Here is a 115,343-nt window from a genome sequence, read left to right as displayed (position 1 = left end):
ACTTCGTTATTCCCGCAGACCGATATCGTCCGGCATGGCACGCCAAACCCCTCGGATCACACAAACGCAGCCGCCCGGCTATTGTTGGAGGAACGCGGCGAGGCGCGGGAGCGGTGTTGCCGGCAGGGTCGCCGAATAGGGCCGCAGCTCGACAAACCGCGAGGCGCCCCGCCCTAACGCCGCGACCTCCGGGGCCGAACATCCCTGCGCCAGAACCCTGCGCATATCGGAAAGCGCCGGGCCCGAGGTCATGAACAGCTGGACCGCCGCGGCATGATCCTCCGGCGACGTGCAATTGCTCGTCTGATTGCCGAAGAAATCCACTTCGCAGCCCGGCTGGTTGAACAGGGTGTTGGCCATGAGAAGAACGGCGCGCTGTGCTTCCGAACGACTTTGGACCTCGCCGCGCAACACACGCTCGGTCGCGTCGGTGGCGCCGCGCAGCACATAGGACGACATGGCCGCATCGCCGATCTGGATGGTCATCGGACAGCTGTCGCGCAACTGCTTGAGAAGGGTGGCAATATAGGCGAGGTTCTCAAGCCCCTGAAACTCGACATCATCCCAGGTTTCGCGCGTGAAGCCATAGATCACATCCGGACGGAGATAGCCCGCGGGATTATAGGCGGCCTGTTTCGCCGCCACGGCCGCGTTGAGTGCGTCTCGCGCTGGCGATGGCGTCTGGCGCGGAAATGTGGTCGCAAGCAGGTCGTTTGCGGCGGCCAAACCCGCCTCCGAAAGTGGCAGCGCATCGAGGTAAGCCAGGAGCCCGGGCAGTGACGCTGCGACCAGTGTCTCGACCGTGGCCTCCATAATATCGACATGCGCATCATAGGCCGCTCTGGTCGCCGCGGCCGATTGTGGCCGCGCAAAGCGCATCAGGGTGGTCTCGATATCACGGATTTGTTCAATTTCGCCAAAGTGCCGATAGTCGGCACCGGACAGGCCCTCAAGCCGCGCGGCGAACTCGGGGAGGTAGCTGTTCCAAAGCAGGAGCCCGCGCGCTTCGGCAAAGCTGCGAAACCCGCTGGCCACCGCCTGCGCGGCTTCGGGGGCCTGATGCTCTTCGAACTGCAGGGCGCTTCGCTCTGCATCCTGCTCGGCCTGAAGCAGTCCGTCCAGCGTGGCGGGATGAGCATCGAGGGCCGCAAGCTCGCTCTCCGCGATCCGCAGCGCCAGGGCTTTGCGGGCTTCGGTCATGTCATGCAAATGGGCATCGACGGAGGATTGGCGCAGATAGCGCAGCCGGCCTTCGGCATTCGCCGTGGCGACGACGAGCTGGTCAATCGCCGCGAGCGATCCGAATTCTGCGGGCATTGCGCGGACCTCGTCAAGCTGAAGGCCCCGGCCCCGCTCCGCATCCGCGCCCATGACCCGGATCAGATCGTAGTGATACCACCCGTCGCTCGACCCGCCCTCACGGGTTGTCGAAAGCGGCGCCACGGTCCAGTCGGGGATGCTTGTCAGGAGGGTCTGGTGCGCGATCTGCGCGCTGGCGCCGAGCGCCACGCGGCACTCGGACGTCATCCGACGGAACCGGCCAACGTCGGGCGCATCCCAATGCGCCAGCGGTTTTCCGAAGAGCGCGACGATGCTGTCATCGTCGAGGATCAGCGGGTTGAAGGGTATCCGGCCGATCCGGTCCTCGGACCCTGTCGCCAGCCATTCCGCCAGTGAAACGCACCCGTCGAGGTCGATCCGGCTTTGGAACAAGAGCCCCTCCGCGTTCAGAGTCAGGGGCGGCGGCACCTGTTTGAGCGCACGAAACCCGGTGCAATCCGCCGACCCCTGAATCGTGCCCTGTATCTCTGCCATCCCGCCGCTGGTTTCGCCACGCAGCCCGATGGCCTCGGGGGCCCCCAGGATCGAGCTTGGCTTGACGATCCATTCTTGCGGATCAAGCACAAACGCCCCGTCGCCGACGCGCCCCGACATGCTCACGAGCGCCGGCTCGACCCCACCGAACAGGCCCGGGCCGGTTTCAAGCGTCACCTCCGCCCCGGTCTGGGTCACGTTCAGGAACCGGTCACCGCGCCCGCAGGACAGGACGCCGATCCAGCTTTGACCGGTCTCGTCGGGCTCAGCCACGGGAGCCGGGCCAGAGCCGCCGGGGCCGGCCAGAACGGCATCGGGGCTGATGACGGCAAGGCGGAGCAAATCCTCAAGCTTTGTGAAATCGTCTGCATGGGCCATGAGAAAGGCATAGATCCACTGGCTGCTCGCGGCCGGATCGGGATCCTGATCGAGCGGGGTCGGGATCAGCTTGCCGCGCCCCTGGGCCGCCGCCATCACCTCGGCATGGCGCGGATTGTCGGACCGGCTGAACAAGCGCCGGCATTCCGCCAGCTTCCTGACCTCCACCCAATGCTCCGCCCGCCACCGATAGATATCCGTGCCCAACACCGCCTGCATCCGGGCGTGATCGCCCAAAGCCGGATTGATATTCGGCCCACTCCGCGGGCCGTCCGACGGTGTGCCCGCCTCTGCCAGCCAACCAAAATACGCCTCGCAATCCGCGTCCGTCAGAATGCCGCGGGCGTTGGTGACGCCGGCCACCTTTGCCAGCAATCCCGGCTGCGCCGCGGCAGGCGGCAGGTCGACCCGCATCGCCACCACGGTTTCACATTCCTTCATCCCCTGCATCGTGCCGACCAGCAGGCCCGCCTCCAGATCGGCGCTGCCGGACAGGTTGAACTGAGGCTGACGGCTCGGCGCACGGCGCGACAGCCAGCTTGAAAACGCCAGCGATACAGCGTCGGGGCCAATCGCTCCGTCCATCATCTGCGGCGCGAACTGGCCAGACATCCGGACCTTGCCGTCATCCATGACCGTCAGCCGAAATGGAACGCGGGCCCGCTCGCAGCCGCCAAGCCCGAGCCACACCTCGACCGGATCGCCCTCGGCCAAAGCCGGCGTGGCGAAGAACGCCATCAGGAAAATGAGAACCGTCTTCATCTTGATCACCTCTTCGCCGGCCCGGTGGCAACGGGGCAGCCCTGCCGATACGCCCCCGGCTTTATCCACAGGAGAGCGCCCCGATTGCCGCGCGGATTGCCCCGCCGACACTATAATTTCAGTTCAAATTCCGGCGGCTCGTTCTCAGCCGCTCTCTGGCGGTCTGCGGCAATGGCTGCGAGGCTTGCCGGATTGGAAACAGCCTGCCGGAATTCGAGGATTCGACCGTCGTCGCCATAGGCAAGGGTCACTGCCATGAATTCGTAGTCCGGACAGTCTCCGCGCCCTTCGAAAAGCCACGGCATAGACAAGGGGCTCGCAAATGCCGGAATCGCCGGATCGCCTTTCTCGTCCACCCAGGTTGCCCGATTGTCAAAGGATTTCAGAATATCAGTCTCCCGCGCCTCGCGGTCCATGTCCAGCATGGTGCCGCTGGTCGCGACGCTCGCGGCGAACGAGCGTTTGCAGGCGCTCGCGTTTGCGTCAACGGTTTGGCCGGGCTGAATCGGTGGCTCCAACCAGAGTGCAATCGTGGCGGGCAGGTCGCCGTCCGGCAGGGTCTCGGACAGGATTTGCGGATATGTCTGCAACATATTGTCCCGCAACTGCGGCCAGGACGGCCCCGAACCCGGTGCGAAAATCATGGTCCGCGACATCGCGGTGACCTGATGAGCGAGGGCGGGCGGTTCATGGTAGATTGCCACCATTTCGCGGCGCGAGGGCGCCTCAAGCAGAACGCCGTTATGGAAGGAATCCCAATCCATGATGGGGCGTACATTGGCGTCCACGGCCGCGCTCTGGCGGGCGTCAGTCGTGGCGAAATACCTGCGTTCGGCGCCGATCTGGTCCGAGATCGAAGCAAGAGCGGTTTCGAAATCGTCGCCCAGCCGCATGCCGAGAATGGCGAGGCTCCCCACCAGATCGCCTGCGATGCCCGGATCAGGGCTTTCGGTCGAGGCGACAGGTGCCTCGGCTTTCGCCTCATAGACGTGGCGTAGGCGAACCGCTTGTTCATTAAACACGATCTCGCCGGTTCCGCTATCGAACAGCAGGATTTCGACGGGCTCATACCTTACGGTCATCTGCCTGTTCAGGTCGGTGCCGATGCCGGAGTCGACATTCGAGACACGGACCGCGATCAGCGCGTCGAACTCGGGGAAACCGGGATTGCCTTGCTGGAAGGTCCGGGCCGCGTCCTGATCTTCGGGGATGAAGATCTGCATATCGTCGCCTGCCGCGATCAACTGGACCTGCAAGGCTCCATCGGCCTCCGGTGCGTCCGCGCTGAGCGCGGGCGAAAGGCTGCCAACCCGCCAACCCTGTTTCTCGAAATCATAAGGGTCGAGAACGATCCGGGCCTTCATCCAAAGCGGATCGCCGGTCGCGTTGCGCGTTGCTGCGGCGCTGGTCAGTTGCTGCGCCGCTTCCATCCTGGCAAAGGAATCCGAACCCGCGAACCGGCTGTTGGCCAGTTGCTGCACGAAAACCTGAGCCGGATCCACGCCGGCCAGCCGCGCACCCGTCCAGATCAGGTCGGATTTCCAGGCCAGTTCGATCCGCAGCGCGTCGGATACCTCCGCACGCGAAAAGCTGACGCTCGCGATTTCCGGTGCGTTTTGCCAGGCCACTTTGGGCGAGCTGCGCCTTACCACCAATCGGTCAGGATGCCCGGCGAGAAGCAGGACCTCCCGGCCATCGGGCGCGCTGGCCACGTTTTCGGCCGTGACTTTGAATTCGACGTTCGAGAATGGCCAACCGTCATCCTGCTTGGCGTAGTCTGGCAACATGTCGGTCACCGAATATGCGCTCAGAGGCTGCGGCAACACGATCACGGCGGTCTGAAAGCGCGCTGTCGTTCCCCCGACCAGCGGCAGGGATACCTCGACCATGTTTTCGACCGGAACGTTCAGCGCTTGCGACAATTGCACCAGATCGCGGCCCGACCCCGTCTTGACGAAATCGGCAAGGTTGCGGTCGCCCGTCGTCAGCGCTTCGCTGTAGGCGCCGCGGAATGCAAAGGTCAGCCCGGTGAAGGTGTCGAACAACGAACCACTGTCGATCGCGCCCGCCGGCTCTGCCACGGCGCGGGCAGCGATGATGTCGATCTCATCAGTATTCTCCAGCCACCAGGCACGGTCGAAGTCGGCCAGCCTGCGTGCCTCGGGTGTATCGTTGACGTCGCGCATCTGGTCGGAGGAGAAAATGTGCAGCACCCGCGTCAGATCGGGGCCGGGGCGCACTTCAAGCGGACCCGTCGGGGTCACCTGGAAGACGAATTTGGGGCGGCCATTGCGGTCATTCGCAATCCTGCCGGTCACAGTCGCCGGAATGGCAAGCGCAAAGCGCGACCCTCGGAGTTCATCGACAACCTGTTCCGCCGTTGACGGATCGACCGGGTATCCCTCGGGGTGGAAATCGGTCTGGATCGGGAGTTGGGTTTTGTGGCCGCGAAGCGAGCCCACGTTGTTCGGTTCACCCGCGAAGCAATATTTGATGTCGTCCTGATCGAAGGGAAACATCTGGCGCTCAAAGTCGTAAGCGTCCGTTCCAATTCCGCAGATGAGGGTCAGCGGCAGAGGCGTGTCGATCGCGTCGGCAATCATGGCCGCTCGCGCGGTGTCACGCATCGCGGCCTCTATGCGCTGCCGCTCGAACTCGTTGATGTCGCTGCGTGACAAATCCGCGTTGAACCTGACATCGGTCGCGTTTTTCACCCGCTCGCGGTCCATCTGGATCTGGAGGACTTGCGGGATCGGCACGCCGGCTGTCTCGAAGATCTGGTGCACCTGCTCCGGGGTAAGGGGCTGCTGGTCCAGGAAGACCGGTTCCAGCTCGGTTCCCAGCACCTGCGACGAGATGGTTCGAGCCAGAAGATCGCGCTGCCGCTGCTGCTCTTCCGACTCCGGTCGAATGCCGGACCCCGATCCGGTATAGGTAATCAGGAGCGTCTCGCCCTGATCCACAGCGCGATTGCCGGCGACCTCTGTGGCCTCGGCTGCCGTCGCACCGCCTTCGACCCCGGTCGACGCGACGGGAGGCGTCCCCCCGATGACCGCCGCGATCTGAGCCAGATTCTGCGCGCGCACTCCCATCGACGAGGCGAGGCATGGTGCATCGCCCCCACAATCGTCGCGTTGCGCAAGCCATGCACGCTGCTCGTTCAGCAGCCGTTCCCGGCCATCGCGGCCGGCACCTTCATAGGCGGAGGTGAAGTTGCGCGCGATTGCCTGGTCCAGCTCGGCAAGGTCGGACGACCCGCATATCGCCCGTTCACTCGGGGTGGTCGCCTTGCCGCAATCGAAGCTCGGCTGGCCCGATAGAGGCTGGGCGGGTTGGCTTGCCGTTGGTTCGGGTTGGCTCGCCGATCCCGCAGCGGCGTAGCGCAGGTCGGCAAGCAGGTCCGGACCCGGCACGCCGGTGACGGGCAGGCCGTAGTCGCGCTCGAATGCCAGAATTGCGTTGCGCGTGCGCTGCCCCATCATCCCGTCGATGGGGCCGGGATCATAGCCCATGTCGGTCAGCAGGGCCTGCACTTCCCGCACCGTTTGCCGGGCTACGGCGGGCGCATTTCCCGAACGATTCGGGTTCGGTTGACCCGTGTCGTTCTCAAGCTGCCCCTGGATCGCCCGGTTGATATCATTGATGACCCGCATCCCCTGCCTCAGATCGCCAAGGCTTTGTGCAACACCAGACGCAGGATACAAAGCGACCGCCACCGATACGACGGCAAGAAATTCTTTAAACATGCTACCCCCCCGGATATGAATACTCGTCTTTTGAATACCTTGCAGGCTAGCATAGGATCTTCGCCGGTCAAACCTGACCATTTTCGCACCCGGCCTGCGTGGGCCGCCCGGAGTGAACCGGCACCCGGTTTCGGATCCAGCCGGATTCGGAGGTGATCTGAGCCAGCCCTCGCTGGAAAGGCTGGTGCCGGGCTGGCATGACACGACGAGCCGGGTCAGGCCCCATCCCGCCCCGCCGCTGCGGCTATGGCGATGCGCCCAAGGGCCAGATCACGATCTTGTCGGGGTCAATGTGATGCCGTGGCGGCAGATCGTCCGGGGTCGGGCCGACGGAAATCCTTGTCTCATACCCATTCGCGACCACGATGAGTCCGAAAATTTCGTCCCATTTGGCGGCCGCACCAGGCGGCAAACGCACGACCAGGCGGTCGGTCGGATCGCCGAACCCGGTTGTGGCGATGTTGCGGTAGAGATGCTCCACAACTGGCGTCAGGAACACACCGGAATCGACGATGATCGTATCCGGTTCCCCATCGGCCGCGGCGCTCAGGGCGAAAACCAGCGCATCCAGCGCGCAGACAAGCACAGTATCTGCGCCCGGTCCGGGGTCGACCGCGGCGTGTCCGGTGAAAACATGCACCATGTCGTCTCCGGCTCCGGTCGCAATCTCGCTGCCCGTGAGAATGCCATTGACCGGATCGTCATCGACCGACCGCAGAACCACGGTGTCGTCGCCATCGCCATAGGTCAGGAAAAGCGCCGAGAGGCTGTGTTCCGGCGCTTCTTCGACAGGAGCCGACACCGTCTGGAGCATCCGGGCGTGATCGCAGGTTTGCATCGGCGCAGCCCCCGGCGGCGGTCCGCCCGAAAGCCGGTGCGCCGCCGCCCAGCTCGCCGGGTCCACCGGCAGGGCAGGGGCGGGCAGGATCGGCACGCTGCGCGCGGCCATGTCGTCGAGATACAGCCGCACAGGAAGCGCCCCGATCCGCACGGCGGCGCGCAGACGGCTCTCGTCCTGCAGGTTCGAAAGGAGAAGCGTGATCCGCAGCGGACCATAGGTAATGACGTTGTCGAGTCCCAGGTTCTGCACGTCGATCTCGAGCGCATAATCACCGGCGGGCAGGATCAGCCGGTCGAACTCCGGCTGAAACTCCATCAGGATGAGCTGGCGGGTGAACCCTGCCGGTATGTCGCGCAGCACATCGGGGCCGATGACCAGCGTATCGGCATCCTGATCTCCATTTCCGAGCCCGACTGTCCCGCCCACATCCTCCATCGAGCACAGTACGACCAGATCAGCGCCCGGCCCGGCCATGATGTAGCTGTCGGCAGACATATCGTACAACCAGATCTGGTCGTCGCCGCCACCGGCGACGAGAAAGTGCTGATCGCCGTCGCCGCGCAGAAGGATGGCATCGTCACTGTCGCGCCATGTCGAATAACGGCTCCCGTAAGAGGCCGTGGTGATATTGTCCTCTGCCGGGTCCAGCCCGGTGTAACCCGCCAGCGTTTCGCAGGTGCCCTCGGCGCTGGCGCGCGCGGGGTCGTCGGGGCGAATTGCAACGCCTGTCTCGGTCTCGCCTGGTTCCGGCACGCCGCCGGCCTCCAGCCCCGCCAGTTGCGCCGCGCTCAGGCCGAACATCTCCTCGGCTCCACCTGCCAGCAGGGTTTGTGTCAGCGCCTGATCGGCGCCGACATCCTCCGTCGTGGCCGTCTCGACGATGAAGCCCTCCAGCGGGCTGGGGGCATCTGGGCTGGAATAGAGGAACCGGAACTCGATCGGCCCCGCCCGCACCACCGCGGTGAAGCCATCGTCGATGATCTGCGGCGTCACCGGCTCGGGCGAGCGCAGGATGATCCGGTCGGTTCGCGCGTCGAATCCCGGAATGAGGATCTGCGCCCCGTCGATTTTATGGACGCTTTCCAGCCATTGCACCTGGTTATGGCCCATCGCCGACGCCGCGGCGAAGGCGGCGGCGTGGATGACGATCGTATCCGGCATCGAGTCGAATACCGGCATACCTTCGGCCGGGGCCACCATGTTCAACGCTTTGGAAAGCGAACAGATATGGATCGTATCGCCACCGCCATCGGCGGAGATGGCCGCCCCAAGCCCGGGATTGAAGACGAAGATCGTGTCATCGCCATCGCGCGCGGAAACGCCATTCTGGCTTTCGTCCGCGATCAGAATGTTGTCGGCCTCGTTGGTGTAGAACAGCTGCGCAGTGGTGCCGACTTCGTCTCCAAGAAGGCCGGAATTGATGTCGGCCTGACTCAGTTCGAAATCCATGCGGGAGGCGGGGGGCGTCAGTGTCAGCCCGGCCAGCAGGGCGGCACAACTCTCGCCCCCGGCGGGATTTGCCCCGGCAGAACCGGCACCGACCGTGTCCGCCGCAGCAGTGGTCATGCGCTGAAGTGTTCCGGTCCGCCCCTGCCATTCCTGGGCTACGAGCGAGAACACCTCGTCGGTTACCATGCCAAGCGGGGGCAGGCCCTGATCCGCCTCGAACGCCCCGATTGCCGCGGCGAGATCACGGTCGGCAATGCCGTCGACCACACCGGACTCGTAGCCTAGATCGGCGAGCCAGGCCTGCAGGTTCCCGATCTGCTCAGGCGTGTACTGAACCGCCTGTATGCGGAGCAGGTGAGCTTCGGTCGATCCGCGATCGGGAGTGCTCTGAGCCAACCCGGGTGAACCAGAGAGGGCAAAAGCAATACCAAACGCGGAAACGAAAAAAACGGAATGGAAAATCCGAGTGGGCGTCGAAAACACCTGCGCCTCCCGTGTCAGCATTCGAATGCGTCTGTCGGAACCTTAGGATGTCTGGGCTGTTTGGATCAAGGCGCATGGATCAGTGCCGCTCTGGCTAACACCGCTCACTTGCCGGGCGCGGCGCCACCGACACTTTGCCGGCAATCGGGCGCGGTCGGAGCCGGGAGGCTCGCCCGTGGAACTTCCCTGGCGTCCAGCCGGGGCGGCGCTGGCTCTGCGACGCCCCGGCCGATGCTTACAAGGCGACGGCGACGGATTTTACCTCGGTATACATATCCATCGCCGGCTTGCCCATTTCACGGCCCCAGCCCGACTGCTTGTAGCCGCCCCAGGGCATGTTCGCGTCGCTCTGGTTGTGGGTGTTGACCCAGATGATCCCGGCGCGGATTCGCGCGGCCAGCTTGTGGGCCCGGCTGATATCGGAGGTCCAGATACTGGCGGCAAGGCCGTAGTTGGTGTTGTTCGCCTCGCGCGCGAGCTCGTCGATATTTTCCGTCGTCATCTTCATCGCGCTGATGACAGGCCCGAAGATTTCCTCCTGGTAGACCGACATCTGAGGCGTGACATCCCGCAGCAAGGTCGGGCGCACGAAGTATCCGGCCATTCCGGCGTCGCCGCCCGCCACCAGACTGGCGCCCTCGTCGATCCCGGATTGCAGAAGGCCGGTGACGCGGTTGTATTGCTTCTCCGAAATGATCGGGCCGAGATTGGTCGACTCGTCGAGGCCATGACCCAGCTTGAGGCCCTCGGAATACTTCGCGACGCCCTCGATCACACGATCGTAGACATCCTCGTGAATGTAGAGACGCGAGCCGGCGGTGCAGGCCTGGCCACTGTTCAGGAACACGGATTCGGCAACCTGCGGAATGGCGGCGTCAATATCCGCATCGGGAAAGACGAAGACCGGGCTCTTGCCACCGAGTTCAAGGCTCACGCGCTTGAGGTTGCCGGCGGAGGCACGGACGATGGCCTTGCCGGTCGCCGTCGAGCCGGTGAACCCGATCTTGTCGACGCCGTCATGTTCGACCAGCGCCGCGCCGACCTTGCCGTCGCCAGTGAGGATGTTGACGACACCATCCGGAATCCCCGCTTCACGGCAGATCTCGGCGAAGCGGATCGCCGAAAGCGGTGTATCCTCGGCCGGCTTGACGATGACGGTGCAGCCCGCCGCAAGTGCCGGGGCCAGTTTCCACGACAGCATCAGGAAGGGCACGTTCCACGGCAGGATCTGGGCGACCACGCCCACGGGTTCGCGGACCGTGTAGACATGCCATTCGCCATCCATGTTGACCGGCATGGTCGTGCCGTCGACTTTGTTGGCCCAGCCGGCAAAATAGCGGAAATGATCCGCCGCGAGGCTGATGTAGAAATTCTTGACGACAAAATAGGGCGAGCCCTCGTCGAGCACGTCGAGTTCGGCCAGCTCCTGGGCATATTTGTCGGTCAGCTCGGCAAGGCGCCAGATGATCTTCATCCGCTCGTTCGGCTTCATCTTCCGCCAGGGGCCATCGTCAAAAGCCTTGCGGGCCGCCGAAACGGCCAGATCGACATCTTTCCCGGTGGCGTCCGCAACGTTCGAGATCACCTTGCCGGTCGCGGGGTCGATCACGTCGCGGCGCCCGCCCTCGGCGGCGTCGACGCTGTCACCGCCGATAAAGAGCTTGTGCTTCGCTTGCAGGAAAGCGCGGGTCTCGGCGCTGACGGCTTCGAGCGGGTTTTCGTTCGAGAACGGCTTGTTCATAGTACATCTCCGCAGGGTGAGGTTTTGCGCCGAACCGCCGGGGCGGCAGGCGCGTCATCGGTCATGCCGGAGGTCTGTCGATCAAACGGTGCAGCGGCATCTGGCCAGGTCTGGATGCTTGTCGTGTCCGGCATCTTCTCCTCCGCTAGATCGCTTGCGCATCACGTGGATGATCCGCCCTCCTCCGGGCGTCCCGGCCCCTTGAGCCGGGAGGCCTGGCAAAAGGGTTTCATCTGCGAATGCTTTAGTCAATATCTAATTATGAGTTCTGCCCGCCATGCAGGCCGTCTGCCAGATGAACCCGCGTTCCGGGCATCATGACACGCCGTCGGCACCGAGCCGGGAACGGGGCAAGGGTATTGATACGCAAAGCTATCGGCCCGGGAATGACACCGGGCCGATACTTTGCGTGTCAGTGTCCCAAGCGGTCAAACGGGAGTATCGACCCTCGGGACCTGACGCGCGCACCCCGGCTTCAGATGATCCGGCGGGGCGATACCTGATAGGCTTCGAGGACGCCATTGCCGTCCGTCAGGGAAGCATAAATGTCGGCCAGCCCCGACAAGCCTGCGAAAGCGTCGAGCGCGCCTTCGGAGTCGAAGCCCAATTCGATGAGCGCGTTCGGGGCCAGAGGTTCATGCCAGAGATGTTCTCGCCAGCCGACCTCATCGAGATGGTTGACCGACACGACCTGCACCCCGTCGAGCGCGGCGAGTTGGCCCACCAGTGCCTTCGTGTTGTCCTGGCCACGGTCGCTGCCGTCGCCGAACCGGGCGGCGATGATGACCTTGACCGGAAGCCCTTCGGGGCCGGACCGATCTTCCGTCACCGGGAAGATCGTAATCCCCCTGATGAAGTTCAGCTCGTCCTTCGGAAGCAGCTTTGCCGCATCGGCGGCGAAGGCCACGTCCTGGGCCGCCTGATCCTTGAACCACAACTCGACGATACCGTCGAAGCTGAACGGGTTCTCGGCGTTCAGGGCCGTCAGCAGCCGTGCCTTGATCGGGTTCTGGATGTAGCCGTGCACCATCGGCATGTCCTTGACGATGTCGCCGTGAACGGTGAACCAGTGGTTCGAGAACTCGTCAAAGGTCAGGTCGTCCCGCCGCGCCAGAAGCGTAATTCTCTTCAGCATTTCCCACTCCGGATGTGTCTGCGTCTGGCCGGGCTTTCACCCGGCCAACGAAGGCCAGAACGGCCTAGAGCATGAAGCGGCCGCCGTCGATGAGGACGGTCTGGCCGGTCATGTAATCGGAATCCGAACTGGCGAGGAACAGCGCTGTCCCGGTCAGGTCTTCGGGTTTCGCGGCGCCCAGAGGGATCAGCGACGAAAAGGCGGTCACAGCCTCGCCGGGCACTTTGGTGGAACCGATCTTGTGCAGATCCGCGTCAAGCTGCTCCCAAAGCGGGGTTTCCACCACCGCCGGCGCGAAGGAGTTCACCGTGATTTTTTGCGGCGCAAGCGCCCGCGCTGCAGCCTGCGTCATCGAGAGCACCGCGGCTTTCGACGCGCTGTAGGGCGCCATGTTGCCATAGCCCTGACGGCCCGCGACGGATCCGGTGTTGATGACCTTGCCACCCGTGCCCTGGGCTATCATCTGGCGCGCGGCTTCCTGGGTGCCCATCAGGACGCTCCAGGCATTGACCCGCATGACCAGTTCCCAGTTTTCCTCGGTCACGTCCATGAAGTTCAGCGGCGGGTTGATGCCGGCATTGTTGAACATCACGTTGAGCGAGCCGAATTCTTCCACCGTTTTTTCGATGGCGGCGCGGACCTGATCGCGCTTGGTGACATCGGCCTGAACGCCGATCGCCCGACCAGCGCCGCCGACCTCTTTCTCGGCCTCGCGCGCAACGTCGGCGACGCTTCCGTCCAGGTCCACGAAGGTGACATTCCCGCCCTCGAGCATCACCGCCTTCGCGATCGCCTGCCCGATGCCGCGCGCAGATCCGGTAACAAGGCAGTTACGCCCTTTAAGCCTATCCATCTTTTCCTCCACTATCTGTTGAATTCATTGGGTGCGCCGCGACGGATAGGGCGGCGGCCAACATCAGAATTTGTATTTGTCGTCGATGGCGGCCCACTCGCCGAACCCGACCAGTCGCTTGTATTCCTCGAAGCTCACCGCGTTCACATCGGGCTTCAGGTTGTCCTGCTGGATCGCCGTCAGGGTCTCCTTCATGACACGGGCCGAGCGCATCAGCAGGTTGATCCCGTGGATCACCATCGAGAAGCCCATCTCACCCAGCTCGGCATTCGACAGGATCGGCGTCACGCCCCCTTCGAGCATGTTGGCAAGATGCGGCACGCCGAAGGAGCCACCGATCTTTTCGAGCTCCTCCACGCTGCGCGGCGACTCGATGAAGAGGCCATCGGCGCCGGCTTCGAGATAGCGTTCGGCACGGCGGAACGCCTCGTCGAGGCCATCCACGTCGCGCGCATCGGTCCGCGCGATGATGAAGAACTCCTTGTCCTCGCGCGCGTCGACGGCTGCACGGAGCTTGGCTTCCATCATCTCCGTGGGGACGAGCACCTTGCCTGCCATGTGGCCGCAGCGCTTCGGCGCGACCTGGTCTTCGAAGAAGATCGCGGAGGCCCCCATCCGTTCATAGGTGCGCATGGTCCGGGTGAGGTTCTTGACATCACCGTAGCCGTCATCGGCATCGACCAGCACCGGCAGCGGGCAGGCCATCATCATCTCGTTGATGCTCTGGGCCATTTCGCCCAGGCCGACCAGGCCGACATCCGGCAAGCCGTGGCGCGCCCCGATGACGGGGAAGCCGCCGATGAAATAGGCCGGGAACCCGGCATCCGCGATCAGACGGGCGCTGAAGGCATCATGCGCGCCGGGCAAGACCAGCGGCTTGTTCTGTGCCATGAGTTCCCGCCAAGTCGGCTTGTTGTTTTGGCCTGTCATCTTCGTACTCCAGATTTGGGACGCCGCCTCCCGGCGAGCTTCATTGACAAGAAGAGGGCGATTGGCGGTCAAAGGCGCCGAACCCATACCCCTTGGCGTGGAATGCTTGCCACTAAAGTGCTTTTGCCTATTCCTAAGCCGTTAGTCAATGGAAAATCACACCGCATCGCGGTGCGCTTTCCTTGCGGACCTTTCCGGATTGGCCGCCATGCGCCTTTCCGCCCTTGCCTGCCAGCGCTCCGAGGCAGCGGGAAAGGTGCCGAACGCCGTCGCTGCCTCTGGCGCGCAGGCTGTCGGCCCGATGGCTGCCGGCCCCGCAATCAGAGCGACACAGCCGGTCCGCGACGGGATGCATGGCACCGGCGCCCGATTCGGGCTGGCGCTCATGTATTGCGATTTGACAAATGTTAACCGGTTACCTTGGCGTCGTGATCTTCTCGGATGGCTTCGGGATCAGGGACGGCGTCGGCTGACGCCGCGCGCTGGCGCCACCAGGTCAGGGTGGCGGTCGATCGGCGCACACCTGGAGACATGGCCGGCAGGCGGCGCGACAAAACGTCCCGACAACTGTCACGGTCACGGGACCGCCACCACAGACCCGGACGATGAGCCGCGCTCGATCCAGTCTGTTCGCATTTTGCGTTGTTTTCCAGATGGATTTTCGGCGACGTCCGGCACCCCCGCGCGCAGCCGTCGTTGACCGGACCTGGCGTCGACCATCTCCGAGGGATGCCGCAAAAGTGGGGAAGTCGAGCCGCCCGCCACCCGTGGCGACAACCGCCGGATACCAGCGAAGCGCCGCCCGCCAACAGACGGACCACGTTCCGCCCAAGCGCCGCGAGGCCGCGGCACCGAGCGCGTCATTGCAATGACCGGGTTTGCATCTATGGCTGGTCAGAATTCCCTTTTGACAAATTTATTCGGTATAGATTAACATATCAGATGCTGGGTGCGGTCTCGCCAGACAGGTGCGGGTCGTCACGATCCGATCAGGAAGCCTGATCGCACCCGGGCGGAGGAGGAAAGCATCGGCATGAGGATAGCTGGCAGCGGTTCGGAGTCGAAATCGGTTCGTTTCCGGGGACCGTTCTCTGCGCTGGCAAATCATATGCCATCCCCGAAGCCCATGCAGTTCGACCGCAGCGGAATGCGCGGGACGCCAATGACATATCGAGGGACTCGGAAATGAATGGGATTGAAGGCGCGGTTGCCGTGGTGACCGGCGCGGCACAAGGCAATGGAAAGGCCATTGCCGCGGGCTTGGCGAAGCACGGCGCGCATGTCGCCCTTTGCGACATCCAACTGGATCGCGTCGAGGAAGCCGCCGCCGAACTGCGCGCCGACGGGTACAAGGTGGAAGCCTTTGAAGTGAACGTGACGGACGCGGATTCGGTAAGCCGCCTGGCGGCCAACGTGGCCAGCAAGCTCGGGCGCACCGAAATCCTTGTCAACAACGCCGGCATCATTCGCCGCACGCCTGTCGCGTCGGAAACCTTCGATGCGGACTGGTCGGCGGTGATGGCCGTCAACGGCACCGGTCCGATGCTGCTGGTCCGTGCCTTCCTTGACGATCTGCGCGCGACCAAGGGCCGGATCATCAATGTCGGCTCGATCATGTCGGTGACCGCAGGCCCCGGCCTCGTCGCCTACGCCGCGTCGAAGGGCGCGGTGCTGCAAATGACCAAGGCGCTCGCCCATGACCTCTCCGAATATGGCATCCGGGTGAACGCGATCGCGCCGGGCGTGATCGAAACGCCGATGACGGAAGTGACGCGCAACGACCCCGATGCGATTGGCCGGTTCATGGCGCATACCCCGCTGAAACGCCCGGGCAAGCCGGACGAGCTGATCGGGCCGGTCCTGTTCCTTGGGTCGCACCTGTCGAGCTACGTGACCGGCATTCTTCTGCCGGTCGATGGCGGCTATCTGGCCGCGTAGGGGAGGACGGCGCCATGAAAACCTACGATTGCGATGTTCTTGTCGTCGGCACCGGGGCTGCCGGTCTTGCGACTGCCGTTTCCGCCGCCCATCGCGGCCTCAAGGTCCTCGTCACGGAAAAGGAGCCGGTCTACGGCGGAACGACCGCGCGTTCGGGCGGCTGGATGTGGCTTCCCGTCAACGGCCCCGCCAAGCGGGCGGGGTTCAAGGACTCGATCGAGGATGCGCGGCTCTATCTGCAGCAGGAAGCCGGCGAACATTTCGACGCGGAACGTGTGGACGCCTTTCTTGAGGCGGCGCCGAAGGCGGTGGAGTTCTATGAAACCAGCACCGCCCTGCAATTCGATGTCGGGGCGACGTTTTCCGACTACCACCCCGACAAGCCCGGCGGCACGGATGGCGGCCGCTCGCTCGTGGCGCGGCCCTATGATGCCCGGGAGCTTGGCGAGGATGTCAAGCGACTGCGCCCGCCGCTGCGCGAGATCACCTTTCTGGGCATGATGATCGGTTCCGGCAAGGAGCTTCAGCATTTCTTCAACGTGACCCGGTCGCCGATCTCGGCCTTCTATGTCGGGGGGCTTTTGCTGAAATTCGCCCGTGACATGATCTTTCAGGGGCGTCCGATGCGCCTGGTCAACGGCAACGCGCTGATCGGTCGCCTGGCCAAGTCGTGCCAGGACAAGAAGGTGCCGATCTGGACCAACTCCCCCGTGACAAAATTGATCACGGGCGAGGGCGGTCGGGTCAGCGGGGCCGTCATTGATACCCCCGGCGGGCGATGCGAAGTCAGGGTCGCGAAGGGTGTCGTTCTTGCGGCGGGCGGGTTCCCGCAGGATATCCTGCGCCGCAAGGAACTGATGCCGCACACCCAGACGGGATATGAACACGTGACCCCTGCCCCGCCGGGAAATACCGGCGACGGCCTGCGCCTGGGCGAGTCGGTCGGCAGCGCGATCGAGACGAGCTATCCTCATGCAGCGGCCTGGGTGCCGATCTCGCGGCCCGTCGGGTCGGACGGGACGCTGGGCACGTTCCCGCATTTTGTCGACCGCTACAAACCGGGCTTCATCGCGGTCACGCGGTCGGGCCGGCGCTTCACGAACGAGGCGAATTCCTACCACGACTTCTGCCAGGCCATGATGCGCCAATGCGCGGAGGAAGGCACCGAGAATGCGGCGTGGCTGATCGCCGACCATCGCAGCTTCCGCAAGTACGGGCTGGGCTTTGCCAAGCCCTCTCCGGTTCCTTACAAGAGCCTCATCAAGTCCGGCTACCTGATCAGCGGCCAGACACTGCGCGAGCTTGCGGAAAAGATTGGCATGGACGGCGCGCAATTTGAAGCGACGGTCGCGACCTATAACGAACATGCCCGGAAGGGCGAGGACCCGGAATTCGGCAAGGGCAGCACCGCCTACAACCGCAACCTTGGCGATGCAAAGCACCAGCCCAACCCCTGCCTGGCGCCGCTGGATACCGGCCCCTTCTTCGCGGTGCGGCTCCATATCGGCGATCTGGGCACCTTTGCGGGGCTCAAGTCGAACGGCAATGGCGAGGTGCTCAACGATGCGGGCAAGCCGGTCGGCGGGCTTTATGCCGCCGGCAACGATGCGGCCAGCATCATGGGCGGCAGCTATCCGGGGCCGGGGATCACCTTGGGGCCGGGGATTACCTTCGGCTACATCATCGCGCGGCACATGTCCGGCGCCAATTCGTAAACAGACAATACCCATGAACAGAAAATTGGGGGGCGCGCGGCGCCCCCCATCTCGTTTCATTTCAGCCAATCGTACGGGCCTGCACGCCTAGGCGATCAGGGCGAGCGGGCTCTCGATCAGGCGCTTGAACGCCGCCAGAAGTTCGGCACCGACAGCCCCGTCCACGACCCGGTGATCGACGGAAAGCGTGACGGTCATGACCGTGGCGGCCTCGATCCCGGAGTCCCGGACGACCGCGCGCCTGGTCCCGGCGCCGACCGCGAGGATGGTGCCGTGGGGCGGATTGATGACCGCGTCGAAGGACGTGACCCCGAACATCCCGAGGTTGGAGACCGACGTTGTCCCGCCCTGATATTCCTCGGGCGACAGCTTGCGGCTGCGCGCCCGGGCCGCGAGATCCTTCATCGCGTTGGAGATTGCCGAAATGCTCTTCTGTTCCGCGTCCCGGATGATCGGGGTGATCAGGCCGCCGTCGATGGCCACCGCAACCGCGACATCGACCGCGTGATGACGCAGCATCGACCCGTCCGCCCAGGTGACATTCGCATCGGGCACGTCATGCAGCGCGCGGGCCAGTGCCTTGATGACCAGATCATTGACCGAGATCTTGTAGGCGGGCGCCTCGTCCGCGCCGGCGGGGGCGGCCGCGTTCAGCTGCGACCGGAGCGCCAGGAGCGCGTCAAGCTCGACATCGGCGCGCAGGTAGAAATGCGGGACGGTCTGCTTCGATTCGGTCAGGCGGCGCGCGATGGTCTTGCGCATGTTGTCGAGTTCGACGACCTCGTAGGTTCCCTCCCGATACGGGCCAGCATCGGTGGTCGCCTGTGCCTGCGCCGGCGCGGTCGCCGCTGCGGCAGCCGAGGCCCCGGAGGTGGCAGCCCCACCGGACAGCGCCGCCTCGACATCGAGCCGGACGATCCGCCCGCGCGGGCCGCTGCCGGGCACATCCGCCAGGTCGATGCCCTTCTCGGCGGCGATCCGGCGTGCCAGCGGCGAGGCGAACAGACGGTTGCCATCCGCTGCCGGGGCGGGTTGCGGGGCGTTGGCCGGTTCGGGCCGTGCCGCATCTTCGGGCGCGGGCTCCGCCGCCGGGGCGGCGGCGTTCGTCGGGGTGGCACTGGCCACCGTATCGACATCCTCGCCATCGAGGGCGATGGTCGCGATAACCGTGCCGACAGCGACCCCTTCCGTCCCCGCCGGAACGTCGATCCGCGCCAGGGTGCCGCCCTCCGGCACTTCGAATTCCATGGTCGCCTTGTCGGTCTCGATCTCGGCGACGACATCCCCCGCCTCGAATTTGTCCCCCACGGCAATCAGCCACGTGGCGAGTGTCCCTTCCTCCATCGTGGGGGAAAGTGCGGGCATTGTCAGTGTGATAGGCATATCTTTACCGTCTATTTGAGGGGGTCGACAGGGCTCCAGAGGCGGCGGTCGGTCGTCGCCTCATAGCCCTTGCCGTCGGGGAAGCTCACCAATTCCATCTGCAGCCCCCAGGGCGCCAGGAAATAGACCCAGGTCTGGCCTGCGCTCGGTCCGCTGTCGCGCACGATGGGTTCTCCGAGGATCCGGACGTCGTGGTCACGCAGCCACTGCAAGGCCCCGTCGAAGTCATCGGTGTAGAAGGCCAGGTGATGGCCGCCGATATCGCTGTTGCGGGGCGGTTCGCTGCGCTGATCCGGCGCCTCGTATTCGAACACCTCGAAATTCGGGCCGTGGCCGCAACGGAAGAACCGCAGCTTCTTCATCACCGTGCGCGGATGAACCGCGAGCTGGCGCTCCATCCAGTCGTCATCGAACTTGAACGGACCCAGATCGTAGAATTGTTCGCACCCCAGCACGTCGACCAGGAACCTGGTGGCCGCTTCCAGATCCGGCACGGTGATGCCGAGATGCTCGACCCCGCGCAGGCCCGGCATCCCGGCCTTTGCTTTCTCGACCAGGCGCTCAGCCATTGACGAGTTCTCCGCGACCCGTATCGAGCATGACCTGGCGCAGCGCGACTTCGATCTCCGGCTTCATGGCGAAGGCGGCGCGTTCAAGGATCTTCGATACGCTCGGAGAGCTTTCGCCGCCATGCACCCGTTGCACCGGGTGGTCGAGATAGTCGAAAAACCGCTTCTGGATTTCGTCCGTCAGCATCGCGCCATAGGACACGGTCAGCGGCCCCTGCTCCACCACGACCACGGTGTTGGTCTTGCGGATGCTGTCGCCAACGGTTTCCCAGTCAATCCCCGCCCGGTCGAGCGATCTCAGGTCGATGATCTCGGCATCCAGCCCCAGTGCCTCGACGGCCTGCCGCGTCTGTTCGACCATGGCCGAATAGGCCAGGATCGTCATCTGGTTGCCGGGCCGCACCACCTTGGCCTTGCCCAACGGAATGAAGTAATCGTAGTCCGAGACCGGCCCGAGCATCTTCTCGTTGTACAGGCCCACATGTTCGATCATCAGGACCGGGTCTTCACAGCGCAGCGCCGAGTTCATCAGCCCGACATAGTCGAACGGGGTCGAGGCCGCGACGATGCGCCAGCCCGGCCACTGGCTGAACAGGCCCGCCGGGTCCATCGAATGCTGGGAGCCGTAGCCGGTCCCGAGCGCGATCTTGGTGCGGAACACGATGGGCATGGCGGTTTCGCCGCCGAACATGTGGCGCGCCTTGGCGATCTGGTTGAACAGCTGGTCCGCCGCGACGAGCGCGAAATCGGGATACATGAGTTCGACCACCGGCCGGAACCGCCCCATCATGGCAACACCACCGGCCAGACCGCTGAACCCGGCCTCGGCGATCGGCGTCGGGATGACCCGGTCGGGATAGGTCTCGGCCAGCCCTTTCGTGGCGCCGTTGGTGCCGCCTTTCAGACGGTGAATATCTTCGCCCATGCAGAAGATGCGCTCATCTTCGGCCATGCGGCGGTTCATGACCTCGGCGACGGCATCGACGAACCGGACTTCGCCGAGCTCGCCCGAGAAGGTCTCCTGTTCCTCGTAGCGGACATCGTCCAGCTCGGACAGGTCTCCGCGCAGCCCGGCATCCCGGTTTGCCGGATCGGGCCAGAGGGATTCGATGATCGTGCGTTTGTTGCCTTCGACCCGGGTCAGCTCATTGGCGATATTGCCCATCGCCCGCCGCGCCCGCTGCGCGATTTTCGCGTCGCCGTCTTCGTCCAGCCACTTCCGCGCCTTGAGACCCTCCAGCATGACCGTCAGCGGATCGCGCTGCTTCCAGGTGCTTTCGTCGTCCTTGCTGCGGTATCCGAACGCGCTGCCCGCGATGCCGCCACCATGGTGGAAGTAGCGATAGACCATCGCCTCGATGATCGTCGGCCCCTTGCCCGCGCGCATGATCTTGAGCGCCTTCTCGGTCGCGGCGCGAACGGCGACGGCATCCATGCCGTCGACCCGGAATGCCGGGATGCCGAAGGCGAGGCCACGGGCCGAGACCCGCGTCTCGCGGGTCTGTTCATCGACGGTGGTCGCCACGGCGAAGCCGTTATTCTCGATGAAGAAGCAGATGGGCAGATCCCACAGCGCGGCAAGGTTCATCGTCTCGGGCACGGATCCGATATGGACGCCCCCTTCGCCGACATAGGAGAACACCACGTCATCCGTTCCGGCGCGCTTGTTCGACCAGGCCGCGCCCGCAGCCATAGGCACGCCGCCGCCCACGATGGCGTTGGTGCCAAGCGCGCCCGCATCGTCCCAGCGCAGGTGCATGGAGCCGCCCCGGCCCTTGCAGTAGCCCTGGGCGAGACCCATGATTTCGGCCAGCGATTTCTGCAGCACCTGCATCGTGTCGTCGCCGAGATCGGTGGTCAGCGGGTCGGAAATGTCGGGATCGACAAAGTTCAGCGCCTTGGCCAGAAACTGGTGGTGGCCACGATGTGACCCGGTCACCTGGTCGCTGGCGCGCAGCGGCAGGATCGAGCCGATGGCGCCGCCTTCCTGCCCGATCGAGCTGTGCGCCGGGCCGTGGATCAGGCCCTGCTGCTCCATTTCCAGAACGGATTCCTCGAATGCGCGGATCAGATGCAGGCGATCATGCATCTTGATGGCTTCGTCCTTGCCCAGAAGGTCCCAATCCTTCTCGGTCGCGCTGACTTCTACCCAGTCGGCCAACGGTTTCAGTGTCTTGGTTTTCGGCATGCTATCCCCGCTAGATTTCCAGGCGAAAAACGTGATGGTCAGGCCGAGAGCCCGCCCATGTTCAGGTATTTGATCTCGACATACTCATCGATTCCGTAGCGCGAGCCTTCCCGGCCCACGCCGGATTCCTTGACGCCGCCGAAGGGTGCGACCTCTGTCGAGATGATGCCCTCGTTGATCCCGACCATCCCGTATTCGAGCGCCTCGGCCACGCGCCAGACGCGCCCGATGTCGCGGCTGTAGAAGTAGGCGGCGAGGCCGAACTCGGTATCGTTGGCCATCGCAATCGCCTCGTCCTCGGTTTCAAACCTGAAGACTGGCGCAAGCGGGCCGAAGGTTTCCTCGCGCGCAACGGCCATGTCCGGTGTCAGGCCGGTCAGCACCGTCGGCTGGAAGAACGTACCGCCAAGCGCGTGCCGTTCACCGCCAACGGCGACCTTGGCCCCCTTGGACAGTGCGTCGGCAATGTGTTCCTCGACCTTCTCGACCGCCGCGCTGTCGATCAGCGGCCCCTGCTGCGCGCCGTCCGCAAACCCGTCGGCGACCACCAGTTCGCCGACCCTTTCGGCAAGGCGCGCGACGAAGGCGTCATGAATGCCCGACTGCGCCAGGATGCGGTTGGTGCAGACACAGGTCTGCCCGGTGTTGCGGTATTTCGAGGCGATGGCGCCCTCGACGGCGGCCTCGATATCGGCGTCGTCGAACACGATGAAGGGCGCGTTGCCGCCCAGTTCCATGGACACCTTCTTTACCGTGTCGGCGCTTTGGCGCATCAGCACCTTGCCGATCTCGGTGGAGCCGGTAAACGTCACCTTCCGGACATCCGGGTTGGCCGTCAGCTCGCCACCGATGGCACGGGCCGAGCCGGTCACGACGTTGAGCACCCCCGCCGGAACGCCTGCCTCCTGCGCGAGCGCCGCGATGGCCAGGGCCGAGAACGGCGTGGCAGAGGCCGGTTTGACCACGGCCGTGCAGCCGGCTGCGAGGGCCGGTCCGACCTTGCGCGTGATCATCGCGATCGGGAAGTTCCAGGGCGTGATCGCCGCGACCACGCCGACGGGCTGTTTGATCGTGACAAGCCGCCGGTCTGCCCAGGGGCTTGGAATGACGTCGCCATAGACCCGTTTCGCCTCTTCGGCGAACCATTCGATGAAACTGGCGCCATAGACGACCTCGCCGCGCGCCTCGGCCAGCGGCTTGCCCTGCTCCGCCGTCATGATCCGGGCCAGTGCGTCCTGATGCTCAAGCATCAGCTCGAACCAGCGGCGCAGGATCGCGGCGCGGTCCTTGGCCGTCCGCGCCCGCCAGGCCGGCAGGGCGGCTTTGGCTGCAGCAACCGCTTTGCGGGTTTCTTCGGCGCCGAAATCCGGAACCGTCCCGATCACGTCGCCATTCGACGGATTGGTGACGTTGATGACCGACGATCCCGACAGCCATTCATCGCCGATCAGGCACTGCTCGCGAAGAAGAGCGGATTCGAGTTTCATTCGCCTGATCCCTTCCCGGCAGCATCGGAGATGCCGGCACGGCGCGTGGCCAGCTCGATATATTTGAAGAAGTCGGCGTCGCCGTCGCCCGAGGCGATCAGTTCGCTCCAGCCTTCGCGCACCATCGCCGCAAGCGGCATCGGGGTCGCGGAATTGCGCCCCGCTTCGAGAATGAGATTGAAGTCCTTGGCCATCTGCACAACCTCGAAGGCCGGGGAATAGTCCCGCGCCTTGAGGGCGTCGACCTTGTAGCCGATCAGCGGCGATGCGACGGCACTCGCGCCGATGACATCCAGCATGGTCGACCGGTCGAGCCCGTTCTTCAGGCCCAGAGCCATGGCCTCGCCCATCATCGCCGCCGAGAAGCCGACCATCATGTTCACGGCAAGCTTAAGGACGCGCGCTTCCTCTTGCGCCCCGACATGGAACTGGCGGGCGCTCATCGCGTCGAACAGATCGCTGACCTCGTCGAAGGCGTCCTTCGGGCCCGAGGCGATGACGGTCAACGTCCCGGCCGCGGCCAGGGCGACGGAGCCGGAAACGGGGGCGCGCAGATACTTCACGCCCTTCGCGTCAGTGGCCTTGGCGATCTCGGACGAGATCGCGGGCGACACCGTGCTCATGTCGATGAGGATCGCCCCCTGCCGCATCTGCGCCACCGCCCCGCGCTCGCCCAGCAGGATCTGGGCCAGAGCCGCGTCATCGGAGAGCATCGTGAACAGCACGTCCGACTGCGCGGCCAGCACCGATATGTTGGGGGCGATCTCCGCCCCCGCATCGGCCAGCGGTTTGCACTTGTCGGCGCTTCGATTGAATACCGTTAATGCGGCCTGCGTCCCACAGATGTTCCGCGCCATCGGCGCACCCATCTTGCCGAGCCCGATCCAGCCAATCCGTCGTGACATTGTTTCACTTCTCGTTTGCCCCGACCTGCGCGACGCAGGCCGGGGCGGTCGCAGTTCAGTCGTCCCAGGTGTTGCCGAAGCGCGGTTGCGTCGTCTTATCGGCCTGCGGGAAAACGCGGTGGTTGTTGTAATGCGACTCGCTGTGGCGGATGCCCGGCAGCAGATCGTGTCCGGACCAGTACTGGCGGCCGCAGACCAGCAGCTCTTCGGCCGGGAATTTCGAGATCACCTCGACGCCGTCCTTCGTCACGACCATCTCTTCCTCGATGCGCGCGGCGTGGTGGCTGCCCTTGGCCGGCCAGAAGGTTTCCAGCGCGAACACCATGCCCTCCTGGATCACCTCGGGGTGATCAATCGAGACGAGGCGGCTGATCACCGGGCGTTCCCAGATGCCAAGGCCGATGCCGTGACCGTATTGCAGGCCGAAGGCGGCTTCTTCGTTCGGGAAGCCGAACTCCTCTGCCTTGGGCCAGACCTGCGCAACCTCGCCGGTGGTAACGCCCGGCTTGATCATCGCAATCGCCTGGTCGAGGTAGTCGCGGCAGCGCTTGTACGCATCCTGCATTTCGCGGCTGGCACTGCCGACCGCGAAGGTCCGGTAATAGCAGGTCCGATACCCCATGTAGGAGTGAAGAATGTCGAAATAGGCCGGATCGCCCGGGCGCAGCGCGCGATCCGAGAACACGTGCGGGTGCGGAGAGCAGCGCTCGCCCGAGATCGCATTCACGCCCTCGACGTATTCGGAGCCGTTGTTGTAGAGGAAATTCGAGGCAAGCCCGACAAGCTCGTTCTCGCGGACACCGGGGCGGATCGCGCGGTAGATTTCCTCGTAGACGGAATCCACCATCGAGGAGGCATGGGTCAGCAGGCTGATCTCGTCACGGGTCTTGATGACCCGCGCGTCCTGCAGCAGCCACTGGCAATCGACGACCTTGACGCCGCGTTCCTGCAGCGCGAACAGGATCGGCGGTTCGACGAGGTCGATGCCGAGCGGCTCGTTCTTGAGGCCGTGCTTTTCGAGTTCCCGCACGATCTTGTCGGCGGTTTCCTCGGCACGGCGCATGTTCGGCGTCATGGCTCCGCGCAGCAGCGGAATACCGGCGCGGGACCGTTCATCGCCCCCCATCCAGTCGCAATGCAGCGCGTGGTGCTTGGCTGCCGACCCGAAATCCCACAGGATCGGCTCAGCGCCGCGCGGCAGCAGCGTCCAGCGCGAGACCTTGTCCTGCGCCCAGGTGCCGATATGCGTTCCGGTGATGTAGCGGACATTGGTCATGTCGAAGCACAGGATGGCGCCCATTTCGGAAGCTTCGAGCTTCTCCTTGATCTTCGCCAGGCGCTCCTTGCGCAACCGATCGAAGTTGATACGGTTCTCCCAATCGACCGCCATCGTTCCATAAGTCTCGAGTGACATGCTTGCTCTCCGTTGTCTAAGTGGTCTGCGTTCGGCGTTGACAACTGCGGTTGCCGTGGATCTGTTGCATTCGAGGCCGGCGGCATGGATCGCCACGCGCCGGGATTATGACATTCGGTTCGCTGCTCCGCGATCGAGCAGGGCGCGTGCAGGCCTGACGAAAACGGCCCCGAACGCGCTTCTTCCGCAGGCTCCGTTCAGATGAAGCCGAAAGCGATTGCCGACGTCATTGGCCCGTCGACCCGGCCCTTGTCTTTATGTCCCCTGACCGCCGGGAGTGAGGGCGGTCAGGGGCAAAGCGTCGCCTTAAGGCAGGACCAGCCTATTGGGCGAACAGCTCACTCAACTGCTCCGCCGTCAGCGATGACGCCAGGTCGGCGTCCGGCGGCAGGGACGGATCGCAGAGCGGGTCAACGCCTTCTTCGCTGTTGGCGAAGGGGAACGCGACCATCGCGCGAGGCTCCGGGTTTTCCATGCCGGCCCGGTCGGCCATAGCTGCGCGCAGGGCGAAACGGACATCCGCGGTGGTGCCGGACAGGGCCAGCTGAGGCCAGGCGTTACCGGCATCCTTGGCGTCCATCCACTTGCAGCTATACTCGTTGTTGGTCGCGATGAAGGCCATCGCCGGGACCGGCATCCCGGCCGCTTCGAACGCCTTCACGGCAGCAAGGCTGGTCACGCCGTAGTCGGATCCGATCGCGTCGATCTGGTCATACTGGGCGATCAGGCCGGCAACGGCGCGCTGCGCATCCGCCGGGTTCCAGTTCGTCACGATGAAGTTGTCGTCCAGCAGCTGAACACCCGGGAAGGCGCTCAGGCCATCCTTGTAACCATCCAGGAAGGTCATGGACGACGCCGAACCCGGCAGGCCGCCGAGGAACACGGTGGTGCCTTCGCCCTCGAGGGTATTGCCCACCCACTCGCCGAAGATCTGGCCCGCAGCATAGGCGTCTTCATAAGGGTTGGCGACGTAGTCAACGCCGATCGTACCGCCGAGATCCGAGAAGTACGGCACCATCGTCACGCCGGCCTGGGTGGCGGCGCGATAGGCGGGAATGGCGGCATCGCCGAAATCGGTGAAGGTGATGATCACCTCGTAGCCCTGGGCGACGAAACCGTTGATCTGGGCATTGTAGGCCTGGGCGTCGCCACCGGCGTCCGCATAGACGACATCGGTGATATTCTCGCACTTGGAGGCTTCGTCCTGAAGCTCGGCGAATGCCGTCTTGCGCCAGGAGTTGCCGCCGTAGCCGTCGATCAGCGCAACACGGACCGGATCGGTGCCGCAGAACTGGGTGATGTCGCCGTGATCGTTGACGAACGTGAAGTCCTGCGCGCTGGCGGTCGTGGCGATTGCCGACGCAAGCACGATGGAACCGGCACTGATCGCCGCGCCAACTTTCATGTTAATGCAGTTCATGTTTTTCCTCCAACGGCCTTCTGTGATATCCCCGCCTCGGCCAATGGCATGGGATTTTCTCCCTGAAATCCGGCAGCCGGATTCCGTCTCCGCAAATGCATTCGGCCTCAACCGGCCGCCCGGATCATGTCCGCTGCCTTTTCAGCGATCATGATGGTCGGTGCGTTGGTGTTTCCGCTGGTGAGGTTGGGCATCACCGACGCATCGACCACGCGCAGCCCGGCAATGCCGTGAACCCGCAGCTCATCGTCGACCACCGCCATCGTGTCCGACCCCATCTTGCAGGTGCCGACCGGGTGGTAGACGCTGTTGCAGTCGTTCTTGATGTACTCGTCCAGCTCGGCGTCGCTCTGCTTGTCGATGCCGGGCGCGTATTCCGCGCCACGGATCTCGTCGAACGCGGACTGTGACAGAATCTCGCGATGGAGGCGCAGACCGTCGCGCAGGACTCGCAGGTCGTCCGGCACCGAGAGGTAGTTCGGATCCAGCTCGGGAAGCTGGAACGGATCGGACGATTTCGCCATGACCGTCCCGCGGCTTTGGGGCCGCGAGATGTTGAAATACGGCATGCAGCCTTCGACATTGATGATCTGGCGGCCGTGGTCGGTATACATGATGTTGTTGAAGTGCGTCTGAAGGTCCGGCACCTCGATATCCTCGCGGGTCTTGAGGAAGGACATGACCTCGACGCCGTGGCCGGCGACCGGCCCCTTGCCCGTGGTGTAGTATTGCAGCAGCGCCAGCGCCGCGGCGTAGGGCTTGGTCTGGTTGAGCAGCGAAACCGGCTTTGTGAGCGACTGCTTGACCGAGGTCGCCACGTGGTCCTGAAGGTTCCGGCCAACGCCCGGCAGTTCGTGCACCACGTGGACGCCGATGCGCGACAGATGCTCGGGATCGCCGATACCGGAAATCTGAAGCAGGTGCGGCGAATTGAAGGTGCCGCCGCAAAGGATCACTTCCTTGTCGGCATAGACGGTCTTCTTCTGACGGTTCTGGATGAATTCGACGCCAACGGCGCGGCCGCCCTTGATCAGGATGCGGGAAGCCATCGCATTCGTGTGGAACGTCAGGTTGTTGCGCTTCTTGATCGGCTTGATGTAGCAGCGCGAAACGCTCGAACGGACACCGTCGCGAACGGTGCCATCGCACGGACCCACGCCGTACTGTTCGCCGCCGTTGAGATCCTCGTTATAGGGAATGCCCATCTGAAGGCATGCGTCGCGGTAGGCCACGCAGGGCTCGGCGACGATTTCGTTGCGGGTGGTCGCCAACGGGCCGTCATAGCCGTGAACGTCCTCGTCACCGCCGCCGCCCCAGTTCTCGGCCCGGCGGAAATACGGCAGGATGCTGTCGTAGTCCCAGCCCTTGTTCCCCATCTGGGCCCAGTTGTCGTAGTCGGTGCGGTGGCCGCGGGTATAGATCATGCCGTTGACCGTGGTGCAGCCGCCGATGCTCTTCGCGCGCGGGACGAACATGACACGGTTGTTCACGTGCTTCTGCGGAACGGTGTAGTACCCCCAGTCGAGCTGCAGGGTCTGCATCAGCCGGAAATACCCCATCGGCATGTGAATCCAGGGGCTGGTATCCCAGCCGCCCGCCTCGATCACCTCGATCTTGACGTTCGGATCCCGACTCAGGCGGTTGATGAGAACTGCGCCGCCAGACCCCGCCCCAATGATGACATAATCTGCCATGTTATCCTCCCAAAGCATGTCCCAACAGAACGGTTTTACCCGACAGCGCGCGCCCGAGAGCGGCGAGTCGTCTCCCCTCTTGCTGAAGGTTTCCCATAGACGAATTGATTAGTCAATACAGAACATCTCCCTGGCAGCGCGCCCCCAGCGCCCCAAAACTCGGCCGGATATCGGATTGCGCCGGCCGACCGCCCCGATTCGACCTGAATTCCGGTCTTTCCCAATTCGGCAGGGTGCATTTTTTTTTGGCACTGCCTTGGTGTACGGGCAATTTGCATGGTCGATCCCGAAGCCTATAAGGTATCTTCGTTCAATGTCGAGTTTCCGGCGTCACGGCGGGTCATCCGGCCATCAATTGACCGGTGTTTATGCCTATGTGTTTGCCTATGTATAAGAAACTTTGTTGCCAAAGACTCCGCCCGGCCAGTATGATCAAACAAAGAAAAAGTCGCAGGCCGCCATTGGCTCTCGTCAGATGCGGATCGAAATACAGGAGAAACCGGCTCGATGTCACAGCGTGCGCGAGGCATTCAATCTGTCCAGGTAAGCGGGCGCATTCTCCGGGCTCTTACGAAGGCCAACAAGCCCATGATGCTCAAGGAACTCGCGATCGCGGCGGACCTCGTCCCGGCGCAGTGCCACGCATACCTGACAAGTCTGAAGAATGTCGGCCTGGTCCACCAGGATCATATGACCGGCCATTACAGGACCGGACCATTCGCCTTGCGGCTCGGGATCGGCTGGATCAAGAGCTCTCCCCTCGCCTCTGCCGCCCTGGCGGAACTCAAGGCCCTGACCGACGAGCTGGGTGTCATTTCCCTGATCGCCGTCTGGGGCAACCTCGGGCCCACCATCGTCAGCGTCAATGCATCGGTTTCTCTGCCATCCCTGAACATCCGGCAAGGCACGGTCTATTCCGTAACCGGCACGGCCACGGGGCATGTGTTCGCCGCGTGCGGATCGTTCCCGACGATGGAAGAGCAGATTGCCAAAGGTCTCGATCGCTCAAGCCGGAGCCGTGGCATCGGCAGTTTCGTGACCCGTGAGGATCTCGACGAGGTGCTCAAGATCACGCGCGCGCGCGGTTATGCAACGGCCGTCGATCGCCCCATTCCCGGCATCAGCGCTGCCGCGGCCCCCATATTCGATGCCCATGGCAAGCTCGTGTTCGTTGCTGCCCTTATCGGGCGCAGCGACGAAACCTCGGTTGCCGAGGACTCGATCGCCGTGACGCGCCTGCTTTCGGTGACCCGGAAGCTTTCAGCCGGGCAGCACAAAGCGACGGAGCCGGCCGAGGGCGCCGACATCAACACGGTGGAACATTCATGAATCAGGCGGCTGTAAAACCGAACGCGAAGGCAAAGGCATCGAGCCGAGGCGTGCAGTCCATCGAGATGGGTGCCCGCCTGCTGACGGCGCTCGCCGATGAATCCGAGCCGATGATGCTCAAGGATCTCGCGCAGGTGGCCGGCTTTGCGCCGGCGCAGGCCCATGCCTATCTGGTGAGCTACAAGAACATCGAACTGGTCGAACAGGATGCCGAGACCGGGCGGTATCGCCTTGGTCCTATGGCTCTGGAACTCGGGCTCGCCAACATGCAGACGATCGACCCGTTTGCGATGGCCAGCGAAACGATCTCGGAACTTTCATCCCGGACCGGGCTACATGTGGCGATCGTCGTATGGGGATCGTTCGGACCGACCGTGACGCTGGTCAAGGAGAGCGGCAGCCAGTTGAACATGAACACCCGGCCCGGCACCGTCTATTCGCTGACCGGCACCGCAAGTGGCCGCGTGTTCAGCGCCTTCCTGCCATCGGCGACGGTCAAGCGGGCGATGAGCCTCGAAAAACGCGAGAAGGCAGGTACCGGACGTGTCGGCACACATCGCTTTCTCTCTCGTGCCGAAATCGAGCAGATCCGCGAATCCGGCTACGCGACGGTCGAAAACCCCCCGATACCTGGCATTTCAGCCTTCTCCGCGCCGGTTTTCGACCATTCGGATCAGATGGTCATGGCGATCACGATCATCGGCCAGGACTTCTATCTTCTCGACCGGGCGGAGAGCGAATTCGTTCCCGCGCTTCTCGGCGCAACCCAAAAATTATCGGCGGAGCTGGGTTACATACCCGCGTATTAGAGTTGGGCAATAGCGGCGCCTGTTGCCGCAGCGGCGATCATCAGCCAGAGAGGTCGAGGTCCCGCTGAGCTGAGGCGGGTCGCCTCAGACGATCCGGCGCGTGGTCACAAGGAACGGGGTAATCTCGCTCAGGAATTCACGGGCATGGGCCATGGTGTCGAGCACGATCTGGCTCCGATACGCTTCGGCGCGTTTCTCTCCGCTCGCGAACCAGATCTCGACGATGCCGTCGACAGGAAGCTCTTCCTGGCTGACGCTTTGCGGGTCGCGGTCCTTGTAGCGGTCGATGACCAGGTTCTGGCTGTAGCCCAGTACGTTTGGCCATTGGCGAACGATCTTCGCATGGACCTCCAGCCATTCATGGCGGAACGCCTCGTCGCTCAGGCCGGGCCTTCGCCGGATCAGAGACATTTGCTTGACGGCGCCCTCCCCGATATCACCGGGCGCAATGACCTCGTGCTTTTCGCACACGACAAGGTTCAGCTCCGACAGGAACCCGGGCAGGTCCGCAAGCGCGGCCTTGTTCTCGCTGGCCGCGACCGACGCGGACATGCTTTCGAGATCATCGAATTTCAGTTCGGACATACCGTCCAGCTCCCAGGGCCCGCGAATGGCATGGTCGCCCCGCGCGATGACCGCGTGCTGGAAATACTCCCGCAAGCCAGGCATTGCCGATGCCAGCGGGCCATGGACCTCCTGCCAGTGCCGGTTGAAGTCTTCGAGTGACATCTCGTGGCTGCGCTTGAGCAGGCCGAAGCGGCTGATCATCCTGGTTCTCCCCGGTCGAGGCATCGGTGTGGGCCGGCGATTGTTCGAAAACGAAATCGCCGCCGGACAGGTGGCCCGGCGGCGCAAGTGCAGGCCGGCAAAGCGACCTTCGCGACCGGATCTCAGCGGAACTGCTGCTTGACCCAGCCCTGATCCCAGTTCGACACCTGGTGCGTGCTGCCACTCAGCTCGGTGAACAGCCACGAGCCATCAGCCTGCTTGGCGAATTTGTTCGTGTAGTTCAGCGTCAGGATCACGGCGTCTTCGCCGATCGTGCACAGGCACAGCAGGTAGGAATAGGTTGTCGCCGTTTTCCCGTCGTCGGACAGATCCGTGCGCGTGTTGAGAACATTGTGGATCGCCCACGAGATATGCTTCGAAAGCTCGGTGAAGTGCGCCTTGATCTCGGCGCGCCCGTGGTTGGTGCCACCTTCGCCGTCGACGATCCAGCTCCCGTCCTCGGTAAACAGGCTGGCAATGCCGTCGGGATTGTAATTGTCGTCGCAATAGGCGGCGTAATCGTAGGTGAGGCGTTCGATGGCCTGGATGTCTTCCAGACGCTGGATGCGTTCTTCGAGAGTCATTTTGTCCTCCTCTGGGGTAGATGAATGGTCGGGAAACAGCCCAGGCTGTTTCCCGTGTCGATCAGGCGGCCGGATAGTCGATGTAGCCAACCTTGCCGGGGATATAGAGCGTGTCGCGGTTCAGTTCCGCGAGCGGCGTGCCGTTCTGCATGCGCTTGATCAGGTCCGGGTTGGCGACGAACGGGCGGCCAAAGGCAACCAGGTCGGCGCGGCCTTCGCTGATCTCGGCCGTCGCGGATTCGCTGGTATACTGGCCGGCGGCGATCACGACACCGGAGTAATGTTTGCGGGTCAGGCCGATGATATCCGCGTGTTCGAACGGCTCGGCGGTGTCGTTGTCACCCGTCACTTCGGGACGGATCACGTGGACGTAACCGATGCCGGTTGCCTCGGCGGTCTTCAACTGGGCTTCGAACATGCCAACCGGGTCTTCCTCGTGGATGTCGTCGAAGGTGCCGTAGGGCGAGAAGCGGACGCCGATATTGCCCTTATCGTAGACAGTCGCAACGGACTCGATCACCTCGCGCAGGAACCGCATCCGGTTTTCGACCGTACCGCCGTAGCCGTCGGTGCGCAGGTTGGTGTTGGACGCGCAGAACTGGTCGATCAGGTAGCCGTTCGCGGCGTGGATCTCGACGCCGTCAAAGCCCGCGGCCTTGGCGTTGGCCGAAGCCTTGGCGAAACTCTCGACCACGTAGTCGATGTCGTCCTGGGTCATTTCGCGCGGCGTCTCGAAATCGACCATGCCATGCTCATCGGTGATCATCTGCATGTTTTGTGGCGCAACCGCCGACGGCGCGAACGGAACGTCCTTTTCGGGGCGGTTTTCAGGATGCGAGATACGGCCCGTATGCCAAAGCTGGACAACGGCCTTCGCACCGCCTTCATGGATCGCGGAGACGATCTTCTTCCACACGGCAGTCTGCTCGTCGGAGTAGATGCCCGGCGACCGGGGGTAACCCACGGCATCGGGCGACATCTGCGTGGCCTCGGTGATGAGAATGCCGCAGGTATTGCGCTGACCGTAATACTCGGCGGCATAGTCGGCAGGCACCCAGGTTTTCGCATCGGCACGGAAGCGCGACATCGGGGCCATGACGACCCGGTTGTTCACGTCCCATGCGCCGATCTTCGCCGGTTTGAAGAGAATGCTATCGCTCATGTTTTACTCCTTGAAGTGACTTTCTTGGGTTCTGTTGGTTGTCTTCTGTTCATGGCTGCGCCTATCCGCGTGAAATACTTCATGAGGATGCGCGCCCGCGCACGGTCGAGTAGATGACGGCGGCCACGACGATCAGCAGGCCCTGGAACAGGTACTGGTGCATCTGCGCCAGGCCGAGGAACGAGATCACCGCGAGGACTTCGGTCAGAAGCAGGGCGCCGATGGCGGTGCCGACGAAAGATCCGCGCCCGCCAGCGAGGCTCGTGCCGCCAAGGACCACTGCGGTGATGCTCGACAGCGTGTAGCTCGTGCCCTGCTGCGGGTCGCCGACGCCGATCTGCGCCATCAGCATGAGCGCCCCCACTCCGACGAACAGGGCACAGACGACGTAGCCTATGATCGCGACCCGGTCGTTGTGGATGCCGATCCGCCGCGCGGATTCCTCGCCCGACCCGATGGCCCGCAACTGCCAGCCAAAGCGCGTCTTCCTCAGCACGAGCTCGCTCGCCACGACACACAGGACGAGAAACAGGAAGGCGTAGGGGACCGGACCAAGCTGGGCCGACAGGACCGACGTGACCGAGAAACTGATGTAGCCGCCCGGCCCTTCGCGCAGCAGGAAGCTGAGCCCCTGAAGCCCCATATACATGGCGAGGGTCGCCGCGATCGGGGTGAATTTTCCGTATCTGATCAGCACGCCGTTGACCGTGCCCACGGCCAGCGCCCCGGCCAGCATCAGGAGGAAGCCAAGGGCGATGGTCCCCGCCGTCTGCCCGTCATTGACGAAGAACGAAGCGACGACCACCAGGAACCCCGCCAGTGGCCCGACCGACAGATCCACCCCGCGAAGCATCAGCACGATCGTTTGTCCGATCGAGATGAAACACAGGGCGGTCGCCAGCATCAGCATGTTGTAAAGGTTGAACGGCGACAGGAAATTCGGGTTCGAGCTGTAGCCCACCAGCGCAAGGCCGATCAGCACGATCAGCAGCGGCAAGGCCGGGGCATTGTCTGTCTGCACGAAATGGCGCCAGGCGCCGCCGGATTTGCCGCTGCGCCGCTCGTCTTCCGTATCGTCGGCGACGATGTGATGGTGAGCGTTGACGGCCGCTGCGACGATCTTCGCCTCGGTGACATCGTCTCCGGTAAGGGTGGCGACAACACGCCCGAGCGAGAAGACGATAACCTTGTCGCACAGGCCCTCAAGCTCGGAAGCGTCGGACGAATTGACGATGACCGGCTTGCCGCCGCTGCTGATCTCGCGAAGGATCCGGTACATCTCGAACCGCGCGCCGACATCGACGCCCTGCGTCGGTTCGTCTGCCACGAGCAGCCGAGGCTGTTCGAGAAGCGCACGCGCCAGAACCACCTTTTGCTGGTTGCCGCCGGACAGCGCCTTGATCCTGGCTTCCATGCCGGGCGTCTTGACCGCGAGCGACTCGAAGGTCCGCGTGACCTCCTCCATTTCCTTCTTGCGGCTGACGACACCCGCGGTGGCGAAGCTCGACAACGCGCCCAGCGCCGCATTCTCCCGCACGCTGAACGTCGCCGAGATGCCTTCGGTCAGGCGATCAGCCGGCATGAATGCGGCATGGTGGATCAGTTGCCGGTGGGACAGCGCGTTGCCGTCGAGCCGCACTTCGCCGGTCGACCTGTCGAGGCCCGCAAGCGCGCGCATGAACTCCGACTGACCGTTCCCGGCGACCCCAGCGACGCCGATGATCTCACCTGAGCGCGCCTCGAAGCTCACATCCTTGAAGTTGTTTCCGCTGAGGTTCCGGACGGTCAGAACTTCCTTCCCGCCGGCTTCCGCCAATTTCGGCGGAAACGCGGATTCGAGCTTTCGCCCGACGATCATGTTCAGAACCGCCTCGTCGGACAGCTCCGACACCAGACCGCCACCGCCAACCTTGCCGTCCCGCAGGACGGTCACCCTTTGGGCGATCTGCCGGATCTCCGCCAGACGGTGGGTGATGTAGATGACGGCCGTGCCCTCCGCCGCGACTTTCCGCACCTGCCGGAACAGGATCTCCGTCGCGTCCTTGTCGAGTGCAGCGGTCGGTTCGTCCAGGATCAGAACCTTCGGCTTCGTCGCCAGCGCCTTGCCGATCTCCAGCATCTGCTTCTGGCCGACGGTCAGCGAAGCGGCACGGGTCCGCAGCGGGATCTCCAGACCCACGATATCGAGTATCTCTTGCGCGACCTCGCGCGCGGGCCGTCCGGCAAAGACCGGTTTCGGCAGGGAGACCTGCAGGTTTTCCAGAACCGACAGGTCATCCAGGATCGCCGGGTGCTGGTAGGAAATCGCGATCCCGAGCTCGGCGGATGTATCGGGCATCAGCGGCGAGACATTGCGCCCCTCGAATTCAATCGTGCCCGTGTTGGGCTGGTTGACCCCGGAGATGATGCTCATCAGGGTCGACTTGCCGGCGCCGTTCTCACCGAGCACGGCATGGACCTCACCGGCATTGAAGCTCACGGAAACATCCGACAGTGCCGCGATGCCCGAATAGAGCTTCGAAATATTGGTCAGGCTGATCGTGACCCGGCCCTCGCTTGCAGCAGGTTCGCGCGGATGCGCCAAGGCAGCGCTTGTTTCGAAAGACACGTTGGTCATCCTTGTCGGTAGAAATCTGCAGCTGGTGATGAGCCGCGGCCCCAATGCCAGGCGTGGCCGGGGCCGCGGCGGTGTCAGACAGGTATCGGCTTACTGGCCGATGACCTCGGCCTGCTTTTCGGGCGCCATTTCAGCATTGAGATAGATGTCGCCCGGCAGGTCGGGGCGGCACTGAACCGCGCTCGGTTCGCCGGTGACGGAGTTCTCCATCACACCGCCGGCATAGCTGTCGGATTCAGGCGGCGTACCACCGGTCGCCATGGCGACGGCCCACTGAACCGCAAGACGGCCATGGTCGTTCCCCGATGCGGTGGTCAGCAGCTTGAAGTCCGGGTTGTTCTCCTGGTTGTCGTGCCAGAAGCAGCCGAGAATGTTGGCGTCCTGGGTCGCAATGGCCGGGATCGAAAGGCCGCTGTTTCCGAACGCGGCCAAGCCGCCGATCAGCGAGGCTCCGAAGTCCGACAGGATGATGTCGATATCGGCACCATGCTTGGCAACTTCGGCGGTCAGGACTTGCTGAGTCTGAGCCGGATCCCAGTTGGTGACGTGATACGGCTCGGGGTTCAGGAAGACATAGCGCTCATCGTCACCCAGAACCTGCTTCAGACCGTCCAGCAGCGCCAGGCCGAAACTGTTGCCCGCCGGTCCGCTCAGGAAGTCGATATTGGCGCCATCAGGGAATTGTTCCTTGATGAAGGTGCCCCAGTCACGGCCATCGCTTTCGACGTCGCCACCGATATACTTGCTGTAGTTGACGCCTTCTTCACCGCCAACATCGACGCGGTAAGGCACAACAACAGCGCCATTTTTGTAGGCGTTCGTGAGCGCCGGCAAGATGGCCGGACCAGCGTCCCCATAAACCACGATGGCGTTCACGCCGCGCGCGGCCATGGAGTTGATGTCAGAGATGGCTTTCTGGGTGTCGCCCTGACCGTCCGCGTAAAAATAGTCGGTCACGCTGGGGCACTTCTCGGCTTCCTCTTGCGCGGAGGCCGTGGTGATCTGACGCCAGCTGTTGCCGCCGAAACCGTCCAGGAACGCGATGGACGCTTCGTTCGGCCCGCACCAGGATGGCGTATCCTGCGCCACCGCAGCGGTCGCGCTCAGGCCGATCAGGAGACCGGCCATCGTCGTGGCGGTCGAGTTTTTCAGTTTCTTCAGTTCCATGGTTTCTCCTCCTATTGGAACGGTAAGTATTTGTTATTTATTATTCTTATTGGCTTCTGCGGAACGAATAGATTGCGATCCCGAAGCCCAGAGCGACCGCCTGGATGATCGTTTGCGCGGAATAGGGCACCCCGATCGCGATCGACAATTGCCCGAGCTGGGTCAGGAAGAATGCCGCAATTGCCGTCGACACCGGAAAGCCCCGGCCGCCCATCAGAGACGTGCCGCCCAGCACCACCATCGCCACCGACGGCAGCAGATAGGAATTGCCCTGAAAGGCGGTCGGCTGGCTGGTCAGCCCGGCAAGCAGCAGCCCGGCAAGCGCGAAGAGAAGCTGCGCGTAAACATAGGCCATCATCTCGTGCAGCCGGACATTGAGCCCGACGGAGCCGGCCATCAGCGGATTGGCCCCCACCCCTTCGAAGCGACGCCCGGCCACCGTCATCTTCAGGACGAAGGTCATGAGCGCGACAATGATCACGGCGATGTAGACCGCGTGGCCGATGCCGAAGAGGGTGCCGCCCGCAATCTCGGCGAGCAGGTTCGTCGTCCGCCGCGGAACGCCGCCCGATACGGCAAACACGGCGCTGAAAAGAAGCGCATTCATCCCGATCGTCGCAACGATCGCGTTCAGCTTCAGAAAGCTGACCAGGAAGCCGTTCAGAAGACCCACGACGATTGCGAAGCAGATGATCATCAGCACTGCGGGCAGCAGGGCCGCATCGTTACCGGCCGGGTAGTGCGTCGACATGACCACGGCGAAAGAGATCGCACCCGGCACCGAGAGATCAAACCCGCGTTGCTGGACGACCAGCATCTGGCCGAGCCCGACGATGGCGCCCGCGGCGGCAAAGGGAAGACTTCCCGCGAAGGCCCCCGCCGTCACGCTGGAAGGCGCGAGTATCAGGCACAGGATCAGGAGCACGATGGTCGAGCTGACCACGGTGACCAGTTCGAACGAGAACAGGCGGCTGAAACCGGACGCCCCGCGGTAGTTGCTGGATACGGTGCCGCCGAGGTCAGACATGTGCTGCCTCTCCGGCGCGCTGACGCCACACACAATAGAATTTGGCCAGCGCTAACTGCGCCAAGCCGTTCTGAAGGCAGATAACGCCCCTCATCGTGCACCTCCCTGCGACAATCTTGCGTGCCGTCGAGTCGATCCTTGCAAACCGAAATTCATTAGTCAATTACAGATTGCTTCGAAATAGTCAAAATAAGACACCGCTCCGGCGCACGGCCTGCCCCGGCCCCTGAAGCTGCTCTCAAGTGGCCATGCGGCCGAGTCCCCGGTTACGTCCCACCCAGCAAAACCGGGCGAAACACGTTGCTACAGCAAGGGTTTCGGGATGCGTCACCGCAGCTCAGGGGCGGCCACCGGGCGCACGCGCTTGCCGCTCGACCGATGGCGACCGCCGGGGAAACAGGGCACCGGAATGCCCCGTGCAACCTATGCGCGTCTATTTTCGTGATATGCAAACAGGCTCATACTACGCGAATCCGATGCGCATCTGTCCGGCACAAGTCCACAACGATTCGCCCGCTCGCGAGGCGCCTGTGACGCCGCGGCGCCTGCAATATAGTGGCAATCCCCGGAATGTCGGGACGTCAAGGCGCGCACCGGGGCGGTTCGGAGGCGGGAATCCCGGTACCGGGGCGGTCGGCGTTTGAGATTTACAAACTAATTTGATTGGAGCAAACGGGGAGCGGGCCAGGATACTGCTGGTCCGGGCTACTGCGAGCCGAGCTCAATTAATTGAAAATAAAGTGGATAATTCAGCGCCACCGCCACCCCGGCGCAGCGGCAAAAAGTAGGGGCGGCAGGGTCGTGATAAATTGACAAAGTGTTTCGCTAATGGCAAACGTCACTTCAGTAAGGCCGGCAATGGAGGCGGAGGCTTCATTGCCGTGTCACCCGAAATGAATTCGGAGCGTTTCTGGGGAGGAACAATGATGCCGATAGATTATCCTGCCACGCTCTGGCTTGGCGTGACGAGCGAAGTATCGCGGGTCACCTCGGAGACGCGACATGGCTGAGGGCACCATTTTTCTCCAAATGACCGGGGTGTCGAAGCATTTCCCCGGCGTTCGCGCATTGCATGGCATCACCTTCGACGTTCGTGCCGGCGAGGTGCATGGCCTTGTCGGTGAGAACGGCGCCGGCAAATCCACGCTGATGGGGGTGGCCTCGGGATCGCTCGTTGCCACCGAAGGCGAGGTCCGGATCGCCGGGGAGCCCGTTCAGGGCGATCCCGAGCGTGCGCGCGACCTGGGCCTTTCGATTGTGCACCAGGAGCCGGCGCTGATGCCGGATCTGTCCGTCGCCGAGAACCTCTATCTGGGCCTGCCCAAGAAACTGCGCCCGCCGCCCTCCAATCTCAATGGCTGGGCCCGCAAATTGCTCAAGCACTGGAGCGAGGACGTCGCCATCGACCCGCGCGCCCATGTGACCACGCTCAACGCCGAGCAGCGCTTCATCGTCGAGATCGTGAAGGCGCTGGAATGCGAACCCAAGGTTCTGGTGCTGGACGAGCCGACCGAGCACCTGGCAACCGAGGATGTCGAACGCCTGTTCGAGCGCGTGCGCCGGGTGACAGAGCGTGGCGCATCGGTCGTCTATATCTCGCACCGCATTCGCGAAGTGCAGATGATCGCCGACCGGCTCACGGTCCTGCGCGATGGCGAAGGCCAGGGCACCTTCGACGCGAAGGAACTCAACGAAGACCAGATCGTCTCGCTGATCGTCGGCGGGGATCTTGACCGCAGCTTCCCCGACAAGGCCGAAAGCGGCGATCATCCGGTTGTATTGTCGACGTCAGGCTTCTCCGGACCCGGGTTCTCGAACGTTTCGCTCGAGGTGCGGGCGGGCGAAATCCTTGGCCTGGCCGGTATCTCGGACAATGGCCAGGTCGAATTCATGCGGTCGCTCGCCGGCATCTATCGCGGCGCCGGCCGCGTGACCCTGGCAGGCAAGGACATCTCGATCCGCAACAGCCAGGAGGCCAAGCGCCACGGCATCAGCTACCTGCCGGGCGACCGCCACCGCGAAGGCATCTTCGGCGAGTTGTCGGTGCGGGAAAACTTCTCGATCCGCAGCTCTCGTGCCGATGTCAGAAGCGGCCTGATCAGCTCGGGAAGCGAGCGGAGCAGGACGAACAAGGCGATCCGCCAGTTCGCGGTCAAGACACCGCACCAGGAAACGCCGATCGGGTCGCTGTCCGGCGGCAACCAGCAAAAGGTCGTGCTGTCGAGCGTGCTCTCCGCCGAACCCAGGGTGCTTCTGGTCGACGAACCGACACAGGGCGTCGACGTGGGCGCCCGGGCCGAAATCTATCGCATCCTGCGCGAAACCGCACGCAGTGGCGTCGCGATCATCGTCGTGTCGTCGGATGCGCAGGAGGTCGCGGGGCTCAGCGATAACGTCGCCATCTTCTCGCGCGGGCGCGTCGTCGAAGTTCTGTCCGGCGATCGCGTGACCGAAGACAACATCACCTCGTCGGTGCTGAAGTCGACCGAGCAACGCGACAAGCATCACAGAAGCGTCGGCGCGTTCTGGAAATGGGCCGCTGGCAACAGCGCGCCCTTGCTGATGGTGGCGGCGGCCATCCTGCTTCTCGGGACGGTCGCCGGCATCTGGAACCCGTTCTACGTTTCGCCGCGCAGCGTGACAGGCATGATGACTTTCGCCGCGACGCTGGCATTGGTCGGATATGGCCAGCAGCTTCTGATGATGGTGGGCGGGATCGACCTGTCAGTCGGGCCATTGATGGGCTTGTGCCAGGTCGTCGCGTCCTTCTTCCTGCTATCGGATGCCGGGCTGGGCACACAGCTGGCCGGATGGGTCCTGCTCATCCTGGTGGCGCTGACGGTCGGGTTGATCAACTGGATACTGGTGGACGGGTTGCGCATGCACCCGATGGTGGCGACGCTCGCGACATTCATGGGTGTCCAGGCGATATCGCTGATCCTGCGGCCGACGCCGGCCGGCATGATCGACGGCAAGATCATGATCGCGCTCGGCACCAAGATCGGCATTGTCCCGGTCACCTTCATCATCGCGGTGCTGGTCGCCATCGTGCTGGAATTCGTGCTCTACAAGCGTTCCATCGGCGTCTCGATGCGGGGGCTGGGATCACGTCCCGAAGCCGCCCGGACGGCCGGGATTCGCCCAAAGCTGACCCGTCTGATCGCCTATCTGGGCTGCTCGCTCTTCGCCGGGATCGCCGCGATCACCATGATCGCACAGGTCGGCATCGGCGATCCGCGCGCCGGCCTCAGCTTCACCCTGGGGTCCATTGCGGCCATCGTCATCGGCGGCGCCAGCCTGTTCGGTGGGCGCGGGTCGTTCATCGGCGCCCTGCTCGGGGCGATCTTCATCGTCCAGGTCAATTCGGTGACCGTGTTCCTGGGTCTCAGCCAGGAATGGCAGCAATATCTCCTCGGCGCGCTCATCCTGCTCTCCGTGGCGATCTACTCCAAGAGCCGTGAAAAGGTGGTGCAGGCATGACCAATACAGCAACACCGCTGAACAATCGTGGCGGCGACGCGGGCGAAAGCCGTCTGAAGGCAGCGATCTTCAACGAGTTCTCGTGGATCTGGGGTGGGACCATCCTGCTCTTCGTGGTTTGCGCCATCGTCGCGCCCGGCGTCATCAAGCCGGGTGCGATCAACACCATGCTGCCCTTTGCCGCGATCCTGGCAATCACGGCGGTCGGCATGACCATCGTCATCCAGCAGCGCGGCCTGGACATGTCGCTGCCCGGCACGATGACCCTGTCGGGGCTTCTGTTCGCCAAGATCGGCTTTCTGACCGACTCCACCCTGCTTGCGGTTCCCGCGACGCTGCTGATCGCCGTGGTGATCGGCAGCGTGAATGGCCTGCTCGTGGCGCGCGTCAACATCACCCCGATCGTGACCACGCTCGCCACCAATGCGATTCTGCTCGGCGCCGTGCGGACGATCTCGGGCGGCAGCTACATGACCGCGCCGGAAGAACTGGCCGCGTTCTCGCACAGCCGTGTGGCCGGCATCCCGACCACGGTCATCCTTGCGGTCCTGTTCATCATCGTCGTGAGTCTGGTCACCAAGCGCAGCGTCGCGGGCCGCCGGTTCGTCGCCGTCGGGGCCAACCCGGCCGCAGCCACCGCCGCGGGGATTCCGATCCTGCGCTACCAGGTTGCGACCTATGCCGTCGCGGCGCTTTGCTACGCGGTCGCCGGGATGCTGTTCACCGGCTATATCGGCACCGCATCGCATATCGCCGGAAACGACTACCTTCTGCCGGCGATCGCGGCGGTCGTCGTGGGCGGCACGCCGTTCTCCGGCGGCCGCGGCAGCGTGATCGCCAGCGGGATCGCGGCGCTGTTCATGACGCTTCTCGGGCAGATGGTTCTGGCGCTTGGTGCCGATACCTCAGTGCAGCTTCTGGTGCAGGCGCTGGCAATCATCATCGCGGTCACGATCCGCTATCTGCCTCAACTTTTCTTATTCTTCCGCTAAACGACAAGCCGGCGCCAAGGCGGCGCCGGAGAACCGACAAATGCAGGAAACAGCCAAATGATCTCAGTAATGGCACTCATGCGGACCAAGATGGATCTGACGGAAGAGCAGGTCAGCCGGGGCATCGCCGATCTGCCGACCAGCACCGATCCCAACGTCCTCGGGCAAGTGTTCAACCGGGTTTCCGACTCCAGCCAGAAAGGCATTTCCTACGCCCGCGGCAGCTTCGAACCCGACGCAATCTCGCAATTCTTCTTTGGCGACATCTCGGCCTCCATGATGGCCGCCCATGCCGGCGGCGTCGGCCTGTCGATGTGCGTGCCGCAGCATGTCATCGAACAGATGGAGCTGATCCTTTGCCTGCAGAACACCGTCCTCAAGCCGCCGGCAGACAAGGGCGGGCTGAAGCGGATGTCGATCCTGCGCAAACGGCCCGATGTCTCCGACGAGGAGTTTCAGGACCAGTGGTTCAATATGCACTCGATCCTGGTGAAACGGCTTCCCGGCATTCAGGGCTACCGCCAGAACCTTGTCCTTGACGGGGCCCGCAACGCCGCGGGCGAGCGGCTGGTGGACGGCATGGTCGAGCTTTGGTTCCCGGACGGCGAGACCATCGAGGCCGCCTTCCGCTCCGATGCCGGCATCACCACCATGACGCACGCCAAGGAATTCATCTCGGAGATCAACACATATCTCGTGCAGCCCCACGAAATCTCCGGGTGCGCCTGACAGGAGCGCTATCAGGCCGACATGACCGCCCTACACTATGCCAACGGACCTGACTTTCTACGCGGTCGTCGCGATTGCGGTCACCATACTCGGCCTGTCGAAGGGCGGGTTTCCCGGAATCGGCATGGCGAGCGCACCCCTGGTCGCGACGGTTGTCGGTCCCATGGCGGCGGTCAGCCTGGTGTTGCCGATCATGCTGGTGCAGGACGTCATCGTCGTCCTGATCTACCGGCGCAGTTTTCACACGGGCGTGCTTCTCAGGATGGTGCCGGGCGGTCTGATCGGGATCGCCTTTGCCTATTACTTCGCGGCGTCGGTGCCGGAATGGGCGGTTTTGCTGGCACTCGGCGTGGTCTCGGTCGCCTTCTCGATCTGGGCGCTGGTGGGCTTGCTCGCCGCCATTCCGCAACTGGAGCCCGCGGTGGTGCGCCGATGGGACGGCACGCTTGCAACATTGGCGGGATGGTCCTGCGGCTTCACCAGCGCCATCGCCCATGTGGGGTATCCGCCCTATCAGATCTACGTGATGCCCAAGAACCTGAGCAACGCCATGTATGTCGGCACGAGCGCGATCTTCTTTGCCGCGCTCGACCTCGCAAAAGTGCCGAGCTACGCTGCACTGGGGCTGTTCAGCCTGGAGCAGCTCAAGATCAGTGCCATGTTCATTCCGCTCGCCATCCTGTCGAGCTGGATCGGCGCCGTTTTGGTAAGGTATCTCGACACTCGCCGTTTTCAGGTCATCATTACGGCGATTCTTCTTGTGATCGGTCTCGTCCTGATCGGGCAGGCCCTTCTTGGAATGAGTTAGGTCGGGCGGTAATCGTGCCGCCCCATACTGGAACAGAGCCGCAGGAGGTTTCATGAAATACCATACCCCTTCAACTTTCGAGGATGCGTCAGCCCTGGCGGCGAGCGCGCCGGGCGTGACGCGGTTCCTGGCTGGCGGCACCGACGTCCTTGTCCAGTTGCGGGCCGAGATCGTGACCCCTGACGACCTGATCGACATCAAGCATATCCCGGGCGTGAAGGAGATCGCGCGCACCAAGGATGGCGGCTGGCGGATCGGCGTGGCCGTATCCGGCGCCGAGCTTGGCGCCCATGCCGAGCTTGTGTCCGAATGGCCCGGCGTCGTGGAAGGCATGGAACTGGTCGGCTCCACTCAGGTGCAGGGTCGGGCGACGCTTGTCGGCAATCTGTGCAACGGCTCGCCTGCCGCGGACAGCGTTCCGGGCCTTGTCGCCGCCGGCGCGACGGTGACGATCACCGGCCCCGGCGGCACCCGCGAGCTTGCCGTCGAGGAGGTGCCGGCCGGGCCGGGCAAGACCTCCCTTGCGAAAGGCGAGGTCATCTCGGCCGTTCACCTGCCGCCGCGCGGAGACAATGCCGGAGACGCCTATCTGCGCTTCATCCCGCGCACCGAGATGGATATCGCCGTGGTGGGCGCCGCGGTGAGCTTGCGGCTGGACGGTGACACCGTCACCGAGGCCCGCGTGGCGCTTGGGGCCGTGGCGCCCACGGTGGTTCTGGTTTCCGATGCTGCCGCCGCGCTTATCGGCTCGTCGCTGGACGATGCGGCGCTCGACGCGCTGGCCGCCGCTGCCACAGCCGCCTGCAATCCGATCGACGACAAACGCGGCACCGTCGAATTCCGCACCGAAGTCGCCGGCGTGCTGGTAAAGCGCGCGGCCAGGATCGCCTATGCCCGCGCGAAGGGAGAAAAGTAATGACGAAGGTTCATGTAACGACGACTGTAAACGGTGAAGAGGTCGAATTCCTGGCCGATCCGCGTGAAACGCTGCTGGATTGCCTGCGCGACAAGCTTGACATGACCGGGGCCAAGGAAGGCTGCGGCACCGGGGATTGCGGCGCCTGCAGCGTCACCGTCGACGGCACGCTGGTCTGTTCCTGCCTGGTTCTTGGCGTCGAAGCCCAGGGCAAGAAGGTCGAAACCGTGGAAGGCATCGCCGATGGCGAGGAGCTGCACCCGCTGCAGCGCAAGTTCATCGAACATGCCGCCCTTCAGTGCGGGATCTGCACGCCGGGTTTCCTGGTTGCGGCCAAGAACCTGCTTGAGAAAAACCCCGACCCGACGGAGACCGAAATCCGATACTGGCTGGCCGGCAACCTGTGCCGCTGCACCGGCTATGACAAGATCATCCGCGCGGTGCAGGACGCCGCCGCTGAAATGAGAGGAGCCGCCTGATGCCCAAGGACGAACTCAAAAGCGAATACAAGCTGGTCGGCACCCGCCCCGACCGCCCCGATGGACTCGACAAGGTGACCGGTCGCGCGCGCTATGGCGCCGACTTCTCGATGCCCGGCATGCTGTTTGCCGCCGTCGTCCGCAGCCCGCACGCCCATGCCAAGATCCTCAAGATCGACGCCTCGAAGGCGCTTGCGCTCGAAGGTGTCAAGGCCGTGGTGACCCGGGCCGACTTCCCCGACGGGCTGACCGGAGAGGACTGGAACCTGCAGGAAAACACCATCGCCAACGACACGGCACTCTATGACGGGCACGCGGTTGCGGCCGTCGCGGCCACGTCGGCGCTGCTGGCCCGGGACGCCGCGAAGCTGATCGAGGTCGAGTATCAGGTTCTGCCCCATGTCACCGATGTCGACGAAGCCTTCGCGCCCGGCGCGCCGGCGGTGCGCCCCGGCTCGGCTGACCATTCGGTGTCCTCGCGGGAAGTCGACCTGCCCGACAACGTGCGCCACAATGTCGTGCGTGAGATCGAGTTCGGGCATGGCGATGTCGAGGCGGGGTTTGCCGAGGCAGACCTGGTCCGCGAAGGCACCTACAAGACCGAAGCCACGCACCAAGGCTATATCGAACCTCATGCCTGTGTTGGCCAGATGGGGGCCGATGGCCGTGGCGAGATGTGGGTCTGCACGCAGGGCCAATGGTTCATCCGCAAGTTCTGTGCCGCGGTTCTCGGGATCGAGGCGTCCGGCCTGCGGGTGACCGCCTCCGAGATCGGCGGCGGCTTCGGCGGCAAGACCACGATCTTCATGGAACCGCTGGCGCTGGCGCTGTCGCGCAAGGCAGGCGGCCGCCCGGTCAAGCTGGTGATGACCCGGTCCGAGGTTCTGCGCGCCACGGGTCCGACCGCGTCGGCCTCGATGGATGTCAAGATCGGCATGAAGAAGGATGGCACGCTGACGGCTGCGCGCGCGGTCTTCCGGATGCAGGGCGGGGCCTTCCCCGGCTCGCCGGTCGATCTGGCGCTGACCTGCGCCTTCGCCTCCTACAAGCTGCCGAACGTCGAACATATCGGCTACGACATCCTTGCCAACCGTCCGAAATGTGCGGCCTATCGTGCGCCGGGCGCGCCGATGGGGGCCTTCGCCGTCGAAAGCCTGATTGATGAAATGGCCCGCGAACTCGGACTCGACCCGCTGGATGTCCGGCTCAAGAACGCCGTCGCCGAGGGCGACAAGTCGAGCTATGGACCAACCTACAACCGGATCGGGCTTGTCGAAGTTCTGGAAGCGACGAAGGCACATCCGAACCTGTCGGTCCCGCTTGGCCCCAACCAGGGCCGGGGCGTGGCGACAGGCTTCTGGTTCAACCATGGCGGCGAAACCTCGGTTTCCGTTTCCGTGACCGAGGACGGGACGGCGACGGTTTCCATCGGCACGCCGGATATCGGGGGCTTGCGCGCCTCGATCGCGCTGATGGTCGCCGAGACCTTCGGCATCGGCTACGACGATGTGCGCGTGAACGTGGTCGAAACCGGCGCGCTTGGCTTTAACGAACCGAGCCATGGCAGCCGCGCAACCTTTGCCAGCGGCAAGGCCGCCGTCACTTCGGCGCAAAGCTGCATCAAGCAGATGTGCCAGCGTGCTGCGGACAAGTGGGGCATCGACGCCGAAGCGGTCGAATGGGTGGATGGCGCGGCGCAGCCCGCCGGACCGAATGCCGGGAAGTTCCCGCCGATGACCATGAAGGAAATCGCGGAAACGATGGGCGCCACCGGCGGTCCGATCTCGGGTCACAACGAAACCACGATGGACGGCGTCGGCGCCAGCTTCGGCACCCATGTCGTCGATGTCGAGGTCGATCCCGAAACCGGCCGCACCACGATCCTGCGCTATCTCGTCGTGCAGGATGCCGGCAAGGCGGTGCACCCGTCCTATGTCGAGGGGCAGTATCAGGGCGGTGCGGTTCAGGGCATCGGCTGGGCGCTGAACGAGGAATACGTCTACGGCAAGGACGGGCGCCTTCAGAACCCGATCTTCCTGGATTACCGCGTTCCGGTCGCCTCGGACCTGCCGATGATCGACACGGTTATCGTCGAGGTGCCGAACCCGGGCCATCCCTACGGCGTGCGTGGTGTCGGCGAAACCGGCATCACCCCGCCCCTGCCGGCCGTCGCCAACGCGATTGCGGATGCGGTCGGTGTCCGCATGAAACACCTGCCGATGAACCCGCCGAAAGTTCTGGCGGCCATCAAAGCCAAGGCCAATGGTTGAGGTCAACCTCTGGTCCGGTCTGCGGCGCTTCACCGATGGCGAGCTTGTCGTCACGGTGGAGGCGTCGACGATCGGTGAAATGCTGGATGCGCTCAAGGCGGCGCATCCAGGCCTTGCCCCGGTGATCGACGCGGGTGTGTCGGTGGCCGTTGACGGCGAAGTCATCGCCGCCAACTACGCGCTGCCGGTCAGGCCCGACAGCGAGGTCTACCTGATGCAGAAGCTCAAGGGCGGCTAGCACCTGTCCGTGGCCCATCGGGGCCCGTCACACCCTTCCGGATAGACGAAAGGCCGAACCGGACTCTCCGGTCGCAGGCTGCTGCCCTGCCATCGGGCCGCATTGGCGCAAGCGCCCGCACATACCCCTCTGGCCGATCCATGCCGCTCCGCCAAAAAAGAACCGCCTGGCACGCACCGGGAGGGCGTCTCGTGCCAGGCGGTCTGTGTTACCCCCCCAGGTGCCTGTCGCCGTCAGGCGGGCAAAGGGAGTACGGTGATCCGTGCGCCCCGATCAGGGCGCGACGGGATAATCCATGTAGCCTTCGTCCCCAGGGGTGTACCAGGTGTCCTGGTTGCTCTCGGTCAGCGGAATGCCCTCGCGGATACGGCGCACAAGGTCGGGGTTGCCGACATGCGCGCGCCCGAAGGCGACGGCTTCGACCCGGCCCGCCTTGAGCTCCGCTTCGCCGCTGTCGAGATCGTAGCCGGCGGCTCCGATGATCGACCCGGAGAAAATCCGGCGGGCGGTGTCGATGACCTGGCTGTCAAGCGCCGAGGCTTCCATCTGGATGTTGCCGCTGACGACCGGGCGGATGATGTGGACGTAGCCGATGCCGAGCTTTTCCGCGACGCCAAGCATCGCTTCGAACTTGGCCTGCGGATCCTCATCGAAGATCTCGTTGAAGGTGCCGTGGCCGGCGATCCGGACACCGACGCATTCCTTCGGGAAAACCTTCATGACCGCCTTCACGGCCTCTTCCATGAAGCGCACGCGATTTTCGCGCGACCCGCCCCACTTGTCGGTCCGGATATTGGTGTTCGACGCGGCGAACTGGTCGATGAGATACCCGTTGGCGCAGTGCAGTTCGACGCCGTCGAAGCCTGCCTTCTTCGCGTTCTCCGCCGCTTTGCGGTAGGATTCGAGAACGTACTGAATGTCCTCCTCGGTCATCTCCCGCGGCATCGGATTGTCGACCACGTCGCCGGCAACGTCGGTGTAGATCGGGTTTTCCGGCTTCACCGCCGACGGCGCCATCGGCTGAATGCCTTCGGGCTGGTTGTCCGGGTGCGAGATCCGGCCGCAATGCCAGAACTGGAGCACGGCCTTCGCGTCGCCTTCGTGGATCGCGTCGACGACTTCCTTCCAGCGGGCGGTTTGCTCTTCGGTCCAGATGCCCGGCGTGCGCGGGTATCCGGTGGCGTCAGGGCTGATCTGCGTCGCTTCGCAGATGATGAGCCCGGCCGCGTTGCGCATGCCGTAATACTCGGGCGCACGGGGATTCTGGACGCAATCCTTGTCTGCACGGTTCCGCGTCAGCGGCGGCATCACGATGCTGTTGGCCAGCTCCCAGGCGCCGATTTTGGTCGGCGACAACAGTTTCTCGTACATGGGTTCCTCCCTGTTTTCCTGATCCCGGCAGGCAAACGCCGCCGGGTGGTTCATCTCGATTATTAGTCAGTTCTATGTTTTGTCAATAACTAAGTCATTATCATATGATGACGCAATATCTGCCCCGATTGCGGCGAGAATCGTCAAAGTCATCATGAAAAATTGATATATAATGGCAAATATCCGACACCTTCGCCTCGCGAGCCCCGCCAGAGCGCGCAAAAAATCTCTGATTTAGAAATTATCTTGATGTATATTCATACGATATTGACGAATAATCGAATCTGTGACGTCATATCACTCGGCGGGTCCGGCGCTCCTGGCATCGGACCGGCGACTAGGGAGGATGAACAAGGACGCACGACCGCAGGTTCCTGCAACGTGGACGCGTTCTGAAAAGCGTAAGCGGCACCTGCCCCGAACGCGGACCAGTGCCCGGCAAGCCGGATTGGTGTCCGGGATTTTGTTCGTCCAGTCGGCTCCCCTGGATCAATCGCGAGGATCGGGAGGCATCGCCGGGTCCACATCGTTTCCAGGGGAGAATTGGAAACCACCGGTGCCGACAGAAATGGACTTGGGTCATGACAGACAGCCAAACGAACGAACAACTGCAACGACTTCTCGACACCGAGGAAATCCGCGCCCTGCGCGTGCGCTACAGCAACGTGCTGGATACCGGAAAGGTGGAGGGCTTCAGCGATGTCTTCACCGATGACGCCGTCCTGTCGGTGACGGTGGGTGACATGACCGGCCTCCAGGCGATCAAGGACGGGCTCGCCGGAGCCTTTGACATGTACAACTGGAAGAAGAAGGACTCGCACCCGTTCATGCACGCGGTGACGAACCACTCCATCAACATCACCGGCCCGGATACCGCCGAGGGGCAGTGCTACCTTCTGGATTTCGTGACCGGCCGGGAAGCGGACCAGCATCCGTTTCTCCTGCTGGGCCTCTATGTCGACCAATACAAGCGGGTCGACGGAAAGTGGAAGATTTCCCACACCAAGCTCGACGTGCCGTGGGGCAGCACCGACGCCTGAGCGTCGCGCCAGATGGACCGAAGGCGCGCCTGGAAAAGCGCGCCTTCGACTCGATGGCACTCGTGCGGCTGGCATTCGCCGCCGCGCTCGTTTCAAACCTATGCGAACAGGTCCGGCATACCGCCGGTTTCGCCGCCATCGGCAACGAACTCTGCCGCTGTGCTGAATGAACTGTCGTCGCTCGCGAGAAAAAGAACGAGCTTGCTGATTTCGTCGGGTTGCCCGATCCGGTTCATGGGCACGTGCTTGTAGTTGGGATAGAGCCCGTCCGTCATCTCGGTCTTGATATTGCCCGGATGCACCGAATTCACACGGATATTGTGCGGTGCCAGCTCGATAGCTGCCGCCTTCGTCAAGCCACGTATCCCGAACTTCGAAGAGATATATGCCGAGCAGCTCTGAAAGCCCTTCAGCCCCGCCGTCGAAGAGACATTGATGATCGAGCCGCCGCCCGCCGCCTTCATCGCCGGGATGACCGCGCGGATCCCCTTGAATGACCCGCTCAGATTGATGCCGAGCACCTGATCCCAGAGCTCGTCGGTATATTCCTCGATCGGGGCGATCCGCAGAATGCCCGCATTGTTCACAAGAACGTCGATCCGGCCAAACGCATCCATCGCCGCTTTGACGGCCGCGTCCCAGTCCGATGCCTTGCTGACATCAAGATGCACCGCGACGACATCGCCACCCAGCTCTTTGGCCAGCGCGTTGAGGTCTGCATCGAGCACATCACCCAGCACCAACCTGGCACCCGCCGCCGCAAAAGCGCGCGCGTGATGGGCCCCCATTCCCTTCGCCGCGCCGCTGATAAGCACAACCTTTTCCGAGAGATCCATTCTGTATTCCTTTCAAAGCAATGAAGAAGGGGGGCGCGTGACCGGCTTCCCGGTCACGTCGCCCTGTCGTTGGCCGTCATGTAGTCACGTGTGATGGGCGCCGCGTTCAGGTTTTTGGTCAGCTGGATCTGGAACACGACCTGGTCGTCGTGGCGGAACGAAAGCTCGCTCCCGATCAGGTAGAACCGCCACATGCGGCAGAACCGGTCATCATAGATCTCGCGCACCCTGTCGATATTGGCTTCGAACCGGTCACGCCAATGTCTCAGCGTTTCAGCATAATGGATCCGCAGAACCTCGACATCGGTCACGATCAGGCCCTCCTTCTCAATCGCCTTCATGACCTCGGACATCGCCGGGCAATAACCGCCCGGAAAGATGTACTTCGCGATCCAGGGGTTGGTGATGCCGGGCCGGTCGGAGCGGCCAATCGTGTGCAACAGCGCCACGCCATCATCCGACAACCGCTCGCGGAGGTTTCGGAAAAACTCGCGATAATGCGGCACGCCAACATGTTCGAACATGCCGACCGAAACGATCCGGTCGAAGGTCTCCCGGACATCGCGGTAATCCTCCAGGCGAAACGCGACGCGGTCCTGGAGCCCCGCAGCACTCGCCCGCGCGCAGGCGACCTTGTGCTGTTCGGCAGACAGGGTAACGCCGGTCACGGTCGCGCCATGATCCTCTGCCAGCGTCAGCCCCATGCCGCCCCAGCCGCAACCGATATCGAGCACGCTCATGCCCGGTTCGATCAGCAGCTTTCGGGCGATATGGGCTTTCTTATCCTTCTGCGCCTGTTCAAGCGTCACGTCGGGGCTGCGGAAATAGGCGCAGCTGTATTGCCGGTCTGCGTCCAGGAACAGGCTGTAAAGCTCCCCCGACAGATCGTAATGGTGGGCGACATTCCGGTGCGCGCGGCGGATCGGGTTATGCTGCGCGAACCGACGCAGCGCGACGCGGCTGCGCAGCAGATTGCGGCGGAGCCAGTTGCTGTGCCCCAGCGAGATATTGCGGATCGCCAGATCGAGCAGCCCGTAAATATCGTCGCCCGCGACCGTCAGATCGCCGTTCATGTAGCCTTCACCAAGCGCCATGTCCGGGTCCAGAAGCAACCGCCGCACGAACTTTTCGTTCTCGATGCGCACGACGACCGGCTCGCCGGTATTGTCGCCGGCGCGGATGCAGGTTCCGTTCGGCAACCAGATCTCAAGCTGACCGGTGCGCACGATGGACGACACAGCCCGCGCCAGGATGCGTGTCCATCCCCGCGCCTTGCGCCGCGCCCGGCTTGCGGGCCTGGCTTTCGCGATGCGACCACGAACGCTCCGGCGTGCACGAACGGCCTCGCTGCGGGTCCAGCCGGTCCGGCTCGCGGGTGACGCGACATGAGGCATATCGTGGTCGAACGATGTCGAGAGCGGGTCGCTGTCCCGGATTTCAGATGTCATGATCGTTACCTCTGATCACTGGTGCGCGACCGCCTCGTCGGTCATTCACGCCAGCCTTTGCCGCGCCCCCGAATCCTTTACTGGATGGTCCAGCCACCATCGGCGACGTAGACCGCGCCATAGACAAAGCTTGCCTCGTCGCTGGCGAGGAACAGCGCCACATTCGCAAGTTCCTCTGGTTGCGCGTGACGGCCAGCGGGCGCCTGCCGCAGAGCATGCACCACAGGAAGGTCCTCGTTGTTGAGGATATCCGCTGTCATCCCCGTCTCCACCGCGCCGGGCGCGACAGCATTCACGCGCACGCCCTGATGGGCGAATTCCAGCGCGAGTTGCCGGGTAAAGCCGACGACGCCGTGTTTGGCGGTCGTATAGGCAATGCCGCCACCGCCGGCGATAAACGCGGCGATGGAGGCGACGTTCACGATGGAACCGCCACCTGCCGCGATCATCGACGGAAGCAGTGCCCGCGACACAAGCCACATGCCCTTGAGATTGACGCCCATGACGCGATCCCAGAGGGCCTCGTCGGTGGCGATGGCATCGGCGTAGTCGTCGAGAATGCCAGCGTTGTTGAACAGGACCCGCACGTCGCCGAGCTCCTCGATCGTGGCCTTGGCGCAGGCGTCCACGGCATCGCCCTTGCTGATGTCCACGGCAAAACCGTCGGCGCGGCCACCACTGGCGCGGATCTCGGCCACGGTTGCATCAATACGGGCCTGGTCGATATCCCAGACGGCAACATGCGCGCCTTCCGCGGCGAACCGCTTCGCGGCGGCGCGTCCGATCCCCGACCCCGCCCCGGTGATGACCGCGGTCTTGCCGTGAAGGCGCCCGTTCGCGTTCGTATTCATGGCCGTGTTTCCTCCCATCGGCGCCCGGTCGATTACGAATGCCGCCCCGACCGGTCATGTTTTTGTGCTGTTTCTGTGGTCCGGCCGCTGTCAGCGGACTTCCTAGGCGGTGTTTGAACTTCGACGACGCACCCTGGATCTGTGCAGCGCCGTGGCGACGGGCGACGAGCCATGTGCCAGGTCGATCCCCAGGAAGGCGAGCAGAATGAGGCCCGTCGTCAGGTTGGCCGCCCAGTTCGGCGCACCCAGAAGCTGAAGGCCAGACAGCAGAAACTGTAGCGTCAGCACCCCGATGAACACGCCGATCATGCTGCCGCGTCCGCCATAAAGGCTCACACCACCGATCAGCGCGGCGGTCACCGCTCCCAGCAGGACTGTCTCGTAGCCACCGGGCGCGGCGCTGCCCCCCCGCATGGAGGCCAGCGCCCCGGCCAGCGCGGCCAGCCCGGCCGACGTGGCGAAGCTGATGACGAGCGGTCGCACCTGCGGCACACCCGCGGCGCGGCTTTCCTTGCGCGCGCCACCGATGGCGAAGATCTCGCGCCCCACCCGGGTATAGCGCAGCAGAAGCCCGGCGATGATCAGAACGCCGATCATCAGCAGGCTGAAAGGCGAGAAGATCAGGATGCGCTCGCGCAGCGACATCGAGATGCTCAGGTTCGAAAGCGCCAGCGTCAGCGTCCGTTCATCCGAAATGACATAGGCCAGCCCGCGAACGCCGATGAACGTCCCCAGGGTGAAGACCAGTGACGAGATCTGCAGGCGGGCGATGCAATAGCCCTGCAACATGCCGTACAGCACTGCCGGGATCACGGCGGCGATAACCGCGATATAGATGCCGTGCTGCGACATCATGATCGCCACAAGCCCGGCGCAGGCCGCCACCGACCCGACCGACAGGTCAAGCTCGCCCGTCAGCATGTTGACGGCCAGCCCTGCCGCGACGATACCCAGCAGCGCGCTGGCCTCCAGCACGGCATAGGCATTCCCGCTGGTCGCGAAGAACGGAACCGTCAGGGCAAGGATCGCGTAGACGACGACGAGAAGAACAAGGCGCTGAACCAGTGGATTCTGCAGGAACTTCATAAGTCTCAGGCCCCTTTTCTCTTACCGGCAATGTGGAAGCCGACAACGATGACGACGATGAGCGCCCCGGTGATGACCGTGCGGACCCCGGCGGACCAGGCCAGCAGCAACATGTAGTTCTGCACAGTCGCGATGAAGACCGCCCCGAGCGCGGATTGCAGGGGCGATCCCCGCCCGCCCTGGATCGCGGTGCCGCCGATCAGGACCGCGGCGATGACGTTGAAATCGACCGCGTCAAAGCCCATGACACGGGCCTTGTTGAACTGTGCCGCCTCGAAGATACCCATCATCCCGGCGGCAATGCTTGCGATGATGAAGACCAGGATCGTGATCAGCGCGACGTTTACGCCCGACGCCTCGGCGGTGGCCCGGTTCGCCCCCATCAGGATGGTCTCGCGGCCCAGCCGCGTCTTGTTGATCACCCACCACGCCACCGCGACCGAGAACAGGAACGCCCAGGTCTGGGTCGGAACGCCGATGATCCGCCCGTTGCCGATCCATTCGACCACGGCGCTTTCGATCGGAACGTTCTTGCCGCCGGTCGCAAGGCCCGCCAGGCCCGCCAGGATCGCGCCGGCGCCCAGGGTGGTGACGATGGGGTTCGCCCCCATCGCGATGATGCCGCCCTGCAGGGCGCCAAGCAGGATGATCACGGCAAATGTCAGAACCACGGCGATGCCGAAGGGCAGCCCGGCAGACATCAGAACGGCCATCAGAACCCCCGCGAACATGGCCGTCTGGCCAAGAGCGAGGGAAAAGAACCGCCCCGACAGGGTGATGAATGTCGCGCCCATCGCGACCATGCCCGACATGGCTGCGGCCCGCAGGATGGCAAGGCCGTTTTCGGGCGTCAGGAAGGCCCGGTTGAAGAACCCGCCGATCGCGGCCAGCACGATGAACGCACCGATGATATACACCCAGCGCATGACCTTGCTCGATGCGGGGCTCTTGCTGGGCGTCGGGGTGTATCCAGTCTCGGTCATCATGCGACCTCTTCTTCCGGATGGGTGATGTCGCGCAGCAGGTCATGGTTGCCGACATCAGCCGGTTTGACGGTGCGGACCTGCCGTCCGCGATACATCGTGATGATCGTGTCCGCGAGGCCGTGAACCTCGTCGATGTCCGACGAGGAAAAGACGATGGCCATTCCTTCGTCGGCCAGGCGGCGGAGATGGCCGTAGATTTCGGCCCGCGCGCCCACGTCGACGCCGCGTGTCGGTTCCGCCACCAGCAGGACGCGCGGCGAGATGCCGAGCCATTTTCCGAGGGCGACCTTCTGCTGGTTCCCCCCCGAGAGCGCGCCGACCCGGTACTCGGCCCGCTTGGGGTCGATCGCCATCTGGCCCGAAATGCGCCCGGTCAGATCCCGGATGCGGCGGCGGTTCACGATGAAGCGCGGCGTGACCTGGCGCATCGACGGTGCCACCATGTTGGTCGAAACCGCCAGGTCGGCAAAAACACCGTCCAGCTTCCGGTCACTCGAACAATAGCCGATCCCGTACTTCATCGCCGTCGACAGTTTATGGGCCTTCGGAAGCCGGCGGCCATCGACCGAGATGCTGCCGGTTTCCACGATGTCGGCCCCGGCAATTGCGCGCAGGAGGCTCTCGGTGCCCGAGCCGACCTGCCCGGCAAGGCCGACGATCTCGCCGGCCCGGACCTTGAGGTTCTGCATCAGCGGCAGTGCCTTGGTGGTTACATTGCGCAGATCGAGGGCGGCCTCGCCGAAGCCGGAGGCGCGCGGCGGGAACATCTCTTCCAGCGGCCGGCCGATCATCCGCTCGATCACCTTGGCCAATGTCATGTCGGATACGTTTTCGGGCGGATTGCTCCGGCCGCCGCGCAGCGTCGTGATCCGGTCCGCGATCTCGAAGACCTCGCCAAGCCGGTGCGTGACGTAGATGATGCTGTGGCCTTCCCTCGCCAGTTTCGTGACCAGCGCTTTCACGCGCTCGATATCGGAATCGTTGAGAGCCGCTGTCGGCTCGTCGAGGATCAGAATGCGCGCGTTCGTGGCGAGCAGCCGCGCGATTTCGATCAGCTGGCGCTCGGCTACGGCGAGCCTTTCGACCGGGACGGAAGAATCCAGATGCCCGAGGCCGACCGCCTCAAGGTAGGGCTTTGCCTTTTCGGCCAGACGCTTGCGCGTCCACGGCCCGGAAAACGGCACGCCGCCAAGGAAGATATTCTCGGCCGCGCTCAGCGTGCCGATGACGCTGAGTTCCTGCTCCGCAACCGCGATCCCCGCCGCGTGCGACAGCTGTGTCGTTCCGAGGTTGAAGGGTTTGCCGTCGATCTTGATCGACCCGGTTTCCGGCACATGAAGACCGGCCAGAACCTTCACGAGCGTGCTCTTGCCCGCACCGTTTTCGCCGAGCAGGGCCATGACCTCGCCGCGGCGCAACTCGAAGTCGACGTTGTCGAGGGCCTGCACCGCGCCGAACGCCTTGGAAATACCCTTCATCTCAAGAGCGACATTGCTCATCGGTCCAGCGGCTCCATTTTGGTGTGATCATGTGGGGTGCAGGGCGCATTCGGCCCACGGCCAGACGCGCCCCGCAAAGTTTCACCGACCCGCGACGGGGATCAGTTGTAGTTACACAGTTCCTGGGCGGTTTTGCCCCAGATCACCGTCTCGGTGTAGGATTCCGGGGAACCGTCCAGCATCGTGTTGGGCATGTAGTTCCACTTGTACGGGGGCTCGTCGATCGACGGCGGGGCGTCGGACGACAGGTTGCGCTCGTCGTTGATGACTTCACCGGTGTTCAGGTAAGCCACCAGCGCGTACATGGCCGCGGCACCCTCGATGTAGGGAGCCTGCACCGAGGTGCCGACCAGTTCACCGGCCTGAACCGCGGCGTTGGTCGTCGCGTTCATGCAGGTGCCGCCCACGAACAGGACATCTTCACCGGGAACGATGCCGTTTTCCTTTGCCGCCGTCATGGCGCCATAGGCAAGCGCGTCGTTCACGCCGTAGACCCAGTTGAACTGGCCCGCATTGGCCGGAATGATCTGCGACCCGACCGCGTAGCCTTCGTTTTCGAGGAAGCCGCCGGAGGTCACGTCGGCCAGGATTTCCGAGCCTTCGGGGAAGGAGCGAGCCATCTCGTCAAGGAAGCCCGCTACCCGCTCCTGCGCGGCGCTGTGGCCGGCCACGGTGTTCACGACAAGGCCATTACCCAGCTCGATGCCAGCCTTTTCAGCACCGGCGACCAGCAGCTGCGCTGCGTTCTGGCCGGAGAGATAGTCGCTCACACCACCATAGGCGATGAACAGATCGGCCTGCTCCTTCGACGGAACCTGGTTGAGGATCACCATCGGAATGCCCGCCTGTGTGATCGCAAGCTCCGAGGCAACCGCTGCGGCGCCGGAAATCGGGTTGAGCACGATGCCGATCGGCTTCTGACCAGTGGCAAGCAGCTGCTGGATCGCCGCGTCCTGCGCTTCCTGCGTGGACGATTCCACATAGGTGAAGTCCCAGCCGAATTCGGCAGCGACATCCCCGGCGCCAACGGCGTTCTGGCCGAAATACGGGTTCTCGCGCGATTGGCCGAACATCACGATGGAGCCTTCGCCGGGCAGTTCGGCCCAGGCTGCGGTGCACGTCATCGTAGCGGTCACCGCCGCCGTGGCAGCAACCGACAGCCAGCGGGTCTTGGATTTCGTTTTAGTCGTCATGTTTTCCTCCTCGTTGGTATTCTGCTTCGTCCATCCACGGCCCGCCGCCCCGGATCGGGGTGGCCGGCCGGAATTCACCCGGTTTTGCGCATGTCCTCCCAAACAACGCGCAAGCGGTTCAACGTGAGTTGCGAAATGCGCCAGACGCCGTCTTCGCATCGGTACTCTTCGTCGTAATAGCCATAGCCGTGCATCACCTCGTGGCCGTATTCGAGGCGGTCGTAGAGCTTCCAGCGCCCGGTGGCGCGGGTCGCGGAATGGATCTGGATCTGCGGATCGTGCCCGTGGTGGACCGAGCTGATGCCGCCGACGGCGCCCTCGATCACCTTCGCGGTCGCCGGACCGCCGATGACGATCCAGTCGTCCGGGTTCACATCCGCTTCGGTCACGCCGTGGTGGCCGACATGGTGCTTGCCCTCGCCGCCGAAATCGACCTGCGCATCCTCTGTGAAGATCCCGATGATCGCCGACCAGTCCTTCATGTCGACCGCATCGAAATAGCGCGACTTCAGATACTTGATCTCTTCCACGGCAACGAGGCGCTCGATGGCGGTCACCTCCGCCGTCGTGCCTTCGCTGGCCCCGATCTCGCTAGACATGGCTCCCCCCGTCTGACCTCGCAAGAACCCCGAACAAGCGCGGTGTACGAATTGGCAACGAGTGAAGCAGTGAATAATGCTTTAGTCAATAACAAATAGAATTACCTACGATCTCGGCATAGGCGCCGCCGAAATAGGCAAGACACCTTCGCGCAACCATTGAAGCAAAGCGAATTGTGTCGATGCGTCGGACACTGAGTTCGCCCAGCGCCCAACAAAACACGATATTGCAATATCTAAGTAATTATCCAAAACCAAACGATATCTCAGACGAATCCGGGCTTCCCCCGGTCGGAATCGGAACGCGACGTGGCAGGTTCGCGGCCTTCGGTCGGGCGGGTTGGGGCAAGAAAGTGCCCGCGCCGGGTCGCACGCGCGGTCTTGAGCAGGCCCGGCTGCTGGCGCCGTATGAGACCGGGAAGATACGCCTCGCGCTTTCCGGCCCGGAGCGGACGGATGCGGCGCGGGCGCTGACCGGCAACATCTTGCGGCGGAGGTGCAGGTTAGCGACCCGAGCGCACATCGTGGGCGTTTGCGGTTTGGCCGCCACCGAGCAATGCGCCGAGATTGTGCAGCGCGAGCTCGGCAAAGCGCCGTTCATTTCCAGGCCCGGCCCAGGCGATATGCGGAGTAAGGGCTACGCTCGGGTGGGTGTAAAGCGGATGGCCCGCCGGCAAGGGTTCAGGATCGGTGACGTCCAGGGTCGCAAAGCCGATCTGCCCCGCGTCGAGCGCCTGTTGCAGATCGTCCTGATCGACCAGCGCCCCTCGTGCGACGTTGATAAGGTGAAGGCCCGGTTTCGCGTGTCCAAGAACCTCGCGGTTGACGATCCGGTGCGTCTCGGGCGTCGCCGGCATGGCCAGCACCAGGATATCGGACATCGCGAACAGATGTGCCAGGCTGTCTGCCGTCTCTATCCCCGGCTCCCGCGCCGGCGCGCCGGTCTTGCGGAACACCGCAACGCGCATGCCCAGCGCCTGAGCGACAGGTGCAACCGCCCGGCCTATACTGCCGAAACCGGCGAGGCCGAGGGTCTTTCCTTCAAGCGAGCCAAATTCGATGTGGCCCCAGTCTTCCGCCCGTCTGATGGTAAGACCGGCGAAAGACCGGTGCCGGGCGAAAATGGCGGCGAAGACGTACTCCGCGATCGACGGCGCGTTTGTTCCCCGCGCCGTGGCGAAGACTTGCCCTTCGACCAGCCAGCGAGGGTATGCATCGACACCGACCGACACACTCTGGACGAGCCTGAGACCGGAGGGCCAATCCTCCGGGCGCAACGCCGGCGCGGCTTCCCAGCCCGGCGGCGTCGTCAGGAGCATGGCGGTATCGGGCGGCAGAACCCAGCGCGGCGCGTCCAGGATCTCCACCACGGTCGGACGGCTGGGATGCGCCCGAAGCGCGTCGGTTGCCGCGCTCTGGAAATGTGCCACGATCAGCATTCGTCAAACAGCTCCCTGACGGCTGCGGCGCGCAGGCAGTCCGGCATCGGCGTCTGCGTCACCACGTTGAATACCCGGCGCAGGTGGATCAGGCGAGTTTTCTGTTCCTGATCGCCGTCTCTGTTGCCGGCCAGAGTCTGGGGTGGCAGCGATCATAGGCTGGCGGATAGGCGATGGTATCGCCAAGCGCCTCGGCGGCGTGCCACGGCCAGCGCGGGTCATCCAGAAACCCGCGTGCGAGGCAGATAAAATCGGCATCACCCGCGGCGAGGAGCTCTTCGGCAAGTTCCGCGGTGTTGATCATGCCGACCGCAAAGGTGGGAATCCCGGTTTCGGCCTTCACCTTGCGGGCATATTCAGCCTGGTAGCCAGGATGGATCTGCGGTGGCCGCGCATCCAGCCGGATGGCCCCTGTCGTCACATCGACAAAATCGCACCCCCGCTCCTGCAGCGCGGTGGCGAATTGCACGGCGTCCTCGGGTTCGAGCCCGCCCGGATACCAGTCCCGACCGGTGATCCGGACGCCGAGCGGCCGCTCCGAGGGCCAGACCTCGCGCACGGCATCGAAGATCTCGAGCGGGTAGCGCATCCTGGCTTCGGGCGAGCCGCCATAGGCATCGCTGCGCTGATTGGAGACGGGAGACAGAAACTGATGCAGGAGATAGCCGTGCGCGGCATGGAGTTCGATGACATCCATGTCGATGGCCAGCGCGCGCCTCGCCGCCGAGGCAAATGCCTCGCGGATCCTCTTCAGATCCTCGCGGTCAGCGGCCTTGGGCACCGGCCAGCCCTCGGCCACCGCGATCGCGCTGGGACCGACGGTCGGCCATGCGCCCTCTGCCGCGGTCAGGGCCTGGCGTCCGCTCGATCCCGTGACGGTAGACCCCTTGCGGCCGGCATGCGAAAGCTGGAGTCCGAACCGCGAATCGCCGTAGCGGCGCGCAACCTCGAGCATCCGCCCCATCGCCTTTTCCGAAGCGTCTGAATCGAGGCTCAGGCAGTTCGGACTGATACGCCCCTCCATTTCCACGCCGGTCGCCTCGATCATGACCAAACCGGCGCCGGACAGTGCAAGACTACCCCAGTGGATCAGGTGCCAGTCTGTCGCAATTCCGTGCTCGGCCATGTGCTGGCACATCGGCGCAACGACGATCCGGTTCGGGAACTCCATTTGCGCCAGGCGGAAATTGCTGAAAAGTCTGGACATATCTTTATCCTCGGGCTTGCAGGACGGTGGCGGCGCGCTGCGCCGGTCGGTGGGCGGGGGATGTGGTCCGGGCGGGAGCCCGACCGCGGTGTATCGTCACGACGGATTCAGACCTCCATCGACGTTGATGACCTGACCGGAAACGTAACTGGCCCCTTCGGAACAGAGAAACGCAATCACCGAGGCCACTTCGTCGGGACGGCCGATGCGGCCCATCGGAATTGACTCCAGCGTCTTGTTGAGGCGCCCGGACGCAATCATCTGCGCCGGCATCGGCGTGTCGACCGGACCGGGCGCGATCGCATTAACGGTTCCCCGCGGCCCGAGTTTCTTGGACAGGGCGCGCACGATCCCCACAAGGCCAGCCTTGGCCGCCGAATAGGCCAGAGCATCCGGCGACCCCCTGCGGAACGAGGCGGACGATGCATAGACCAGCCGCGCGCCACCATCGGTGCGCAGCCGCGACCGGATCGCCTGGGTCAGATCATAGGCGGTGCGCAGGTTGACATCGAGGATGCGATCCCAGGTTCCCGCGCTGTCATCGTCGTTGGCAAATTGCCCTGCCAGGTGCACGAGACCCGTGATCGGGCCTTCGGTCGCGTCGACGACCTTTGCGCAGGCCATGGCATTGTCCAGATAGGACGGCACCATGACGATCTCACCGGGCAGATCGCCGGGAAGGCGTGCCTTCATCGCCTGTGCGTCGATATCGACACAGATGAGGCGTCGGTCTGCCCGCGCCATCGCCGATACGGTCGGCGATCCAATACCCCCGGCCGCGCCCGTTATGATGAAAGTGTCCATTTAACTCCCTCGTTCCTTTTGACACCGACCATAGTCGCATCTTCGCCATCGCATTCATCGACAGATGTCGAGAATGAACTTTTCTCCGAGCCACCCACCCCGCCTCGGCGCCCGCGCCGATATCCCGGGTTTGCGCCGCAGCAACGAGACAGGCGTGATGAGCCGGGCGGACCGGCGATTGCCGGGGCATCGCCCGCGTTTTCATAGATGAGGCATCGACGGATCATCGCGCGCCTCCAACTCAGGCGACCATGCGGTCACCAATCATCCCGAACGGATCGGATCAAGCGTAGGGCCCAAAATCCGTGACAAACCTCAGATCAGTGATGCGGACCCTGCCGCCCTCGCGTCTGGCGCTGGCATAGAGCCTGCCGCCGAACATTTTCACGGCGCCGTCGGCCTCCGCTCGCCGGGTCAGCATGTAGAAACGCGCATCCGCTTCAGCCCCCTCGATTGTGACCACGGGGTTGAACAGATAGCTTTGGCGCAGCTGTGTCTGCGCCCGCTCGTCCAACAGGTGCTGGATGACGGCGGCGCGTCCTTCAACCTCGTCGGTGCCCGTTTCGAGCCTCGCACGGGCATCCAACAGAGGCTCGATGCGCTCGGCGCTACCGCCATCCAATGCCCAGATCAGCCGGTGGAGCTGAGCGACGACCGCCGTTTCGTCATCCGACGCGGGGTCATCGACCGCGAGAGGCGCGCCAAGCATGATGGGGTGCACCGGCTCCGGTGCCGCCGCTTCGCCACGCGCCCAGAGCGGATCAAGCGCGAGATGTGTGGCTTTCCACAACCCCTCGTCCCGCACGAGCGTTGCCCGCAGCAATCCACCCGTATGAGCATTGCCCTCCGGTCTGGCCGTGACCACGAAAAAGTAGGACGCGAATTCGGCATTGTCCCCGGCAAGGTCGATCACCTCGTTGGTGATATGTGTCAATCGCGCTGCACCCTTGCCATCGAGCGCGGCAAGCAGGGCATCGGCGCCGGCGATGGTCTTCCCGGCAATCTGTCCCGTTGCATTCCCGGCCAGTGCCACCCTGCCATGTGCAGGTTGCGCTCCGTCCGCCGCCCGGAAGATCCGCATGATGGCGTCGTGAACGCGCATCCGCTCATCCGCCGCGCGATCCGATGCATGTTCATCCACCACGCCGAAAGTGGCACCGTCAACCAGATCGTCCAGCACACGAGGAAAGGCCGAACTGCCATAGCCCGCCACGCCCGCCTTCTGCATTGCCGGGGGAAGTCCGCCTTCGCTGTAGACATCCTGCCAGCACTTGATCGCGATCTTCCAGCCCGCGTCGGTGCGGATGAACTCGTTCCGGTAATAACCGCCGGCGAGGAAGAATTCGTGGTCGCTTTTCTCGGCCTGTACGCGGGGATTCATCATGTTGCCCGTGTAGAAGGCCCGGTCGCCATCGACCCGCACGAACCCGTTGCTTTGCATGTGGCGCCGGTGCGCAAAGGTACCGGCGCGGCTGCTGAGGCCGGCGATCAGAACCTCGACATCGCGGACTGGCGCCATGGTCGAGGCCAGGAATTGCATGGGAACCGCAAAACACCGGCGCAGCTCGTCCCAGTCGTTGTTGTCGAGCGCCCAGGAATACTCGTTCATCAGCCTGATGATCGCATGAACGTCGTTTGCGGTGTTTCTCGCCTGTGTCAGTCCCGTGTCCATGACTGCGATCCTTTCATCAACTTTGAGCTATGGATGACGCCGGCGCCCGAGGCACATCAAAGGGGCCGAAGTCGCGGCAGAATGTGAGGTCGGTGATCTGCCAGGCCCCGGCCTCGTGTCTTGCCTTCATAAAGAGACGTCCGCCAACCGTGTCGGGAGCGTTCCCTTGCGCCGAAACCTGACGCGCCATCGAGTAGCATTTCAGCGTGGATTGCTCGCCCTCGAACCGGACAACCGTGTTGAAGGCAAAGCTTTGGAGAAAATCCAGAGACCCGCGGTACTCCAGAAGGGCCGCAACAATCGCCGCGCGCGACCGGAGCGGTTCGGCGTCCCAAAGCTTCCCGGTGGCGTCATCCGCGAGACAGCGGCTCAGCCCATCGCGATCTCCGGCGTCGACGCATGCCAGCATCCGGTGGAGAAGGTCTTCGAGCCGCTGGCCATCCGGGACAATGCCGTTCCCGGTCCAGTCGTCACAAAGGTCCGGGCAATCGGCGACCGGGGACTGGGCCGGAACCGTGGCCTTCTGCGTGTCCCAGAGGATCTGCAGTCGCAACGCTGCAAGCCGCCACCCATCGGGCGACTTGCTCAGGTCCGCGTGCAGGATTCCGCCGGCCTGACGGCTGGAGGATTGCCCCGTTCCGATCGTCACGATTGCGGCAGAGGCGGCGTAGCTGGCCCGGTCCCCCGAGACGCGGACGCGATGGTTGGCCAAAAAGGTAAGACGCCGCCCTGCCGGCGCAAGAAAGGCTTGGGCCAGCGCGTCACGCCCGCGACAAGCCTGGCCATCGACCGTGCCGTTCGCCATCGCGTCGACCCATTCGTGAAACGCGGCGAGATCGCCGCTGTCCGCCGCCCGGATCACCCAGTTGACGACCGCCGAAACCGCGTCGTGTTCCGTCGCTGCGGTGCCGGGCCCTTCGGGCAGAACCTGCTTTGCGGCAGTGATCGGGCTGGCGAGCGTGTCGTGCAGGATTTTCATCGGAGCGCCGGAGTCGCTGAAAACGTCCTGCCAGATGATCTCGGACGCCTTCCAGCTCCCGCCTTCGCGCACAAAAGTGTTGCGGTAGAAGCCCCCCTCGTAGAAGAAACCGCCGCCATCGGCGGGTTGCCGAACCCGGGCGAGCATCAGATAGCCGGTATACGCCGCGCGGTCGCCGTCGACGCGAACCAACTGGTTGCAATGAAGATGACAGCGGGCCGCATAGTCATCAACCCGCCCCTGAAACGACGCGATGCGGCTTTCTGCATCGGTTGTCGTCACCGTCCGCGACGACGAAAACCGCAACGCCCCGACAAGGCATTCCCGCAGCCTGTCCCACTCCTTGAAGTCCAGCCCCCAGGAATAGGCGTGCATCCCCTGGCGCACCGCCTGCACGGGCGAAAGACGGCGCCGGGTCTGGTCATCTGATCGCGAATGTGTTGCCGGTTCGGACATCGGTGGGTTCATCCCCTGTCGGGTTCGATTGGAAGGGCGTGGTCGGCGCCCCATTCGGCCCAGGAGCCGTCATAGACCGCGACATCGCGGTTGCCGTTCAGTTCAAGCGCAAGGGCAATGATCGCCGCGGTCACGCCCGAACCGCAGCTGACGATCGCGGGATCCCCAACGGTGACGCCAAGACCCGACAATATCTCTGCCAGATGCGCCGTTTGCTTCATGCGGCCATTCTCGATCAGCTCGGAATAGGGCACGTTCACGCTTCCCGGGATGTGGCCCGACCGGACGCCCGGTCGTGGCTCGGCCACCTCGCCGTAAAACCGGGCCGGGCTTCTGGCGTCCATGATGGCTCTCGTGCCCGATTGCACGGCGGACAGGACATGGGACTTGTCGGCGACCGCCTCCTTCGGTGCGACCGCGCTGAACCCGGCTGGCGAAGGTTTTGCAGGGCCGCTTTGCGTGGGGCGGCCTTCGGCGACCCAGGCCGGGAAGCCACCGTCAAGCACGAAAACCTCCGACGCGCCGAACCCCCGGAACATCCAGCGCACCCGCGCCGCCGAAAACAACCCCGCCGTGTCATAAACGACGATCGTATCCCGGTCCGAAATTCCTAGGGCGGACACCGCCTGCGCGAATTGCCCTGGTGCGGGCATCATGTGGGGAAGATCCGATGGCGCGCAGATCGTATCCAGATCGAAGCGGACCGCTCCGGGAATATGCGCGGCAAGAAAGTCCTGCGCAGGATCGCGCCCGTCTTGCGGCAGATACCATGAGGCGTCCACGATCTTTACCGTGGCGAGGTTCTGCGCCAGCCAGTCTGTCGAACGCAGCGGGGTGTGATGTGCAGGCATTGGGGAACCCTTGTCTCAGGCCGGATCGACGATCTTGCCAGGGTTGAAAATGTTGTCGGGGTCGAGCGAGGTCTTGAGCAGCCGCATCACCTGCATCGCTTCTTCGCCAAATTCATCGGGGAGATATTTTTTCTTTCCCAGACCGACGCCATGCTCGCCGGTGCAGGTGCCGTCCATCGCCAGAGCGCGGCTGACCAGCCGTCTTCCGATCTCCTCCGTCGCCTTGAGTTCGGCCGGGTCGTCGGCGTTGAGCGAGAAGACCACGTGGAAGTTGCCGTCGCCGACATGCCCCATGATGCAGGCGGGCACCGGGCAATCTTCAAGATCCTTCTTGGTTTCGACGATGCACTCGGCGATGCGCGATATCGGCACGCAGACATCGGTGGCCAGTCCCCGCGCGTCGCGCCGCTGGTTCACGGTGGCGTAGTAGGCGTCGTGGCGCGCCTGCCAAAGCCTCGTGCGCTCGTCCGGCCCCTGAGCCATCTCGAAGGACAAGCAGTCGTTCTCGCTCGCAATCGCCTCAAGCAACTCACATTGTTCCGCGACATGCGCCGCGCTGCCATGCAGTTCGAAGAACAGGGTCGAGGTTTCGGGCAGGTCAAGGCCGGAATACCGGTTCACTGCGGCGATCAGCCGATCATCCAGGAACTCGACCCGCGCCGGCGTCACCCCGGATTGCAGCGTCTGGATCGCGGTATCCACCGCGGCGGCTTCGGACGGAAAGGCACATCGCCCGACGATGGTCTCTTCGGGGATGCCGGAAAGACGCAGCGTCACCTCGGTGATGATCCCGAGCGTCCCTTCAGAGCCGACGAACAGCCGCGTCAGGTCATAGCCGGCCGCGGACTTGCGGGCCCGGCGTGAGGTGCGCACGACATGCCCACCGGCGGTAACGACCGTCAGCGCGATGACGTTCTCGCGCATGGTGCCGTATCGCACGGCATTGGTGCCGGAAGCCCGGGTCGCCGCCATGCCTCCGATCGTCGCATCCGGGCCCGGGTCGATCGGGAAGAACAGCCCGGTGGTGCGCAGTTCGGTGTTGAGTTGCTTGCGACGTACACCCGCCTGAACGGTGCAGTCGAAATCCTCGGGATTGACCTGCAATACCCTGTCCATCTGCGACAGGTCGATGCAGACGCCGCCGCGGACGGCGTTCACATTCCCCTCAAGCGAGGTGCCGGCCCCGAAGGCAACGATGGGCAGCTTGTGTTGCGTGCAGATCCGGACTGCAGCGGCCACGTCCTCGGTACTTCGTGCAAAAACGACAAGATCGGGCGGCGCCCAGGGATGAAAGGATTCATCGTGTGCGTGCTGGTCGAGGATCGCCTGCGCTGCAACGGCACGATCCTGAAAATGCGCCTTTATCGCGTCGAGGCCGGGTTGGTGTGACTGGGTTTGCATATTCATTTCAAGAGATATCCACCATCAATGACCAGACTTGAGCCGGTGACGTAGCTCGCCTCGTCCGAGGCAAGGAAAACAACGCCATAGGCGACCTCGTCCGGGTGTCCGAGACGGCGCAGCGGGACGTGTCCCAGCTTGTCGGCACGGCCCTGCTCGGCGTCGCTCAGGGCCGGATTCCCGGGTTGCAGCATCCGCGGCATCAAGCCCGGATGAATCGAATTTACGCGGATCCCGTCCTTTGCATGGGTCAGCGCCGCCTGCCGGGTATAGGTCCAGAGGGCACCCTTCGACGTCGCGTAGACGGGATTGGCGTCTTCGAACGCCGCAAACGCCGCGATGGACGAGATATTGACGATTGCACCGCCGCCGCCCGCACGCATGATCGGAACAGCCAGACGTGTGCCGATCGCGGCACCCATCACGTTGATCTCCATGACCGTTTTCCAGTCATCCACGCTGTCCGGATCAAGCCGGTTCGCTCCGATCCCGGCATTGTTCACCAGGATGTCCAACCGTCCGTAGCGTGCGACAACGGCAGCCAGAACCTCTTCCCAATCGGCTTCGCGTGTCACGTCACCGCGGTGAAACATGGCCTCGCCATCGGCATCCAGAATCCGCTCAAGCACCGGGGCGGCCAGATCGTCGCGAACGTCCATGATACAAACCTTCGCCCCCTCGCGGGCCATCATGGCGGCCTGGGCGGCGCCCATTCCGTTGGCCCCTCCGGTCACCACGGCAACCTTGCCTTTCAGTCTTGCGGTCATGCGCTGCGCCCTCCGTCGTCTTCTGCCCCTAGGCCACCTCAAGAACCGTCGCGTGGTGACGCACGTAATCTTCATCCAGATCGAGCCCCAGCCCCGGCGCATCGCCGACCCGGAACCGGCCCTGCTGCGGCTGGTAATCCTGCTGGCAGATGCGCCGGTTCATCTCGGTCGTGGCGATCACGTGGTGTTCGTGGATCTGAAAGTTCGGGATGGAGGTTTCGATATGCATCGCCGCGGCGGATGAAATCGGCGAACCGCATACATGACCCTGAATCGTGACCTCGTAGGCATGCGCCATGTCGCAGATCTTGCGCCCTTCCGAGATCCCGCCGGCCAGGCAGAAATCCGGCTGCAGCATGTCGAAGCTGCCGTCCTCAAGATAGCTGCGGAACTGCCAGCGGGTGAATATGCGCTCGCCGCCGGTCATGCGGATATGCGGCATGCGTTGCTTGAGCGTGCGCGATGGCCGGCTGGAATTGAAGCTGACCGCCTCTTCGGCCATGAACAGGTCGAGCCCGGCACAGGCCTCGATAAATTGCTGCGCTCCAGAAAGCGAGGTCAGGGAGTGCAATTCGAGGATGATGTCCACATCCGGCCCGACTGCATCGCGGATTGCCTCCATCCTGCGCAGCCCGCGGTTGACGATCTTCTTGTCGAGCACGCCTTTCAGCCGATGCGGGGACTCGCGGTCGCCGTCCTCGTCGATGGTGATCGGGTCCACCTTCACTGCGTCATAGCCCGCCTCGACCGCGCTGATGGCTGAGGCCGCATACTCCTCCGGCTCCGTCAGGTTCACCCAGTTTTCGCCAAACCTGTCGCAGAACTGGATCTGGCTGGCATAGCATCTCAGGCTATCCTGCACGCGGCCGCCGAGAAGATTGCAGACCGGCTGGCCAAGGATCTTGCCGGTAAGGTCCCACATGGCGATGTCGATCGCGCTCATCGTTGCACCGATGACCGGACCGCTCGCACCGCCCCAGAAGGATCTGTACTGCATGTCGTGCCAGAGCTTTTCGCGTTCGAGCGGGTTCCGGCCGATCACGAAGGCGCTGACGAAGTCCCGCAGCATCCCGACAGCCCCGTTGTGCCCAACGCCGTAGGCAAGGCCGGCCTCGCCGAGACCCGTCGCGCCGTCGTCGGTGGTCAGCCGAAGAATGACCGGATGCCAGGGCGAGGAGTGGCGCGGGTTCGTGGCCCCATCCGTCAGGTCCAGGGCAAAGATTTCGGCACGAGCGATTTTCATGGTGGTCCCCTGACCTAGTTGAAGCCGAGCAAAGACGGGATGAAGGTCGTCAGGGCCGGCACCGTCCCGACCAGGACCAGCAGGATGAACTTGAGTGCCAGGAAGGGCAGAAGCTCGCGCACCAGGTCGCTGGTTTTCAGGGAAACGACGCTGCACATTGCGAACAGCACATTGCCGATCGGCGGCGTTGCCAGGCCGATGGTGACATTCACGATCACCATGATCCCGAATTGAAGGTCGCCCATGCCCGCGGCGTAGGCCACAGGCGCGATGACGGGGGCGAACAGGATCAGCGCCAGCGCCGCATCCATGAACATGCCGAGCACGAGGAACAGGATATTGATGCAGATCACCAGCACGATTGGCGAAACATCGAGCGTGCTGAAGAAGTCGCTGGCCAGACCGGACACGTTCTCGAGCGCGAAGATCCAGGTCATGGCGAGCGCCGAGCCGATCATGAAAAGAAGCCGTGCCGCATCAAAGCCGGAGCTGATGAAGATGCGCGCCAGCTGCCGCAGGCTCAGTGCACGATAGATGACGGTTCCCACGAACAGGGCATAGACCACAGCCGCGGCGGCGGCTTCGGTTGGCGTCATGATGCCCCCGACGATCCCGCCAATCAGCAGAACCGGCATCAGAAGCGCAAGCGTGGCGTCCTTTGTCGAAAGCACGAAATCGGGCCAGGTGCGGGAAACGTTCGCCACCGGGAAATTGCGTTTCCGGGCCTCCACGCCGATGATCAGCATATCCGCAACCGCCATCAATACGCCCGGAATCAGCGCTGCCAGGAACATGCCACCGACCGAGGTGTTCATGATCGCGCAATAGAGGATGATCACACCCGAGGGCGGGATGATCGGGCCGACCAGAGAAGATGAAACGGTCACCGCCGCCGCGAATGCGCGCGGGTAGCCGGACTTTTCCATCGCCTCGACCTCAAGCTTGCCGAGCGCCGCGATATCGCCGACGGCAACGCCCGTCAGCCCCGAGAACAGCAGCGAGGCGAGGACGTTGACATAGGCAAATCCGCCCCTGACGCGCCCGACGATCAGATTGGCAAAGTGCATGAGCCGCTCGGCCATACCGGACCGGTTCATGATTTCGCCGGCCAGAAGGAAGAACGGGATCGCGGTCAGAACGATGTAGTCGATCCCTTCGAAGACCTTCTGAGGCAACAACTCGACGAAGCTCGGGATCGGACCTGTCGCGAAGTAGAGCGCCGAGATAGCCAGCATGGAAAACGCCACGGGCACACCCAGCAGGATCATCCCGAAGAAAACGATAAGGACCAGTACAATGGACATCGGAGCTACTCGCTGTCTGCGGGTCGGAACGACCCATCCATGTAGTCTGATTGCCTGATCCCGAGCGACGTCGCACCGCTGCGCGGGCCGACGATATCCCGGACGATCTGGTACAGGACGACCAGCGCCATGAGCCAGAAGGCAATGGCTATCGGCAAAGTCGCGATCAGCATGGAGGTGCCAAGCCCGAAGGATCTGACCGTGCTCATCTGCTGGACAAACCCGATGCTCGTCCAGCCGGTCACCAGGCAGACGCCCAGGATGATGACCCGGACGACCAGCACCCGCAGCCGATTCAAACGCGGTCCGAGCTTGCTTTCGAGAAGATGCAGCGTGATGTGGTCATCGAAAAACAGAAGCACAACGGCCCCGAGCATTACCGACCAGACCATAAGATACCGCGTTACCTCTTCGCTCCATGACGGAGAAAAGGAAAAAGCGTAGCGCGTGAAAACAAGGCTGATCATGACACCGGACATCCCGACCAGCGTCAGAAACTGCGCAACGGAGATGACCCTGCACAATCCAGCAAAAAGCCTTTGCATGGCATGCTTTCCCTAGTTTCGTCGATCAGAGTACCCGCCTCGGGCCGGGGAGTGCGGCCCGAGGCATCAGCCAACACCCGGCGGGCCTACTGGCCGCTTTCGGCCTTGGCGACTTCGCTCAGAAAGATATCGACGATCTCCTGGCTGACGCTGTCCTTGACCATTTCGAGGACCGGCGCCTGGGTCAGATCGCGGAACCTGGCTTTCTCCTCGGTGCTGAGGTCGACGATCGTCACGTCCTTCGACTCGAGATAGGCGCGATCGCTGGCCTCGGAATCCGCCGAGATCTGGCGGTTCCGTTCGGTCATCCGCTGCCCCGCTTCGAGCACGGCCTGACGCAGATCATCGGGCAGGCTGTCGAGCCATTTCTGAGATACCACCACCGTGAGCGCCGCGTAGACGTGCCCGTCCATGATGATGTGCTTCTGCACTTCCTCAAGGCGGGGGACGCGGAACGTCGCCAGCGAGTTCTCTTCCCCGTCGACCACCCCGGTCTGGAGCGAGGTATAGAGGTCCGCCCACGGGATCGGAGTCGGCGATGCACCAAGGGCACGCACCATCTCCATATGCGCCGGGTTCGACATCGTGCGGATCTTCAGGCCTTTCAGATCGTCCACCGTGTTGAGCGGCGAGTTCGCGGTGAAGTGGCGGAAACCACCGTTCTCCATCCATCCGAGCGGGTACATGTCGGTGGCTTCGGACAGCTTCTCTGCCAGCATCTGGCCCGCCGGCCCATCCAGCACCTCATGTGCGACCTCAGCGCTCGAAAAGATATAGGGCACGCCGAGGATCTGGATGTCCGAGAAATACGGCGCCAGGTGGCCATCGGCAGCCATCTCCGCTTCGACCTGACCGCCACGGACGAGATTCAGAACGTTGTCGACCTTGCCAAGCTGACCGTTCCAGAAGATCTGCACGTCGATCCGGCCGCCGGATGCTGCCTCGAGATCTTGCTCGAACTCGGCCAAAGGCGTCCGCGAATGATCCGGGTTCGCCGGATCGGGCGGCGGGGCCTCAAGGCCGACCTTCATCACATAGTCCGCCGCGAGCGCCTGGCCCGCCGTCAATGCGAGCATCGAAATGGCCAGACCGCCTGCGAGTCCGGACAGGAGTTTTGTGGATTTCATGTGGTTCCTCCCTTTCAACGGGCCTTTCCTGCCGCCGGCTCCGATACCTGCACTGCCTCTCCGCAAGCGCGGAAACACGGTATTGACGCATCGTGCCGGACCCTTGGCCCGCGCCGAGACCTATATCGCCGCCGACCGGCCGGAAGGCTTGCAAAAATGTCCAATCTGGCTATTGTCTCATGTCGTGCAGGGCGCAGATGCCCGCACATCCCGGGTTGAGGCGCGGCGGGGGTGTTCCGGTGAATCGCCCCAGGCACAAGCCCGGGTTCGGCTTCCCCACAGATCGCGATTTTCCATGGAACGCTTTGAAAGAGTGAGACTGATCAAGCTGCTGAAAGACGTGGATGCGTCGTTTCAGATCGTTGCCGGCGGCCGCGACTCGCGCCCGTTCTGGAACGTGTTGGCGCATCTGGTCGAGAACACCGATAGCGGCAAGACGGCGACCATCACGTCGCTCGCCAGCACAACCGGCCTTCCCTACAGCACATCCAGGCGGTTCATCCTGGACCTGATAAGCGATGGCGTGATCGAGCAACGCCCGAGAACAAAGACGGGGCGAACCTTCTCCCTTCACGCCAGCGCGGAGACCGAAAGGGCCTTTGACGCCTTCCTTGATCATTTCAAGCAGGTTCTCATCGAGACCATGGGTCTGGCCGATTCCGTTTCGGATGCGAGCTACTTCTATTTCGGTGCGCGTGGTTTGACGGCGATACCGTCGATGGATCGCGACGACCTCAGCGCCATTGCCGATACGGGGCTCAAGTTCCTCTTGCATGACGACCCGTACTTCATCAGCCTTCGCAACCTGTGGTTCGATTTTCGCAGCGGTCTCGGCGCGAAAAAGAGCGACATAGTTCTCATAAAGGGGATGCGGCTCCGCCAGGAAATCGCGGCGAACCATGAGCTTGATCAGTCGCAGTACGACATCCTGAGTGTCGACCTCGCCTACATGGACGAGCTGGCGCGGCGCGGTGTCATTCGCCCGCTGGACAATGTCCTGAACCCCGCCCAGGCCGACGAACTCGACGGTTTGGGCGCATTGGGAAAAATCGACGGCAGGCTCTACGGTGTGCCGATCTATTGCGCCACCAACATGTTCGCGATCCGCACCGATCTCTTCGAGGCAGCGGGTCTTCCGCCACCTGCGCGTTTCGACGAGGTGATTGCCGCGGGCCGCGAACTGAACGCGCCGAAGCTGAACAGGGCCGGTATCGTGTGGGATGCCCGCCGAGGAACTGCCGTCGCCACCACATTCAGGACGCTGCTGGTCGCGGCCGGTGCCTTCAAGACCTTCGGAGAAACCTCCAACTTCAGCAAACCGGGGCCCAAGGTGTCGGTCGAGGAATTCGCGGCGATCGTCAGCAGCAACGAAGCTCTGCAGACGCTCGAATTTCTCTCGCAACTGGTCGAAATATCGCCCGCCAACATCCTCGACATGGCCTGGGACGTGTCGGTCGACACGTTTATGCGGGGCCATGCCGCGATGTGTTTCTCGTGGTCCAACTACATGAGCCAGGCCGAATACGACCCGCGCTCCATCGCCCGGCACAGGATCAAATACCTGACACAGCCGACATTGCGTGGCGGCGTCAAAGCCATGCCGCTGAGCGGCTACGTCCTGTCGATTCCCGCCAACGTGACCGACGCCAGGGCAGCTTCGGCCGCAAAAGCGATCCGATGGCTGATTTCGACCGGAACCAGCAGAAACCAGTCGTCGACCGGTCTGCCCATTGCACCGCGGTTCAGCGATATGATCGACCCTGAAACTCGCCCCGGCATGCGGGTCCAGCGCTTCATTCAGAAGCAGGCCGAAATGCGCCGCCTCCAGACCCAGTACCGGCCGATCGGGTCAAGGTTCCTCGAGACCGAACGAATCCTGGGGGACGAAATCCATGATGCGCTTGCGGGCCTGCAAACTCCGAAGATCGCGCTGAAAAGGGCCGCCGCGCAGATCCTGCAGCTCGCCAGAGAGGGCAACGGCACCGATTGATCCGGGGCCGGAATGCTGCCTGCCCGTGCCGCGATTTGAGATGCGGCGACCTAGCCCAGATCGCCGCGCGCACGCACTTTGATCGTGGGCGAGGCAAATCGGGATTGCGGATGCAGCCAGTCGCAGGTGATGACGCGGGCACCGATCAGCCAGCCCCCGTCCTCCTTCCTGAACAGGTCCTTGTAGGTTCCGCTGAAGTCGAGGCCGTTCTCCGTCGTGACGACAAAATAGCTGTCCACGGAGGCCGTCATCGGGTCATCCAGCACGACGTGCCGCGTCGTCACATGATGGCGCTGAAAGATGCCGGGAGCGCCGCCTTTTCGCGCCTGGTGGCCTGTGCTGAGATTCTCGACAATGGTTGCACGCCCCTCCCAGACCACCCCGGCAGGGGTCTGAAATGTGGCATCCTCGACAAACGCGCTGCCGACCAGGGCAAAGTCCGCGCTGTCCAGGCCAACAGCATAGCGTCCTTGGGTCAGGCAGATGTCAATATAGGCCTGCGCGAGTTCATCCGACATTTGATATCTCCTCCCCGATTGCGCCACCCGGAGCCTAACCGCGCGCTCATACGTCCGGATTGGAGAAAGATGTTCACAATGAACATCCTGTTTGTCGCCGGCCCTTTCCCGCAGCCGTAATCTTGCGCCACTCGGGGAGGCAAGGGACCAGCATGACCAACGACGTGCAGCAGATCAAGAAACTGATGAACGAATATGCCTGGGCGCTCGACCTGTGCGATTGGGAGAGCCTTAGCCGTTGTTTTGCCGATCCGATGGAGTTCCACTCCTCGACGATGGAATCCTGCTACGATTTTCCTTCCCTGAAAGCCGCGGTGCAGGCGCGCGCGCCGTTGTTCGCACTGCGCAGGCACATGATCTCGAACCAGTATGTCAGGATCGACGGTGACCGCGGCTATTTCTACGGCAACCTTATCAATTCCCGCGAACTGGCTCTGCCGCAGCCCGACGATCTGTTTCTGGCCGGAGGCTATTATCGCAACCAGATGGTCAGGACCCCCGATGGCTGGAAGATCGCGGTCAAGTGCTGGCAAGACCTCTGGACCGAAGGCACCTTGCCTGCGGCGATGACGGCCAGCGCGCCGCAATTCGCACCGGTCATGCACGGTATCGACGAGGGCTCGACCTTCGGCGTGCCGGACGAGCAGGCGTCCGACCCGGCGTCGAGCCCGCGTCAGGCCGTATCGGATGCCGTTCTGCGCCTCTTTCGTGCCGCCGACGCCGATGATCGCGATGCCGTCTCCGTAACGCTCGCGGATGCCGACCGGATCCTTTGGCCCGGCGCAGGAAGCGGCAATGCCGTCGATGCACTCTGTGCTGGCGGCGCCAAGCGAATGACCTACCTGACCAACGAGCTGATCCGGATCAATCCGGACGGCGCGGAATTCGCGTCCTACTTCTACCAGGTAACGGGGGGCACCGACGGCAGCGAAAACAGGCACACCGGCGGCTTCCTGGCCGTGTCGCTGACCCAGGACAAGAAGGGCTGGCGGATCCGGTCTCTGCACTACGAACAGATCTGGGAGAAGGGTAAGCCCCTGTGCGACGACCCACGAGATGGCACTCAACTCGCCGCCCGGTTCCTGGCGCCCTTCTCTGTGGCCGACAACGCCCCCGCATCGGACGAAGAACGGATCGCGGAGTTGCACGCCATGTACACCTGGTGTTTCGATGCGGGCGACTTCGCGCTGATGGAGAGCTGCTTTACCGAGGACGTTCAGTGCAATTTCGAGTCGGGCATGGGCAAACGCTTCGACCGGCGCAGCATGATCGACCAGCTTGCGATCGACCGCGATCTGAAGCCGTTCTATCAGCACTATACCTTCAACACCCTGGTCTCGGTCGAGGGTGATCGCGCGGAACTGAATTGCTATGCCTTCACCCGGCGCACGCCCGACGGCGGGGGGCCGGTGCTCTGCGCCGGAGGGCGCTACCGTGCGACGGCGGTCAGGCAAGGGGAAGGGTGGGCTTTTTCACACTTTCACTATCAGCGCGATTACGGTCCCTATCAGTAGGCCGGCAAGCGCCGGTTCAAGAAAAGCGTCGTCGGAGGAGGACAATTTGGGAAATCGGTTCGAAGGCAAGGTGGTCGTCATTTCTGGCGGCGCCAACGGTATGGGCGCCGAAGAGGCGCGGCTTTTTGCACGGGAGGGCGCCGCAATCTGCATCAGCGACGTTCACGTCGAGTTCGGACGGGAAACCGCGGAACAGATCAACGCGGATGGCGGCAGATGCATTTTCGTGCGGGCCGACGTTACCAGCGAGGAAGACTGGGCGAGCGTTGCGGCGCAGGCGGCTGACGCTTTCGGGGGGATCCACATCCTGGTGAACAATGCCGGGATCGGCGGGCGGTCGGGGCTCGACCCTGAATCGCTTTCGGACTTCGAAAAGATCATGGCGATCAACATGACCGGGGCATATCTGGGCACCAGGGCCTGCGTGCCGCACATGCGCAAAGCCGGCGGTGGAGCGATCGTCAACATCTCCTCGATCGCGGGGTTCGTCGGCGATGCGCTGACGCATCCGGCCTATACCGCCTCCAAGGGCGCCCTGCGCCTGTATACCAAAGCCATCGCCTGTCGCTATGCCGCCGATGGCATACGTGCGAACTCGGTCCATCCGGGCCTGATGCCGCGCATGCTGAGCCCGAGCGGGCAGCGTCAGGAGATCGACGCCGAAACGCTGTTCGCCAAGGAGATCGAGAAGATCCCGCTGGGCCGGATCGGCCGCGCCGACGAGGTTGCAAAGGCCGTCATGTTCCTCGCATCCGACGATGCCAGCTATATCACCGGCACCGAACTCGTCGTCGATGGCGGGTTTCTGGCGCAGTAGGGCAGAACGCCTGCTGAATGCGGGAAGCGCAGCTTAGTTATCGCTGGCAGGGTCACACGTGGCGCAAACGCGGTCGCGTATTTGTGAGTGCTCACGGGCGCTTTCAGGCCATCGAAAGCCCTGAAAATCGCATGGGTAGTGCATCGGCAGAATGGCAAGAGGCAGTTTTCAACAAATAAATTCAAAGGTGATGGCGGTGGTGTCAGACCGCGAGATCTGCCGCGATGCGATGGGGGCACAGTTCAACAGAGCGACGCGCGCATCCAAATGATGTTCGACAGATGACGCGCCGGGGCCACGCGCTCCCCGGCGGCGGCTCCCTGCGGCTATTCGCTTAGCTGGTAGGCGGTGACCTGGCCGGCGTTCAGGTTCGGCACAAGGATTGTCGTGTCCATGGCCCCAAGATCGGCCGCGCCGGGTGCGGTTTCGGCGATAACTTGGTTCGTGCCGTCCTTCCAGAGCATGATCCGCCCGGTTGGATTGTCGTCATAGACGATCATGTCACCGACAGCGACCAGGCCGTCGACACTGGCGACGCCCTGCGCGCCATCGAGCGGCGTTGCTTCCCCGGTGGCAAGATCCACGGCAATCAGGCCACCGGGATTGTTCACCGCGAAGTTTTCGCCCATCTCGTCGCCGAATGACCCGACGATCATCCGGTCGCCATCGACGAAAATGCCATTTGGCAGCGGCAACGAGCCGAGTTCCTTCCATAGCTCTGCCGTGCCATCCATCACGCGGAAAATGCCGCCGCCCATGAATTCGCTGACATAGACCGCGCCATCCGGCCCGACCGCAACGTCGTTGGGGAACATGGCGCCCGGAAGGGCGATGGTGGCTTCGAGCGTGCCCGACGCGATGTCGACCACCTGAAGACCCACCGCGTCGGCGACATAGAGCTTGCCATCGTGCGATGCCATGCCCTTGGGATCCATCAGACCGTCGACCCAGGAGGCCTCGATCAGACTGCCATCGGGCGAGACCAGCGAAAGCGCGCCATCCATGCCGCCATCGGGCCCGAACGCGCCGATATTGCTGACCACGATATTGCCGGACCCGGCCTCGTAATAGGCGGATTCAGGCATCTGGAAGCCGTCGAGTGTCCAGAGTTCGGTCAGCGTCTCGGCCGAGGCCGCAGACGCGAGGCAAAGTGTGGCACAAATGGTGATGTAGCGCATCTGGGTCTCCCTTCGGATTGCGTGGCAGGTGCGCGCGCCGGGTTATTGACGGATCGGCGCGGGGCACAGGAGAATGATCGCATGAAGGCTTATTGACAACGCCAATGCCGTTCATAGGCCGCAGGCGGGTGTAACGGGACGCGGACGGTCGGACGCGGGTCCGAGCCGCAATGCGCTCAGGAGGTGAGGAAAATGTCAAAATGTGCAGCGCAGCGGGCGAGCGCTCGCCGAAATGCCGGCACGCCGATCGCCGCGCTGGCGGTGCTCGCGGCGGCAACTGCGGCATGGGCCGACCCGGGCGGATACCGGCGCGATGATGGGCTCGGCACCCGCGACCCGAGAGACTTCACCATGGATATCGCACAAGGCGACGTCGATGGCGACGGCCACGCCGATCTTGTGCTGGCACTGGAATTCGCGCCCAATATCCTGCTGCTGGGCGATGGCACCGGGCGCTTCCGCGACGCAGAGCCGGGATGGGCCCCGCGCGAGGTGCATGACAGCGAAGATGCCGCTCTTGGCGACGTGGACGGCGACGGCGATCTCGACCTCGTGGTCGTGTCCGAGGATGACCGCACCGACAGCTACCTGCTGAACGATGGCAGCGGCCGGTTCCGGCCATCGCCGTGGCCGCTTCCGGTTGCCGGCATTTCCAACGCCGTGATCATGGCCGACATGGACAGCGACGGCGATCTGGACCTTGTCATCGGCAATAACGGGCCAAATGTCCTGCTGCTGAATGACGGCAGGGGGAGGTTCCGCGTGGATCCGGGGTTTCCCGGAGGTGCGCAGGTCACCCAGGATCTCGCACTGGGCGACGTGACCGGCGACGGGCTTGCCGACATTGTGGTGGCAAACGAGGGGAGGAACAGCCTTCTGGTCGCGCTGGGGGGCGGGCGCTTTGCCGATGCCAGCGAGACCCTGCTTGCCGGGCAGATTGCCGGTGAAACCCGCGACGCGGAGCTGATCGACGTCGATGGCGATGGCGACCTGGATCTCTATCTGGCCAATGTGAGCCTGTTTTCCGATCTCGACTCGCAGGACCGGCTGCTGATCAACGACGGAACCGGCCATTTCACCGATGAGACGTCGGCGCGGCTGCCGGCAGACAGCGGCTCAACCATGGACGCGGCCGCGGCTGACCTCGACGGTGACGGCACCATGGATATTGTCCTCGCGCGGTTCGGCGACCTCACGGGCCGCAGCTGGTCCACGCCGCTTGCGGTGCTGACGAACGATGGCACCGGGCACTTCACCGGCGTGGCCGGCCTTTTGCCCGGTGATGCGACCGCGAACGGAATGCATGTCGAGGTGATTGATCTTGCAGGCGGTGGGCGCCCCATGTTGGCAATCGCCAGTCGCGGCGGACCTGACTTTCTGCTTGTGCCGGTAAATCGCTGATCGGCGACGGTATTCCTTTGTCGGCAGGGAGAAGTTCGCATTCGTCTGCCGCCACCCCTCGCAGCTTCCAGGGAAGAGGCGGGTGACAATGAGCAGACCGTATTTCGCGCCAGGTGGCCGGCACTCCAGAGCAGGGCGCAGTTCAATTTGAGGTGGTCCTGGATTTGTAGACACCTTGGCCCCTAACTTTGAGGCAAGGAGGCCGACATGGGGCAAGCAATTACAGAGATGGGTTCAAGCGGGATGCGGTGCACCAGATCACAGTGCGTGGGTATCCTGTGCGGGAAGTTTCCCGACGGTTCGGAGTGAGCACCCATTCTCTGTACAAATGGTTGAAGCTGTTCGGTGACGGGGGACAGTTATTGCCTTGAAATTGTCGTCGATACCGGTTGATTTGGGATCATGACCGCAACCCGCCCCTTCCACGTGATGACCAAGCCCATCGGGCCCCGGTGCAACATCGATTGCAGCTACTGCTATTATCTCGAAAAGGAAAAGCTCTACCCGGACGAGAAGAAGTTCCGCATGCCCGATGACGTGCTGGAAACCTACGTGCAGGGGTTGATCGCGGCCGAGATCAGAGCGGGGATGCGGGAGGTTCTGTTCGCATGGCAGGGCGGCGAGCCGACCATGCTGGGGGTCGACTTCTTCGAGCGAGCCGTGGCATTGCAGAAGCAATACGCCCCGTCCGGCGTTCGGATCGAGAATACGCTTCAGACAAACGGCATCCTTATCGACGATGCCTGGGCTCGGTTCTTCGCCCGCGAGAATTTCCTGATCGGGATCTCCATCGACGGGCCGAAACAGATCCACGACCGCTACCGGCGCGACCGGGCGGGACGACCCACGTTCGACGCAGTGATGCGCGGGCTCGAGGCGCTCAAGCGCAATGGCGCCGAGTTCAACATCCTCACCACGGTGCACCGGGCCAATGCCGGCAAGGGCAAGGAGATCTACCGGTTCCTGCGTGGACTCGGCACCGAGCACCTGCAGTTCATCCCGATCGTCGAGCGTCGTGCGCCCGATGGCGACCTTGCCAGCGCGCCACAGGCAGACGACGACCCGTCGAACGCCATCACCGAGTGGAGCGTGGCACCGAAGGCCTACGGCAAGTTCCTCTGCGACGTCTTCGACCAGTGGCACCGCCACGACATCGGCCAGGTGTTCGTGCAGTTCTTCGAGAACCAGGTGGGTCTATGGATGGGCCGCCCGGCGAGTTTGTGCATCTTCGCCGAGACTTGCGGCAACGGGTTGGCAATTGAGCACAACGGCGATCTCTACGCATGCGACCACTTCGTCTATCCCGAGTTCAAGCTTGGCAATATCATGGAGCGCGACATCGGCGAGATGGCGTGGAGTGACGCGGCGCACGAATTTGGCGACGCCAAGCGCGACAGCCTGACCGCTCAGTGCAAGGCCTGCGAATTCCGCACCGTTTGCAATGGTGGATGCCCCAAACACCGGATTCTGCGCTCGAAGGACGGCGAGCCGGGGCACAACTATTTCTGTGAAAGCTACACGATGTTCTTCCGGCACGCCAGGCCCCGGCTCAGGGAGATCGCCACCCGGGTGGGATGACAAATCACCGTGCAGGCCCACGTCGCACGGCCAAGCGACAGGCGCCGCGGGATCACGCGAACCGTGTTCGCCTCGATGCAGCCCCGCCAAAAAGCGGTGTCACACCCGAACGCCGGTTGCGCCAACGGACGGCCTATGGCAGACGGACGGGTTCGGACGTTTGGCGACCTACCATCGACTCCTGGGGCCGCGAAAGACTGTCCGCTCTATATTCGCGACGTCGCGCAACCCCGACCTCCCCCTGATCGCGACCGGGCATCTGCACTGCGCAGGCGGGCTGGAGAGCGAGGGAGCCGAACGACGGATCCTGATCGGAGGCGCGCACCCGCCTTCGGCCAAACCGGAAAAGTCGGAAACTCCCGGTTTTCTTTTCGGCTCCGCTCTGGATCCCTGTTTTTCCCGCCCGCGCAAACTATTGAGCGAAATGCGCAATATTATGGGTATCGCGCACGGTTTTCGGCAATCCTACAAACCTATCCGAAGCTTTGGTCGGAACAGCTGTTGCGTTCTGCGCGATGAACCCACGGAACCGTCCGACCACGCCGCCCAGAATTCGCCCACACAGCAGGACCATAAGCCGGCCAACATCGCCAGTCGGCTTCTGGTCAGCGCTCGTGATAGATGGCACGACTGGCTCGTCCTGAAGCTCGAACCGGAGGAGCAAGTCAACAGCGCGCAGGCTGAGACGAAAGCTATCCCATGCTTCGAGTTCAGACCGGGCGCGGGCCTTGGTCTCCGCGAGTAGTTCCTCGGAATCGCGCACGATCTCGGTTGCGGGCCCGGGCCCCTAGGCCGTCCGGGTCGTGACGAGATCGTTTTCAGCAATGTGTAGCAAAAATGAGGGCGAACTGTATAGAAAAACCCGCCAGTCAAACGGCGTCCTGCCCAGAAATTACTTTGTTTTCAGTGACTTATTTTACTAAGACTGCGAGAAAATGGCTGGGGTGGTAGGATTCGAACCTACGATACACGGTACCAAAAACCGCTGCCTTACCACTTGGCTACACCCCAGCAGCGCCGGTGTTCCTACTCAATGCGCCCCGGGGCTGCAAGCGAAAAAAGCGGCGCGGCGGCGCGCTATTCGGCGCGGGTTCCAAGGGTCAGCAGATCGTCGGCCCCGGTCTCGCGCCGCTCGTCGTTGACCATCTTCTCCAGCTCGTGTTCGGGCGTCGCCGCCACGTCCTGCACCTGATCGCCGGCCGGTACGGGATGGGGGGCAAGCGCGGGCCTGGGCGCGACCGGCGCGGCCTGCATCGGCGGCACCGGCACGCTCGCGGCATCGGCGGTGAGCAAGCGGTAGGTGGGTTCGGGCATCTCGATACCGGCGCGGTCAAAGGCGATGAGCACTTGGCGGATCGCCTCGGAGCGCGCCGCTTGCAGATCGGTCTCGCGCTGGTCGATCCAGCCCACCACGATCATGCCGATATCGGAGCCATTGAGTGTGGTTGTCCAGGAATTCACCGCCGGGCTTTCCAGAACGAAGGGCAGCGCCCCCACCGTGTCTTCCGCCAGCACTTTGGCGGCGGCGAGATCGGTACCATAGGCCACGCCGATATCGAATTTGAAGCGGCGCTCGGGATTGCGGCTGTAATTGAGGATCCGGCTCTTGAACACGGTCGAATTGGGAATGCGGATATGGTTGCCGTCCCAGCTCAGCAGGATTGTCGCCCGGCTGGTGAGGCGGATCACTTTGCCCTCGTCGCCATTGATCTCGATCGCATCGTTCGGGCGGAACGGCTGGCGGATCGACAGCAGGATCGAGGCGATGAAATTCTCCACCGTGTCGCGCACGGCAAAACCGATAGCGAGGCCGACGATGCCCGCCGCGCCAAGGATGGTCGACAGCAGCGCCGTGGCGCCGAGGATGTCGAGCGCAACGACGATCCCCGCGACCAATGCGGCGAGTTTGACCACGGTGCGGTAGATGTCGGCGATGAAGGCATTGGGCGCGAGCCGTTCCCAGGGCTGGGTGCGGTTACCGATGAAAAAGCCCAGCCAGACGACAAGTCCGAAGGCCACCGCCGCCACCGCGATCAGCGGCAGGAAGGCCACCGTTGCCTGAGCGCGCGAGACGAGCCGTTTCCAGACCGGCGAGAGGCGGTCCGCCACGCTGGTCGACAGTGTAACCTCGTTCTCGATGGCCACGACGCCATCGACGCGCTCGACCAATGTATCGAGCTTTTCGACAAGCCCCGCATCGAGGGTGGTCCCCCGCAGGGTGACGATGCCCGCTTTCACAGCGACGGTCACATCTTCGTAGCCGTCGAGCTCGTGGATGATGTCGCGGATGCGGGTGGCGATGGCGGCGTCGGATTCGGCCTGGATCGCGGCGCTCGACCCTTCGCGCGTGGTGATCGTGCCATTCTGCGCCGAGGCCGGGACAGCGACAAGGAGCGCGAGAGAAAACAGAAGGAATCGAATGGCTTTCATGATGACCTCGGAAAATTTTCCGAGAGCCTAGGCAAGCCCCCCGCGAAAGGCCAGAACCTATCCGCCCGTCAGCCGGGCCGGAGCGGGCGGGCCTTGGCGAGCCGGTCGAATGCCGCGAGATCTGCGATCAGCGCCGGCATATCGTCAAGCCGGATCATATTGGGGCCATCAGAGGGGGCGCTGTCCGGTTCCGGATGGGTCTCGATGAACACCCCGGCGATCCCGAGCGACACGGCTGCGCGCGCCAGCACCGGGGCCATCCGCCTGTCGCCGCCCGAGGCATCGCCGTGGCCGCCCGGCATCTGCACCGCATGGGTCGCATCCATGATCACCGGATAGCCCGTTTCGGCCATCGCCGGCAGAGCGCGCATATCGGTGACCAGCGCGTTGTAGCCGAAGGACGTGCCGCGCTCGGTGAGCAGGATCGCCTCGTTGCCCGTCTGCGATACCTTGGCCGCGGCGCGCGCCATATCCCACGGCGCGAGAAACTGGCCCTTCTTGATATTCACCGCCCGCCTTGTGCGCCCGGCGGCCTGCAACAGATCGGTCTGGCGGCAGAGGAAGGCGGGGATCTGCAGAATATCGGCCACCTCGGCCACCGGGGCAGCCTGACCGGGCAGGTGGATATCGGTCAGCACCGGCACGCCGAGCCGGGCCTTCACCCCCGCCAGCATCGCAAGCCCCGCCTCCATCCCCGGCCCACGCGCACCCTGCGCAGAGGTGCGGTTGGCCTTGTCGAAGGATGCCTTGAAGATGAAGCCCACCCCCTCGGCGGCGCAGGCCGCCTGCAGCGCCGCGGCGATGGTCAGCGCGTGGTCGAGCCCTTCAAGCTGGCACGGGCCGGCGATCAGGGTCAGCGGCAGGTCGTTGCCGACCCGCACGCCGCCGATATCGAGCGCCCGCACGGGCGCACTCATCCCGAGACCTGCTCGCGCAGGATCGACGCGGTGATCGAGATCATCAGGTAGATGCCCGCGAATATGAGGAAGGCGAGGATCGTGTTTTCAAAGGCACGCGGATAGGTCGGCTGGTCCGGCGCCACCGGGTGCACGCCCATCTCAAGGTAGCGGGTCTGCTTGTTGGCCTCGATCCGGGCCGCTTCAAGCTGCTGCAGCGCCTGCTGCATCATCAGCGTGCGGGTCTCAAGATCCGACTGCGCCACGGCGAGCTGGCCGGAGATCTGTGCGATGCTTTCGCCCGAGGCGGTGCCGCCCGCATCGGTGAGCTTGGCGCGCAGATCGCCCACCAGCGCTTCCAGCCGGCGGATATCGCCGCGCACACCCTCAACCCGCGCCTGGTTCGGCCGGGCATTGTCGAGCAATTGCTGAAGCTGGAGTTGCTTTTCGCTGAGCTGGGTCTCGAAGGTGGCGATCTGCCCGTTGAGCGTGCTGGCCTCGGATGTGGCGTCGAACACGCCGAGTTCCTGTTGCAGCCGCAGCACTTCGGCCTGCGCTGCCGCGCGCTTTTCTTCCGCCTCCTGGTAGCTCGATACCGCGCCGGCCATCTGGTCTTCGCGCAGCCGGGTGGTGAGATTGTCCACCCGTTCCTCGGCATAGCGGATCAGCGCCTCGGAGAAGGCTGCCGAAAGCTCGGGGCTTGCCGCGACCACCTCCATCTTGATGATCCCCTCCGACGGGTCGAAGCCGATCTTCACATTGCGCTTGTAGAGCTTGTAGGCCTCCTCGTTCGACGCATTGGCGCCAAGGCGCTGGATCGCGTCGATCTCGGGGTTTTCGAAATGGTCCTTGAAGGCCAGATCCGCATCCAGCCGCAGCATCGCGTCGCGCGAGGTGAGATAGGATTGCACGGTGATCGAATCCTGGCTCGTGGCCAGCCCCGACCCTGCGAAGAGCGAGCCGAGCGAGGTCGAACCGACCTCGGCTTTCTGGATCACGAATTCGGACTTGGTCGCATACATCGGCGTGGCGATGGCGTAGAAGTAATAGCCCGCGATCAGCGTGGGCAGCAGGACGAAGAAGGCGAGCCGCGTGAACAGAAGCGAAAGCTTGCGGCGGCGGCGACGGGCGATGTCGGCCTGAATCTCCATGATCGACCGCGCCCGCTCGGCGGCGTCCATCACCTTTGGCGAGGGCAGTTTGGGCGAATTGTCGACGGTTTGCGGCAGTTGCACCCGGTCCTGGTTCTCGGCGCGTTGCGGCGGCTTGCCATCGGCGGAGACCAGTTCGAGCATATTGGCGCGGTGGAACGGATCAATGCCGTTGCGGCGCAGCAGGCGCACCGCGTCGTAATCCGACGTCGCGGGCAGCCCGTGCTTTTGCGCGAGGCGGCGGGCCATGCGAAGCTGGCGGCCGGTCAGGCCCTCCTTACGGATTTCAGCAAGCTCGTGCTCGGCTGAACCGCCCGGCGGCGTCGCGGCCATGCTCTGCGCGGCGGATGCCGGGGCGCGGCGGCCGGCGGTGTTGAAGCCTTCTTCCGGAAAACCGTCTTCGGTGCCATCGGCCACGCTCGCCTCAAGCGGGTTCAGCTCGCGCGGTGCACGCGGCGGCACGCCGCGCGGGCGCTGGCCGGTCGGCGCGGCAGCCGCAGCCTCGCCCGCCGGCGGCTCGTCGCGCTCGAACCTCTCGGCGGTGGCATGCGCGCCCGCCGCCTGTGTGGGAGACCGGCGGATCCGGAATTTCTTAGCCTTGGGTGGAGTAGTCATAGAGCTGTTTCGCCTCTTCCAAGGTGTCAAAAATGTACAACTGGCCGTCGCGCAGGACGCCAGCAGAACTTGCAAACTTTTCCAGCGTCTTCGCCTGGTGGCTGACGATGATCACGGTCGCACTTTCGAGCCGTTCGCGCAGCGCATCGCCGGCCTTTCGGTTGAACTCGGCATCGGTCGTCTGCGGCATGCCCTCGTCGATCAGATAGATATCGAAATCGAGCGCCAGCAGGAGCGAAAAGGAGAAGCGCGCGCGCATCCCCGCCGAATATGTGCCGAGCGGAAAATCGTAATATTCCTCAAGGCCGCAGAGCCAGCGCGTATAGGCCTCGATATAGTCCGGGTCGAGCCCGTAGAGCTGGGCAATGTAGCGGGCGTTTTCCTTCGCCGAGAGCTTGCTCACCACCCCGCCCATGAACCCGAGCGGGAATGAGACGCGGCTGGTGCGCCGGATCTCGCCCTCGTCGGGCTTTTCGAGCCCCGCCATCATGTTGATGATCGTCGTCTTGCCCGAGCCGTTCGGCGCGAGGATGCCAAAGCTCTGGCCCAGTTCAACGCGAAACGACGCCTGGTCGAGAATGACCTTGCGCTGCTTGCCGGTCCAGAAGGACTTGCTCACGTTTTTGAACTCGATCATGCGGCGTGCCTTGGATCCGCTCTTTGCCTTGCTGCCCGTTTATCCGAGCTTCGTTAATATCGGGATATATAGGGCCAATTGGGCGCCATTATGTCGGACAAATTCCCCGCAAGACAACGGATTCACACCAATTGTGGCGGAATCTTGACGGATTCGGCCTCTGTTTGTTGTCGCACAGGAAACACCGCAGCCGCGACCCCCTTGTTCTGCGAGGGCCATGCGCCCGCGCCTATCCCTGTTGTTTCTGAACCCGAAACACTTTGCCCGCAAGGATCGCGATCGCCGCAGCGCCGAAACTGAACAGCGCCCCCATCTTCGCCGCGTCCTGCACCGGGCCGGGATCGAAGGCGACGGAGGCCACGAACAGCGCCACGGTAAAGCCGATGGCCGCAACCGCGCCGATCACCACCAGATCGGCCGGGCGCATCCCGGCCGGCAGCCCAAGCCCGAGCGGGCGCGCGGCGATCCAGCCAAAGAGAAAGATGCCAAGCGGCTTGCCGATCAGCAGGCCCGCCAGCACCAGCCAGGTCGGGGCGCTGATCGCGCTGAACTCGACCCCGGCATTGGCCAGCCCGAAGAAGAAGAGAATCACCTCCACCGGGTTCTTCAGAGCGTGCTCGATCACGTTCAGCAGGTCGGTCAGGTATTTTTCGGCCTCGGCGAAGATGCCGAAGGCACGGTCGGCATGCGGGATTGCGGGCACGATGGGCAGAAGCCCGAGCGCGGGGTGAATCCCGGACTGCGCGAAGGCAAACCAGCTCACCGCACCGGCCAGCGCATAGGGCCAGAAGTTCAGATATTTGCGCACCCAGGTCGAATAGGGTCGCGTCTGCTTACCAACGTCGAGCCGGCGCGGCAGCCAGTTGAACAGCCCGTAAACGGCCAGCGCGGCCCCGAAGGAGACCAGCAGCCATTCCGGCGCCAGCTCGCCCGACGGATAGAAAATCGCCAGGATGATCAGCCCGCCCGCATCGTCGGCGATGGCGAGAAGCAGCAGGAAGCGCACCGCCGGGTGGCCCGCGCCGAACACGATCCGGCCCACGAGATAGGAAAAGGCGATATCCGTCGCGGTCGGGATCGCCCATCCGCGATGCACCGCATCGAAGGTTTCCGACCCGAGAAACAGCGCCAGCCCGAGATAGACGGCGATCGGCCCGAGCATCCCGCCCGCCGTCGCCACCAGCGGCGTGGCGGCCTTGCGGCCCCGGAGCGAGCCGTTTTTCAGGATCACCGCCTCCCAGACTTCCTTGGCCGCGATGGCAAAGAAGAAGGCCATGAGCATGTCGTTCACGAGGTAGTGGACGGTCACCACCTTCTCGACATCGCCGATCTCGTAGTGATGGGCGGCATCGCCATAGGCCAGCGTCCAGTGATGAATGTCGCTGCCGAACCACGAATTGAACCACAGCGGGTATTCGACGAAATGATGGTAGCTGTTCGGATCGACATTGGCCCAGGCCAGCGCCAGTACGGCGCCGAGGATCAGGAGCAAAGAGTAGTTGCTGATGAAGTTCCACACCCGGTACATGCCCGTGCTCCCGTCGCATTCGTCTGTCCGGCTGACATAATCCAACTGGCGCGCAGGAACAACCGGGCTGCCGGAGCGATCAGGCGATCGCGCCCCAGGCAAGCCCGGCAATGATGGATCCGGCGACGGCGAGGCCAAGATATGCCGCAAAAACACGCGGCTTGACGAGCGCCCAGACTGCCACCGCCGCCGGGATGCAGCTCACCCCTCCGGCGATGACGAAGGACATCGCCGCACCGGGGCTCATGCCCTGATCCAGCAGCCCTGCCACCATCGGCACCGCCGCATAGCCGTTAAGATAGGCCGGGGCACCAACCAGCGCGCCCAGCACCACGGGCCAGAGCCCATCGCCGCCAAGCACACGAGCGATGAGATCGGCGGGAATATAGCGCAGCATCAGGGCTTCGATAAGGTAGGCCAGCAGCAGCCACTTGCCGAGGAACAGGATATTGTCCCACGCCGTCGCGCGGAAGGTGGCGCGGCGCTGCGGGTCCGGCCAGAACCGCCAGACGACCTTGCCGGAAAACGGCGCATCGGAGGAACAGGAGGAGGCACAGCCGCAGCTTTTGACGGGCGCGTGTTTCAGCGGATTGGCAAAGAGCGGCGAGGTGGCAAGGGCGCGCGTTGCGAAGCCCCCGAGCAATCCCAGGCCCACCGCCGCCGCCGTCTTGCCCAGCGCGAAGGGCATTCCAAGCTCGCCGGCGGTGATGAAGAACATCGCCGGGTCCATCAGCGGCGAAGCGAGCCAGAAGGCCATGACCGCCGAGAGCGGCGCGCCCACCGCCAGCAGGGCGGCGATGAAGGGAATGACCTCGCAGGAGCAGAAGGGCGAAAGCCCGCCCATCAGCGCCGCAAGCACGATCATCCGCACCTCGCGCCCCTCGAAGGCACGCGCAAGCAAGTTCTCCGCGCCGGTCGCCTTCATGTAGGCCACAGCGAAGACCGCGAAGAGGATAAACACGCCGGTATGGGCAATCGCACCGCCGGCAAAGCGCAAGGTGGGCAAAAGCTCGGCCGGTGCGAAAATCGCGAGGATCACCGGGATCGCGGCGATGGCGACCCAAGCGCCATCTGGCCTGAACTTGCCCGTAAGGGATGTCTGCTGGGTGGTCTCAGCCATGGTCATGCCCCTCCCCGGGCCCGCAATCGGCGCAGCATTCCGACAGGAGATAATCCGCCAGCGCACGCATGATATCGTAGTCGGCCGCGCCACAGATGATGGAGCGGCCCCGTTTTTCCTGTGTGACCAGACCGGCGCCCGCGAGGATCTTCAGGTGGTGGGTCAGCGTCGATCCCGTCACCCCGGTGCGCTGGCCCAACGCGCCCATCGTCAGGCCGTCAGGACCGGCCCGGACAAGAACGCGCAGCACCCCGAGGCGCTGTTCGGAGCCGAGAGCGGCGAAGGCCGAGGCGGCAACCTCGACGGGAAGGGCGGTAATCTGGCACGATTCGTTTTTCATATTTCTAGAAATATCGAAGCGTTTATCGCTATGCAATTTATTTCGAGAAGTGTCGAAACTTCTGCGCTGCTTGCCCGCCCCCCACCGCGCCCCTATCTCATTGCCCATGCCCGCGCTCACCGACCAGATCCGCGCCTGCCGCCTCTGCGCCGACCGCTTCGCCGCGACGAAGACGGCCCATGCGCCACGCCCCGTCGCCTGGTTTTCGCCCGAGGCGACGATCCGTGTCGTCGGGCAGGCCCCGGGAATGCGGGTGCATGAGAGCGGGTTGCCGTTCAACGACGCCTCCGGCGACCGTCTGCGCGACTGGATGGGGGTGAGCCGCGATGTGTTCTACGACCGCGCCCGGATCGCCATCACGCCGATGGCCTTCTGCTTCCCCGGCTACGATGCGCGCGGCAGCGACCTGCCGCCGCCCGGGCTCTGCGCCGAAACCTGGCATGATGCCGTCGACGCCGCGCTGCCGAATGTCCGCCTTACCCTGCTGGTGGGCGCCCATGCGCAGCGCCGCTACCTGGGCACGCGCGGCGCATTGACCGACACCGTGCGCGGCTGGCGCGACCATGCGCCCCGTGTCTTCCCCTTGCCTCACCCGTCCTGGCGCAATACGGGATGGCTGAAGAAAAATCCGTGGTTCGAGGCCGAGCTGCTGCCGGTGCTGCGCGACCGCATGACAGAAGAATTGGGAGGAAACACCTGATGGCCATGACGCCGCTCGACCATGCCCATACGGACATGATGGAGAACCCCGAGGACGACGCGCTGCGGCTGAAATTCTACCAGCGCCTCGCCGACACCACGCTGTTTCTGCTGCTCAGCCGCGAACCCGAGGGCGCGGTGCTCGACCCCGAAGTTCTGGAGTTCGACAATCAGGACACCGCCAATATCGACCGCTATGCACTGGTCTTCGACACCGAAGAGCGGCTCGGCTCCTTCGCCGCGAGCTACAAGAACGACGCCCTGCCCTATGCCGCCCTGCCCGGCCGGGTGATCGCGCAATCAATCGCCGGGCAAGGCGTGGGGCTAGCGCTGAACCTCGATGTCGCGGTCTCGTCGATCACCCTGCCCGCCGCGGCGATGGACTGGCTGGCCGATACGCTCGACATCAAACCCGAGGAAGGCGAGCGCAACCTCGTCGCCATCGCGCCCCCCTTCGGCCTGCCCGACGGGCTGATCGAGGGGCTTGAGGAAAAGCTGGTGACCGCCGCCGGCCTCGCGTCTCACGCCGTCTTCGTCAAAGGCACCTATTCCGACGACAGCGACGGCTGGCTGCTCGCCTTCATCGACGCAGAGCCCGGCGCCGAGCAGGCACTGGCACGCGCGACGCATGAGGCGCTGGTTTTCTCCGGCACCGACCTCGCCGCGGTCGACGTGGCCTTCTTCGCCTCGAACGATCCGATCTGCGAACATCTCGACCATATGGGGCTGCGCTACGAATTTCCCGACCCGGAGGCGGGCGAGCGGGACGAAGACGGGTTCGAGGAAGTGCATGCCGGGCCGGGCAGCGATCCGACCAAGCCGCCGATCCTGAACTGAGGGCCGGACCGGGGGCCAGCCCCCGGACCCCCGGGATATTTTCGGCAAGATGAATGAGGGACGGGCTTTCAGGAAGCCTGCATTCGGGGGCCGGATTCGCCACCTGTCTTGCGCCTGGGTTTCAGTTTTCCGGCAAGCCGGCTAGTGGGCGGCATAGTCCATCACCCAGACGAGGCGGCCCTGCATCACCGCGATGCCGATGCCGTATTCGTCGATCCCGCCCAGCAGGATGTTCTTGCGGTGGCCGGGCGATTGCATCCATTCGGCCACCACCTGCGCCGCCGTCCGCTGGCCCCAGGCGATGTTTTCGGCGGTGAGGTGGGTGCGGTAGCCGGTGGCCCTGATCCGCCGCTTCGGCAAGCTGCCGCCCGCACCGCGATGCGAGAATGTGCCCGTTTCCGCCATCCAGCAGGCATGGGCCATGGCGGCTTCGTCAAGCCTGGGCGCATGGCCGAGCGGCACCCGCCCGTTGGCGTTGCGCTGCGCGTTTACAGCCTTGGCCATATCGGTGCGAAGCTGGGCAAGATTGGCGGGCGCCGTGCAATCCGCCACCGCCATGCCGGGCAGCAGGGCGAGGACGAATGCGGCCAGCGCGCGCAAGCTCAGCCCTTGTTGGCGGCGGCTTCCAGCGCCTCGATGCGCGCTTTCAGCGCCTCGTTCTCTTCCCGCGCCTTCTGAGCCATCGCGCGCACGGCGTCGAACTCTTCGCGGGTGACAAGCTGTCGGTCGGCCAGCCAGCGGTCCATCCAGCTTTTCATCGCCGTCTCGGCCTCGGTCTTGGCCCCCTGCGCCACGCCCATCGCGTTGGTGAAGAGCTGCGAGAAATCGTCAAAGACCTTGTTGCGGGTCGACATGGGCAAGCCTCCAAATCACTTTCGCTCTATATGGGCGAGAGCGCGGCGATGCACAAGGTTGACACCCCGTCCGGCCAGCGCCAATCAGGGCGCATGTTTGCCGCGATCCCCTTTCCCGACATTTCGCCCGAGCTGTTTGCCGTGGATATCGGCGGCTTGCATCTCGCCATCCGCTGGTATGCGCTCGGCTATATCGTCGGCATCCTGATCGGCTGGTGGATCATCGCCCGCGCCATCGCCGCCCCGGCCCTCTGGCGCGACGCCGCGCCGATGACGAAAGCGCAGCTTGAGGAGCTGGTGACATGGATGGTGATCTCGATCATCGTCGGCGGCCGGCTCGGCTTCGTGCTGTTCTATCAGCCGGGCTATTACCTCAGCCATCCGCTCGACATTCCGAAGGTCTGGATGGGCGGCATGGCGTTTCACGGCGGCTTTCTCGGCGTCGTGGTGGGGGTGTGGCTGTTCTCGCGCAAGCACAAGCTGGCCACCGCGAGCATCGCAGACCTGCTGGCGCTGGCCACGCCACCGGCGCTGGGCCTGGTGCGGGTGGCGAATTTCATCAATGCCGAGCTTTGGGGCCGCCCGACCGATCTGCCCTGGGGCGTGATCTTCCCCGGTGAGCTTGCGCAATCCTGCGCCACCGCCGCCGCACCCTGCGCCCGCCACCCGTCACAACTTTACGAGGCCGGGTTGGAGGGGCTGGTGCTGATGCTCGTGCTGATCGTCCTCGCCTGGGGCCGGGGCTGGCTGAAAGTGCCGGGCCGGATCGCGGGCACGTTCTTTCTGGGCTATGGCATGTCGCGCTTCATCGTCGAATTCTTCCGGCAGGCGGACCCGCAATATATCACCCCCGACGATCCCTTCGGGCAGGTATTCCTCGGCATGACGATGGGCCAGCTCCTGTCGCTGCCGATGGTGCTGGCGGGCATACTCACCATCCTCTGGGCCAACCGGCGCGCCCGCGCATGAGCCTGCGCGACGCCCTTCTCGCGCGGATCGCCGAAACCGGGCCGATGCCCGTATCCGACTACATGGCCGAGTGTCTGACCCACCCGACGCTGGGCTACTACACCACCCGCGACCCGCTGGGCGCGGCGGGCGATTTCACCACCGCGCCGGAGGTCAGCCAGATGTTCGGCGAGCTTGTCGGGCTGGCGCTGGCGCAGGGCTGGCTGGATCAGGGCGCGCCCGCGCCGTTCACGCTGGCCGAGCTTGGGCCGGGGCGTGGCACGCTGATGGCCGATATCCTGCGGGCGACGCGCGGCGTGCCCGGATTTCACACTGCCCTGCGGCTGCACCTCGTCGAAGCCTCGCCGCCCCTGCGCGAAAAACAGCGCACGGCGCTGGCCGGGATGGAGGTGACCCACCACGACAGCGCCACCACCCTGCCCGACGCGCCGCTCTTCCTTGTGGCCAATGAATTCTTCGACGCGCTGCCGATCCGCCAGTTCGTGCGGGCCGGCGCTGGCTGGCGGGAGCGCCTTGTCGGCGCCGAGGCTGGCGCGCTGGCCTTCGGCTTGGGCGGCCCGGCGCATCCCGGCGCCCTGGCCGCACGCGACGATGTGCCGGAGGGCAAGCTGGTGGAAACCTGCCCATCCGCCCCGGCCATCATGGCCGAGATCGAAGCACGGATCGCAACGCAAGGGGGAGCGGCGCTGGTGATCGACTATGGCGACTGGCGCTCGCTGGGCGACACCTTGCAGGCGCTCCGCGCGCACCGGCCGGAAAGCCCGCTCGCCAATCCCGGCGCCGCCGACCTCACGGCGCATGTGGATTTCGAGGCGCTGACGCTGGCCACCCCGCGCCTTGCCGCCGCGCCGCTTACGCCGCAGGGCGTGTTTCTCGAACGCCTCGGGATCACTCAGCGCGCCCGGATGCTCGCCACCCGCCTGAGCGGCGCGGCGTTGGACAGCCACATCGCCGCCCATCGCCGCTTGACGCATCCCGATGAAATGGGAACCTTGTTCAAGGTGCTCGCCCTCATGCCCATGGGCGCACCGATGTTGCCGGGACTGGAACCATGAACCTCGAATTCATCACGTCGGACGCGCTTGAAGGTGTGAGGCATGGGTTCTTCACCCGCAAGGGCGGGGCCTCGTCCGGGGTTTATGCCGGGCTCAACTGCGGCGGCGGATCGGATGACCAGCGCGACGCCGTGGCGCTGAACCGCAGCCGGGTGGCACAGGCGATGGAGGTGGCGCCCGACGCGCTGACCACCGTTTACCAGACCCATTCCGCCGAAGTGGTGCCTGTCACCGCTCCCCTGCCCGAGCCCCGGCCGCAAGCCGATGCGATGGTAACGGCCACGCCGGGCATAGCGCTCGCCATCCTGACCGCCGATTGCGAGCCGGTGCTGTTTGCCGACCGCACCGCCGGTGTGATCGGCGCGGCCCATGCGGGGTGGAAAGGCGCGCTCGACGGCGTGCTGGACGCCACGCTCGACGCAATGGAAGCGCTGGGGGCCGAGCGGCGCAACATCGCCGCCGCGATCGGCCCGACGATCAGCCAGCGCGCTTATGAGGTGGGGCCGGAATTCGTGGAGCGCTTCATCGACGAAGACCGCGACAATGCCCGCTTCTTCGCAAGCGGCGACGGCGACCGGGCGCTGTTCGACCTGCCGGGCTACGGTCTGTTCCGTCTGCGCAACGCCGGCATCGGCCATGCGGAATGGACGCGCCACTGCACCTATTCCGACCCTGCCCGCTTCTATTCCTACCGCCGGTCGGTCCACAGCAAGGAAGCCGATTACGGGCGGCTGATATCGGTAATCCGGCTCTGAAACGGTTTCCCGCCCGGCAACAATCGGGGGTAAATCGCCCGGATTGTGACCGGAAGAAGCCCCCGACTTTCCCCGACAGCGCCCAAAACCTGCCCCATTCCGGGGCGACACATGTCTTAACGAAACGACACGCCCGTGGGGGCGACAGACCGAAGGGCAGAGACATGAAAAAGCGCTGGATGAAATCGGTGATCGACGCGGCCAATACGGAAACGGCCGAGCTTCCCTGGACCCGTGGCGCCCGCCGGGCGAAGCGCAAGGCCGCCGCCCGCGCCCGCGCTCTGGCCGCCTGACCGGCATTCAATCTCCAAACACACAGGCCGCCCTCCAGGGCGGCCTTTGTGCTTCGTGAGAGCGGCCTCAGCTTGCCGCGTTCACCCGCGCTTCGAGCACGTCAAAGGGCACGCCCGGCTCATCCTTGGCATCGCGGATCACCAGCGAGGTTTTCACGCTCGCCACGTTGTCGGCCGCCGTCAGTTGCTCGGTGAGGAACGACTGGAAGGTCGACAAATCCGGCGCGACGCATTTGAGGATGAAATCCACCTCGCCGTTCAGCATATGGCATTCGCGCACCAGCGGCCATGCGCGGCAGCGCGCCTCGAAGGCCGAAAGATCGGCCTCGGCCTGGCTCTGCAGCCCGACCATGGCGAAAACCTGCACCTCGAAACCAAGCTTGCGGGCGTCCACATCGGCGTGATAGCCGCGGATGTAACCCAACTCCTCCAGCGTCCGCACCCGGCGCAGACAGGGTGGGGCCGAAATGCCGACCCGCTTGGCGAGTTCGACATTGGTCATCCGGCCATCGGCCTGCAATTCCGCAAGGATCATGCGGTCAATCGGATCAAGCTTACTATGGGGCATGGAACATCCTCGCGAAGTTGCGCGAACACTACTGGCGCGCGCAGGGATGCGCAATATTGTTTCGCCTTTACGCAAGATCATGTCGCACCCGGTTTTTATCCGATGCTCGAATTGACAGCATGTCGCAAGGGGTTTCGGGCAGGGAACGGGCAGATTATATCGGGTCCAACTCAAGTATTTCGAAGGGTATCCCCATGTCCGAAACACGTCACACCAAGGTTCTCATCATCGGCTCCGGCCCGGCGGGCTACACGGCGGGCGTCTACGCCGCGCGCGCCATGCTCAATCCCATTCTCGTGCAGGGGATGGAACCGGGCGGCCAGCTCACCACCACCACTGAGGTGGAAAACTACCCCGGCTTCACCGAGATCCAGGGCCCCGAACTGATGGTCAACATGCAGGCCCATGCCGAAGCCATGGGCACAGAGGTGATCCAGGACATCATCACCGAGCTCGACCTGCAAAACCGCCCCTTCACCGCCAAGGGCGACTCGGGCAACACCTATACGGCTGACGCGGTGATCCTCGCCACCGGCGCGCGCGCCAAGTGGCTGGGCCTGCCGAGCGAAGACAAGTTCAAGGGCTTCGGCGTTTCCGCCTGCGCCACCTGCGACGGGTTCTTCTACCGTGACAAGCCGATCGTGGTGATCGGCGGCGGCAACACCGCCGTGGAAGAGGCGCTGTTCCTCACCAATTTCGGCTCGAAGGTGACGGTGATTCACCGTCGCGACGAGTTTCGCGCCGAGAAGATCCTGATCGACCGGCTGATGAAGAACCCGAAGATCGAAGTGCTGTGGGACAACGTGCTCGACGAGGTTGTCGGCACCGACATGCCGATGGGCGTAACCGGCGTGAAAGCCAGGAACGTGAAAACCGGCGAGATCACCGAGATCACCGCCGACGGCGTGTTTGTCGCCATCGGTCACGCGCCGGCCTCGGAACTGGTGAAAGATCAGCTTGAGCTGCATAACGGCGGCTATGTGAAGGTAGAGCCGGGTTCGACCCGCACCAATATCGAGGGCGTTTTCGCCGCCGGCGACCTGACCGACCATGTCTACCGCCAGGCCGTCACCTCCGCCGGCATGGGCTGCATGGCCGCGCTCGACGCCGAACACTGGCTCGCCGCGCAGGATAACTGAGCCACACGCGGGATAGGACAAACGCCGCTCGGCAAGAAATCCCGGGCGGCGTTTATCCCTGGCAAGGCCAGCATGGCCGCGTTCGAACCGGGCGCTCGCAGCCCGGATTGAGGCGACAAGGACCATTCCAACGCGAACGTTTGGTGTGACCGCAGATCAGTCCCTGGTGCGAGGCGCGAGCACGACTTTGACCTGATCAATCGCATACTGAAAATCGACATTGCGATCGTAGAGTATCTTTTCAGTGGCCCGCGCATGTAGTTGCACGTCGTGGTCATCGCTCGACACGGCCTTGCGAAGGATCGGGCCTGCCGCATCCTCGCCCAGCGCGATCAGGGCACGGCTCAAGCTCAGCTGCACATCTCGACCGCCGCGGCCGAGCTGTGAACCCAAATCCTCCGCCAGTGACTTTTCTTTTCCCGGCGGGACCATGGATACCGCAGCACGCCACGCAGCTTTAGCGACCTCATCGTTGGGATCGCGCAGCAAAGGTGCGGTGATCACCGGCCAGGCGTTCTTGTCCTTGATTTTGGACAGCGTGTGCAAGGCTTGCGACCTGGCCTGCGCGTTGGCGGATGAGACTTCGGCACATAGTCTCGGGACAACGATATCCTTCGGATACCGGAGCAAACTCCAAGTGAGCTGCTCCCTGACATGAAAGTCAGGCTCAACGGCGCAACGATCCAGCAGTTCGTCAAGAAGATCCAAATCCGGATGGACACCAGCGATGAGCGCAGCCTTCAGGCGCACAGATCCCTCGCTGGATCGCAGAGCGGCAATCAGGTCGGGTTTATCTCTTCCGCTGTTCATATGAACAAATTCGTCCACTGGCCTTCTCTATGACGGAACGCACAAAAACGAACCCAGTTTGCTGCGGCGCACGGCAAACAAGGCCGGTCGAGTCGATCCATCGCCTGCACCGGCTTCCGGCACCGCAAGCGCGGCGCGCTCTGGTGCTTGAACCGCTCAGAAATAAAGTATCTACCACATCGGGCGCCGCCGGCATTGACCTTGCGCAAATCCACTTCAATTCGGCGCCCGAGCACGTTGCTTTCCCGTGTGGTCGGGGCTCGGAGCACATATGCGCCGTATCCCGCTTGACGGCCCGCTCCACCTGCCGCGTTGCACGAGAGTCACAATTTGAAACAGGACGCATTTCTCCGGATTTCCTCCTTCCAAAGTCCTTCCGTTTCTGAGATATGTTCACCCGTGAACACACTTTGACCCACCGATGCCCGCAACCGCCACCACACCAAACCCCTCCGAGGAAGACCTGCTCTTCCGCCTCCTGCGCCAGCTCGAACAGGCGCCGGACGCATCGCAGCGCGCGACGGCGCAGGCGCTCGGCATTTCGCTCGGTCGCCTCAACGCCCAGCTTCGGGCGGTGACCGATGCCGGACTCGTCAGGATCAGCGACCGGGCCGGGCCCGACCGGCGGAGCCGCTTCGCCTATGCGCTGACCTCGCGCGGCGCGGCGGAAAAAGTGCGCCTCACCGACCGGTTCCTCGCCCGCAAATTCGCCGAATATGACGCATTGCACGCCGAACTGACCGGCACCACCAGTGGACTCGTTCCCCTCAAGCATAGGACCAAGATCGTGCAGAGTAACCTCACCCCCATTCCCGAACTCTACGTCTCCTACGAGAGCGCCCAGAAGCTGAAGGTCGAAGCCGCCGACCTCGTGAGCTGGGATCTGACCCCGCGCCAGATCAACGATCTCGAACTGCTGATGAACGGCGGGTTCAACCCGCTCAAAGGGTTCCTGACCGAAGAGGATTATGACGGCGTCGTCGAAAACATGCGCCTCGCCGATGGCAGCCTCTGGCCGATGCCGATCACGCTCGACGTGTCGGAAGACTTCGCCGCCAAGCTCGAAGAGGGGCAGGATATCGCCCTGCGCGACCAGGAAGGCGTGATCCTCGCCACCATGACCGTCACCGACAACTGGGTGCCGAACAAGGCGCGCGAGGCCGAGAAGGTGTTTGGCGCCGATGACATCGCCCATCCGGCGGTGAACTACCTGCACAACACCGCCGGCCCGGTCTATCTCGGCGGGCCGATCGTGGGCATCCAGCCGCCCACCCATTACGATTTCCGCGCCCGGCGCGACACGCCGAACGAGCTGCGCGCCTATTTCCGCAAGCTCGGCTGGCGCCGGATTGTCGCCTTTCAGACCCGCAACCCGCTGCACCGCGCCCACCAGGAGCTGACCTTCCGCGCCGCCAAGGAGGCGCAGGCCAACCTGCTGATCCACCCGGTGGTCGGGATGACCAAGCCGGGCGACGTGGATCACTTCACCCGCGTGCGCTGCTATGAGGCGGTGCTCGACAAATACCCGCAATCGACCACCACGATGAGCCTGCTGCCGCTGGCGATGCGCATGGGCGGCCCGCGCGAAGCAGTCTGGCACGGGCTGATCCGCAAGAATCACGGCGTGACGCATTTCATCGTCGGGCGCGATCATGCCGGCCCCGGCAAGAACTCGGCGGGCGAAGACTTCTATGGCCCCTATGAGGCGCAGGATCTGTTCCGCGAATACGAGAGCGAAATCGGCGTCGAAATGGTCGACTTCAAGCACATGGTCTATGTGCAGGAGCGTGCCCAATACGAGCCCGCCGACGAGATCGAAGAGGGCGTGACCGTGCTCAACATCTCGGGCACCGAGCTGCGCCGCCGTCTGGCGGAGGGGCTGGAAATCCCCGAATGGTTCTCCTTCCCCGAAGTGGTGCAGGAGCTGCGCCGCACGCGGCCGCCGCGCGCCAAACAGGGCTTTACCGTGTTCTTCACCGGCTTCTCCGGTTCGGGCAAATCGACCATCGCCAACGCGCTGCAGGTCAAGCTGATGGAAATGGGCGGCCGCCCTGTGACGCTGCTCGACGGCGATATCGTGCGCAAGAACCTGTCGTCCGAGCTGGGCTTCTCGAAAGAGCACCGCGATCTGAACATCCGCCGGATCGGTTATGTGGCCAGCGAGATCACCAAGAACGGCGGCATCGCCCTCTGCGCCCCGATCGCGCCCTATACGGCCACGCGCCGCGCGGTGCGCGAGGATATCGAGCAATACGGCGCCTTCGTCGAAGTGCACGTGGCGACCTCGATCGAGGAATGCGAGCGGCGCGACCGCAAGGGCCTCTACAAGCTGGCCCGTGAAGGCAAGATCAAGGAATTCACCGGTATCTCCGACCCCTACGAGACGCCGGAAAACCCCGAGCTGCGGGTTCAGACCGAGGGGGTGGACGTAGACAACGCCGCCCATCAGGTGATCCTGAAACTGGAATCCATGGGGCTGATCGCCGGGTAACATGTTCTGCGAGTGCCGAAAACGACAAGGCCGGGGATGATCCCCGGCCTTTTCGTTTCACCCTGCCCGGCCCGGCGCCCGATTGGCGCATGCGGGAGATTTGAGTATTTTTGCAAGGATGAAGGGGCCGGCGCGTGCTCCGATCCGCCGGCGGCCACCTTGCTCGTCATCTCGCTTACCACGATCCCGCCACGTTTCGGGCAGGTGCCTCAGGTGGTGGAGGCGCTGCTCGCACAAGGGGCCGACCGCGTGACGCTGCTGCCGCCGCCGCGCTTATTCATCGGAAATTCGGGATCTGGCCGGAGATCTAATGCACCGCAACCGGGGCGAGATCGTTCTGCCGGGCGAGCACGAAGGCCATGTGCCGGTCGCGCACCAGCGCCAGCCGCTCGCCTTCGGCGGAATGCACGGCATAGAGCTTCTTCAGCCCGCCAACCTCACGGCGCACCTCTTCCGGCAGATCGGCCACATCGACCTCACGGATATAGACGATCCGGTCGTCGCTGTCGGGCAGACCATTAAACTTCACATCCATAACGCTCTCCTTCCTCACTTGGAACGCGCCGGGGCGATTGGCTCACCCCTTGCGGATCTGGATCGTCTGCACGAGCTTTTCCGGCTCGGCCCGCTCCAGATCAATATGCAGAAGCCCGTTTTCGGTGGTGGCCCCGGACACATCCACGCCATCGGCCAGCACGAAGCTTTTCATGAACTGGCGGGCGGCGATGCCACGATGCAGGAACACCCTGGCTTCGTCCTTCTTCGGGGACCGGCCCCGCACCACCAGTTTGCGGTCTTCCACGGTGATCGACAGATCGTCGTCAGAGAACCCGGCCACCGCGAGGGTGATCCGGTAGGCGCGTTCGCTTACCTGTTCGATGTTGAAGGGCGGGTACCCGTCGGCGCCCGATTTCTCGGCCTGTTCCAGCATCCGCTCGATCTGGTCGAAGCCCAGAAGAAACGGGTGGGTGCCCAGCGTCAGTTTGCTCATCTACACGTCCTTTGCACAAGCGACCTGTCTGCCCGGTCCCGGTCTCGGCGACCCGGCTGACAGAAATATGGGGAGCGCGACCGCGCCCCGCAAGAGGCCGCAATTCCCTTTGGAATCCGGCGCAGAAGGCGTAAGTTCTTCCGCAGACAGAAAAAACCGACTCGGATCAAATGGCCAAAGCGCGTGAAATGGATCAGGAAGATGTGCTTCGGGTGGAGCTTGAAGTGCTGCGCCAGGAACACCGCGACCTCGACGCCGCGATCCAGGCGCTGGAAGAGCGCGCCGTGTCCGACCAGCTTACGATCACCCGGCTGAAAAAACAGAAACTTCAGCTCAAGGACAAGATCGCGCGGATCGAAGACACGCTCACCCCCGATATCATTGCCTGAGCGCCGGTTTGCGCGTAGAAGGCCCATTCCTGCAGATGAGGCGGTTATGGCAGACGTGAAAGTGGGCATCATCATGGGCAGCCAGTCGGACTGGCCGACCATGAAGGAAGCGGCGAATATTCTCGACGAGCTTGGCGTGGCCTATGAGGCGAAGATCGTCTCGGCGCATCGCACGCCGGACCGGCTGTGGGATTATGGCAAGGCTGCCGCCGGGCGCGGGCTGCAGGTGATCATCGCGGGTGCCGGCGGAGCCGCGCATCTGCCCGGCATGATGGCCTCGAAAACCCGGGTGCCGGTGATCGGCGTGCCGGTGCAGACCAAGGCGCTCTCGGGCGTCGACAGCCTCTATTCCATCGTCCAGATGCCCAAGGGCTACCCCGTCGCCACGATGGCGATCGGGGCTGCGGGCGCCGCCAATGCCGGGCTGATGGCAGCGGGCATTCTCGCGCTGTCGGACCCGGATCTGGCCGAACGGCTCGACGCCTGGCGCGCCGCTCTCTCCGCCTCGATCCCGGACGCGCCGCAAGATGAGTAGCGCCCCCCTCGCGCCCGGCGCCACCATCGGCATTCTCGGCGGCGGCCAGCTCGGCCGGATGCTCTCGGTGGCGGCCTCGCGGCTGGGGCTGAAAACCCATATTTTCGAGCCGGGCGCACATCCCCCGGCGGGCCAGGTGGCCGACCGGGTGACCACGGCGGACTATGACGATGAAGACGCGCTGCGCGCCTTTGCCACCAGCGTCGATGTCATCACCTACGAATTCGAGAACATCCCCACCGCCGCGCTCGACCTGCTCGAAAGCCTGCGCCCGGTGCGGCCCAACCGCGAAGCGCTGCATTTCAGCCAGGACCGGCTGGTGGAAAAGACCTTTCTTGAAGGGCTTGGCCTGCAGGTCGCGCCCTTTGCCGAGGTCAACGGCGCGAGCGATCTCGCCGCCGCGATGGAGAGCACCGGCACGCCCGCGATCCTGAAGACCCGCCGCCTTGGCTATGACGGCAAAGGGCAGGCCCGGATCGGCGCGGCGGGCGACGCACGGGCCGCGCTCGATGCGATGAACAGCGCGCCGTCGATCCTTGAAGGCTTCGTCGATTTCACCTTCGAGGTCAGCGTGATCGCCGCGCGCGGGCTGGATGGTGAGGTGGTCTGCTTCGATCCGGGCCAGAACGTGCACAAGGATGGCATTCTCGCCACCACCACCGTGCCCGCCGCACTTTCGGCGCCGCAGCACCGGCAGGCCATCGAGGCGGCGCGCAAGATCCTCGGGGCGCTCGACTATGTCGGCGTGATGGGGATCGAATTCTTCGTCAAACAGGACGGGCTGATCGTCAACGAGATCGCACCCCGGGTGCATAATTCGGGGCACTGGACGCAGAATGGCTGCGTGATCGACCAGTTCGAGCAGCATATCCGCGCGGTGGCGGGATGGCCGCTGGGGGATGGCAGCCGGCACAGCGACGTGGTGATGGAAAACCTGATCGGTGAAGATATGGCCCGCCTGCCCGCGCTGGCCGCCGATCCGGCCAACGCGCTGCATCTCTACGGCAAGGCCGATGTGAAACCGGGCCGCAAGATGGGGCATGTCAACCGGATCACGGGCCCGGCAAAGGGCTGATCCGCCATCTTTGGTGCCGGTCGGCCGCCGCACCGGCCCCCGCCGTCAGGATCTTTTAGAAGATAGCGGAAATCTTAACGCGGATAGAGACTTAAGATATTTTAATGCAAAGGAATTTTTACATAGCCTGGCGCCAGGATTCTAGGACTCTAGAGTTCTGGAGGTGTTGACCAGGCCCACCGGGGGAGTCTGCCCCCCTTGCCCATGCCCATTCTATCTCCAGATGGCCGTGAATGCTCCGGCGCATGTCCTCCGATACGCAACGGCCCCAGCCGCGCCGGCACGGGCATCTCAATCGTAGCCCGCCTCCTCGCGCACCCGGTCGAGCACGTCGCCATAGGTCAGTTCATGATCGAACCTGCCGGTTTCGAGAAATTCGACCACTTCGGCAATCACGAACGGGCTCACCATGGTGAAGGTATGCGTCACCGGCAGAACGATGTGGTCGGCCATGCCCGCGATCTTGGTGCTCTCGACCGAGACCTTGCCATCGTCCTCGCCTTCGATGAGGCGCGAGAAGATCGGGTTCATCGACTGGTTGCCGGCGATCACGCCAAGCTCATAGGCGGGAAGGCCAGCATTGTTCGGCACCGACCCCGGCTCCGTGCCCAGTTCCAGCCCGGCGGGGCCGTTCAGCCATTCGAACGGCTCGAAATCGCCAAGCTTGTAATCGCGGAAGGCATCGACCAGTTCGGAGCCATGGTTGGGCGGCGCGAGCATCACCACCCGGCCCATATTGATCGGGCGGAAATCCTTCAGCCAGACGCGGACCAGAATGCCCCCCATCGAATGGGTGACGAAATGGGTGCGCTCCGCGCCGCATTTTTCCACCGCCGGCGGAATCGCAAGCTGCACCAGTTCCTCAACACTCGCCTCGTTGGAGGGGTAGCCATCGTTTACCACATGATAGCCGAGCTGGATGAGCGCCTCCTCCAGCACCAGCATCGAGGTGGGCGACCGCGAAAGCCCATGGAGCAGGATCACGCAATCCTGCCCCGGCGCAGCCGGGTCGTCGCCTCCCGTGCCCTGTGCCGAGACGGCAAGAGGGGTCAGGAGGGTACACATCAGGAGCGCGGCGAAACGTGTCATGGGAATAAGATACGGTGGGAATACACGGGATGCGAGGGGCACCGGGCCAGAGCCCGGCACCCCCAGCTGCTCCGTTGCGTCAGGCCATGTCAGCCACGCCCAGTTTCATGATCCGGGCGACGAGCGCCCCGGCGCCGACGAGGAAGATCGCCATGACGGCCAGCCAGCCGAGCCACGGGATCAGCCCGATCAGCGCGCCGATGGCAGCGCCGGCAAAGGCCGCGATGGCCCGGTCGCCGGTGCTGTCCGGCATACCGCGCCCCGCCATGCCGAACGCCCAGACGCCGATCGCATAGGCGCCGATCACATAGCCGAGTATGCCAAGCAGCACCGCCGCGATGATCGACACCGGCACCAGCACGATGCCGATCCCGGTCATCGCCAGGAACACCACCGAGCCGACCAGCGCCGAGAGGCCGACAAAGCCGACCGCGCCGGTGCGCAGCGGCCGCGACAGCGCCCGTTCCCGCAGGCCCGCGAGGTAGCCCGGCGCCACGGCGGCAAAGATCGTGCCCAGCACGCCGACGACGAGCACACCGCCCAGCCAGCCCGTCAGGCGCTGGAAGAAGCCCGGGCGATCCACCGATGGCATGCCGTCCACATCGTCCCATTCGCCCATCTCGTGCAGGATCACCCGGTCGCTGCCCGCCACGCTGCTGGGCACCTCGATGGACGACGGATCGTCGGCATAGATATGCACCTCGCCCGCAACACGGGCGCCATCGCCCCAGTCGACATTGGCCGCTGCCAGCGCGAGATCGCCGCCGACAGTTGCATCAAGCGTGACATGTTCACCGCCGAGAATGGCATTGCCGGCAACCGGCGCGGTGATGTCAACGCTGGAGCCGGTGGCGCGCAGGTTGCCCGACACCGGCTCGCTCACGATCACGCTGTCGCCCGCTGCAGTAACGTTGCCAGCCACGGTGCCATCAACCTCGACCGCCATGCCGACACCGTAGAAGTTCTGGCCAACGCGGCTTTCGAGCGTCACATAGCGCCCGGCCATATGGGCCGTGCCCTCGATATCGGCGCGGGCGGTCACCTTGTCGCCCGCGATGAACAAATCCTGCACCGCGTCGCCCGCAAGGGTCACGTTGCGCCCGGCGAGATAGGCATCGCCGCCAAAGCGCCAGTCGGCCGCATCCTGCGCCAGTGCGGGCGCGGCCAGCACGATCAGAAGAATTGGAAGAAGTATGCGTCGCATAGGAATGTCCCCCGAAGCAAATGTTACGTAGCTTTACATAGGATCTTTTCCGCTGGTTTTTAAGACGGCTTGGCAAAATGCCGCCACGTCATCGGTGCCAGACCGGCCCTGCGCGCGGCCACAGCCGCCCGGGCCGCTGCCTCGCCCGCGCATGGCTGCCGCACCGGCAATGAAAAAGGGCCGCGCGAGGCGGCCCTTTCCGTGGTTCGATTGGCGAAGAGCCTTTCCGGACAAAGCCGGAAAAGGTCTTACATCATGCCCATGCCGCCCATGTCGGCCATGCTGGGGGCGCCGCCGGCGCCTTCCTTGGCGGGCTGCTCGGCAACCATCGCTTCGGTGGTGATGAGCAGACCGGCGACCGAGGCCGCGTCTTCCAGCGCGGTGCGGGTCACTTTGGCCGGGTCGATCACGCCGAAGGCGAACATGTCACCATATTCTTCCGTCTGAGCGTTGAAGCCGAAGGTCAGATCGTCCGACTCGCGGATCTTGCCCGCAACCACGGCGCCGTCGACACCGGCATTCTCGGCAATCTGGCGCAGCGGCGATTCGAGCGCGCGGCGCACGATGGCGATACCGGCGTTCTGATCGGCATTGGCGCCTTCGAGCCCGTCGAGCCCCTTGGCGGCCTGCACCAGCGAGACGCCGCCACCAACCACGATGCCTTCCTGAACGGCGGCACGGGTGGCGTTCAGCGCGTCGTCGACGCGGTCCTTGCGCTCTTTCACCTCGACCTCGGTCATGCCGCCCACGCGGATCACGGCCACGCCGCCGGCGAGTTTCGCAACACGCTCCTGCAGCTTCTCACGGTCGTAATCGGAGGTGGTTTCCTCGATCTGGGTGCGGATCTGGGCCACACGGGCTTCGATCTCGGCCTTCTCACCGGCGCCGTCGACGATGGTGGTCTCTTCTTTCGAGATCGTGATCGTCTTGGCGGTGCCGAGCATGTCCATGGTGACATTTTCGAGCTTCATGCCCAGATCTTCCGAGATCACCTGGCCGCCGGTCAGGATCGCGATGTCCTGCAGCATGGCCTTGCGGCGATCGCCGAAGCCCGGCGCCTTCACGGCGGCGATCTTCAGGCCGCCACGCAGCTTGTTGACCACGAGGGTGGCCAGCGCTTCGCCTTCCACGTCTTCCGCGATGATGAGGAGCGGCTTCTGCGACTGGATGACCTGCTCAAGCAGCGGCACCATCGGCTGCAGCGACGAGAGTTTTTTCTCGTGCAGCAGGATGTAGCAATCGTCGAGCTCGGCGAGCATCTTGTCGGGGTTGGTCACGAAATAGGGCGAGAGGTAGCCACGGTCGAACTGCATGCCTTCGACGACCTCAACTTCGGTCTCCATGCCCTTGTTCTCTTCGACGGTGATCACACCCTCGTTGCCAACCTTCTGCATCGCGTCGGCGATGAAGCGGCCGATGTTTTCTTCGCCGTTGGCCGAGATCGTGCCGACCTGGGCGACTTCGTGGCTGTCTTTCACTTCGCGGGCGGCGTCCTTGATCGCCTGAACCACGTTCTGCGTGGCGAGGTCGATGCCGCGCTTGAGGTCCATCGGGTTCATGCCGGCGGCAACCGCCTTCATGCCCTCGGTCACGATCGCCTGGGCGAGCACGGTGGCGGTGGTGGTACCGTCGCCGGCCTCGTCATTGGTGCGCGAGGCGACTTCCTTCACCATCTGCGCGCCCATGTTCTCGAACTTGTCTTCCAGTTCGATTTCCTTGGCGACCGACACACCGTCTTTGGTGATGCGCGGGGCGCCGAAGGATTTGTCGAGCACCACGTTGCGGCCTTTCGGGCCGAGGGTGACTTTCACCGCATCCGCGAGAATGTTCACACCTTTGAGCATCTTGGTGCGGGCGTCGTTGCCGAACTTGACGTCCTTGGCCATGTTTCTAGCTCCTGTTCAAATCTGTTTCGATTGCGGTCCGACGATCAGGCGATGATGCCCATGATGTCGGATTCCTTCATGATCAGCATTTCGGTGCCGTCGACGGTCACCTCGGTGCCCGACCACTTGCCGAAGAGAACCTTGTCGCCCTCTTTCACATCCAGCGGGATGCGGTCGCCATCTTCGTCACGGGCGCCCGCGCCCACGGCCACGATGATGCCCTCGGCGGGTTTTTCCTTGGCGCTGTCAGGGATGATCAGACCGCCAGCGGTCTTTTCTTCGCCTTCAACGCGGCGCACGAGCACGCGGTCATGCAGGGGAGTAAATGCCATTTCAGAGGCTCCTCAACTCTGTTGTTCAGGTCTTGGCACTCACCGGGGGCGAGTGCTAACGGCGCATAGCTAGGGAGCGGGCGCGGGGCTGTCAACAGCACGGGAGAGGATTTTTGTCGCCATTTGACCCGTGCGTTGACACCCGGTGTTGCAGTGAACCCGGATGTTGCCGCCAGCGCGGAGAAAGAAAGGCATGACCGGAGCCGCGGAGGGGTGGGATCTCCCTCGTCGATAGCGTTCGACGATGCCGGGACCGTCTCCTCGAGCCCATTGCCAGGGCCGCCGCTCCTGACGCCGACAATGCCAGCCCCGGCAGCGAGAGCAGGATTGTCCGGAACCCGCTACTCCAGAAGATACTCATACCGCGCGTCGGTAAGGGTTTTCATGAAGGCGACCAGTGCGTCGATCCGCTTGTCGTCCAGCGCCGGCCCGTGGGTGAGTTCTTCCATCGACAAGGTGTCGGGCACTTCCGGCGGCGCGAAGGGCGCGCCGGTTTCGGGGTTGATCAGCATTTCGGGGGTCTTGGTGTTGTACATATTATAGAACAGCACCACCGTGCGCAGATCGCCGAACACGCCGTTATGCATATAGGGGCCGGTCACCGCCACGTTGCGCAGGGTGGGCACCTTGAATTTGCCGTCGGTGGCCGGATCGTCCACCTCCGGATTGGCGAGAAGCCCGTGGTCGATCCCGGTCACGCCGGTCATCGAGCGGACGGCGCGGTTCTCCGGCACGCCGATATTGTGGTATTCGTAGTTGGAAAAGGTCTCGTCCGCGGCCACCGGCGAGGTCCGCAACTGGTGGCAAAGATTGCAATTGGTGAATTGCTGCGAAAAGAACAGGAGCCGCCCAAGCTCTTCCTCCTGCGTCAGCGCCACCTCACCACGCAGAAACCGGTCATACTTGCTGTCGAAAGGCGCGAAAACCTCGGTGCGCTCGAAGGCGGCAATCGCTTCGGTCATCGCCCGGTATGCCGCGTCGGTCTCGTTCCACACATCGCGGCCGAACAGCGTGGCGAAGGCGTCGATATAATCGGGGTTCTCGCGCAGCCGCGCCACCACGCTGGCCTTGTCCGGCATCCCCATCTCGATCGGGTTCAGCGGCGGGCCGCCTGCCTGGCCTTCGAGATCGGGTTCGCGTCCGTCGAGGAACTGACCACCGCGGTAGATACCCGGATCGAGCTGTTCGAAGCGGGGCGAGAACATCGCATAGGCGGCTGTCGGGGCGTTACGGTCGCCCAGGCTGGCGCCATCGTCACCGAGCGACACGGCAAGGCCCGCGTCGGTCTCGCGCGGGTCGGTGAAGGCGAAATCGGGGTTGTGGCAGGTGGCGCAGGACTGGGTGCGGTTGGCCGAGAGGGCCGCATCGTTAAACAGCGCCTCGCCCAGCGCTTCCATCGTGTCGAACCCCTCGCCCGGCGCCGGGGCGGCGAGGCCGATCAGGCAGGCAGCCAATGTGAAGGGCTTCATGATACGTCTCCGTTTTCCCCTCCCCTAGCGCGCTCAGGGTGGGGCGGACTTGATCCTGATCAAAATTGTCGGTTTTTACAACACGATTGTCAGGGGCGCGACCGCGGCCGCGCCCCCTTCTTTCAGCGCCCCCGGGATTTGCCGGGCAGCGGGATGTGTTTGACGGATTTGTCAAAGCCCCCCTTGCCAGGCTGGCCCGGCAGATGCGCGGGCGTGCGCGAGGGTTTCGGCGTGGATTTCGGCACGCCGCCTTTGCCCGCCGGGGCGGGCTTCTTGGTTTTGCGGGTCATGGATGACCTCCGTGATCAATGGAAACGGGCGCAATGCGCCGGTGGGCCGGTCAGCCGTGCTGGTCCATCATCAGGATACTCCGGGAAAGAATTGCAGGGCCGACGCGCGTGGCGTCAGCGGATACGGCGGGAAGGCATGCCCAGCTTGATCATCGTCTGCACTCCTGTCTGGTCCCTGACAGTAACGTCACACGCGATCTGCCGTCAATCCCCGGCCTTCGCACGCCCCGGCTCGGCTAGCTGGTAGACACCTTTCGCCACCCGCTCGAACCAGCCGTAATGGTTGTCGGCCATCATCCGTGTGGCAAGCCGCACACCGGTCTCCTTCGCCACCACCGCCCCCTTGCTCGGGCCGTTGGCGGCGAGGAAGGCGGCGATGCGTTCGGCATCCTGCCGGTAAGCGGTGACGATCTTGCCATTGGTGCCGCCGGTATTGGGGTCGCCCGTGCGCCGGGCGAACTCGCCAAGCAACCGCGCCTTACGGGCGGGCGACTTGCGCGGGCGGAACGGCGCCGGATCGGCATGGACCTGGACAAACCCGTCGTCCAGCCGCACCGAGAGCACGCCCAGCCCCAGCCGCCTGCACAAATCGACATTGCCCTTGAACGCCTTCCACCCGGCCCGCCCCAGCCAGCGCGGCACGGCGACATAGACACTGTCGGTCAGCTTCTGGCGCGCAACGGCCTGCTGCAACAGGGTGAGCGAAAAGCCGGCCTTCAGCTCCACCACCACCAGCGCGTCCCCGGCCACGCCGACCACGTCCGCCGGACCCACCTCGGCCTTCACCTCGTAGCCGGCGGCTTCGAGATGCGCCTTCACGGGTGCGTAGAGATCGGTTTCGCGGGGCCGGGTCATGGCGCCTTGTAGGCGGTTGGGCGCGGCAGGGGAAGCGCGGCGGAGAGCTGGCCCGGCAAGAAAGATGAACGCGGGGTTAACGCAGAGAAACAGGCAACACATTGATATTATGCGATTTCACTGGCCACAAAGACTCCAGAAATCCGGATTTCTGGAGACGTTCGGCAACAGATCCCCGCGCCGCAGACAGCCTCGCCATCACCCCGCCCCGCCGCAAATGCCGCAGCTGCGAAGAGCCGCGTGACAAGCCCCCGCCCCTATCTTATAAGGCCCGCGAACTCCCAATCACGAATGGAACCGCGACCATGACCACCCTCGTTTTCGGCCACAAATCGCCCGACACCGACTCGACCGGCTCGCCGCTGATCTGGGCCTGGTATCTTTCCGAGGTGAAAGGCACCCCCGCCGAGGCGGTGCTGCTGGGCGAACCCAACACCGAGGCCGCCTTCGTGCTCCAGCGCTGGGACGTGGCCAAGCCGCGCATCATCGCGGATGTGGACGCCGATCAGCCCTGCGTCGTGGTCGACACCAACAACCCCGCCGAGCTGCCGGCCGGCATCAACGCCGCCGATCTGCGCCAGATCATCGACCACCACAAGCTTGCCGGCGGGCTTGAAACCAAGGGGCCGATCGACATCACCATCCGCCCTGTCGCCTGCACGGCGACCATCATGTATGACCTGATGGGCGACGATACCGCCAGGATGACCGACGAAATCCGCGCGCTGGCGCTGTCCTGCATCCTTTCAGACACGCTGGAATTCCGCTCGCCCACCACCACACCGCGCGATCGCGAAGTGGCCGAAGACCTCGCCCATGAACTGGGCATTTCGATCCCGGACTATGCCGCCGAGATGTTCGCCGCGAAATCCGATGTCTCGGCCTTCTCCGATGCCGAGTTGTTGCGGATGGATTCGAAGGAATACGCCATCGAGGGCACGAAGTTCCGCGTTTCGGTGCTGGAAACCACCGCGCCGGATATCCCGCTCGACCGCAAGGCGAGCCTGATGGAAACGATGAAGACCGTGGCCGAGGAAGATGGCGTCGATCAGGTGCTGCTTTTCGTCGTCGATATCCTCAACGAGGAAGCCACCTTGCTGGTGCCGAACGCGCTGGTGAAAACGGTGGCCGAAAAGAGCTTCGCCGCCACCGTCGAGGGCGATACGGTGGTGCTGCCCGGCGTTGTGAGCCGCAAAAAGCAGATCATCCCGAACCTCAAACTCTGATCTGCCGCAACTCTGGCTGAACAAACCCCCGCAGGATCGTCTGCGGGGGTTTTCTATTGCCCGGCGATCAGCGGCGGGCCCGGGCGCCGTCCTGGCCGCCGCTGCCACCACCCTGCGCACCGCCGCCGGAGTAACCTTGCGCCAACCCAAGCCCGTCATCCCGACCGGCATCGAGCACCAGCTTGCCGTAGGCGTCGCGGACCATCACCCCGAGCATTTCATCCTCGCCGGGCGTGCCCTCGCTCTGAGCGAGGTTCTCATCGTGATACTGCATCAGAACGGTATCTTCGGTACTCATCCACGGGTTGTTATGGGCTGCGAGGAGCGGGGTGGCGACTGTGCCGGCCAGAAGGAGGGCGAAGGATTTTGCGAGCGTCATTGATCTGCCTCTCGTTGTTTCAGCCCCGCGGTCGGTCGCGGGGCTTTCGGTAACGGGCCGGCAGTTATTCAGCAATTACCGATACTGCACGCGCAGGAATGTCGCAGGGGGCATTTGGGCGGTTTCCGGCCATAAGGTGACGATGCCGCGCAGGACTCCGCGCGCCGGAAATGAAACGCCCCGCCGGTTCGGGCGGGGCGCGCTGTTGCTCTGTGGGGGCGATTACGCCGCCGGGGCGACCGGCTGGTAGCCCTGCCGGGCGACGATCTCGATCATCCCGCCAGCGGCCGAGATCACCTTGTTCTCGATCATCTGCGCCAGATACATGCCCGCCGCCTGCGTGCGGCTGCCCGAGCGGCAGACCAGCACCACGTCGCGCCCGTCTGCAATCTCGTCCTTGATCTCGGCCAGAAAAGTCTGCGGATCCTGGAAGGTGACGAGCTTTGCCCCCTCGATCACGCCGGTCTGATACCATTCCGGCGGCGTGCGGATATCGACGATCAGCGCGCCGGAGGCGTTCATCTCGTCAACACTCATCACCTTGTGCTCAAAGCCCTCGATCTGCGGGGCCGCGCCAAAACCGAACATCGCCGTTTCTCCTTTGCGTCCCCGGGTCCGGGGAATGGTCTACGCATTCAATAATCTAAATATGTAACCTCAGTCCTTGTTCCAAAGGATTCCAGCGCGTCACAGGGCCGCAGGTCAACCCCGAAAGCGCCGATCAGCTCGGCGAAACGGTCCGGTAGCCCGAAGCGATCACCTTGCTCATGCCGCCATCGACCGAAACGATGCGGTTCGGGATCATGCCCTGCAGCGCCCGCGCGGCGGCCGAGGTGCGGTTGCCCGAACGGCAGACAAGGATCAGATCGCGCCCATCGGCGAGCTGCGGGCCGACCTTCGCCAGAAAACTCGCCGGATCGGTGAAGGTGACGAGCTCCGCCCCCTCGATCACCCCGGTCTGCGACCATTCCGGCGCGGTGCGGATATCGACGATCAGCCCGCCGGTGGCACGCATTTCGTCCACCGTCATGAACCGATGGTCGAACCCGGCCTCGCCGGTGCCGGTCATCGCATAGCCGATCCCGGCCACGCCCACGAGGGCAAGGGCGCTGAGGCCGAGAACCTGCCGCTTGGTGAAATTGCTCATCTGGAGCTCTCCATCTTTATATTCGTTTTTTGCTATATGAGTTTCCGGCAGCGGAATTCCAAGTCGCAATCGCGCGCGCCCTTCCCTTTTTGCAGGCGCGCGGGCACAAGGGGGCGAAAGGAGCCACCATGACCCGGATCGTCGAAACGCTTGCCGAGATTTCCCAGCCCTATGACGTGCTGCTGTGCGATCTCTGGGGCTGCGTGCATGACGGTATCCGCCCCTTTCCCGCCGCCGTTGCGGCGCTGCAGAAGTTCCGGGCCGGCGGTGGCACCGTCATCCTCGTCACCAATGCGCCGCGCCAGCGCAGTGCCGTGCAGGCCCAGCTCGACCGGATGGACCTGCCGCGCGACAGCTATGACGATATCGCCTCGTCCGGCGATGCGGCGCGGGCGGCAATGTATCGCGGTGCGGCGGGTGAAAAAGTCTGGTTCATGGGCGAGCCTCATGACGAGGTGTTCTTCGAGCCGATGCAACTGATCGAAAACCCGGTTGAGATCACCCGGGTGCCGCTCGACGAGGCCGAAGGCATCATCTGCACCGGCCCGTTCGACCCGCTGGCCAACCCCGCCGATCTGCGCCCGCACCTGCTCTACGCCAAGCAGAAGGGGCTGAAGCTGCTCTGCGCCAACCCCGATCTCGTGGTCGACCGGGGCGAGGTGCGCGAATGGTGCGCCGGCGAGATTGCCCGGATCTACACCGAAATGGGCGGCGAGAGCCTCTATTTCGGCAAGCCCCATCCGGCGATCTACGACCTCGCCCGCGCCCGGCTCGCGGCGCTGGGGATCGCCCCCGATAACAGCCGCATCCTCGCCGTGGGCGACGGGATTCACACCGATATCCAGGGCGCGCTCGGCGAAGATATCGATTCCCTCTTCGTCACTGGCGGCCTTGCGGCGGATGAAACCAAAACGTCGCAGCAGCCCGACCCCGCCGCGCTCGACGCCTTCATTCAAAGGGAAATGGTCACCCCGACCTATGCCAGCGGCTTCCTGAGGTAGCGCAAAGAGCGGGCTTGATTTTCTGCACCTGCAAAGTAATATTCTTGCCAACCCGGCACAGGCTTGGTGAGAATATTACCTGGAGGAGCGGATGTTGGACAATTTGCCTCGCGGCACGATCGTGATCGAAGATCTCGAAATCGGTATGACGCGCCATCTCACCAAGGAAGTCACCGACCGCGACATCGAGCTCTTCGCCGAGGTCTCGACCGACCGCAACCCGGTGCATCTCGATGATTCCTATGCGCAGGACACGATCTTCGAGGGCCGTATCGCCCACGGTATGCTGACCGCCGGGCTGATCTCGGCTGTGATCGGCGAGCAGCTTCCCGGGCACGGCACCGTCTATCTCGGCCAGAACCTCAAA

Annotated in this window: 99 protein-coding genes, 1 tRNA gene and 1 pseudogene (1 of these 101 cut by a window edge); 33 read left to right on the top strand and 68 right to left on the bottom strand. The window is 63.9% G+C overall.

Annotation, left to right across the window (positions count from 1 at the left end; all coding sequences use genetic code 11):
* Positions 1 to 78 precede the first annotated feature (78 nt).
* The 7 genes from QMG28_RS04870 to QMG28_RS04840 all read right to left on the bottom strand — a co-directional run bounded on the left by QMG28_RS04870 (position 79) and on the right by QMG28_RS04840 (position 14,094).
* Positions 79 to 2,955, bottom strand: a complete 2,877-nt coding sequence (locus QMG28_RS04870; RefSeq protein WP_281841026.1) for a hypothetical protein — start codon at positions 2,953 to 2,955, stop codon at positions 79 to 81.
* A gap of 110 nt (positions 2,956 to 3,065) precedes the next feature.
* Positions 3,066 to 6,701 carry a peptidoglycan-binding protein gene (locus QMG28_RS04865; protein WP_281841025.1) on the bottom strand — a complete coding sequence of 1,212 codons (3,636 nt, stop codon included), beginning with the start codon at positions 6,699 to 6,701 and terminating at the stop codon, positions 3,066 to 3,068.
* A 244-nt stretch (positions 6,702 to 6,945) separates the two neighbouring features.
* The gene (locus QMG28_RS04860) at positions 6,946 to 9,387 is read right to left on the bottom strand and encodes a peptidoglycan-binding domain-containing protein (protein ID WP_281841024.1); all 2,442 of its coding nucleotides are present in this window, start codon (positions 9,385 to 9,387) and stop codon (positions 6,946 to 6,948) included.
* Positions 9,388 to 9,709: 322 nt separating this feature from the next.
* A complete protein-coding gene (locus QMG28_RS04855; RefSeq protein WP_281841023.1) occupies positions 9,710 to 11,215 on the bottom strand; it encodes an aldehyde dehydrogenase family protein in 1,506 nt (501 codons plus the stop codon).
* Between the two features lie 475 nt (positions 11,216 to 11,690).
* On the bottom strand, positions 11,691 to 12,350 hold the full coding sequence (locus QMG28_RS04850; RefSeq protein ID WP_281841022.1) for an EthD domain-containing protein: 660 nt from the start codon (positions 12,348 to 12,350) through the stop codon (positions 11,691 to 11,693).
* A 64-nt stretch (positions 12,351 to 12,414) separates the two neighbouring features.
* Complete coding sequence (locus QMG28_RS04845; protein WP_281841021.1) at positions 12,415 to 13,203, bottom strand: SDR family NAD(P)-dependent oxidoreductase; 789 nt, start codon at positions 13,201 to 13,203, stop codon at positions 12,415 to 12,417.
* 63 nt (positions 13,204 to 13,266) lie between these two features.
* On the bottom strand, positions 13,267 to 14,094 hold the full coding sequence (locus QMG28_RS04840; protein WP_281841020.1) for an isocitrate lyase/PEP mutase family protein: 828 nt from the start codon (positions 14,092 to 14,094) through the stop codon (positions 13,267 to 13,269).
* A gap of 1,224 nt (positions 14,095 to 15,318) precedes the next feature.
* On the opposite strand from QMG28_RS04840, the gene QMG28_RS04835 reads away from it, so the two are divergent.
* Both QMG28_RS04835 and QMG28_RS04830 read left to right on the top strand, forming a co-directional pair.
* Positions 15,319 to 16,071, top strand: a complete 753-nt coding sequence (locus tag QMG28_RS04835) for an SDR family NAD(P)-dependent oxidoreductase (RefSeq protein WP_281841019.1) — start codon at positions 15,319 to 15,321, stop codon at positions 16,069 to 16,071.
* Between the two features lie 14 nt (positions 16,072 to 16,085).
* A complete protein-coding gene (locus QMG28_RS04830) occupies positions 16,086 to 17,786 on the top strand; it encodes an FAD-dependent oxidoreductase (protein WP_281841018.1) in 1,701 nt (566 codons plus the stop codon).
* A gap of 87 nt (positions 17,787 to 17,873) precedes the next feature.
* On the opposite strand, the gene QMG28_RS04825 is transcribed toward QMG28_RS04830, so the two are convergent.
* The 8 genes from QMG28_RS04825 to QMG28_RS04790 form a co-directional block, all read right to left on the bottom strand.
* The gene (locus QMG28_RS04825) at positions 17,874 to 19,151 is read right to left on the bottom strand and encodes a pyruvate dehydrogenase complex dihydrolipoamide acetyltransferase (RefSeq protein ID WP_307726341.1); all 1,278 of its coding nucleotides are present in this window, start codon (positions 19,149 to 19,151) and stop codon (positions 17,874 to 17,876) included.
* Positions 19,152 to 19,180: 29 nt separating this feature from the next.
* Complete coding sequence (locus QMG28_RS04820) at positions 19,181 to 19,738, bottom strand: VOC family protein (protein WP_281841016.1); 558 nt, start codon at positions 19,736 to 19,738, stop codon at positions 19,181 to 19,183.
* The gene (locus QMG28_RS04815; RefSeq protein ID WP_281841015.1) at positions 19,731 to 21,926 is read right to left on the bottom strand and encodes an alpha-ketoacid dehydrogenase subunit alpha/beta; all 2,196 of its coding nucleotides are present in this window, start codon (positions 21,924 to 21,926) and stop codon (positions 19,731 to 19,733) included. The genes QMG28_RS04820 and QMG28_RS04815 overlap by 8 nt, the downstream gene beginning before the upstream one ends.
* Before the next feature lie 38 nt (positions 21,927 to 21,964).
* A complete protein-coding gene (locus QMG28_RS04810; RefSeq protein ID WP_281841014.1) occupies positions 21,965 to 23,413 on the bottom strand; it encodes an NAD-dependent succinate-semialdehyde dehydrogenase in 1,449 nt (482 codons plus the stop codon).
* Positions 23,410 to 24,372, bottom strand: a complete 963-nt coding sequence (locus QMG28_RS04805) for an NAD(P)-dependent oxidoreductase (RefSeq protein WP_281841069.1) — start codon at positions 24,370 to 24,372, stop codon at positions 23,410 to 23,412. Before QMG28_RS04805 ends, QMG28_RS04810 begins: the two co-directional genes overlap by 4 nt.
* A 1-nt stretch (position 24,373) precedes the next feature.
* Positions 24,374 to 25,732: a M24 family metallopeptidase gene (locus tag QMG28_RS04800; protein ID WP_281841013.1), complete on the bottom strand. Its 1,359-nt coding sequence runs from the start codon at positions 25,730 to 25,732 to the stop codon at positions 24,374 to 24,376.
* Between the two features lie 322 nt (positions 25,733 to 26,054).
* The gene (locus QMG28_RS04795; RefSeq protein ID WP_281841012.1) at positions 26,055 to 27,152 is read right to left on the bottom strand and encodes a substrate-binding domain-containing protein; all 1,098 of its coding nucleotides are present in this window, start codon (positions 27,150 to 27,152) and stop codon (positions 26,055 to 26,057) included.
* Positions 27,153 to 27,259: 107 nt separating this feature from the next.
* Complete coding sequence (locus tag QMG28_RS04790) at positions 27,260 to 28,846, bottom strand: GMC family oxidoreductase (RefSeq protein ID WP_281841011.1); 1,587 nt, start codon at positions 28,844 to 28,846, stop codon at positions 27,260 to 27,262.
* 507 nt (positions 28,847 to 29,353) lie between these two features.
* Here QMG28_RS04790 and QMG28_RS04785 point away from each other — a divergent pair.
* Together QMG28_RS04785 and QMG28_RS04780 are read left to right on the top strand one after the other, a co-directional pair.
* Complete coding sequence (locus tag QMG28_RS04785; RefSeq protein WP_281841010.1) at positions 29,354 to 30,175, top strand: IclR family transcriptional regulator; 822 nt, start codon at positions 29,354 to 29,356, stop codon at positions 30,173 to 30,175.
* Positions 30,172 to 30,984: an IclR family transcriptional regulator gene (locus QMG28_RS04780; protein WP_281841009.1), complete on the top strand. Its 813-nt coding sequence runs from the start codon at positions 30,172 to 30,174 to the stop codon at positions 30,982 to 30,984. Before QMG28_RS04785 ends, QMG28_RS04780 begins: the two co-directional genes overlap by 4 nt.
* Positions 30,985 to 31,068: 84 nt before the next feature.
* On the opposite strand, the gene QMG28_RS04775 is transcribed toward QMG28_RS04780, so the two are convergent.
* The 6 genes from QMG28_RS04775 to QMG28_RS04750 all read right to left on the bottom strand — a co-directional run bounded on the left by QMG28_RS04775 (position 31,069) and on the right by QMG28_RS04750 (position 38,309).
* Positions 31,069 to 31,752 carry an EthD domain-containing protein gene (locus QMG28_RS04775; protein ID WP_281841008.1) on the bottom strand — a complete coding sequence of 228 codons (684 nt, stop codon included), beginning with the start codon at positions 31,750 to 31,752 and terminating at the stop codon, positions 31,069 to 31,071.
* Positions 31,753 to 31,874: 122 nt separating this feature from the next.
* Entirely contained in the window at positions 31,875 to 32,336 is a 462-nt protein-coding gene (locus QMG28_RS04770) for a nuclear transport factor 2 family protein (protein WP_281841007.1), read from the bottom strand.
* A gap of 61 nt (positions 32,337 to 32,397) precedes the next feature.
* Positions 32,398 to 33,498 carry an alkene reductase gene (locus tag QMG28_RS04765; protein WP_281841006.1) on the bottom strand — a complete coding sequence of 367 codons (1,101 nt, stop codon included), beginning with the start codon at positions 33,496 to 33,498 and terminating at the stop codon, positions 32,398 to 32,400.
* 79 nt (positions 33,499 to 33,577) lie between these two features.
* On the bottom strand, positions 33,578 to 36,082 hold the full coding sequence (locus tag QMG28_RS04760) for an ATP-binding cassette domain-containing protein (protein WP_281841005.1): 2,505 nt from the start codon (positions 36,080 to 36,082) through the stop codon (positions 33,578 to 33,580).
* 123 nt (positions 36,083 to 36,205) lie between these two features.
* A complete protein-coding gene (locus tag QMG28_RS04755; RefSeq protein ID WP_281841004.1) occupies positions 36,206 to 37,282 on the bottom strand; it encodes a substrate-binding domain-containing protein in 1,077 nt (358 codons plus the stop codon).
* Positions 37,283 to 37,328: 46 nt separating this feature from the next.
* Complete coding sequence (locus QMG28_RS04750) at positions 37,329 to 38,309, bottom strand: ABC transporter permease (RefSeq protein ID WP_281841003.1); 981 nt, start codon at positions 38,307 to 38,309, stop codon at positions 37,329 to 37,331.
* Positions 38,310 to 39,311: 1,002 nt separating this feature from the next.
* On the opposite strand from QMG28_RS04750, the gene QMG28_RS04745 reads away from it, so the two are divergent.
* From QMG28_RS04745 to QMG28_RS04710, 8 genes are all read left to right on the top strand, one after another.
* Entirely contained in the window at positions 39,312 to 41,789 is a 2,478-nt protein-coding gene (locus QMG28_RS04745) for an ATP-binding cassette domain-containing protein (RefSeq protein WP_281841002.1), read from the top strand.
* Positions 41,786 to 42,781 carry an ABC transporter permease gene (locus tag QMG28_RS04740; protein ID WP_281841001.1) on the top strand — a complete coding sequence of 332 codons (996 nt, stop codon included), beginning with the start codon at positions 41,786 to 41,788 and terminating at the stop codon, positions 42,779 to 42,781. The genes QMG28_RS04745 and QMG28_RS04740 overlap by 4 nt, the downstream gene beginning before the upstream one ends.
* A gap of 69 nt (positions 42,782 to 42,850) precedes the next feature.
* Positions 42,851 to 43,510: an EthD domain-containing protein gene (locus tag QMG28_RS04735; RefSeq protein ID WP_281841000.1), complete on the top strand. Its 660-nt coding sequence runs from the start codon at positions 42,851 to 42,853 to the stop codon at positions 43,508 to 43,510.
* 37 nt (positions 43,511 to 43,547) lie between these two features.
* Positions 43,548 to 44,318: a sulfite exporter TauE/SafE family protein gene (locus tag QMG28_RS04730; protein WP_281840999.1), complete on the top strand. Its 771-nt coding sequence runs from the start codon at positions 43,548 to 43,550 to the stop codon at positions 44,316 to 44,318.
* A 52-nt stretch (positions 44,319 to 44,370) separates the two neighbouring features.
* Complete coding sequence (locus tag QMG28_RS04725; protein WP_281840998.1) at positions 44,371 to 45,234, top strand: FAD binding domain-containing protein; 864 nt, start codon at positions 44,371 to 44,373, stop codon at positions 45,232 to 45,234.
* Positions 45,234 to 45,713: a (2Fe-2S)-binding protein gene (locus QMG28_RS04720; protein WP_281840997.1), complete on the top strand. Its 480-nt coding sequence runs from the start codon at positions 45,234 to 45,236 to the stop codon at positions 45,711 to 45,713. The genes QMG28_RS04725 and QMG28_RS04720 overlap by 1 nt, the downstream gene beginning before the upstream one ends.
* Positions 45,713 to 47,983, top strand: a complete 2,271-nt coding sequence (locus QMG28_RS04715) for a xanthine dehydrogenase family protein molybdopterin-binding subunit (protein ID WP_281840996.1) — start codon at positions 45,713 to 45,715, stop codon at positions 47,981 to 47,983. The genes QMG28_RS04720 and QMG28_RS04715 overlap by 1 nt, the downstream gene beginning before the upstream one ends.
* Positions 47,976 to 48,221 carry a MoaD/ThiS family protein gene (locus tag QMG28_RS04710; protein WP_281840995.1) on the top strand — a complete coding sequence of 82 codons (246 nt, stop codon included), beginning with the start codon at positions 47,976 to 47,978 and terminating at the stop codon, positions 48,219 to 48,221. The genes QMG28_RS04715 and QMG28_RS04710 overlap by 8 nt, the downstream gene beginning before the upstream one ends.
* Before the next feature lie 273 nt (positions 48,222 to 48,494).
* Here the strand turns inward: QMG28_RS04710 and QMG28_RS04705 are convergent, their stop codons facing one another.
* Positions 48,495 to 49,646 (bottom strand): alkene reductase, encoded by a 1,152-nt coding sequence (locus tag QMG28_RS04705; RefSeq protein WP_281840994.1) that lies wholly within the window; start codon positions 49,644 to 49,646, stop codon positions 48,495 to 48,497.
* A 527-nt stretch (positions 49,647 to 50,173) separates the two neighbouring features.
* Between QMG28_RS04705 and QMG28_RS04700 the strand changes: the two genes are divergently transcribed.
* Complete coding sequence (locus QMG28_RS04700) at positions 50,174 to 50,632, top strand: nuclear transport factor 2 family protein (RefSeq protein WP_281840993.1); 459 nt, start codon at positions 50,174 to 50,176, stop codon at positions 50,630 to 50,632.
* A 98-nt stretch (positions 50,633 to 50,730) separates the two neighbouring features.
* Here the strand turns inward: QMG28_RS04700 and QMG28_RS04695 are convergent, their stop codons facing one another.
* From QMG28_RS04695 to QMG28_RS04600, 20 genes are all read right to left on the bottom strand, one after another.
* Positions 50,731 to 51,468, bottom strand: coding sequence for a glucose 1-dehydrogenase (locus QMG28_RS04695; protein ID WP_281840992.1), 738 nt, complete (start codon positions 51,466 to 51,468; stop codon positions 50,731 to 50,733).
* A 53-nt stretch (positions 51,469 to 51,521) separates the two neighbouring features.
* A complete protein-coding gene (locus QMG28_RS04690; protein WP_281840991.1) occupies positions 51,522 to 52,916 on the bottom strand; it encodes an SAM-dependent methyltransferase in 1,395 nt (464 codons plus the stop codon).
* Between the two features lie 77 nt (positions 52,917 to 52,993).
* Positions 52,994 to 53,767: an SDR family NAD(P)-dependent oxidoreductase gene (locus QMG28_RS04685; protein ID WP_281840990.1), complete on the bottom strand. Its 774-nt coding sequence runs from the start codon at positions 53,765 to 53,767 to the stop codon at positions 52,994 to 52,996.
* A 102-nt stretch (positions 53,768 to 53,869) separates the two neighbouring features.
* Positions 53,870 to 54,853 carry an ABC transporter permease gene (locus QMG28_RS04680; protein WP_281840989.1) on the bottom strand — a complete coding sequence of 328 codons (984 nt, stop codon included), beginning with the start codon at positions 54,851 to 54,853 and terminating at the stop codon, positions 53,870 to 53,872.
* A gap of 5 nt (positions 54,854 to 54,858) precedes the next feature.
* Positions 54,859 to 55,836, bottom strand: a complete 978-nt coding sequence (locus QMG28_RS04675; protein ID WP_281840988.1) for an ABC transporter permease — start codon at positions 55,834 to 55,836, stop codon at positions 54,859 to 54,861.
* Positions 55,836 to 57,338, bottom strand: a complete 1,503-nt coding sequence (locus QMG28_RS04670; protein WP_281840987.1) for a sugar ABC transporter ATP-binding protein — start codon at positions 57,336 to 57,338, stop codon at positions 55,836 to 55,838. The genes QMG28_RS04675 and QMG28_RS04670 overlap by 1 nt, the downstream gene beginning before the upstream one ends.
* 101 nt (positions 57,339 to 57,439) lie before the next feature.
* Entirely contained in the window at positions 57,440 to 58,531 is a 1,092-nt protein-coding gene (locus QMG28_RS04665; RefSeq protein WP_281840986.1) for a sugar ABC transporter substrate-binding protein, read from the bottom strand.
* Between the two features lie 74 nt (positions 58,532 to 58,605).
* On the bottom strand, positions 58,606 to 59,130 hold the full coding sequence (locus QMG28_RS04660) for a nuclear transport factor 2 family protein (RefSeq protein WP_281840985.1): 525 nt from the start codon (positions 59,128 to 59,130) through the stop codon (positions 58,606 to 58,608).
* Positions 59,131 to 59,633: 503 nt separating this feature from the next.
* Positions 59,634 to 60,569, bottom strand: coding sequence for an NAD(P)-dependent oxidoreductase (locus QMG28_RS04655; RefSeq protein WP_281840984.1), 936 nt, complete (start codon positions 60,567 to 60,569; stop codon positions 59,634 to 59,636).
* A gap of 88 nt (positions 60,570 to 60,657) precedes the next feature.
* Positions 60,658 to 61,776, bottom strand: a complete 1,119-nt coding sequence (locus QMG28_RS04650) for an NADH:flavin oxidoreductase/NADH oxidase (protein WP_281840983.1) — start codon at positions 61,774 to 61,776, stop codon at positions 60,658 to 60,660.
* Between the two features lie 96 nt (positions 61,777 to 61,872).
* Positions 61,873 to 62,580: an SDR family NAD(P)-dependent oxidoreductase gene (locus tag QMG28_RS04645; RefSeq protein ID WP_281840982.1), complete on the bottom strand. Its 708-nt coding sequence runs from the start codon at positions 62,578 to 62,580 to the stop codon at positions 61,873 to 61,875.
* 283 nt (positions 62,581 to 62,863) lie between these two features.
* Positions 62,864 to 64,252, bottom strand: a complete 1,389-nt coding sequence (locus QMG28_RS04640; protein ID WP_281840981.1) for a nuclear transport factor 2 family protein — start codon at positions 64,250 to 64,252, stop codon at positions 62,864 to 62,866.
* Positions 64,253 to 64,268: 16 nt separating this feature from the next.
* Positions 64,269 to 65,687 (bottom strand): nuclear transport factor 2 family protein, encoded by a 1,419-nt coding sequence (locus tag QMG28_RS04635; RefSeq protein ID WP_281840980.1) that lies wholly within the window; start codon positions 65,685 to 65,687, stop codon positions 64,269 to 64,271.
* 8 nt (positions 65,688 to 65,695) lie between these two features.
* Entirely contained in the window at positions 65,696 to 66,538 is an 843-nt protein-coding gene (gene sseA / locus QMG28_RS04630; protein WP_281840979.1) for a 3-mercaptopyruvate sulfurtransferase, read from the bottom strand.
* A gap of 15 nt (positions 66,539 to 66,553) precedes the next feature.
* Positions 66,554 to 67,939, bottom strand: a complete 1,386-nt coding sequence (locus QMG28_RS04625; RefSeq protein WP_281840978.1) for an FAD-binding oxidoreductase — start codon at positions 67,937 to 67,939, stop codon at positions 66,554 to 66,556.
* Positions 67,940 to 67,941: 2 nt separating this feature from the next.
* The gene (locus QMG28_RS04620; protein WP_281840977.1) at positions 67,942 to 68,706 is read right to left on the bottom strand and encodes an SDR family NAD(P)-dependent oxidoreductase; all 765 of its coding nucleotides are present in this window, start codon (positions 68,704 to 68,706) and stop codon (positions 67,942 to 67,944) included.
* A gap of 28 nt (positions 68,707 to 68,734) precedes the next feature.
* The gene (locus QMG28_RS04615; RefSeq protein ID WP_281840976.1) at positions 68,735 to 69,949 is read right to left on the bottom strand and encodes a mandelate racemase/muconate lactonizing enzyme family protein; all 1,215 of its coding nucleotides are present in this window, start codon (positions 69,947 to 69,949) and stop codon (positions 68,735 to 68,737) included.
* Between the two features lie 14 nt (positions 69,950 to 69,963).
* Positions 69,964 to 71,253, bottom strand: coding sequence for a TRAP transporter large permease (locus QMG28_RS04610; RefSeq protein WP_281840975.1), 1,290 nt, complete (start codon positions 71,251 to 71,253; stop codon positions 69,964 to 69,966).
* Positions 71,254 to 71,258: 5 nt separating this feature from the next.
* Complete coding sequence (locus QMG28_RS04605) at positions 71,259 to 71,798, bottom strand: TRAP transporter small permease (protein ID WP_281840974.1); 540 nt, start codon at positions 71,796 to 71,798, stop codon at positions 71,259 to 71,261.
* Positions 71,799 to 71,884: 86 nt separating this feature from the next.
* Entirely contained in the window at positions 71,885 to 72,925 is a 1,041-nt protein-coding gene (locus QMG28_RS04600; RefSeq protein WP_281840973.1) for a TRAP transporter substrate-binding protein, read from the bottom strand.
* Positions 72,926 to 73,220: 295 nt separating this feature from the next.
* Here QMG28_RS04600 and QMG28_RS04595 point away from each other — a divergent pair, with 295 nt between their 5' ends.
* Positions 73,221 to 74,915, top strand: coding sequence for an extracellular solute-binding protein (locus tag QMG28_RS04595; protein WP_281840972.1), 1,695 nt, complete (start codon positions 73,221 to 73,223; stop codon positions 74,913 to 74,915).
* A 50-nt stretch (positions 74,916 to 74,965) separates the two neighbouring features.
* On the opposite strand, the gene QMG28_RS04590 is transcribed toward QMG28_RS04595, so the two are convergent.
* A complete protein-coding gene (locus tag QMG28_RS04590) occupies positions 74,966 to 75,433 on the bottom strand; it encodes a nuclear transport factor 2 family protein (protein ID WP_281840971.1) in 468 nt (155 codons plus the stop codon).
* Between the two features lie 152 nt (positions 75,434 to 75,585).
* Between QMG28_RS04590 and QMG28_RS04585 the strand changes: the two genes are divergently transcribed.
* Together QMG28_RS04585 and QMG28_RS04580 are read left to right on the top strand one after the other, a co-directional pair.
* A complete protein-coding gene (locus QMG28_RS04585; protein WP_281840970.1) occupies positions 75,586 to 76,947 on the top strand; it encodes a nuclear transport factor 2 family protein in 1,362 nt (453 codons plus the stop codon).
* A gap of 46 nt (positions 76,948 to 76,993) precedes the next feature.
* Positions 76,994 to 77,764 carry an SDR family NAD(P)-dependent oxidoreductase gene (locus tag QMG28_RS04580; protein ID WP_281840969.1) on the top strand — a complete coding sequence of 257 codons (771 nt, stop codon included), beginning with the start codon at positions 76,994 to 76,996 and terminating at the stop codon, positions 77,762 to 77,764.
* Positions 77,765 to 78,090: 326 nt separating this feature from the next.
* On the opposite strand, the gene QMG28_RS04575 is transcribed toward QMG28_RS04580, so the two are convergent.
* Positions 78,091 to 78,942: an NHL repeat-containing protein gene (locus QMG28_RS04575; protein ID WP_281840968.1), complete on the bottom strand. Its 852-nt coding sequence runs from the start codon at positions 78,940 to 78,942 to the stop codon at positions 78,091 to 78,093.
* Positions 78,943 to 79,134: 192 nt separating this feature from the next.
* On the opposite strand from QMG28_RS04575, the gene QMG28_RS04570 reads away from it, so the two are divergent.
* The 3 genes and pseudogenes from QMG28_RS04570 to QMG28_RS04560 all read left to right on the top strand — a co-directional run bounded on the left by QMG28_RS04570 (position 79,135) and on the right by QMG28_RS04560 (position 81,921).
* On the top strand, positions 79,135 to 80,343 hold the full coding sequence (locus QMG28_RS04570; protein ID WP_281841068.1) for an FG-GAP repeat domain-containing protein: 1,209 nt from the start codon (positions 79,135 to 79,137) through the stop codon (positions 80,341 to 80,343).
* Between the two features lie 188 nt (positions 80,344 to 80,531).
* Positions 80,532 to 80,687: pseudogene (locus tag QMG28_RS04565) on the top strand (transposase); the annotation flags it as partial.
* Positions 80,688 to 80,745: 58 nt separating this feature from the next.
* Positions 80,746 to 81,921 (top strand): anaerobic sulfatase maturase, encoded by a 1,176-nt coding sequence (locus QMG28_RS04560; RefSeq protein ID WP_281840967.1) that lies wholly within the window; start codon positions 80,746 to 80,748, stop codon positions 81,919 to 81,921.
* Positions 81,922 to 82,857: 936 nt separating this feature from the next.
* On the opposite strand, the gene QMG28_RS04555 is transcribed toward QMG28_RS04560, so the two are convergent.
* The 8 genes from QMG28_RS04555 to QMG28_RS04520 form a co-directional block, all read right to left on the bottom strand.
* A tRNA-Gln gene (locus tag QMG28_RS04555) sits at positions 82,858 to 82,932 on the bottom strand.
* A 66-nt stretch (positions 82,933 to 82,998) separates the two neighbouring features.
* Entirely contained in the window at positions 82,999 to 84,351 is a 1,353-nt protein-coding gene (locus QMG28_RS04550) for a mechanosensitive ion channel family protein (protein ID WP_281840966.1), read from the bottom strand.
* Positions 84,352 to 84,419: 68 nt separating this feature from the next.
* A complete protein-coding gene (gene kdsA, locus QMG28_RS04545; protein ID WP_434784416.1) occupies positions 84,420 to 85,268 on the bottom strand; it encodes a 3-deoxy-8-phosphooctulonate synthase in 849 nt (282 codons plus the stop codon).
* Positions 85,265 to 87,013 carry a KpsE/RkpR family capsule polysaccharide export protein gene (locus QMG28_RS04540; RefSeq protein WP_281840965.1) on the bottom strand — a complete coding sequence of 583 codons (1,749 nt, stop codon included), beginning with the start codon at positions 87,011 to 87,013 and terminating at the stop codon, positions 85,265 to 85,267. The genes kdsA and QMG28_RS04540 overlap by 4 nt, the downstream gene beginning before the upstream one ends.
* A complete protein-coding gene (locus QMG28_RS04535; RefSeq protein ID WP_281840964.1) occupies positions 86,991 to 87,650 on the bottom strand; it encodes an ABC transporter ATP-binding protein in 660 nt (219 codons plus the stop codon). The genes QMG28_RS04540 and QMG28_RS04535 overlap by 23 nt, the downstream gene beginning before the upstream one ends.
* A gap of 229 nt (positions 87,651 to 87,879) precedes the next feature.
* Positions 87,880 to 89,178, bottom strand: coding sequence for a Na+/H+ antiporter NhaA (locus QMG28_RS04530; RefSeq protein ID WP_281840963.1), 1,299 nt, complete (start codon positions 89,176 to 89,178; stop codon positions 87,880 to 87,882).
* A gap of 79 nt (positions 89,179 to 89,257) precedes the next feature.
* Complete coding sequence (locus tag QMG28_RS04525) at positions 89,258 to 90,298, bottom strand: permease (RefSeq protein WP_281840962.1); 1,041 nt, start codon at positions 90,296 to 90,298, stop codon at positions 89,258 to 89,260.
* Positions 90,291 to 90,638, bottom strand: a complete 348-nt coding sequence (locus tag QMG28_RS04520) for an ArsR/SmtB family transcription factor (protein ID WP_281840961.1) — start codon at positions 90,636 to 90,638, stop codon at positions 90,291 to 90,293. Before QMG28_RS04520 ends, QMG28_RS04525 begins: the two co-directional genes overlap by 8 nt.
* Before the next feature lie 106 nt (positions 90,639 to 90,744).
* On the opposite strand from QMG28_RS04520, the gene QMG28_RS04515 reads away from it, so the two are divergent.
* Positions 90,745 to 91,338 (top strand): uracil-DNA glycosylase family protein, encoded by a 594-nt coding sequence (locus QMG28_RS04515; RefSeq protein ID WP_281840960.1) that lies wholly within the window; start codon positions 90,745 to 90,747, stop codon positions 91,336 to 91,338.
* Positions 91,338 to 92,174, top strand: coding sequence for an SseB family protein (locus QMG28_RS04510; RefSeq protein ID WP_281840959.1), 837 nt, complete (start codon positions 91,338 to 91,340; stop codon positions 92,172 to 92,174). The genes QMG28_RS04515 and QMG28_RS04510 overlap by 1 nt, the downstream gene beginning before the upstream one ends.
* Before the next feature lie 141 nt (positions 92,175 to 92,315).
* Here QMG28_RS04510 and QMG28_RS04505 read toward each other — a convergent pair whose 3' ends face one another.
* Positions 92,316 to 92,774, bottom strand: a complete 459-nt coding sequence (locus tag QMG28_RS04505) for a CAP domain-containing protein (protein ID WP_281840958.1) — start codon at positions 92,772 to 92,774, stop codon at positions 92,316 to 92,318.
* A 2-nt stretch (positions 92,775 to 92,776) separates the two neighbouring features.
* Positions 92,777 to 93,028 carry an accessory factor UbiK family protein gene (locus tag QMG28_RS04500; RefSeq protein WP_281840957.1) on the bottom strand — a complete coding sequence of 84 codons (252 nt, stop codon included), beginning with the start codon at positions 93,026 to 93,028 and terminating at the stop codon, positions 92,777 to 92,779.
* A 93-nt stretch (positions 93,029 to 93,121) separates the two neighbouring features.
* Here QMG28_RS04500 and lgt point away from each other — a divergent pair, with 93 nt between their 5' ends.
* From lgt to QMG28_RS04480, 4 genes are all read left to right on the top strand, one after another.
* Positions 93,122 to 93,997: a prolipoprotein diacylglyceryl transferase gene (lgt, locus tag QMG28_RS04495; protein ID WP_281840956.1), complete on the top strand. Its 876-nt coding sequence runs from the start codon at positions 93,122 to 93,124 to the stop codon at positions 93,995 to 93,997.
* Positions 93,994 to 95,052, top strand: a complete 1,059-nt coding sequence (locus tag QMG28_RS04490; protein WP_281840955.1) for a class I SAM-dependent methyltransferase — start codon at positions 93,994 to 93,996, stop codon at positions 95,050 to 95,052. The genes lgt and QMG28_RS04490 overlap by 4 nt, the downstream gene beginning before the upstream one ends.
* On the top strand, positions 95,049 to 95,807 hold the full coding sequence (gene pgeF, locus QMG28_RS04485) for a peptidoglycan editing factor PgeF (protein WP_281840954.1): 759 nt from the start codon (positions 95,049 to 95,051) through the stop codon (positions 95,805 to 95,807). Before QMG28_RS04490 ends, pgeF begins: the two co-directional genes overlap by 4 nt.
* 164 nt (positions 95,808 to 95,971) lie before the next feature.
* A complete protein-coding gene (locus QMG28_RS04480) occupies positions 95,972 to 96,100 on the top strand; it encodes a hypothetical protein (protein WP_281840953.1) in 129 nt (42 codons plus the stop codon).
* Positions 96,101 to 96,167: 67 nt separating this feature from the next.
* Here QMG28_RS04480 and QMG28_RS04475 read toward each other — a convergent pair whose 3' ends face one another.
* Complete coding sequence (locus tag QMG28_RS04475; RefSeq protein WP_281840952.1) at positions 96,168 to 96,668, bottom strand: Lrp/AsnC family transcriptional regulator; 501 nt, start codon at positions 96,666 to 96,668, stop codon at positions 96,168 to 96,170.
* Positions 96,669 to 96,862: 194 nt separating this feature from the next.
* On the opposite strand from QMG28_RS04475, the gene trxB reads away from it, so the two are divergent.
* Positions 96,863 to 97,807 carry a thioredoxin-disulfide reductase gene (gene trxB / locus QMG28_RS04470; RefSeq protein WP_281840951.1) on the top strand — a complete coding sequence of 315 codons (945 nt, stop codon included), beginning with the start codon at positions 96,863 to 96,865 and terminating at the stop codon, positions 97,805 to 97,807.
* Positions 97,808 to 97,963: 156 nt separating this feature from the next.
* Here the strand turns inward: trxB and QMG28_RS04465 are convergent, their stop codons facing one another.
* A complete protein-coding gene (locus QMG28_RS04465; protein WP_281840950.1) occupies positions 97,964 to 98,635 on the bottom strand; it encodes a HEAT repeat domain-containing protein in 672 nt (223 codons plus the stop codon).
* 403 nt (positions 98,636 to 99,038) lie between these two features.
* Here QMG28_RS04465 and QMG28_RS04460 point away from each other — a divergent pair, with 403 nt between their 5' ends.
* The gene (locus QMG28_RS04460; protein WP_281840949.1) at positions 99,039 to 101,108 is read left to right on the top strand and encodes a bifunctional sulfate adenylyltransferase/adenylylsulfate kinase; all 2,070 of its coding nucleotides are present in this window, start codon (positions 99,039 to 99,041) and stop codon (positions 101,106 to 101,108) included.
* A 307-nt stretch (positions 101,109 to 101,415) separates the two neighbouring features.
* On the opposite strand, the gene QMG28_RS04455 is transcribed toward QMG28_RS04460, so the two are convergent.
* Positions 101,416 to 101,643, bottom strand: a complete 228-nt coding sequence (locus QMG28_RS04455) for a DUF1150 family protein (protein WP_281840948.1) — start codon at positions 101,641 to 101,643, stop codon at positions 101,416 to 101,418.
* A gap of 42 nt (positions 101,644 to 101,685) precedes the next feature.
* On the bottom strand, positions 101,686 to 102,099 hold the full coding sequence (locus QMG28_RS04450; protein ID WP_281840947.1) for an Hsp20 family protein: 414 nt from the start codon (positions 102,097 to 102,099) through the stop codon (positions 101,686 to 101,688).
* Positions 102,100 to 102,269: 170 nt separating this feature from the next.
* On the opposite strand from QMG28_RS04450, the gene QMG28_RS04445 reads away from it, so the two are divergent.
* The 3 genes from QMG28_RS04445 to QMG28_RS04435 are packed head-to-tail and all read left to right on the top strand — an operon-like array spanning position 102,270 to position 104,098.
* Entirely contained in the window at positions 102,270 to 102,488 is a 219-nt protein-coding gene (locus QMG28_RS04445) for a YdcH family protein (protein ID WP_281840946.1), read from the top strand.
* A 46-nt stretch (positions 102,489 to 102,534) separates the two neighbouring features.
* Entirely contained in the window at positions 102,535 to 103,023 is a 489-nt protein-coding gene (purE, locus tag QMG28_RS04440; RefSeq protein WP_281840945.1) for a 5-(carboxyamino)imidazole ribonucleotide mutase, read from the top strand.
* Entirely contained in the window at positions 103,016 to 104,098 is a 1,083-nt protein-coding gene (locus QMG28_RS04435) for a 5-(carboxyamino)imidazole ribonucleotide synthase (protein ID WP_281840944.1), read from the top strand. The genes purE and QMG28_RS04435 overlap by 8 nt, the downstream gene beginning before the upstream one ends.
* 291 nt (positions 104,099 to 104,389) lie before the next feature.
* Here QMG28_RS04435 and QMG28_RS04430 read toward each other — a convergent pair whose 3' ends face one another.
* From QMG28_RS04430 to QMG28_RS04400, 7 genes are all read right to left on the bottom strand, one after another.
* Entirely contained in the window at positions 104,390 to 105,187 is a 798-nt protein-coding gene (locus tag QMG28_RS04430) for an esterase/lipase family protein (protein WP_281840943.1), read from the bottom strand.
* Positions 105,188 to 105,266: 79 nt separating this feature from the next.
* Entirely contained in the window at positions 105,267 to 106,391 is a 1,125-nt protein-coding gene (locus QMG28_RS04425; protein WP_281840942.1) for a DUF8173 domain-containing protein, read from the bottom strand.
* Positions 106,392 to 106,639: 248 nt separating this feature from the next.
* Entirely contained in the window at positions 106,640 to 108,277 is a 1,638-nt protein-coding gene (gene groL, locus QMG28_RS04420; protein ID WP_281840941.1) for a chaperonin GroEL, read from the bottom strand.
* A gap of 44 nt (positions 108,278 to 108,321) precedes the next feature.
* Positions 108,322 to 108,609, bottom strand: coding sequence for a co-chaperone GroES (locus tag QMG28_RS04415; RefSeq protein ID WP_281840940.1), 288 nt, complete (start codon positions 108,607 to 108,609; stop codon positions 108,322 to 108,324).
* A gap of 341 nt (positions 108,610 to 108,950) precedes the next feature.
* Positions 108,951 to 110,078 carry a cytochrome-c peroxidase gene (locus tag QMG28_RS04410; RefSeq protein ID WP_281840939.1) on the bottom strand — a complete coding sequence of 376 codons (1,128 nt, stop codon included), beginning with the start codon at positions 110,076 to 110,078 and terminating at the stop codon, positions 108,951 to 108,953.
* A gap of 122 nt (positions 110,079 to 110,200) precedes the next feature.
* Positions 110,201 to 110,368 carry a hypothetical protein gene (locus QMG28_RS04405; protein WP_281840938.1) on the bottom strand — a complete coding sequence of 56 codons (168 nt, stop codon included), beginning with the start codon at positions 110,366 to 110,368 and terminating at the stop codon, positions 110,201 to 110,203.
* 204 nt (positions 110,369 to 110,572) lie between these two features.
* The gene (locus tag QMG28_RS04400; protein ID WP_281840937.1) at positions 110,573 to 111,223 is read right to left on the bottom strand and encodes a DUF2161 domain-containing phosphodiesterase; all 651 of its coding nucleotides are present in this window, start codon (positions 111,221 to 111,223) and stop codon (positions 110,573 to 110,575) included.
* A gap of 305 nt (positions 111,224 to 111,528) precedes the next feature.
* On the opposite strand from QMG28_RS04400, the gene QMG28_RS04395 reads away from it, so the two are divergent.
* Positions 111,529 to 112,449: a manganese-dependent inorganic pyrophosphatase gene (locus QMG28_RS04395; RefSeq protein ID WP_281840936.1), complete on the top strand. Its 921-nt coding sequence runs from the start codon at positions 111,529 to 111,531 to the stop codon at positions 112,447 to 112,449.
* Positions 112,450 to 112,516: 67 nt separating this feature from the next.
* On the opposite strand, the gene QMG28_RS04390 is transcribed toward QMG28_RS04395, so the two are convergent.
* The 3 genes from QMG28_RS04390 to QMG28_RS04380 all read right to left on the bottom strand — a co-directional run bounded on the left by QMG28_RS04390 (position 112,517) and on the right by QMG28_RS04380 (position 113,975).
* On the bottom strand, positions 112,517 to 112,828 hold the full coding sequence (locus QMG28_RS04390; protein ID WP_281840935.1) for a hypothetical protein: 312 nt from the start codon (positions 112,826 to 112,828) through the stop codon (positions 112,517 to 112,519).
* 222 nt (positions 112,829 to 113,050) lie between these two features.
* Positions 113,051 to 113,416, bottom strand: a complete 366-nt coding sequence (locus tag QMG28_RS04385) for a rhodanese-like domain-containing protein (protein ID WP_281840934.1) — start codon at positions 113,414 to 113,416, stop codon at positions 113,051 to 113,053.
* Between the two features lie 133 nt (positions 113,417 to 113,549).
* The gene (locus QMG28_RS04380; protein WP_281840933.1) at positions 113,550 to 113,975 is read right to left on the bottom strand and encodes a rhodanese-like domain-containing protein; all 426 of its coding nucleotides are present in this window, start codon (positions 113,973 to 113,975) and stop codon (positions 113,550 to 113,552) included.
* Between the two features lie 128 nt (positions 113,976 to 114,103).
* Here QMG28_RS04380 and QMG28_RS04375 point away from each other — a divergent pair, with 128 nt between their 5' ends.
* Complete coding sequence (locus tag QMG28_RS04375) at positions 114,104 to 114,976, top strand: TIGR01459 family HAD-type hydrolase (protein WP_281840932.1); 873 nt, start codon at positions 114,104 to 114,106, stop codon at positions 114,974 to 114,976.
* 91 nt (positions 114,977 to 115,067) lie between these two features.
* Positions 115,068 to 115,343, top strand: partial view of a MaoC family dehydratase gene (locus tag QMG28_RS04370; RefSeq protein ID WP_281840931.1) — the 5' portion only. It continues 168 nt past the right edge of the window; only the first 276 of its 444 coding nucleotides appear in the window; its start codon is at positions 115,068 to 115,070; its stop codon lies beyond the right edge, outside the window.

The sequence above is a fragment of the Sinisalibacter aestuarii genome (genome assembly GCF_027923545.1).
In the GTDB taxonomy this organism is placed as follows: domain Bacteria; phylum Pseudomonadota; class Alphaproteobacteria; order Rhodobacterales; family Rhodobacteraceae; genus Sinisalibacter; species Sinisalibacter aestuarii.
The sequence above is the reverse complement of the archived record's forward strand: the minus strand, read 5'-3'. Positions and strand labels throughout refer to the sequence as shown.

Bases quoted from the DNA above. Each gene is read 5' to 3' on its own strand.
- QMG28_RS04535 (WP_281840964.1), bottom strand. From the start codon at position 87,650: ATGATCGAGTTCAAAAACGTGAGCAAGTCCTTCTGGACCGGCAAGCAG.
- QMG28_RS04480 (WP_281840953.1), top strand. From the start codon at position 95,972: ATGAAAAAGCGCTGGATGAAATCGGTGATCGACGCGGCCAATACGGAA.
- QMG28_RS04430 (WP_281840943.1), bottom strand. From the start codon at position 105,187: ATGACACGTTTCGCCGCGCTCCTGATGTGTACCCTCCTGACCCCTCTT.
- QMG28_RS04635 (WP_281840980.1), bottom strand. From the start codon at position 65,687: ATGTCCGAACCGGCAACACATTCGCGATCAGATGACCAGACCCGGCGC.
- QMG28_RS04425 (WP_281840942.1), bottom strand. From the start codon at position 106,391: ATGCGACGCATACTTCTTCCAATTCTTCTGATCGTGCTGGCCGCGCCC.
- QMG28_RS04700 (WP_281840993.1), top strand. From the start codon at position 50,174: ATGACAGACAGCCAAACGAACGAACAACTGCAACGACTTCTCGACACC.
- QMG28_RS04450 (WP_281840947.1), bottom strand. From the start codon at position 102,099: ATGAGCAAACTGACGCTGGGCACCCACCCGTTTCTTCTGGGCTTCGAC.
- QMG28_RS04720 (WP_281840997.1), top strand. From the start codon at position 45,234: ATGACGAAGGTTCATGTAACGACGACTGTAAACGGTGAAGAGGTCGAA.
- QMG28_RS04590 (WP_281840971.1), bottom strand. From the start codon at position 75,433: ATGTCGGATGAACTCGCGCAGGCCTATATTGACATCTGCCTGACCCAA.
- QMG28_RS04520 (WP_281840961.1), bottom strand. From the start codon at position 90,638: ATGAAAAACGAATCGTGCCAGATTACCGCCCTTCCCGTCGAGGTTGCC.
- QMG28_RS04740 (WP_281841001.1), top strand. From the start codon at position 41,786: ATGACCAATACAGCAACACCGCTGAACAATCGTGGCGGCGACGCGGGC.
- QMG28_RS04390 (WP_281840935.1), bottom strand. From the start codon at position 112,828: ATGACGCTCGCAAAATCCTTCGCCCTCCTTCTGGCCGGCACAGTCGCC.
- QMG28_RS04640 (WP_281840981.1), bottom strand. From the start codon at position 64,252: ATGGACACGGGACTGACACAGGCGAGAAACACCGCAAACGACGTTCAT.
- QMG28_RS04735 (WP_281841000.1), top strand. From the start codon at position 42,851: ATGGCACTCATGCGGACCAAGATGGATCTGACGGAAGAGCAGGTCAGC.
- QMG28_RS04715 (WP_281840996.1), top strand. From the start codon at position 45,713: ATGCCCAAGGACGAACTCAAAAGCGAATACAAGCTGGTCGGCACCCGC.
- QMG28_RS04670 (WP_281840987.1), bottom strand. From the start codon at position 57,338: ATGAGCAATGTCGCTCTTGAGATGAAGGGTATTTCCAAGGCGTTCGGC.
- QMG28_RS04385 (WP_281840934.1), bottom strand. From the start codon at position 113,416: ATGTTCGGTTTTGGCGCGGCCCCGCAGATCGAGGGCTTTGAGCACAAG.
- QMG28_RS04400 (WP_281840937.1), bottom strand. From the start codon at position 111,223: ATGACCCGGCCCCGCGAAACCGATCTCTACGCACCCGTGAAGGCGCAT.
- QMG28_RS04850 (WP_281841022.1), bottom strand. From the start codon at position 12,350: ATGCTGAAGAGAATTACGCTTCTGGCGCGGCGGGACGACCTGACCTTT.
- QMG28_RS04530 (WP_281840963.1), bottom strand. From the start codon at position 89,178: ATGTACCGGGTGTGGAACTTCATCAGCAACTACTCTTTGCTCCTGATC.
- QMG28_RS04815 (WP_281841015.1), bottom strand. From the start codon at position 21,926: ATGCCGAAAACCAAGACACTGAAACCGTTGGCCGACTGGGTAGAAGTC.
- QMG28_RS04745 (WP_281841002.1), top strand. From the start codon at position 39,312: ATGGCTGAGGGCACCATTTTTCTCCAAATGACCGGGGTGTCGAAGCAT.
- QMG28_RS04705 (WP_281840994.1), bottom strand. From the start codon at position 49,646: ATGAACCACCCGGCGGCGTTTGCCTGCCGGGATCAGGAAAACAGGGAG.
- QMG28_RS04855 (WP_281841023.1), bottom strand. From the start codon at position 11,215: ATGAACAAGCCGTTCTCGAACGAAAACCCGCTCGAAGCCGTCAGCGCC.
- QMG28_RS04575 (WP_281840968.1), bottom strand. From the start codon at position 78,942: ATGCGCTACATCACCATTTGTGCCACACTTTGCCTCGCGTCTGCGGCC.
- QMG28_RS04410 (WP_281840939.1), bottom strand. From the start codon at position 110,078: ATGAAGCCCTTCACATTGGCTGCCTGCCTGATCGGCCTCGCCGCCCCG.
- QMG28_RS04710 (WP_281840995.1), top strand. From the start codon at position 47,976: ATGGTTGAGGTCAACCTCTGGTCCGGTCTGCGGCGCTTCACCGATGGC.
- QMG28_RS04570 (WP_281841068.1), top strand. From the start codon at position 79,135: ATGTCAAAATGTGCAGCGCAGCGGGCGAGCGCTCGCCGAAATGCCGGC.
- groL (WP_281840941.1), bottom strand. From the start codon at position 108,277: ATGGCCAAGGACGTCAAGTTCGGCAACGACGCCCGCACCAAGATGCTC.
- QMG28_RS04730 (WP_281840999.1), top strand. From the start codon at position 43,548: ATGCCAACGGACCTGACTTTCTACGCGGTCGTCGCGATTGCGGTCACC.
- purE (WP_281840945.1), top strand. From the start codon at position 102,535: ATGGCAGACGTGAAAGTGGGCATCATCATGGGCAGCCAGTCGGACTGG.
- QMG28_RS04455 (WP_281840948.1), bottom strand. From the start codon at position 101,643: ATGGATGTGAAGTTTAATGGTCTGCCCGACAGCGACGACCGGATCGTC.
- QMG28_RS04675 (WP_281840988.1), bottom strand. From the start codon at position 55,836: ATGACCGAGACTGGATACACCCCGACGCCCAGCAAGAGCCCCGCATCG.
- QMG28_RS04800 (WP_281841013.1), bottom strand. From the start codon at position 25,732: ATGTCACTCGAGACTTATGGAACGATGGCGGTCGATTGGGAGAACCGT.
- QMG28_RS04865 (WP_281841025.1), bottom strand. From the start codon at position 6,701: ATGTTTAAAGAATTTCTTGCCGTCGTATCGGTGGCGGTCGCTTTGTAT.
- kdsA (WP_434784416.1), bottom strand. From the start codon at position 85,268: ATGAGTGCGCCCGTGCGGGCGCTCGATATCGGCGGCGTGCGGGTCGGC.
- QMG28_RS04820 (WP_281841016.1), bottom strand. From the start codon at position 19,738: ATGGCTGAGCGCCTGGTCGAGAAAGCAAAGGCCGGGATGCCGGGCCTG.
- QMG28_RS04615 (WP_281840976.1), bottom strand. From the start codon at position 69,949: ATGAAAATCGCTCGTGCCGAAATCTTTGCCCTGGACCTGACGGATGGG.
- QMG28_RS04445 (WP_281840946.1), top strand. From the start codon at position 102,270: ATGGCCAAAGCGCGTGAAATGGATCAGGAAGATGTGCTTCGGGTGGAG.
- QMG28_RS04835 (WP_281841019.1), top strand. From the start codon at position 15,319: ATGAATGGGATTGAAGGCGCGGTTGCCGTGGTGACCGGCGCGGCACAA.
- QMG28_RS04825 (WP_307726341.1), bottom strand. From the start codon at position 19,151: ATGCCCGCACTTTCCCCCACGATGGAGGAAGGGACACTCGCCACGTGG.
- pgeF (WP_281840954.1), top strand. From the start codon at position 95,049: ATGAACCTCGAATTCATCACGTCGGACGCGCTTGAAGGTGTGAGGCAT.
- QMG28_RS04795 (WP_281841012.1), bottom strand. From the start codon at position 27,152: ATGAACTGCATTAACATGAAAGTTGGCGCGGCGATCAGTGCCGGTTCC.
- QMG28_RS04475 (WP_281840952.1), bottom strand. From the start codon at position 96,668: ATGCCCCATAGTAAGCTTGATCCGATTGACCGCATGATCCTTGCGGAA.
- QMG28_RS04415 (WP_281840940.1), bottom strand. From the start codon at position 108,609: ATGGCATTTACTCCCCTGCATGACCGCGTGCTCGTGCGCCGCGTTGAA.
- QMG28_RS04775 (WP_281841008.1), bottom strand. From the start codon at position 31,752: ATGATCAGCCGCTTCGGCCTGCTCAAGCGCAGCCACGAGATGTCACTC.
- QMG28_RS04560 (WP_281840967.1), top strand. From the start codon at position 80,746: ATGACCGCAACCCGCCCCTTCCACGTGATGACCAAGCCCATCGGGCCC.
- QMG28_RS04725 (WP_281840998.1), top strand. From the start codon at position 44,371: ATGAAATACCATACCCCTTCAACTTTCGAGGATGCGTCAGCCCTGGCG.
- QMG28_RS04870 (WP_281841026.1), bottom strand. From the start codon at position 2,955: ATGAAGACGGTTCTCATTTTCCTGATGGCGTTCTTCGCCACGCCGGCT.
- QMG28_RS04690 (WP_281840991.1), bottom strand. From the start codon at position 52,916: ATGACATCTGAAATCCGGGACAGCGACCCGCTCTCGACATCGTTCGAC.
- QMG28_RS04460 (WP_281840949.1), top strand. From the start codon at position 99,039: ATGCCCGCAACCGCCACCACACCAAACCCCTCCGAGGAAGACCTGCTC.
- QMG28_RS04695 (WP_281840992.1), bottom strand. From the start codon at position 51,468: ATGGATCTCTCGGAAAAGGTTGTGCTTATCAGCGGCGCGGCGAAGGGA.
- QMG28_RS04550 (WP_281840966.1), bottom strand. From the start codon at position 84,351: ATGAAAGCCATTCGATTCCTTCTGTTTTCTCTCGCGCTCCTTGTCGCT.
- QMG28_RS04685 (WP_281840990.1), bottom strand. From the start codon at position 53,767: ATGAATACGAACGCGAACGGGCGCCTTCACGGCAAGACCGCGGTCATC.
- QMG28_RS04525 (WP_281840962.1), bottom strand. From the start codon at position 90,298: ATGGCTGAGACCACCCAGCAGACATCCCTTACGGGCAAGTTCAGGCCA.
- QMG28_RS04660 (WP_281840985.1), bottom strand. From the start codon at position 59,130: ATGTCTAGCGAGATCGGGGCCAGCGAAGGCACGACGGCGGAGGTGACC.
- QMG28_RS04830 (WP_281841018.1), top strand. From the start codon at position 16,086: ATGAAAACCTACGATTGCGATGTTCTTGTCGTCGGCACCGGGGCTGCC.
- QMG28_RS04765 (WP_281841006.1), bottom strand. From the start codon at position 33,498: ATGAGCGATAGCATTCTCTTCAAACCGGCGAAGATCGGCGCATGGGAC.
- QMG28_RS04490 (WP_281840955.1), top strand. From the start codon at position 93,994: ATGAGCCTGCGCGACGCCCTTCTCGCGCGGATCGCCGAAACCGGGCCG.
- QMG28_RS04405 (WP_281840938.1), bottom strand. From the start codon at position 110,368: ATGACCCGCAAAACCAAGAAGCCCGCCCCGGCGGGCAAAGGCGGCGTG.
- QMG28_RS04585 (WP_281840970.1), top strand. From the start codon at position 75,586: ATGACCAACGACGTGCAGCAGATCAAGAAACTGATGAACGAATATGCC.
- QMG28_RS04380 (WP_281840933.1), bottom strand. From the start codon at position 113,975: ATGAGCAATTTCACCAAGCGGCAGGTTCTCGGCCTCAGCGCCCTTGCC.
- QMG28_RS04655 (WP_281840984.1), bottom strand. From the start codon at position 60,569: ATGCTGATCGTGGCACATTTCCAGAGCGCGGCAACCGACGCGCTTCGG.
- QMG28_RS04625 (WP_281840978.1), bottom strand. From the start codon at position 67,939: ATGCAAACCCAGTCACACCAACCCGGCCTCGACGCGATAAAGGCGCAT.
- QMG28_RS04500 (WP_281840957.1), bottom strand. From the start codon at position 93,028: ATGTCGACCCGCAACAAGGTCTTTGACGATTTCTCGCAGCTCTTCACC.
- QMG28_RS04840 (WP_281841020.1), bottom strand. From the start codon at position 14,094: ATGGCACAGAACAAGCCGCTGGTCTTGCCCGGCGCGCATGATGCCTTC.
- QMG28_RS04755 (WP_281841004.1), bottom strand. From the start codon at position 37,282: ATGGAACTGAAGAAACTGAAAAACTCGACCGCCACGACGATGGCCGGT.
- lgt (WP_281840956.1), top strand. From the start codon at position 93,122: ATGTTTGCCGCGATCCCCTTTCCCGACATTTCGCCCGAGCTGTTTGCC.
- QMG28_RS04605 (WP_281840974.1), bottom strand. From the start codon at position 71,798: ATGCAAAGGCTTTTTGCTGGATTGTGCAGGGTCATCTCCGTTGCGCAG.
- QMG28_RS04540 (WP_281840965.1), bottom strand. From the start codon at position 87,013: ATGACTACTCCACCCAAGGCTAAGAAATTCCGGATCCGCCGGTCTCCC.
- QMG28_RS04595 (WP_281840972.1), top strand. From the start codon at position 73,221: ATGGAACGCTTTGAAAGAGTGAGACTGATCAAGCTGCTGAAAGACGTG.
- QMG28_RS04790 (WP_281841011.1), bottom strand. From the start codon at position 28,846: ATGGCAGATTATGTCATCATTGGGGCGGGGTCTGGCGGCGCAGTTCTC.
- QMG28_RS04375 (WP_281840932.1), top strand. From the start codon at position 114,104: ATGACCCGGATCGTCGAAACGCTTGCCGAGATTTCCCAGCCCTATGAC.
- QMG28_RS04780 (WP_281841009.1), top strand. From the start codon at position 30,172: ATGAATCAGGCGGCTGTAAAACCGAACGCGAAGGCAAAGGCATCGAGC.
- QMG28_RS04435 (WP_281840944.1), top strand. From the start codon at position 103,016: ATGAGTAGCGCCCCCCTCGCGCCCGGCGCCACCATCGGCATTCTCGGC.
- trxB (WP_281840951.1), top strand. From the start codon at position 96,863: ATGTCCGAAACACGTCACACCAAGGTTCTCATCATCGGCTCCGGCCCG.
- QMG28_RS04600 (WP_281840973.1), bottom strand. From the start codon at position 72,925: ATGAAATCCACAAAACTCCTGTCCGGACTCGCAGGCGGTCTGGCCATT.
- QMG28_RS04515 (WP_281840960.1), top strand. From the start codon at position 90,745: ATGCCCGCGCTCACCGACCAGATCCGCGCCTGCCGCCTCTGCGCCGAC.
- QMG28_RS04810 (WP_281841014.1), bottom strand. From the start codon at position 23,413: ATGAAACTCGAATCCGCTCTTCTTCGCGAGCAGTGCCTGATCGGCGAT.
- QMG28_RS04845 (WP_281841021.1), bottom strand. From the start codon at position 13,203: ATGGATAGGCTTAAAGGGCGTAACTGCCTTGTTACCGGATCTGCGCGC.
- QMG28_RS04770 (WP_281841007.1), bottom strand. From the start codon at position 32,336: ATGACTCTCGAAGAACGCATCCAGCGTCTGGAAGACATCCAGGCCATC.
- QMG28_RS04680 (WP_281840989.1), bottom strand. From the start codon at position 54,853: ATGAAGTTCCTGCAGAATCCACTGGTTCAGCGCCTTGTTCTTCTCGTC.
- QMG28_RS04650 (WP_281840983.1), bottom strand. From the start codon at position 61,776: ATGTCCAGACTTTTCAGCAATTTCCGCCTGGCGCAAATGGAGTTCCCG.
- QMG28_RS04395 (WP_281840936.1), top strand. From the start codon at position 111,529: ATGACCACCCTCGTTTTCGGCCACAAATCGCCCGACACCGACTCGACC.
- QMG28_RS04645 (WP_281840982.1), bottom strand. From the start codon at position 62,580: ATGGACACTTTCATCATAACGGGCGCGGCCGGGGGTATTGGATCGCCG.
- QMG28_RS04750 (WP_281841003.1), bottom strand. From the start codon at position 38,309: ATGTCTGACCTCGGCGGCACCGTATCCAGCAACTACCGCGGGGCGTCC.
- QMG28_RS04610 (WP_281840975.1), bottom strand. From the start codon at position 71,253: ATGTCCATTGTACTGGTCCTTATCGTTTTCTTCGGGATGATCCTGCTG.
- QMG28_RS04665 (WP_281840986.1), bottom strand. From the start codon at position 58,531: ATGACGACTAAAACGAAATCCAAGACCCGCTGGCTGTCGGTTGCTGCC.
- sseA (WP_281840979.1), bottom strand. From the start codon at position 66,538: ATGCCTGCACATCACACCCCGCTGCGTTCGACAGACTGGCTGGCGCAG.
- QMG28_RS04620 (WP_281840977.1), bottom strand. From the start codon at position 68,706: ATGACCGCAAGACTGAAAGGCAAGGTTGCCGTGGTGACCGGAGGGGCC.
- QMG28_RS04785 (WP_281841010.1), top strand. From the start codon at position 29,354: ATGTCACAGCGTGCGCGAGGCATTCAATCTGTCCAGGTAAGCGGGCGC.
- QMG28_RS04510 (WP_281840959.1), top strand. From the start codon at position 91,338: ATGGCCATGACGCCGCTCGACCATGCCCATACGGACATGATGGAGAAC.